At 45.9% G+C, this 95553-nt stretch carries 67 protein-coding genes and 1 pseudogene; 28 read left to right on the forward strand and 40 right to left on the reverse strand.

Going from position 1 to position 95553, the window contains the following annotated elements; all coding sequences use genetic code 11:
• The 12 genes and pseudogenes from Q5866_RS08525 to Q5866_RS08580 all read left to right on the forward strand — a co-directional run.
• Positions 1–227 (forward strand): annotated as a pseudogene (locus Q5866_RS08525) (ornithine carbamoyltransferase subunit F); the annotation flags it as partial.
• Between the two features lie 437 nt (positions 228–664).
• A complete protein-coding gene (locus Q5866_RS08530; protein WP_186978355.1) occupies positions 665–1210 on the forward strand; it encodes an RNA polymerase sigma factor in 546 nt (181 codons plus the stop codon).
• 58 nt (positions 1211–1268) lie between these two features.
• On the forward strand, positions 1269–2456 hold the full coding sequence (locus tag Q5866_RS08535; RefSeq protein ID WP_303179840.1) for a FecR family protein: 1188 nt from the start codon (positions 1269–1271) through the stop codon (positions 2454–2456).
• Positions 2457–2543: 87 nt separating this feature from the next.
• Positions 2544–5969, forward strand: a complete 3426-nt coding sequence (locus Q5866_RS08540) for a SusC/RagA family TonB-linked outer membrane protein (protein WP_186978354.1) — start codon at positions 2544–2546, stop codon at positions 5967–5969.
• Between the two features lie 39 nt (positions 5970–6008).
• A complete protein-coding gene (locus tag Q5866_RS08545) occupies positions 6009–7484 on the forward strand; it encodes a RagB/SusD family nutrient uptake outer membrane protein (RefSeq protein ID WP_186978353.1) in 1476 nt (491 codons plus the stop codon).
• Positions 7485–7502: 18 nt separating this feature from the next.
• Entirely contained in the window at positions 7503–8177 is a 675-nt protein-coding gene (locus Q5866_RS08550; RefSeq protein ID WP_186978352.1) for a DUF4843 domain-containing protein, read from the forward strand.
• A 19-nt stretch (positions 8178–8196) separates the two neighbouring features.
• A complete protein-coding gene (locus tag Q5866_RS08555) occupies positions 8197–9780 on the forward strand; it encodes a PKD-like family lipoprotein (RefSeq protein ID WP_176555162.1) in 1584 nt (527 codons plus the stop codon).
• 169 nt (positions 9781–9949) lie between these two features.
• The gene (locus Q5866_RS08560; RefSeq protein ID WP_255469626.1) at positions 9950–12637 is read left to right on the forward strand and encodes a zinc-dependent metalloprotease; all 2688 of its coding nucleotides are present in this window, start codon (positions 9950–9952) and stop codon (positions 12635–12637) included.
• 20 nt (positions 12638–12657) lie between these two features.
• Complete coding sequence (locus tag Q5866_RS08565) at positions 12658–15231, forward strand: zinc-dependent metalloprotease (protein ID WP_303179841.1); 2574 nt, start codon at positions 12658–12660, stop codon at positions 15229–15231.
• 39 nt (positions 15232–15270) lie between these two features.
• Positions 15271–17886 carry a zinc-dependent metalloprotease gene (locus tag Q5866_RS08570; protein ID WP_303179842.1) on the forward strand — a complete coding sequence of 872 codons (2616 nt, stop codon included), beginning with the start codon at positions 15271–15273 and terminating at the stop codon, positions 17884–17886.
• Between the two features lie 490 nt (positions 17887–18376).
• On the forward strand, positions 18377–18700 hold the full coding sequence (locus Q5866_RS08575) for a helix-turn-helix domain-containing protein (RefSeq protein WP_099294344.1): 324 nt from the start codon (positions 18377–18379) through the stop codon (positions 18698–18700).
• A complete protein-coding gene (locus tag Q5866_RS08580) occupies positions 18687–19814 on the forward strand; it encodes a type II toxin-antitoxin system HipA family toxin (protein WP_303179843.1) in 1128 nt (375 codons plus the stop codon). The genes Q5866_RS08575 and Q5866_RS08580 overlap by 14 nt, the downstream gene beginning before the upstream one ends.
• Positions 19815–19876: 62 nt before the next feature.
• Here the strand turns inward: Q5866_RS08580 and Q5866_RS08585 are convergent, their stop codons facing one another.
• Positions 19877–20224, reverse strand: coding sequence for an STAS domain-containing protein (locus Q5866_RS08585; RefSeq protein WP_303179844.1), 348 nt, complete (start codon positions 20222–20224; stop codon positions 19877–19879).
• A 320-nt stretch (positions 20225–20544) separates the two neighbouring features.
• Between Q5866_RS08585 and gcvT the strand changes: the two genes are divergently transcribed.
• From gcvT to Q5866_RS08605, 4 genes are all read left to right on the forward strand, one after another.
• Entirely contained in the window at positions 20545–21642 is a 1098-nt protein-coding gene (gene gcvT, locus Q5866_RS08590; protein ID WP_303179864.1) for a glycine cleavage system aminomethyltransferase GcvT, read from the forward strand.
• 225 nt (positions 21643–21867) lie between these two features.
• Positions 21868–22947 carry a 3-phosphoserine/phosphohydroxythreonine transaminase gene (serC, locus tag Q5866_RS08595; RefSeq protein ID WP_303179845.1) on the forward strand — a complete coding sequence of 360 codons (1080 nt, stop codon included), beginning with the start codon at positions 21868–21870 and terminating at the stop codon, positions 22945–22947.
• Positions 22948–23044: 97 nt separating this feature from the next.
• Positions 23045–23962: an NAD(P)-dependent oxidoreductase gene (locus tag Q5866_RS08600; RefSeq protein WP_099294337.1), complete on the forward strand. Its 918-nt coding sequence runs from the start codon at positions 23045–23047 to the stop codon at positions 23960–23962.
• Between the two features lie 91 nt (positions 23963–24053).
• Positions 24054–25304 carry a DUF1015 domain-containing protein gene (locus tag Q5866_RS08605; RefSeq protein WP_099294335.1) on the forward strand — a complete coding sequence of 417 codons (1251 nt, stop codon included), beginning with the start codon at positions 24054–24056 and terminating at the stop codon, positions 25302–25304.
• 33 nt (positions 25305–25337) lie between these two features.
• Here Q5866_RS08605 and Q5866_RS08610 read toward each other — a convergent pair whose 3' ends face one another.
• The 4 genes from Q5866_RS08610 to Q5866_RS08625 form a co-directional block, all read right to left on the reverse strand.
• On the reverse strand, positions 25338–26678 hold the full coding sequence (locus tag Q5866_RS08610; protein WP_099294334.1) for an ABC transporter permease: 1341 nt from the start codon (positions 26676–26678) through the stop codon (positions 25338–25340).
• Between the two features lie 81 nt (positions 26679–26759).
• Positions 26760–27677: an ABC transporter ATP-binding protein gene (locus Q5866_RS08615; protein ID WP_099294332.1), complete on the reverse strand. Its 918-nt coding sequence runs from the start codon at positions 27675–27677 to the stop codon at positions 26760–26762.
• Between the two features lie 45 nt (positions 27678–27722).
• On the reverse strand, positions 27723–28037 hold the full coding sequence (locus tag Q5866_RS08620; RefSeq protein WP_099294330.1) for a biotin/lipoyl-containing protein: 315 nt from the start codon (positions 28035–28037) through the stop codon (positions 27723–27725).
• 18 nt (positions 28038–28055) lie between these two features.
• The gene (locus Q5866_RS08625) at positions 28056–29600 is read right to left on the reverse strand and encodes an acyl-CoA carboxylase subunit beta (RefSeq protein WP_303179846.1); all 1545 of its coding nucleotides are present in this window, start codon (positions 29598–29600) and stop codon (positions 28056–28058) included.
• A 344-nt stretch (positions 29601–29944) separates the two neighbouring features.
• Between Q5866_RS08625 and Q5866_RS08630 the strand changes: the two genes are divergently transcribed.
• Positions 29945–34690, forward strand: a complete 4746-nt coding sequence (locus Q5866_RS08630; RefSeq protein WP_303179847.1) for a translocation/assembly module TamB domain-containing protein — start codon at positions 29945–29947, stop codon at positions 34688–34690.
• Positions 34671–36998, forward strand: coding sequence for a BamA/TamA family outer membrane protein (locus Q5866_RS08635; RefSeq protein WP_303179848.1), 2328 nt, complete (start codon positions 34671–34673; stop codon positions 36996–36998). The genes Q5866_RS08630 and Q5866_RS08635 overlap by 20 nt, the downstream gene beginning before the upstream one ends.
• A gap of 69 nt (positions 36999–37067) precedes the next feature.
• On the opposite strand, the gene Q5866_RS08640 is transcribed toward Q5866_RS08635, so the two are convergent.
• From Q5866_RS08640 to glpA, 16 genes are all read right to left on the reverse strand, one after another.
• A complete protein-coding gene (locus Q5866_RS08640) occupies positions 37068–37439 on the reverse strand; it encodes an HU family DNA-binding protein (RefSeq protein ID WP_292269881.1) in 372 nt (123 codons plus the stop codon).
• Positions 37363–40398 carry a DUF4906 domain-containing protein gene (locus tag Q5866_RS08645; protein ID WP_303179849.1) on the reverse strand — a complete coding sequence of 1012 codons (3036 nt, stop codon included), beginning with the start codon at positions 40396–40398 and terminating at the stop codon, positions 37363–37365. Before Q5866_RS08645 ends, Q5866_RS08640 begins: the two co-directional genes overlap by 77 nt.
• 13 nt (positions 40399–40411) lie before the next feature.
• On the reverse strand, positions 40412–41905 hold the full coding sequence (locus tag Q5866_RS08650; RefSeq protein ID WP_292269886.1) for a hypothetical protein: 1494 nt from the start codon (positions 41903–41905) through the stop codon (positions 40412–40414).
• Positions 41906–41915: 10 nt separating this feature from the next.
• Positions 41916–42899 (reverse strand): fimbrillin family protein, encoded by a 984-nt coding sequence (locus Q5866_RS08655; protein WP_292269888.1) that lies wholly within the window; start codon positions 42897–42899, stop codon positions 41916–41918.
• Positions 42896–43810 carry a fimbrillin family protein gene (locus Q5866_RS08660; RefSeq protein WP_292269891.1) on the reverse strand — a complete coding sequence of 305 codons (915 nt, stop codon included), beginning with the start codon at positions 43808–43810 and terminating at the stop codon, positions 42896–42898. The genes Q5866_RS08655 and Q5866_RS08660 overlap by 4 nt, the downstream gene beginning before the upstream one ends.
• A 22-nt stretch (positions 43811–43832) precedes the next feature.
• On the reverse strand, positions 43833–44831 hold the full coding sequence (locus tag Q5866_RS08665; protein WP_292269893.1) for a fimbrillin family protein: 999 nt from the start codon (positions 44829–44831) through the stop codon (positions 43833–43835).
• A gap of 139 nt (positions 44832–44970) precedes the next feature.
• Positions 44971–46116: a fimbrillin family protein gene (locus tag Q5866_RS08670; protein ID WP_303179850.1), complete on the reverse strand. Its 1146-nt coding sequence runs from the start codon at positions 46114–46116 to the stop codon at positions 44971–44973.
• Between the two features lie 30 nt (positions 46117–46146).
• On the reverse strand, positions 46147–47157 hold the full coding sequence (locus Q5866_RS08675; protein ID WP_292269897.1) for a DUF5119 domain-containing protein: 1011 nt from the start codon (positions 47155–47157) through the stop codon (positions 46147–46149).
• Positions 47154–48410 (reverse strand): DUF3575 domain-containing protein, encoded by a 1257-nt coding sequence (locus Q5866_RS08680; RefSeq protein WP_292269900.1) that lies wholly within the window; start codon positions 48408–48410, stop codon positions 47154–47156. Before Q5866_RS08680 ends, Q5866_RS08675 begins: the two co-directional genes overlap by 4 nt.
• 1170 nt (positions 48411–49580) lie before the next feature.
• Positions 49581–50549: a hypothetical protein gene (locus tag Q5866_RS08685; RefSeq protein WP_099294324.1), complete on the reverse strand. Its 969-nt coding sequence runs from the start codon at positions 50547–50549 to the stop codon at positions 49581–49583.
• Positions 50550–50590: 41 nt separating this feature from the next.
• The gene (locus tag Q5866_RS08690; RefSeq protein WP_292269902.1) at positions 50591–51742 is read right to left on the reverse strand and encodes a porin; all 1152 of its coding nucleotides are present in this window, start codon (positions 51740–51742) and stop codon (positions 50591–50593) included.
• 44 nt (positions 51743–51786) lie between these two features.
• Positions 51787–52728, reverse strand: a complete 942-nt coding sequence (locus Q5866_RS08695; protein ID WP_099294320.1) for an HAD family phosphatase — start codon at positions 52726–52728, stop codon at positions 51787–51789.
• Between the two features lie 8 nt (positions 52729–52736).
• The gene (gene pgtP, locus Q5866_RS08700; RefSeq protein WP_099294319.1) at positions 52737–54137 is read right to left on the reverse strand and encodes a phosphoglycerate transporter protein PgtP; all 1401 of its coding nucleotides are present in this window, start codon (positions 54135–54137) and stop codon (positions 52737–52739) included.
• Between the two features lie 333 nt (positions 54138–54470).
• A complete protein-coding gene (gene glpC, locus Q5866_RS08705; RefSeq protein ID WP_303179851.1) occupies positions 54471–55688 on the reverse strand; it encodes an anaerobic glycerol-3-phosphate dehydrogenase subunit GlpC in 1218 nt (405 codons plus the stop codon).
• Positions 55685–56953 carry a glycerol-3-phosphate dehydrogenase subunit GlpB gene (gene glpB, locus Q5866_RS08710; RefSeq protein ID WP_303179852.1) on the reverse strand — a complete coding sequence of 423 codons (1269 nt, stop codon included), beginning with the start codon at positions 56951–56953 and terminating at the stop codon, positions 55685–55687. Before glpB ends, glpC begins: the two co-directional genes overlap by 4 nt.
• A 2-nt stretch (positions 56954–56955) precedes the next feature.
• Complete coding sequence (glpA, locus tag Q5866_RS08715) at positions 56956–58581, reverse strand: anaerobic glycerol-3-phosphate dehydrogenase subunit A (protein WP_303179853.1); 1626 nt, start codon at positions 58579–58581, stop codon at positions 56956–56958.
• 736 nt (positions 58582–59317) lie between these two features.
• Here glpA and Q5866_RS08720 point away from each other — a divergent pair.
• The gene (locus Q5866_RS08720; protein WP_303179854.1) at positions 59318–59737 is read left to right on the forward strand and encodes a helix-turn-helix domain-containing protein; all 420 of its coding nucleotides are present in this window, start codon (positions 59318–59320) and stop codon (positions 59735–59737) included.
• 156 nt (positions 59738–59893) lie between these two features.
• Here the strand turns inward: Q5866_RS08720 and Q5866_RS08725 are convergent, their stop codons facing one another.
• Both Q5866_RS08725 and Q5866_RS08730 read right to left on the reverse strand, forming a co-directional pair.
• On the reverse strand, positions 59894–60862 hold the full coding sequence (locus tag Q5866_RS08725; protein ID WP_303179855.1) for a glycosyltransferase: 969 nt from the start codon (positions 60860–60862) through the stop codon (positions 59894–59896).
• A gap of 402 nt (positions 60863–61264) precedes the next feature.
• Complete coding sequence (locus Q5866_RS08730) at positions 61265–63007, reverse strand: hypothetical protein (protein ID WP_303179856.1); 1743 nt, start codon at positions 63005–63007, stop codon at positions 61265–61267.
• Positions 63008–63357: 350 nt separating this feature from the next.
• Between Q5866_RS08730 and Q5866_RS08735 the strand changes: the two genes are divergently transcribed.
• From Q5866_RS08735 to Q5866_RS08765, 7 genes are all read left to right on the forward strand, one after another.
• Complete coding sequence (locus Q5866_RS08735; protein ID WP_303179865.1) at positions 63358–64746, forward strand: Gfo/Idh/MocA family protein; 1389 nt, start codon at positions 63358–63360, stop codon at positions 64744–64746.
• Positions 64747–64956: 210 nt separating this feature from the next.
• Positions 64957–65460 carry an RNA polymerase sigma factor gene (locus Q5866_RS08740; RefSeq protein WP_176555160.1) on the forward strand — a complete coding sequence of 168 codons (504 nt, stop codon included), beginning with the start codon at positions 64957–64959 and terminating at the stop codon, positions 65458–65460.
• Between the two features lie 71 nt (positions 65461–65531).
• Positions 65532–66719 carry a FecR domain-containing protein gene (locus Q5866_RS08745; protein ID WP_099294305.1) on the forward strand — a complete coding sequence of 396 codons (1188 nt, stop codon included), beginning with the start codon at positions 65532–65534 and terminating at the stop codon, positions 66717–66719.
• Between the two features lie 48 nt (positions 66720–66767).
• A complete protein-coding gene (locus Q5866_RS08750; protein WP_292269449.1) occupies positions 66768–70346 on the forward strand; it encodes a SusC/RagA family TonB-linked outer membrane protein in 3579 nt (1192 codons plus the stop codon).
• A gap of 13 nt (positions 70347–70359) precedes the next feature.
• The gene (locus tag Q5866_RS08755; RefSeq protein ID WP_292269452.1) at positions 70360–71892 is read left to right on the forward strand and encodes a RagB/SusD family nutrient uptake outer membrane protein; all 1533 of its coding nucleotides are present in this window, start codon (positions 70360–70362) and stop codon (positions 71890–71892) included.
• Positions 71893–71921: 29 nt separating this feature from the next.
• Entirely contained in the window at positions 71922–72845 is a 924-nt protein-coding gene (locus tag Q5866_RS08760) for a hypothetical protein (RefSeq protein ID WP_292269455.1), read from the forward strand.
• A gap of 39 nt (positions 72846–72884) precedes the next feature.
• Positions 72885–74810, forward strand: coding sequence for a M64 family metallopeptidase (locus Q5866_RS08765; RefSeq protein WP_292269458.1), 1926 nt, complete (start codon positions 72885–72887; stop codon positions 74808–74810).
• Positions 74811–74889: 79 nt separating this feature from the next.
• Here the strand turns inward: Q5866_RS08765 and Q5866_RS08770 are convergent, their stop codons facing one another.
• From Q5866_RS08770 to Q5866_RS08815, 10 genes are all read right to left on the reverse strand, one after another.
• Positions 74890–76311: a monomeric [FeFe] hydrogenase gene (locus tag Q5866_RS08770; protein ID WP_292269461.1), complete on the reverse strand. Its 1422-nt coding sequence runs from the start codon at positions 76309–76311 to the stop codon at positions 74890–74892.
• Positions 76301–76555, reverse strand: coding sequence for a hypothetical protein (locus tag Q5866_RS08775; protein ID WP_099294295.1), 255 nt, complete (start codon positions 76553–76555; stop codon positions 76301–76303). Before Q5866_RS08775 ends, Q5866_RS08770 begins: the two co-directional genes overlap by 11 nt.
• Positions 76556–76583: 28 nt before the next feature.
• Positions 76584–77768 (reverse strand): SpoIIE family protein phosphatase, encoded by a 1185-nt coding sequence (locus tag Q5866_RS08780; RefSeq protein WP_099294293.1) that lies wholly within the window; start codon positions 77766–77768, stop codon positions 76584–76586.
• Positions 77769–77779: 11 nt separating this feature from the next.
• Complete coding sequence (locus Q5866_RS08785; protein ID WP_186978304.1) at positions 77780–79495, reverse strand: [Fe-Fe] hydrogenase large subunit C-terminal domain-containing protein; 1716 nt, start codon at positions 79493–79495, stop codon at positions 77780–77782.
• A complete protein-coding gene (locus tag Q5866_RS08790; RefSeq protein WP_018338306.1) occupies positions 79486–79734 on the reverse strand; it encodes a (2Fe-2S) ferredoxin domain-containing protein in 249 nt (82 codons plus the stop codon). Before Q5866_RS08790 ends, Q5866_RS08785 begins: the two co-directional genes overlap by 10 nt.
• Positions 79735–79928: 194 nt before the next feature.
• Complete coding sequence (secDF, locus tag Q5866_RS08795) at positions 79929–82928, reverse strand: protein translocase subunit SecDF (RefSeq protein WP_303179857.1); 3000 nt, start codon at positions 82926–82928, stop codon at positions 79929–79931.
• Positions 82929–83026: 98 nt separating this feature from the next.
• Positions 83027–83452: a retropepsin-like aspartic protease gene (locus Q5866_RS08800; RefSeq protein ID WP_099294289.1), complete on the reverse strand. Its 426-nt coding sequence runs from the start codon at positions 83450–83452 to the stop codon at positions 83027–83029.
• 568 nt (positions 83453–84020) lie between these two features.
• The gene (gene creD, locus Q5866_RS08805) at positions 84021–85391 is read right to left on the reverse strand and encodes a cell envelope integrity protein CreD (RefSeq protein ID WP_303179858.1); all 1371 of its coding nucleotides are present in this window, start codon (positions 85389–85391) and stop codon (positions 84021–84023) included.
• Positions 85392–85457: 66 nt separating this feature from the next.
• Positions 85458–85760 (reverse strand): transcriptional regulator, encoded by a 303-nt coding sequence (locus tag Q5866_RS08810; RefSeq protein ID WP_099294283.1) that lies wholly within the window; start codon positions 85758–85760, stop codon positions 85458–85460.
• Positions 85757–86395 carry a hypothetical protein gene (locus Q5866_RS08815; RefSeq protein ID WP_099294281.1) on the reverse strand — a complete coding sequence of 213 codons (639 nt, stop codon included), beginning with the start codon at positions 86393–86395 and terminating at the stop codon, positions 85757–85759. Before Q5866_RS08815 ends, Q5866_RS08810 begins: the two co-directional genes overlap by 4 nt.
• 109 nt (positions 86396–86504) lie before the next feature.
• On the opposite strand from Q5866_RS08815, the gene Q5866_RS08820 reads away from it, so the two are divergent.
• Complete coding sequence (locus Q5866_RS08820; RefSeq protein WP_292269496.1) at positions 86505–87095, forward strand: dual specificity protein phosphatase family protein; 591 nt, start codon at positions 86505–86507, stop codon at positions 87093–87095.
• A gap of 16 nt (positions 87096–87111) precedes the next feature.
• Here the strand turns inward: Q5866_RS08820 and mdh are convergent, their stop codons facing one another.
• Both mdh and Q5866_RS08830 read right to left on the reverse strand, forming a co-directional pair.
• Entirely contained in the window at positions 87112–88050 is a 939-nt protein-coding gene (mdh, locus tag Q5866_RS08825) for a malate dehydrogenase (RefSeq protein ID WP_099294277.1), read from the reverse strand.
• A gap of 249 nt (positions 88051–88299) precedes the next feature.
• A complete protein-coding gene (locus Q5866_RS08830; RefSeq protein ID WP_099294275.1) occupies positions 88300–89715 on the reverse strand; it encodes an MATE family efflux transporter in 1416 nt (471 codons plus the stop codon).
• Between the two features lie 92 nt (positions 89716–89807).
• Between Q5866_RS08830 and Q5866_RS08835 the strand changes: the two genes are divergently transcribed.
• Positions 89808–90782, forward strand: a complete 975-nt coding sequence (locus tag Q5866_RS08835; RefSeq protein ID WP_186978293.1) for a D-alanine--D-alanine ligase — start codon at positions 89808–89810, stop codon at positions 90780–90782.
• A gap of 9 nt (positions 90783–90791) precedes the next feature.
• Here Q5866_RS08835 and mnmA read toward each other — a convergent pair whose 3' ends face one another.
• The 5 genes from mnmA to Q5866_RS08860 all read right to left on the reverse strand — a co-directional run.
• The gene (gene mnmA, locus Q5866_RS08840) at positions 90792–91865 is read right to left on the reverse strand and encodes a tRNA 2-thiouridine(34) synthase MnmA (protein WP_303179859.1); all 1074 of its coding nucleotides are present in this window, start codon (positions 91863–91865) and stop codon (positions 90792–90794) included.
• 61 nt (positions 91866–91926) lie between these two features.
• On the reverse strand, positions 91927–92667 hold the full coding sequence (gene trmB / locus Q5866_RS08845) for a tRNA (guanosine(46)-N7)-methyltransferase TrmB (RefSeq protein ID WP_303179860.1): 741 nt from the start codon (positions 92665–92667) through the stop codon (positions 91927–91929).
• A gap of 11 nt (positions 92668–92678) precedes the next feature.
• Positions 92679–93146, reverse strand: coding sequence for a gliding motility lipoprotein GldH (locus Q5866_RS08850; RefSeq protein ID WP_303179861.1), 468 nt, complete (start codon positions 93144–93146; stop codon positions 92679–92681).
• Positions 93146–93778: a CoA pyrophosphatase gene (locus Q5866_RS08855; protein ID WP_303179862.1), complete on the reverse strand. Its 633-nt coding sequence runs from the start codon at positions 93776–93778 to the stop codon at positions 93146–93148. Before Q5866_RS08855 ends, Q5866_RS08850 begins: the two co-directional genes overlap by 1 nt.
• Positions 93779–93805: 27 nt before the next feature.
• The coding region (locus Q5866_RS08860; protein ID WP_303179863.1) for a gamma-glutamyl-gamma-aminobutyrate hydrolase family protein at positions 93806–95553 on the reverse strand (1748 nt) is incomplete at its 5' end.

The following is a 95553-nucleotide window of genomic DNA, read 5'->3' on the forward strand; positions in this document are numbered from 1 at the left end:
AAGTTATGGAATTGACCGGAAACAAGAACTGCAAATTCATGCACTGCTTGCCGGCATATCATAACCTTGATACTCAAGTAGGTCGTGATGTTTACAAACAATTCGGCATGAACGGATTGGAAGTAACCGAAGACGTGTTCGAGTCTGCAAATTCTATCGTGTTCGATGAGGCAGAGAACCGTATGCACACGATCAAGGCTGTGATGGTTGCTACTTTGGGTGACTAAAGATTTGGTTCATGATCGGTAGAAATACCCGATTATATTGTATAAAGAAACCCGCTTGATTTTGTTATCAAGCGGGTTTCTTCCGTTATAGCCATGGAGATTAATGGTAATTATTGGGAAATAATACCCCTCCCTCGAAGCTGTCCGGAAGATACCCCGTGGCTCGAATAGCTCCGTGTAGCGATGCTCTGGCGAAGCTTCGTGAGGGCTTCGAGCAAGGGGTATTATTTCAGTGAGATAACTTTTTGATAAAGAATACTAATCCAGTTGAGAATGATCGGATCGGCAATGATATTTTATAATGCTATTGTCCTTCGTTTCTAAATAGAAAAAAGTCGGTTTATAATTTAAAAATAAGATGTTCAATAAATGGACCGAAATTATTTTATATTTTTACGTGCGCAATTAGATGGTATTGTGCTTAAAAAACGAAGGTGATGTCTTCAGAATTAGTACATAAAGAAAAATTGTTTGTTGAACTGTTTAACAAAAACTACAAGGCTTTGTGCTTGTATGCGGTAAGGTTTTGCGGTGATTTTTCTGAGGCGGAGGATATCGTGCAGGACGTGTTCGTGAGATTTTGGGATATTTTTCAGGAGGGGACAGGGACTATGTCTGCTCGTTCTTATTTATACCGGATGGTGCGTAATGCATGTATTGATCTGTCGCGGGCTAAAAAGTACGATACGGTTGATATAAATTCATTAGCAGATCAATTGGAATATTTTTTCCATACGGAATCGGAGGAAGATTCTACAATGGATAAATTGTTGGAGGCGATAGAAGCTTTGCCGGAAAAATGTCGCTATGTGTTTGTCGCTATCTGTGTGGATAACAAAAAATACAAGGAAGTTGCAGACGAAATGCATGTTTCCTTGAACACGATCAAAACGCAGCTATCCAGAAGCTTAAAGCTTCTTCGGGAGAGCTTGAACAAAGAAGATTTCAAATTATTTCTTACTTTTTTCACGATTTTCGAGTAATTTCTTTCACCCGTTTCTGTTTTTTTTCGTCTTCTATGTAAAGAATTGATATTGGATTATGATGAAAGAAGAAATAGAAGATATAATATGGCGGGATTCTCGAGATGAATGTTCCGGGGAAGAAAAAGCCTGTTTGCGAGAATGGCTTGAGGCTTCCGACGAGAATAAACGTGCTTACAAGGATATCCGATCAATTATTCAATGCGGTGCTTTGCTAAAAGGATATGACCGTTTGGATAAACCACTGGCCTTGGGTAAAGTCATGAAACAAGTGAAGCCGTCGCCCGTTATGCGGAGATATTCGTGGTTAAAGTACGCGGCAGCGATAGTATTCCCCTTGTTAGCAGGACTCGTGGCTTATTATGTTTTTGATCGTACGACGGAAAATACAAATATCCCCGTGATTGCAAAGTACGATATTCAACCGGGGGAAGCGAAGGCTATTCTTTATTTGTCTGATGGGCGGGAGATTAATCTTAAGGATGTAAGTGATTCTACGATACGGGACGGTTATTTTGATCAGGAAATTCTATTCCGGGATAAGAGTAATACATTGAATTATTATGATTCTTTGCGCGAAACGGATAAAGTCGGTAAATTGGTATATAATAAGATTGTCGTACCTTGCGGGGGAGAGTATATGCTGATCTTGTCGGATGGAACGAAAGTATGGTTGAATTCTGAAACGAAGATGGAATACCCGTTGTGCTTCGGGCAAGATACCCGGGAAGTTAAGTTGACGGGAGAGGCGTATTTTGAAGTGAAAAAAGATGCAAAGCGACCTTTTAACGTGTTGATGGGGGATGCGAGAATTGAAGTGACGGGAACCTCGTTTAATGCTTCCTGTTATCCGGAAAAAGGGGATTGTAGTGCGACATTGACTTCTGGGAAAATAAATCTATGGGGTGATCATTCGATGAAGAGGGTGAATGTCGGGGAGCATGCCGTTTACGATAAAACGTCCAAGGAAATCACGGTAAAAGAGGTTGACTTGAAGTATTATACTTCTTGGCGTCACGGGACTTTTTATTTTTACGACACTCCTTTATCTGAGATTACCGAGGCATTGGGACGTTGGTATGATGTGAAGTTTTATTTTTCGGACGAGTCTTTACGGGATGTCTGTTTTTCCGGTGCAGCTTTGCGTAACAGACCGATAGATTTTATTCTTAAATTGTTGGAAAATACTCAATCATTAAAATTTTCAATACAAAAAGATGGAACGATATGGATAAGTAAAAAATAAAAAGAGGAAGATTGGCCTCTTCCCCTTTTTTTCTTTAATAACCCTCTCCTGCAAGAGAGAATTTTAAATAAATAGTTATACAAATCTATGAAAAAAATTTTAACGGATGAACTTTTCCGGGAGGGAAAAGTATGGTCTAAACTATGGAAAATTATGCGATTGCAATTATTGATCGTTTTTGTAACTCTGTTCCAGTTACATGCTGAAACAGGAGTTGCACAGGAAAGAGTTAGTATTTCCTTTAAGGATGCTCTGATTGAAGACATCATAAAGGAAGTGGAAGCGCAGTCCGGTTACGTGGTGGTGTATAATAACACCTTGTTGAAGAATATGTCACGCGTAACCGTTCGGCTGACGAATGTAAATGCCAAAGATGCTTTGAATGAGGCACTGAAAGGCAGCGGATTGGAGTGTAAAATGGTAGACGATTTTCTGGTTATTTCGAAGAAGGAAGGAGGTGATGACGAGAAAAAAGAAACTTTCAGGAAAATCAAAGGGAAGGTTATGGACGAGAAGGGGATAACTCTTCCGGGGGTTACCGTGCTTATCAAAGGTACTACTTTAGGTGTCGTGACTGATATCGATGGGAAATTCTCGATTGAGGTACCGAAGATGGATAGCACGATACTGGTATTCTCTTTCGTGGGAATGGTTACTAAAGAATATCGTTTGCCGAATGATCCGAAAGATGATGCAAAGGAGATATCCATTCGCCTTCAAGAGGACGTGAAAGAGATGCAGGAAGTTGTCGTGACCGGGTACGCCAATATCAGAAAAGAGAGTTTCACGGGAAATTCCGTTACCGTGAAGAGAGAAGATTTGTTGAAGGTTTCCAAAACGAATGTAATTCAAGCGTTGCAGACTTTTGATCCTTCTTTTCGTATCCAGCAAAATAACCAGTGGGGTTCGGACCCGAACAACGTGCCCGAATTGTATATCCGCGGACGTTCCGGTATCGGGGTGAAAGATCTGGATAGAAAGAAGAATCTTTCCAAGTCAGAACTGGAAAACAACCCGAATTTGCCGACTTTTATCATGGACGGATTCCAAATTAGCGTGGAGAAATTGTATGATATGGACCCGAATCGCATTGAAAGTATAACGATACTGAAAGATGCGGCTGCTTCGGCTATGTACGGGTCCCGTGCGGCTAATGGTGTCGTGGTTATCACTACCGTTGCCCCTGTTCCGGGTAAAGTATCGGTATCTTATAGTATGACGGGAACCGTGACGGCACCGGATCTGACCGACTATAACCTGATGAACGCAAAGGAAAAGTTGGAAGCAGAGGTGGCGGCAGGCATTTATAAGGCTACTAATTATTCTGATCAGAATAAATATGATGTAGAATATAATGGTAAGCTCAACAATGTTGCTCACGGTGTTGATACCTATTGGTTAGCCAAGCCGTTACAAACGGCATTTAATCATAAACACAGTTTGTATATAGAAGGGGGAACCAATGATATTCGTTTCGGGTTGGATATGCTCTATAATAATGAAGACGGTGTGATGAAAAAATCTTACCGGGATCGTATGGGGGTTGGTTTTTATATTGATTACCGGATTGGTTCTTTCCAAGTAAAGAATTATATATCTTATAATATTACACGATCGGAAGAATCTCCTTACGGTACTTTCTCGGACTATACTTCAAAGCAACCGTATGACGAGTATAAGGATGCGGACGGGAATTACTTGAAACAGACCTTTAATTGGCATGGGGGATCTTCGTCGGAGTTAAAGAATCCTTTGTACGAGGCCGGATTAAAGAGTTTTAATAAGTCACAAGTGGATGAGTTGATAAATAATTTGAGTGCCAACTGGTACGTGAATAATTATTTGCAAATAAAAGGACAATTCAGTTTAACCAAGAAAAACACGAAAAGTGACGATTTTATTGATCCGAAGTCAATGCGTAACGGTAAGGTGTTGAGTGCGGCCAATAGTAGTTCGGGAGAGCTTCGTACAAGTGCTGGTGACGGGTTCGATTGGGATTTGAATGCTTTTTTGGCTTACAACCGCACTATAAGCGGACACAATATCAATCTGAATATTGGTATTAACGCAACGTCTACGCATACTTCTACGACATCGGCATTTTACAGGGGATTTCCTTCCGGTTCGTTACATTCTCCCAATTACGCGCAGGAAATTGTGGAGAAACCGACGGTAAGTCAGAACAGTACCCGTTTGTTCGGTGTGTTGGGAAGTTTGAACTATACTTACAATAATATCTATTTGTTGGATCTTTCGGTGAGAACAGACGGTTCTTCCGAATTTGGTTCCGATAAACGGTTTGCTCCTTTCTGGTCGGGAGGTTTAGGTATTAATCTTCATAATTACGAGTTTATGAAGAAATACGGTTATATTGATGTGCTGAAAATCCGAGGATCTTACGGGGTGACCGGTAAAGTAAATTTCCCGCCTTACGCGGCACAGACTATATACCAGATACTGAGTGAAGAATGGTATAAAACAGGCTTTGGCGCTTCATTGATGGCGTTGGGAAATAAGGATCTGGCTTGGGAGAAAACGAAGGAGTTGGATTTGGGTATAGATGTACAACTGTTTAATGGCGGGTTGCAGATGGAATTCTCCTATTACCGGAAAAAAACGATTGATCTGATCAATGATGTGACGATCGAGAGTGCAGCGGGTTTCACGACTTACATGGATAATTTGGGAGAAGTGATGAACAAAGGATACGAGATTCAATTGAAAAGCGATGTATTCCGCAATAACGATTGGTATGTTTCCGTATTCGGCAATTTGGCTCATAATAAGAATGAGATATTGAAAGTTTCCGAGAGTCTGAAGGCTTATAATGATGCGGTAGATAAAAACTTTGCAGAGTCAAATGCTTATGACGGTTCCACTTCCAAGCCTATCACGAAATACCAAGAGGGAGGTTCATTGACTTCGATTTATGCGATGAAATCTTTAGGAATAGATCCCGCTACTGGGCAGGAGATGCTGGTTAATCGTGATGGTTCCGTTACTTATACATGGAATAGTTCGGAACAGGTTGTCGTGGGAAATACGGAACCGAAAGCACAGGGAACGTTCGGTTTTAACGTGAACTATAAGAATTTTACGTTGTACACGACGTTTATGTACGAGTTCGGTGGGCAGCAATACAACCAGACTTTAGTTGACAAGGTTGAAAATGCCAATCTGTATACTTCAAACGTGGATAAGCGAGTATTTACCAACCGTTGGAAGAAACCGGGTGATAAAGCTAAATTTAAAGCTCTTGAAACCGGAAGAAACGGTATTGAAACGACAAATCCGACAGAACGTTTTGTACAGGATTATAACGTGGTAACATTGAATTCGATCACTTTGGGATATGATTTTAATTCGGAATTGATAAAGAAAGCCCATTTGGGTATGTTGCGTTTGGAAGTGGGGGCGAACGATCTTTTCAGAATTTCATCTGTTAAGGCGGAACGCGGGCTTAGTTATCCTTTTGCCAGAGCGGTGAATTTTTCAATAAAAGCGACTTTCTAAATCGGAGTTAGTTATTTAGGAATTAGAAATCAAGAGAATATGAAGATAAATAAGATAATATTAGCTGTGCTGTTGCCGTTCATGTTGGGTTCATGCGAGCAATGGTTGGATGTTGCACCTGATGATCAGGTAAACGAGGAAACTCTTTTCGCGACCGGGGATGGCTACCGGAATGCGTTGAATGGAGTTTATCGGGATATGGCGACTTCGCGAATGTATGGCAGGGAATTAACATGGGGTTTTGTTGATGTGATGGGGTGGGTGTATGATCCGTTGACGATTTACTATGATTGCAGTACCCATGATTATTATGACGTGTTGTTAGGAAAATACAACGCCACGGGGGTGAAGGCTATTACTGAGGCATTCTGGTCACAAGCTTACAATTCTATCGCAAATTGTAATAACATTATTGCCCGTATCGATGGAGAGAACCCGTCGAAATTTGTCGGGGGAGAGTCCGAGCGGGATATGATTCACGGGGAAGCTTTGGCATTGCGGGCTTATCTGCATTTTGACATGTTGCGTTTGTTTGCTCCGGCTCCCAAGGTGGCGGATGATAAAGGCTACATTCCGTATTACGAAAGATACGGGTCGACTTCGGAACCCAGAGGGAGCGTGAGTGTGATTCTGGAAAAAATAGAGCGTGATTTGTTGAAAGCCAAGAATCTTGTAGCTCCTTTTGATACGGTGGGCGATCATAGATCTTGGATGAAAACCAGCGCGAGAATAGAAGGCGGACGAGGAGATAAAAATTTGCCGGATGATTTATTCTATTTATACCGGGGATACCGGATGAATTACTATGCTATATGTGCAATTTTAGCCCGGGTATATTCTTATGGTGACAAACAGACGCAGGCAAGAGAGAATGCGCAGGAAGTTCTGGATGCGACTTATCAGAATGGGATGTATCTCAATAAATGTTTTACATTTACCGGGGGAGGGAGTTATAACAGTAACTATAAATTGTACGACGGAGTGATTTTCGCTCTTTCCAACCAGAAATTAATAGATGATTATAGCCATTATCTCGGTTCGGAAAATATTCAGTTACCTGTATATTATGACGCGATTATCTATAACGAGGATTACGACGAGATTGACACGGAAGACGCTCGTTTGGGTTTATTCTCGGTTGTGGATGATTATTATTATTACTCGAAAAAATATACCCCACAGGTCGGGAATTCTTATGGGGAGGATTTGATACCGATGGTACGTTTGAGCGAGATGTATTATATTATCAGTGAGGCTCTTTACACGGAAGGACAGACGCAGTTGGGAATTAATAAATTGGATGAGGTTAGAATGGCAAGAGGTATCCGGGGCGGTAAACTTCAGATCGGGAGTCTGGAGGAGATGCAAGAAGCTATATTGAGGGATGCCAGAAGGGATTTTATAGGGGAAGGACAGTTGTTTTATTATTATAAAAAGTATGATATGACCCCGAATGATTGGGGATACACGATCGGCAGAGTATTGCCTCTTCCTGACAATCAACTGATTCATTAATAAAATAGTAAGATGTATATGAAGAACTATATAACTATAATAGCGATAGTATTTGCTCTCTTTTCTTGTAGTGAAAAGGAAACAATGACCTATCAATCCGAAAGATATCTTTATTTCACGACAAGTCTGGATAGTGCCGATCTTTCCGTGTCTTTTTCGCATTATCCGACAAGTGATGAGTATAAAGCGGGATTTGAGGTCAATTTAATGGGTAATCTCCTCACGGAAAAAGCTAATTACCGTGTTTCCGTGGTTGATACCGGAACCACGGCACTTCTGGAAGAGTATGTTTTGGATTTGGAGCCTGAATTCGGTGCGAATCAGTTGAAAGATACTCTTTATGTGGTGTTGAAAAAGACCGAAAGATTGAGTGATGGTCCCGTGACGTTGATGATTAAACTGGAAGAGGGAAATGGCTTTATTCCGGGATTAAGTCGCAATCGTACGGTAAAAGTGCATTTTAACAACGTGGAAAGCAAACCGCTCTGGTGGGAAGGGGATATCATTTCCGTGTATCTGGGAGAATATTCTCCGGAGAAATACAAACATTTCTTGATTGCAACCCAAATAGATGCAACGGAAATTCCAGTGTTGTTAAAGGAAAATCCGACTAAATTACGGCTGTTGGCATTAGAGTTTAAAGATTACTTGACTTTGCATCCGGAGTTGAATTTAACGGTGCCTATTTATTAATGATTAAAAAATAATGGCAATGAAAATAAGATATATACTTTTTTTACTCGTCATGATTTTAGGGATGAGTTCTTGCTATGATGATAAGGGAAATTATTCATACGACCCCAAGAATGATATTACGGTTACTTTTGATGCAAGTTATTTTGAAGCGGTTTTGGGGGAAACGGTTAAATTGTCACCTAAGTTGACCTTTGCTATTGACAGTAATGATGTTGATTTGAGTTATGAATGGATTTTCCTCGGAAGGAAAATTTCTGATCAGCGGAATTTGGAATGGGTGGTCGATACCGTGGTCAATTACCAGAGTATTTATATGAATGTAATTGATAATCGTACCGGTGTCGCTTATTCCGGGGGAATATCAGCTCTTTTGACTTCTCCTTATGCCAAAGAAGCGTGGGTTGTTCTAGCGAAACAAAACGGGAAGTCCGTTCTTTCCTATATTCGGGAAAAAAATGAGGATGACGGGAGTGACTATGGAAAATTCACGTACGAAGACGTACCGGATATTTACCGGTTGGTAAATGACGAGGAATTAGGCTCGGAACCGGTTCGGGTGTTGGAACATTTTGCCGGTGGCGGAGATCTTGGAAATTTCTGGGTGTTGCAAAACGGCGGTCAAGGATGTGTTGATTTATCGGGACAGGATTTCACGAAAGACGTATTGTTAAATAATATCTTCTTGGACGGGAATCTGCCGACGGATTTTAAACCGATAGATATGATTGATATGAAGTGGTTGACCTGCGTGGTGAATCATGACGGGAAAGTGTATACTCGCAAGAAATTGACCGATCAGTTGTATAATTCCGGTTATTTTATCGATCGTCCGTTGATATTTGAGGGAGAAGAGGTAGATGGTTCACGTTTTGTGCTGGCTCCCTTTGCCGGATTGGGTTTTACCGTGATGTATGATAAAGTGAACAACCGATTCTTAGCAATTTCCGACCTGAGCAAAGAAGTGGCTGGAAAGGTGTTTAAATTTGCAGTGGATGAATCCGCGTATGCCCCGGACTTTGCGCGATTGAATGATTTGGGTACAATGGAGGTCTTGCATACCGGGTATTACGAGGTTAACGAAGGACGTGGTGATCAAGGATATTACTCTATTTTGCGGGATCGGACAACCGGGAATTATTACACGCATGATTTTCGGGTGAACGAGATGAAAGAATCTGCTAATCCTTCGGCATTTCCGGTGTTGCAACGGCAGATAGATTTGAGTCAAGTGATAAACGGAACTTCAAAGAACGTGTTTAACGTGTTGCGTTCGTGGGTGTTCGGGAAAGATTTCGGAACTCCCTATGTATTGATTTCTAAAGATAACGAGCTGTGGTTATATGATCGTGATGCTAAGTTACCAGTAGAAAAGTATTATGAATTTCCACAAGGACAGATTATTACGGCTATCGACTCGGAATGTGTTGGTAGTCGCAGGGTGGCAATCGGTATGCAATCCGGAGAGTTCTACGTGTTGGATTTGACGAGAAAAGCCGTGAATGGCCAGAAAGAAAAATTGCTTTATGCTTCCACTCATGATTTTGGTGAGATCGTGCACATCCGCTACAAGGTAGGTTACGGTAATAGTTGGAGTTTTTAATTTGTAACAGAAAACAAGGGAGTCCCGAAGGTCTTTTCATTTGAAATTCTTTTCGGGCTTCCTCTAATCGGCTGGAACAGAGATTTATTTAAGTCTTGTTTGTTCCAGAACGGGAGAGCGTTGTATAAATATTGGGATGAAATAAATTGTATGTAAATTAGAAGTATTTATGAAAATCAGAGTTTTAGTTATTTTGATGACTCTTGTCTGTATTCCGTTGATTGCAGATGCTAAAAAGAGGGAGAAAAAGAAAAAAGCGGGAAAAACGGAGGAGGTGCAAACTCCTAAGGAATCTGCTTATGACCAGCTTTTTAAAGGTAAAGAGTGTACCACGGTGAAAGGGATGATCACGCTTCATAAGGTGGATGGTAAATTGTATTTTGAGTTTCCGTTGAGCTTGTTGGGAAGGGATATGCTTCTCGGTTCGACTGTTTCCAGTATTAGTGATAACTCGAATGCATTGGTGGGACAAAAGAATCAGACACCGTTACATGTAGCTTTCACGATGACCGATAGTATGGTTTACCTGTGCGAAGTGACGAATCCTTCTCGGGCACAGATTTTCAGCCAGAGCAAGGATAAAAACATCGGAGAGGCCATGAAGAAGGGAACCCGTTTGCCTATTATGGAAGGATTTGCGGTGAAGGCTTACAATGCCGATAGTACGGCAGTTGTTTTTGAAACGACCAAATTCTTCGTGAGCGATGATTCCCGGATGGATCCTTTTGATCCTTACGGGAAAAAAGTTTATTACGGACAGGGTACACGGAGAAAGCGTTTCCAGTCGGAATTGTCTTATGTCGGGGACATAAAGGCGTTCTCGGATAATGTTTCCGTCACCTCTTCACTTTCTTATTTGCAGGATATTGCCCTTTACGGGATGTTCGTGTTGGTTATGGATGAACCGGTAACCGTGGGGGTGAATCGTTCATTAGTTTTATTGCCGGAGGAACCGACTATGCGTCCCCGGCTGGCCGATCCCCGAATCGGTTATTTTGTTTCCGGCAAAGAAGTTATTACGGACGAACAGGATGGAGTGAAAGATGTGTATTATATCAATCGTTGGGATCTTCAGCCTAAGGATGTGGAAGCTTATAAGCGGGGCGAACTGGTAGAACCGATGAAGCCGATCGTGTATTATGTCGATGATGCATTCCCGAACGAGTGGAAAGCCGCGATTCATGCCGGAGTGAGAATTTGGAACAAGGCTTTTGAAAAGATCGGTTTTAAAAATGCCGTGCAGTCTTATGACTTCCCGAAAGATGATCCGAAATTCGATCCGGACAATATAAAATATTCCTGCGTGCGTTATTGTCCGGTCGGGATGGCTAATGCGCAGGGACCGTCTTGGGTTGATCCTCGTAATAGTGAAGTGGTGAATGCTTCCGTGTTGATCTACCATGACGTGATTAAATTAGTGAATAACATGCGTTTCGTGCAGACCGCTCAAGTGGATGAGCGGGTACGTACGACTAAATTGCCGGAGGATGTTTTGTTCGAGAGTATGCGATATATCGTGGCTCACGAGGTCGGGCATACCTTGGGATTGATGCATAACATGGCTTCGTCGGCTTCGATTCCGGTAGAATCTTACCGGGATGCGGAATTCATGAAAAAATACGGGACTACCCCTTCTATTATGGATTATGCCCGCTTTAATTATATCGCGCAGCCGGAAGATAAAGGGGTTGCGTTGACTCCACCCGAATTGGGCGTGTATGACTATTATGCTATCGAATGGGGATACAAGCCTCTGTTGGACGCTCGTACGCCGGAAGAAGAATTGCCGGTTCTGCGGAAAATGATTTCGGATAAAATCGGAGATCCGATGTATCGTTACGGGAAACAGCAAATCGGGTACGGGACTTTTGACCCGTCGTCGTTGACGGAGGATTTGGGTGATGATGCCGTGAAAGCGGGTGAATATGGTATCCGGAATTTGAAATATATTCTCAAAAATCTCAATAACTGGATGGATAGTCAGGATAAAGATTACACTTACAGGGATAATATTTACCGTGAAATCTGTAACCAGTATTCTCAATATATCTATACCGCTCTGGTGAATGTTGGAGGATTCTATATTAATGAACATTATGTCGGTGATCCTTATAAAACTTATCAAGTTGTTCCTAAAGAGGTGCAAAGACGGGCTTTACGTTTCGTTATTAACGAGTTGAAAGACATGGAGTGGCTGGATAGTCCCGACGTGGTGAAGAATTTGGAGTTTGACGGTTCGAACGCCCGTTTATTACTGAAAGCTTTTGCCGGTTCGTTGGTAACAACCAAACGTCTGGCGCTGGGTGTGTATCGGGACCCGAAAGCGTATTCCCCGAAAGAATACTTGGATGATCTTTACAATATGATATGGGCATCGACAATCAGGGGAAAGGACCCGACCGAATCGGAACGTATCCTACAAACTGAAATCGTGAATTCCTTGATTCGTGACGTGAATCCGGCATCGGGAAGGAAGACTATGGCAGATATGGTATTGGCTAAATCCCGTCCGGCATACAGTTGTTCTTGTGGCGGTCACGCCGGGTTGCCGGACTACCGGATTCGGGAAATGATCGAGGGGGTGTCAGAGAGGAAAGCAATGAGTATGAAAACTGCGAATTTTGATCGCTTCTCGAACGAGATGGAATTTCAACAAAACTTGAATGGCAGGTTCGGGTATGACTTTATCCAGTACGTGGCGAATGTATCGAATGATAATAATCAGCATCTTTTACATCAGATGTTATTGAAAATACAAAATCTGATGAAAGAGAACAAAAACAACGGGACTTGTGAGACTCGGGGACATTATGCTTATTTGTTGTCACAGATCGAGGGATTTTTAAAGAATAAGTGATGCATTCTAAAACAAGATATATGAATAAGAATTTCCTTTTAGTTCTATTCTGTTTGTTTTCTTTTCTGTTGACGGATGTTGTGGAGGTACAAGCCGAAAGACGGAAAAAGAAAGGGAAGGATGAGTGTGTGGAGCAGAAGAAGGAGAGCAAATATGACCAGCTTTTTGAAGGGAAAAAGTACGTGACTCGCGAGGGAATGATCACGCTTCACAAATTTGAAGATAAGGTCTATTTTGAATTTCCTTTGACTCTGCTGAAAAGAGAATTTCTGTTGGGTTCGACCGTGGTGGAGATTAGTGACAACGGAAATGCCATTATCGGTCAGAAACCCACGGATCCTTTGCATATAGCGTTTCAAAAGAGGGATAAGAAGATTGAATTGGTACAGATAAGTCTGCCGTCCGTACTTCAAGTATATAGTGATACAGATCAGGAATCGTACAATCGGGCGATTCGGAACAGTAATATTCCACCTGTGCTTAAAGCGATGGAAATCATGGCTTACAATGCGGACAGTACGGCAGTCGTGTTTGATATGACTTGGTTATTTCTAGCTGATGATGCTCGTTTGACTCCTTTTGATCCGTATAGTCGCTCTACCGGTTACGGGAAGTTGAAGCGAAGGGCTACTTTTAACCGGGAAGTTTCTTATATTGATGACATCAAGGCTTTTGAGGATAATATTGCCGTGATATCTTCACTTTCTTATGATCAAAGCCTAATGTCACCGGTAACGGGGAAGAGTGTAAAAACTGCCGTAACGGTAAAAATGAACCGTTCGATGATCCTGCTCCCGGAGAAAGATCTTATGCGCGGGCGATTGGCCGATCCAAGGGTAGGGCTTTTCTATTCCGTGAAAGAAAATATGACAACGGAAACAGACGGTTCCAGATATACTTTTTTGATGAACCGTTGGCGAGTGGAGCCTGAAGATATGGAAGCCTACAAGCGGGGTGAATTGGTGGAGCCTGTAAAACCGATCGTGTTTTACGTGGACAACGGGTTTCCGGAAGATTGGAAAGCTGCCGTGCATGCCGGGATTCGGGAATGGAACAAGGCATTTGAAGAAATCGGTTTGAAAAACGTGATGGTTAGTCGTGATTTCCCGACAGACGACCCCGAATTTGACCCGGATAACTTGAAATACAGTTGTATCCGCTATGCCCCGATCAGTATCGCTAACGGGATGGGACCCTCGTGGACAGATCCGAGAACAGGTGAGATAATTAACGCTTCTGTTTATATTTATCATGATGTCATCCGGTTGATAAACGATATGCGTTTCGTGCAGACTGCACAGGTGGACGAACGGGTAAGAACCGTGAAACAGCCTGATGACGTGCTGTATGAAAGTATGCGTTACATCGTGGCTCATGAAGTGGGACATTGTTTGGGATTGATGCACAATATGGCATCTTCTTTTTCCATTCCGGTAGATTCGCTTCGTTCTGCTACTTTTACGGCAAAATACGGGACTACACCTTCTATCATGGATTATGCCCGGTATAATTATGTGGCGCAACCGGGGGATAAAGGAGTGCGTTTAACACCGCCGGAACTGGGCGTGTATGATTATTACGCGATTAAGGTTAATTACCAGCCGGTGCCCGACGCTACGACGATGGAAGAAGAAAATAAAGTTGTACAAGACTGGATTGCTGAAAAAGCGGGTGATCCGATGTATCGTTACGGGAAACAACAAATTCGCGGTGTCTATGATCCCAGTGCTTTGACGGAAGATCTGGGTGACGATGCCGTGAAAGCGGGTGATTATGGAATGGCTAATCTAAAATATATTCTGAATCATTTGAATGAGTGGATGCAGCCGCGGGATAAGGATTATTCTTACCGGATGCATATCTATGACGAGATAGTCTACCAATGTCGGGGATATTTGTACAACGCTTACATGAATGTCGGGGGTGTTTACCTGACGGAACGTTTCGTGGGTGATCCTATGCCGAGTTTTCAAGTTGTGCCGAAAGATATTCAGAAACGTAACTTTCTTTTTCTGTTGAAACATTTGAAGAACTTGGAGTGGTTGGATGATTTCTCGTATACTGGCAATCTGCACGTGGGAGCACCAAAATCACAGGATGTTATTAATTTTTTCGCGGGGGCATTATTAAATACCAAACGGGTATCTCTTTGTGCTTATCGGGAACCGGATGCCTATACCCCGAAAGAATATTTGGATGACCTTTATGCCGGGGTGTGGGAATCGACGTTAAAGGGAAGAAAACCAAAACAATCCGAACGTTATCTGCAACAAGTTGTACTAAACGGGTTGTTTGCCCGATTGGCTCCTGCTTACAAGGCAGAGTCGGAGCGGCAGTCCCGAGAACCGATGTTTGCAGGCGAAAGGATATGTATGTCGGGCGAAAGATGCCGACATATGGAGGACGTTGCCGGATTCGGTCTGCATTATGGTGTGTATAACGTGGCTCATGATAATTCGCAACATCTCTATTACCTGTTGTTACAACATGTTGAGAACCTGTTAAGGCAAAAAGTCGGGACAGCTGACAGGGAAACGAATCTTCATTATTCTTATCTGCTCGAGATGATTGAAGATTTTAGAAATGCCCGGTAATGAAGTTTTAATGAACGATATAATTTATAAATAGAAGATATGAATAAAGGTTTTATACTATCAATAATCCTATTGGCATTCTTTATTCAGGTGAATCCGGCGGATATAGTCGCGAAGAACCGGAAGAAGAAAGCGACGAAAGAGAACGTGCAACAAGAGCCGGAAACGAAGTACGAGAAATTGTTTAAAGGAAAGAAAATAAAAACGGTAAAAGGATTGATCACGCTTCATCAAGTCGGGGGGAAACTATATTTCGAGTATCCTTTATCCCTGTTGGGACGGGAATACTTGTTGGGAACGACTTTCGTCGAAACCAGTGACAATGGTAACGGGGCTGTCGGGCAGATGATCAACGATCCCTTGCATATCGCTTTCACGCTGCGAGATTCTACCCTGCAAATGCATGAGATTACGCGTAAGTGGGGAACGAATCCGATGCTTACCGATTCGCCCGAGGAAGGTATGCGGGAAGCTGTTCGTAAAAGTACTCAACCACCGATCCGGTATGCTTTTAAAGTAGAGGCTTATAGTCCGGACAGTACTGCCGTAGTGGTGGATATGACGGATTTTTTCTTGAAACAGAATAATGATTTGACTCCTTTTGCTGACGAGGGGAAACGTGTGGATGAACTGGGGGACGGTCAGAGAGATGTGAAGTTGAAAGAAGAGTTGACTCGTTTGGATGATATCAAGGCTTTCGAGGATAATATTTCGATTATTTCAACTGAAACCTATACTCAGAATTTGTTGGTAAACGGTCAATATCTGGTCGTGCAGGATGAACCGGTGACGGTGAAGTTAAACCGGACATTACTTATTTTACCGGGAGAGGAACAGTTGATGAGACCCCGTTTAGGGGATCCTCGCGTAAACGTGACGACGACCGAACGGGAGAATATGACGACTAAAGTCGATGGTTCCCGGGTTACGCACTATATGACACGTTGGGATATACAACCGAAAGATGTGGCGAAATATAAAAGTGGAGAATTAGTGGAACCGGAGAAGCCGATTGTGTTCTACGTGGATAATAATTTCCCCGAAGGTTGGAGCGAATATATCAAAGCCGGAATTGAAGAATGGAATAAGGCTTTCGCGGCGATCGGTTTTAAAAATGTGCTTCAAGTGAAGGCTTTCCCGGTTAATGATACGACTTTTGATCCGGATAACATGAAATTCTTGTGTATTCGTTATGCCCCGATCGGGGTGGAAAGTTTCAAGACGGCTCCTCGTTGGGTAGATCCGCGGTCGGGGCAAGTGATGAACGCGTCTATCGAGATATTTCATGATATGTTGAGGCGGGTGAACTTAAAACGTTTTGTTCAGACAGCTTCATGTGATGAGGCCGTCCGCACGATGAAATTGCCGTTGGAGAAATATGGAGAAGGTTTGAAGGGGATGATTGTACATGAAGTAGGACATATTCTGGGTTTCGCTCATAACTTGCCGGCATCTCATGCTTACCCGACCGATTCCCTGCGTTCTGCTTCTTTTACCCGGAAATACGGTATAACCCCTTCTATCATGGATAACATGGGCTATAATTATGTGGCTCAACCGGGAGACAAAGATGTTGTCTTGATTCCGGAAAGACTGGGGGTGGCAGACTATCATGCCGTGAAAGTGGCATATCAACCCGTGTTTGACGTAAAGACACTTGAAGACGAACAAAAGGTGGTAGAAAAGTGGATCGCGGAAAAGGTGGGAGATCCGATGTATCGTTTTGACCCGGAACCTTACACGTTGACGATGTTCGATCCGACTTCCTTGCCTGAAGATTTGGGTGATGACGCCATTAAAGCAAGTACTTACGGGATTCGGAATCTGAAATACCTGATGGAGAATATGAACCAATGGTTGGACAAAGAAGATATCGATTACACGTATCGTAATATGGTATATCGTTACGTGGGTTATTATTATAAGCGCTATATCTTTAACGTGTTCATGAATTTGGGAGGGTTTTATCTGAATCAGCATTATGTCGGTGATCCGGTTTCAACTTTTGTTGCTGTTCCGAAAGAGGTACAGAAGAATTCGTTGAAATTCGTGATCGGGCAATTGAAAGATATAGATTGGATAGATCGTCCGGAAGTGGTGGAGAATTTGGAATTCGACGGTTCCCGGGCTCGTCAGATACTGAAAGATTTCTTGAGTAAGGCGGATGAAGAAACAGATTTGTTCAGTACTCGCCGTATTTCACTGGTGGCTTACCGGGACAAGGGTAATTATACCCCGGAAGAGTATTTGGAAGATTTGTACAAGATGATTTGGGAGCCGACCATAAAGGGACGCAATTTGACAGAAACCGAAAGAATTTTGCAAGTGGCTTTCTTGACCAATGTGCGGAATACTGTTGATATCAATGGTAATCGTGAAAATGCTTCCCGTTATTATGCGAAGTCTCAGAACGTGTTGCATGAATCTGTCGAATCGTTGAATGGTAAACAAAGTAACCGGATGCCGGAAGTTGCCGGATTCGGAAGTCGCTGGCTGGTGGAGAATATGGCTGTCGATAATCCGAATCATTTGTGGTATAATCTTTATTTGAAAGTAATAGAACAGGTAAAAAAACGCCAAGGGTCCGGTAATGCGGATACGAAGGCTCATTACGATTATTTGATGTTTTTAATCAATCGTTCGTTGAAAGGTTGATAGTGTTAATTAGTTTGTGGTAGATTAATTCGTTTCGGGAAATTCCGGAATGGTTCTGAAGGCCGCCTAAAAAGTAAAATTTTTGGGCGGCAATCTTTTTATTTAATGATTGGATTTCTGAGCGTGTTTTGGGAAAATATTCGAGAACCCGTGGTAATCCTAACGTAATACTACCTCTACTTGCTTATAAGGCGGTTATTCTATCCTTGTGTCATCGTTAGACACCGGGGATATAAGAGTGGTGTAAGTTTTCTGTAAGTAGGTAGAGGTAGTATTACCTTGGGATTACAGTAGGTTTTAGGCGATTTGTGAGGAAACGACATGCTCTTGAAAAGTCTTTTCGGGTTTTTAATTGAAAATAGAGAATTGAAAGTTAAAAATGAAGGAATTTCAGGTAGTGAATGATTGAAGAATGAGTAATGTTTCCTATATTTGTAATAGATATAATAGTATATATTAAATATCAAATTGAGATATAAAAGTTATAATAATGAAAGTTATATATGATTTTGATTTGGTTTCGATAGAAGAACTTTTGCAAATTTTAGCGCGGAATATGAAGAAGAGGCGGTTAGAGAAGAATTATTCCCGCAAACTGCTTTCGGAGATGAGTGGGGTGCCATTAGCTACAATTGTGAAATTTGAGAATGTGCATAAAATTTCATTGGAATCTTATGTAGCACTTTGTAAAGCGCTTGGATACACGGAAGAGATTAAGGCTCTGCTTGGGGAACCGAAATACAGCACGATGCAGGAACTTGATACGATAAATCAGAATAGAAACAGAAAAAGGGGACGAGATGAAATTAGTTGACAAGCTCACGGTTATGTATCGCGACAGGAAAGTAGGCGAATTGACTTTGACTCCTGACAGGAGACGTTGTGCTTTTCAATATGATAAAAATTGGTTGGTATCCGGTTTCTCCATATCTCCTTTGGACTTGCCTTTAAAGCCGGATTTATTTATCGCGTCACCTGAGCCTTTTTATGGGAATTTCGGGATATTTGAAGATAGTTTGCCTGATGGTTATGGTCGATATTTGTTAAATCGTATTCTGAGAAAAGAAAAGATTGATGATTCAACTTTAACGCCATTACAAAGATTAAGTATTGTCGGACGTACGGGCATGGGAGCCTTGTCTTATGTTCCTGAATCTTATATTGGTGAGGATAAAACATTGCCGGAATTAGATGAGTTACAAGAATTGGCGTTGGCTGTTTTAGGTGAAAAGACAGACGAGGGGGAAGAGGTTCTCTATTTTAATAGTGGTAATTCCGGGGGATGTAGACCTAAATGCTTGTATCGGGATGCGGATGGGGTTTGGCTTGTCAAATTCAGGCATATCTACGATCCCGCGGACATGGGGAAAACGGAATATAAATATAATTTGGCAGCAAGGCGATGTGGTATTGAAATACCTGATTTTAAACTTTTAGAGGGAAAGTATTTTGCATCCATGCGTTTTGATATTGAGAATGGGGAACGCCTGCACGTTGCTACGGCAGGTGCTTTATTGAATGAATCTATTTTGTTACCGAAATTGGATTACAAAATATTATTACATCTTACGGGGTATTTAACGCAAGACTCAAAAGCGGTTGATGAGATGTTTCGTCGTATGGTTTTTAATGTATTGACCTCAAATAAGGATGATCATGCGAAGAATTTTAGTTTTATATGTAGGGATGGGATTTGGACATTGGCTCCGGCATATGATTTAACTCTTTGCCGTGCAGGGTATAACGGGGAACATGCAACTTCCGTGAATAATAGCGGGAATCCGTCGTTGGAAGATATGATTGCCGTGGGAAAAAGTATCCGGATAAACGAGGAGAAGGGAATTCATATTATTCGTTCGGTCTACGAACATTGTCAAGATATTTTATCTCCTTGTTGGCAAGGTGTCATTCATGATGGAAATTGTTAACTTTTGGGAGTTTCTAAAAACTTAAAGACCGTCCTCGATAATTTAGACGGTCTTTAAGTTTCTTATTGAGCGTAGGAAGCTACGCAACTTTCTCGTGTTCCCGTGATGTCGAAAATGACTTGCAGGTGTAGAAGTTCGAATATCTTCAAAACATCCGGGGATAGGTTGCAAAGTTTCAAGTTGGAACCGACACTTTTAGCTGTTTTGAAAAGAGCGATGACCGTACCGATGGCGCTACTGTCCACGAATTCTATATGGCTGAAATCGAATATCATTCGACAACTGGGATTATTCAAATAAGGTCTTAGTTCAGACTTAACATCTTCTGACAACGCAAGAGTGAAGCGAGTCACTTCTTCTGTAAATTCGGCGAAGGTGATGCCATTTTGTTCTGTTACTTTAATTATCATGGTCTTTGTTGTTTCTAATTACTGGTTATTTAGCAAAAGTAATCATTTTTGCTGACAATGCAAATAAATCATCAAATGATTCGTTAAGGTATCTGTGGAGAAAAATAATATTAAATCGTTTGCAAAATTTGTTTACTTCGCTTGGATACGGGATATAAGTTTTTGGAAGAAAGGATAATATGTGTGGTTATGCATAACTTTTTTCATAAGAAGTAATATTTTTAAAGAAAGGGTGGGCGGGATGAATAAAAGTTATAACTTTGCGGAGCGTTATAGTTAATAGTATAATAATATAATGAATATTTAAGCGATAAATAATGATGAAGACTACTCCATTTACACATTTTCATGAGGCGTTGGGAGCAAGAATGGCTCCGTTTGCCGGTTACAATATGCCGATAGAATACACGGGTATCAAGGACGAGCATAATACCGTACGCGAGAAATTGGGCGTGTTCGATGTTTCTCACATGGGAGAATTTTGGGTAAAAGGTCCGAAGGCTTTCGAGTTGGTGCAGAAACTTACGTCCAATGATGTGGCCGCTCTTTCTGACGGTAAAGTGCAATACAGTTGCTTCCCGAACGAAACGGGTGGTATCGTGGACGATTTGCTGGTGTATCGTTTCAGTGCTGAAAAGTATTTGTTGGTGGTGAATGCCGCGAATATCGATAAGGATTGGGCATGGTGTACCAAATGGGCGAAAGAGTTAGGTATGAACTTGGATACGGATTTGGAGAACGCTTCCGAGAATATCTGTCAACTTGCCGTTCAAGGACCGTTAGCATTGAAAGCAATGCAAAAATTGACTTCCGCTGACGTGGTGGATATGGAATATTATACTTTCCAAGAAATTCCGTTTGCCGGGGTAGACAAAGTAATTTTTTCCACGACCGGATATACCGGAGCAGGCGGTTGCGAGATTTACGCTTACGTGAAAGACGCCGAGAAAATCTGGAATGCCGTATTCGAGGCAGGCGCAGAGTTCGGTATTAAGCCTTGTGGTTTAGGTGCTCGCGACACTTTGCGTTTGGAAGCCGGTTTCTGCTTGTACGGGCATGAAATTGATGACGAACACTCTCCGATTGAAGCCGGATTAGGTTGGATCACGAAGTTTGTACCGGGAAATGATTTCATCAACCGCGCGTACCATGAAAAAATGAAAAATGACAAGCCTGCCCGCTACATGAAACCGTTCGAGGTGCTGGATAAGGGTATCGCTCGTCAGGGATACGTGATCGAGGACGCGGAAGGAAACGAGATCGGGGTGGTTTGCTCGGGTACTGTTTCCCCGTTGACAGGCAAGTCAATCGGTACGGGATACGTGAAGAGCGGTTTCCACAAGCTGGATACCGAGATTTTCATCCGTGTAAGAAATAAAGCTTTAAAAGCGAAAATCGTCAAAACCCCGTTCTTTTAGTCGGGTGCTTTTGAGCTGAACGATAACAAAGCACCCGCAAACGGGTGCTTTTGTCTTTGAAGGTATAAAAACGTTTTCGGAAAGGCGGAAGTTGTTGATATCAAGCGAATAACGAATGCGAATAAAAATTACGGAAAAAAGTCTTTTATACCGACTTATTTTGCATCTTTGCAACGTGATTATAAACAAGATTTTAGTATTAATTATCTATTAAATATTTTAGAGATGAGAAAACACATTTTTAATGCCGGACCTTGTAAATTGCCGGATTCTACATTGGAAAATGTATCAAAAGCTGTGCTTGAGTTTGGTAACACGGGACAATCTATTTTGGAAGTGTCTCACCGTTCTTCTGATTTTCAAGCTGTGTATGACGAAGCTGTAGCTTTATTCAAAGAAGTATTGAGCATCCCGGAAGGATATTCCGTAATTTTCTTGGGTGGTGGCGCCAGCATGCAATTCTGCATGATCCCGTTCAACTTCTTCAAGAAGAAAGCTGCTTATGTGAACACCGGTACTTGGTCAACCGCTGCTATTAAGGAGGCTAAAATGTGGGGAGATGTAGAAATTGTTGCTTCTTCTGAGGCAGATGGATTTACTTATTATCCCGAATTCACGATCCCTTCAGACGTGGATTACATGCACATCACTTCCAACAACACGATCCGCGGTACGGAAATTTTCTATGATCCGACTTCTCCGGTGCCTTTAATCTGTGATATGTCATCAGACATCTGCAGCCGTCCGGTTGACGTGTCTAAATATGCTATGATCTATGGCGGTTGCCAGAAGAACCTCGGACCTGCCGGAGTTACTTTCGTGATCATCAACAATGATTTCTTGGCTAACAACGTTGTTGCAGACAGAATGATCCCGACCATGTTGAGATACAAAACTCACGTGGATAAAGAATCTATGTACAACACTCCTCCTTGCGTGAACATTTTCGGGGTAAAAGAAACCTTGAAATGGGTTAAAGAAATGGGTGGCGTGAAAGCTATGGAGAAATTGGCTATCGAGAGAGCTGATATGATCTATAACGAATTGGAAAGAAGCAAGATGTTCCGTCCGGTTGTGAAAGAAGGTTCTCGTTCAAGAATGAACATTCCTTTCTTGTTGAGAGAAGGATACGAGTCATTGGAGAAAGAATTCTTGGATTTCACTAAATCAAAGAATATCGTGGGAATCAAGGGACACCGTTCAGTAGGCGGATTCCGTGCTTCTACTTACAACGCTTGTACTATCGAGGACGTGAAAGCTTTGGTTGCTGCAATGCAAGAATTTGAAGCTGCTCACATTAAATAATTTATTGATTTACGATTTCGGATTTACGAGCATTGCTTTCGCTGTGCTCGAAATCTAAAATCGTAAATCTTTTTTTTACATCAAAAATTGAAATATCATGACTAAAGTATTAATTGCAACAGATAAACCGTTTGCTCCGGTTGCTGTAAACGGGATTCGTGAGATCGTAGAGGCTCAGGGGTACGAATTGGTATTATTAGAAAAATATACTTCTCAAGACGAGTTGATCGCTGCCGTGGCTGACGTTGACGCCATGATCATCCGTTCGGACAAAGCTACAAAAGAAGTTATCGAGGCTGCCAAGAAATTGAAAGTGATCGTTCGTGCAGGTGCCGGATTTGACAATATCGACTTGGCTGCTTGTACCGCTCATAACGTGGTAGCTATGAATACCCCGGGACAAAACTCAAACGCAGTGGCTGAGTTGGCTTTCGGTATGATGGTTTACATGGCTCGTAACTTCTTCAACGGTAAGTCAGGTTCTGAGTTGAAGGGGAAGAAAATCGGTATCCACGCTTATGGAAACGTGGGACAGAATGTGGGTCGTATCGCTCGCGGTTTCGGTATGGAAGTGTACGCTTTCGACCCGTTCATGACGGACGAACAAATCAAGGCTGCCGGTGCTACCCCGTTACATTCTGCTGAAGAAATGTATGGTATGTGTCAATATATCTCTTTGCATATCCCGGCAACGGAACAAACCAAGAAATCTATCAACTATGATTTGTTAAAGAATATGCCGAAGGGTGCCGTGTTGGTAAACACCGCTCGTAAAGAGGTTATCGATGAGGAAGGTTTGGGTAAATTGATGGAAGAAAGAGCTGATTTCCACTATATCACCGATATCGCTCCGGATTGCGATTGCTTCAACAAGTTTGAAGGTCGTTTCTTCGCTACCCCGAAAAAGATGGGTGCTCAGACCGAAGAGGCTAATGTGAATGCCGGATTGGCTGCCGCTCGCCAAATCGTGAACTTCATCGAGAAAGGCGACGAGAAATTCAGAGTAAACAAATAAATTAATTTTAGATTTATGATTTGCGATTTTAGATTGAAATGTTTTTGTGTCTTGAATCGTAAATCATAAATCATAAATCTAAAATCAATATATGGCAATAGTAAAACCATTTAAAGGATTGCGTACTCCCTCTCAAGAAATTTGCGAGGAGTTGGCTTGTCTGCCTTATGACGTGATGAACTCGGAAGAAGCTGCACAAATGGCAGCCGGTAAACCTCGTTCATTATTACATGTGACCAGAGCCGAAATCGACTGTCCCGCTGGAACGGATATTCATTCCGAAACAGTTTATAACAAGAGTGTTGAGAACTTCAATATGTTCCAAGACAAGGGATGGTTAGTACAAGATGAGGACGCAAAATTCTATATCTACGCCCAAACCATGGACGGAAGAACACAATACGGTATCGTGGGATGTGCTGCTTGCGAGGATTACGTGAACGGTATTATCAAGAAACACGAGTTGACTCGTCCCGACAAGGAAGAGGATCGTATGATTCTGACCCGTTACGTGAAAGCTAATTTGGAGCCTGTGTTCTTCGCTTACAAGGCTGTACCGGAAATCGATGCTATCGTTGAGGATATCGTGAAGAGCCGGAAAGCTGACTACGATTTCGTGGCAGAAGACGGTTTCGGTCATCATTTCTGGGCTATCAACTGCCCGGATACGAACAAGCGTCTGGAAGAATTGTTCGCCACCAAAGTGCCTTACACTTATGTTGCGGACGGACACCACAGAACGGCTGCTGCCGCTCGTATCGGTGCCGAATTCAGCGCTAAGAACCCGAACCACAACGGAACAGAAGAGTATAACTTCTTCATGGCTGTTCATTTCCCGGATCATCAATTGAAAATTATCGATTACAACCGCGTGGTGAAAGATCTGAACGGTTTGACCGAGGAGCAATTGATGGCTAAATTGGGTGAACATTTCACGGTTGAAGATATGGGTACGGAGATTTACCACCCGGCTAAATTGCATGAATTCAGCATGTATTTGGATGGAAGATGGTATAAATTGACCGCTAAACCCGGAAGCTACGATGATAACGATCCGATCGGAGTATTGGACGTAACGATTCTTTCTAATCACGTGTTGGCTGACATCCTTGACATTCAGGATTTGCGTACTTCCAAACGGATTGATTTCGTTGGTGGTATCCGTGGGTTGGGTGAATTGAAGCGTCGTGTTGACAATGGAGAGATGAAAGTGGCTTTCGCTTTATATCCTGTGTCTATGGAGCAATTGATTAATATTGCCGATACCGGGAATATTATGCCCCCGAAGACAACTTGGTTTGAGCCGAAGTTGCGTTCAGGAATGGTAATCCATAAGATTTGATAAAATAAAAAAAGCGGCGGGAGCCGCTTTTTTTTATGCCTTGTATTTAAGCCATTTGTAAAGTTCTTTCCACGTGACCTTTTTCCCGTACATCAGGATACCTACCCGGTATATCTTGCCCGATAGCCATGTGAAGAACAGGAAGGAAGCAACCAGTAATCCCATGGAAGTAGCGATCTCCCATGCCGGGACCCCGAACGGGATGCGCACGAGCATCACTACCGGGGAAGTGAACGGGATAAGAGAACTCCAGAATACCATGGGCGATTCGGGGCTTTTCATGGCAGCGACACCGATATAAAGGGCTACTACCAATATGATAGAGAGCGGTGTCATGAATTGTTGGGAATCGGTTTCGTTATCCACTGCTGCACCGATCGCGGCGAAGAGTGACGCGTAGAGTAAGTATCCCCCGATAAAATAGAAAAGGAATGCTGCAAGGAATTTCATGATAAACGCGGGATCGATCGTCTTTGCCAGATTCTGAATCACGGCTAACTGTTCCGTGTTTATCTCGGAACTCTGTGCGAACATCGTGAGGTCACTTGCGTTTTTCAATGCTTCCAAGTCCAAGTTGGGCATAAACAACGCTTGAAACGCGATCATAATTATTCCGCCGAGAACAATCCAGATCAGAAATTGCACAAGTCCCACGGCGGCAACACCGATGATTTTTCCCAACAAGAATTGGAATGGTTTCACGGAAGAAACGAGAACTTCAATGATACGGTTCGTCTTTTCTTCAATGACGCCTTTCATGACTTGGGAAGCGTACATGAAGACAAAGAAATAGATAATCATTCCTGCCACTAACCCGATAATGGAAGTGATTTCCGAAGAACCCTCTTTCGTATCTCCTTTATCCGTGACTAACAAGGTTCTGACTAATACAGGTGTCTTTGCCGCGTCCAATTCTTGTTCAAGGTTAGGTACCTGACTTTTGGCTATGACTTCGGCTCGCTTGATACTCTCGATATTCTGTCGTAGCTGTGCGGCCAGTTCATTTTTTAATTCCATGGGTACCTGTGATGTCGAGAATACCGGAATTTCGGCATGAGTCATAACGTTTGCCGGCACTCTGGTAATGGCGTAATAGTCATTCTTTTTCAGAAACTCGGCATAATCGCTTTCCGGTATGTCATGGTCAATGTATTGGAAAGTCGTGTTATTAATCTTCTGGAATGGGGTTTCGAGACTCGATTCGTTGATCACGGCTATCGTTCTCTTTTGCGTGTCGTCACGCAATAGCATCCACATCAGGAATGCGTAAAACAACGCGAACAGGATCGGGACGAAAATGGTAACGACCAGAAATGTTTTTTTACGTACCCTTGTGGAGAACTCCCGGCTTATGATGATGAATATCTTGTTCATTTTAATTGAAAATTGAAAATTGAAAATTGAAAATGAAGAATCATTCACAAGCTTCAATTTGAATTATTATAGCTTAATATTCTATTGTTCTTTAACCAGTTTGATGAAAATATCGTTCATGCTGGGAATAATCTTCTGGTAAGAGATTATGTCCGCTTTCGGCAGCACTCTGGACAGGAGAGTATTTGCCGAACAATACGTGTTCTGTTGTAAGATAATATCTTGGCGTTCATCTTCGACACGCTGGGATACTACCTCGAATTCCGAGCCGACAACGAGTTCCGGGTTAAATTCCGGGTTGTAGCGACAACTTAATTGATAGGTATTGCTGGCATATTTTTCCCGAATCTGGTTAATCGGGCCTTCGATGATTTTCCGGGATTTGTTAATGAGAGCGATATGGCTGCAAATCTCTTCGACTGATCCCATGTTGTGAGTGGAAAAGATGATTGTCGTTCCTTTTTTGCGAAGTTCCAATATCTCCTTTTTCAATAATTCCACGTTGATCGGGTCAAACCCGCTGAAAGGCTCGTCGAATATCAGCAACTCCGGTTCATGTAACACGGTTGTGATAAACTGCACCTTCTGCGCCATTCCTTTGGAGAGTTCTTCTACCTTTTTGTCCCACCAAGCCTCTATGCCGAATTTCTCGAACCACATTTTCAATCGGGTAATGGAATCACTTTTGCTGATTCCTTTTAAACGAGCCAGATAGACGGCTTGTTCTCCGACTTTCATCTTCTTGTAGAGTCCTCGCTCTTCCGGAAGATAACCGATGCGATTGACGTCAGATGGTTTCAGATGTTCACCCCGGAAATAGATTTCGCCCGAATCAGGAGCGGTGATTTGATTGATGATACGGATTAATGAGGTTTTCCCGGCTCCGTTCGGACCTAGTAATCCGTAAATCGAGCCTTCCGGGATATTGATGGAAACATCATCCAGCGCCTTGTGATTGGCATATGTCTTGACGATGTTTATAGCTTTAAAGAAACTCATATTCGTTTAGTAAGCAAAGGCTGCCGAAAGGGCAGCCTTTGAAGGTTATTTTATTTCAAACATTAAAGCGTCTTTGGGAATTTTGTCGCCTTTATTTACATGGATTTTAACGACAGTTCCGCTTATAGGGGCCAGAATTTTGTTATGCATTTTCATGGCTTGCAGGAGGCATAATAAGTCTCCGGCTTTCACTTCCTGACCTTCTTTCACGTACATGTCGATAATAGAACCGGGTATGTACGTGAGGACGGCTCCCGGGTCGGGTTTTTCCCATTTCTTGCGGTTGATAAATTTCTCCGTGAATTGGGTTTTGTATTGTAAGCCGTCAATTTCTAATAAGTCATATTTTGGTGTACTCATTCGTGGTATAATTTAAGATTAAAATGGAGGAATACCATGTTTCTTTGCCGGGGTTAATACCGACTTATTGCTGGATACCTCGATAGAGTGTTTCAAAATTTTCCGGGTTTCCTCGGGTTCGATGACAGAATCAATGTACCCTTTGGATGCAGCCACATAGGGGTTAGCGAATTTCTCGCGATATTCGGCAACTTTGATCTTGCGCATTTCCTCCGGATTCTCTGCTGACATGATCTCTTTCTTGAAGATAATGTTAGCGGCTCCTTCCGGTCCCATTACGGCAATCTCTGCTGTCGGCCATGCGAACATGAAGTCTGCTTTCAAGTGGCGCGAGTTCATGGCGATGTAACCTCCGCCGTACGCTTTCCGCAGGATCACGGTAATCTTGGGTACGGTCGCCTCGCTATACGCGTAAAGCACTTTTGCCCCATGACGGATAACACCCATGTGTTCTTGTTCCACGCCCGGCAAGTAACCCGGCATATCTTCGAAGGTCACGATCGGGATATTGAATGCGTCACAGAAGCGGATGAAACGTCCCGCTTTATCCGATGAATCGCAATCCAGTACTCCCGCTAACACGGAAGGTTGATTTGCCACGAAACCGATAGTTTCTCCGTCGATACGTCCGAATCCGACCACGATATTTTTGGCAAATTCCTGTTGTATTTCAAGGAAGTCCGAGTCATCGGCAACCGCCCGGATAATATCTCTCACGTCGTAAGGTTGAGTGGGATCGGCGGGAACAATCTTTTCGATTTTGTACTCCGGTTTCGGCGGTTTGGAGGGGAACGGTTTGGCTTTCGCCTCGTTACTCCACGGGATAAAGGTCAATAGTTTTTTGATCTGTTCGAAACATTCGTACTCCGAGTGTGCGAAGAAATGGGCGTTACCGCTGACTTCACTGTGCACTCTGGCACCCCCGAGTTCTTCCATCGTTACCACTTCACCGAGTACGGTTTTCACCACTTCCGGTCCCGTGATAAACATTTTCGAGATGTTGTCCACCACGAACACGAAGTCAGTCAAAGCGGGTGAATACACGGCACCTCCCGCGCAAGGACCGAGAATGACGGATAATTGAGGAATAACTCCGGATGCCTGCGTGTTACGGAAGAAGATTTCCCCGTATCCTGCCAGAGAGTCAACTCCTTCTTGAATACGAGCACCTCCCGAGTCGTTGATCCCGATCAAGGGCACTCTCATTTTCAGAGCGTGGTCCATGATTTTGGTGATCTTGCGGGCATGCATCAAGCCTAATGAACCACCGGCAACAGTGAAGTCTTGGGCATAGATACACACGGGTTCTCCATAAATAGTACCGGTTCCGATGATAACACCATCACCATGCAGAACCTTTTTATCCATATCAAAATCTTTTGACTGATGCTCAACGAACATGTCGTACTCGTGGAAAGAATCTTTGTCGAGTATTGCTTCAATACGCTCCCGGGCTGTCAACTTTCCCATTGCAGCTTGCTTCTTAATAGCCTCTTCGCCACCACCTTGAAGAACAATCTCTTTTCTCTTCCTTAAATCAAGAACATTTCTTTTAAGTGACATAAGTAATAATTTATGTTTGTAAATGATAGGTTTCAACTCAATACAAAATCCTACCTACCCAGTCTGCAAAATTACGAAAAAAAACGGAGAAAAAAACACCTGTTCGGGGGTGTTTGGGATAATATATTGATACATTGAGTGTTGAATGGTGAAATGTTTTTTTGCCCCCCATCGTGTTTTTGTTCTGTTTTCGTAACACGAAACAAGTTTCATGCGTAAAATTTACATTCTGTTTTGCGGGAGTGGTGGGGGGCATGTGGAAGGAGTTTTCCGTGTTACCCGTGGGATTTGAAGAAATAATTGTAGTTTTGCAATTGGTTTACAACCTTCGAAATGAAGATAGAATGAAGATTTTACGTAGGATATTAAAATATATATTCAGGGTTATACTGGGGCTTTTCACCTTGGTAGTGCTTGTTATGATTCTTTTGTACATTCCCGGTATACAGAATTTCGTGACGGGAAAGGCGGAGCAATACGTGGAGCGTAACATGGGTATGAAACTTTCCGTGGGGCGTGTACTGTTGAAATTCCCGTTAGACTTGGCCGTGGAAAGAATTTATTTTGGAAAGACGGAGCGGGACACGATGCTGAGTGCTGACCTGATTCAAGTAAATGTCGCTTTATCGAAATTGTTGAAGAAGGAGATTGAAGTGCGACGGTTGGTGATAGAGAATGCGGCAGTGAACTTCGGGGATACGCTTTCGGGAATGAAAATGAAAGTGGCACTCCATGAACTGAATCTTCGTATGGACAGGTTGAATCTGGCGAAGCAAGAGGCTGACATTCCTACGGTTTCCTTGCATGGCGGAACGGTTTTCATGAACTTGGGTGAAAGTGAGCCGGACACCACACAGCCGGGAGAGCCGGCACGTTGGAAGTTCCGGGTGGGCGAGTTGCTGTTGGATAGTGTCGACTGCGTGATGGACGGGTTGCCCATGGGACAAATCCGCGCAGGAGTGGGCGAAGGACGCTTGAGGGAAGCGGAGATACATCTTGGGGAACAGACGATAAATCTGGATTCCATACTATTGGTACGGGGATATTGTGAGGTGCTGACGCTCGCGGATGCCACTTCGGGCGGGGAGGACGCGGTACAGGATTCCACGGGGAGTATGCCGTGGGTAGTACATGCCGGGAAGGTCGAGTTGGCGGATAGTCGTTTTTTAATGAAGCCTCGCGGAATAAGTGTGGCAGAGGAAAGATTTCCGGAGGCGATACGGGTATCGGCTCTTTCATTGCAAGTGGACAGCGTGTTTAACCGGGGAACGGAGATAGCGGCTATCGTGCAGCGATTGCAGTTGAAAGAAGGGAACGGGCTTGATTTGCGGAATTTATCCTGTCGGGTAAATGTCGGGAGCGATAAGTCTAACGTTTCCAATCTGTCATTGAAAACGGCTTATAGCCGGTTAGGGATGAACGTGCAAGCGGCTAGCGGGCTTACCGGATTCGGGATGAATACTCCTTTGCGCTTGTCGATAAACGGTACGATAGGGGGGAAGGATATACTTTTGTTTATGCCGGACACGAATAAATTAATGGAATCTTTTTTACAGGATAAAACGTTTTCGCTTGCCGGATTATTGAATGGGGAGATCGAGCGATTGAATGTCGAACACCTGAACGTGGGTGCCGGAAATGATTTTTTGTTGGAAAGTAGCGGAAAAGTTTCTTCTATTACCGATATGGAACAGATGGTCGCGGATTACCGGGTATCGTTGACTGTTCGGAACGGGCGTTTTTTCGCGCCGTTCTTGGGCGACGGGGAGGAGGCAGGCGTGGTTGTGCCGGATAATTTGAAGTTGAATGCCGATTTACATATGGCGGATCAGACTGCGAGAGTCAAAGTGGGAGTTAGCCCCCGACAAGGAAGTCTGAATATGGTCGCCGGTTACGGGATGAAAGATAATTCCTATTATGCGGGAGTTCGTTTGCGGGAGTTCGCGTTGAATGAATTTATGCCGAAGGATTCATTGGGAATGGTTTCCGCCACGCTTTCCGCCTCGGGGAAAGGATTGGATTTGAAAACGGCGGCGGGCAAAGTGAATTTAGCTTTGGCATTATTGCAATACAATGGTTACGATTATAAAGATATCACGTTGAATGCCGTGTTGAAAGAGGGTGTGCTGAACGGGGCTTTGGCAAGTGGTAATAAAGAGTTGGATATGGATATGAAATTCCAGCTTACCGCCGGCGACAAGGGATACGAGGCAAAGATTGAAAGTGATATCCGGAACGCGGACTTGAAAGGATTGCATTTTATGCCAGAAGAACTGGCGTTCTCTCTGGGATTGACGTTGCAGGGAGAATTGAACACGGACAGTACTTCCGCTCTAAAAGCCGATTTCACGGATATCGTTTTGAAAGATGTCGGAACCCGGCAGTTGGGGGATTTAAATATATCGTTCGCCGGGGAGGACAATCGTACCCGATTGAACGTGGACGCTGGAGATTTGAGCGTGAAGTTTAACGGGAAAGGGAACGGTTATTTATTGGCTCGGCAATTTGCCAAAGCGGGAGAACTGCTTGCCGGACAACTGGAAATACACGATTTTAATATGGAACAATTGGGGGAGGTGTTGCCGGATTTCAGTTTGACAATCGATGCTGCCCAAAAGAACATATTAAACAGTTACCTGAAGAATAACGGGATGCGCTTCAAGCGTGTAGGTATAGAACTGGGGACGGATACCGAGTCCCACTTCAAGATGGATGCCGGGGTTTTCGGGTTGGACATCGAGGGTTTCGTGATTGATAGCGTGTTCATGAACGCTCACGGTCAAGGCGTGGCTTTACGCTACGGGGTGAACGTGTTCGGGGCAAAAAATCAATTGAAAGCATTGTCGCAATTGACCGCGGAAGGCTCGGTGGAACACGATCAGGTAAACGTGAGATTGCGGGAACGGGAGAATAAAGACGGAGAGATCTTTAACATCGGGGCGAATATCGCTTTTCAGGACAGTGCTGTCAGCGTGAGTATATCCCCGGACCCGTTGGTGTTGGGATACGTGTCTTGGCAAGTGAACCGGGGAAACTTTGTTCGTCTGAAACAAGGCGAAATTCCGGCGGCAAACTTGCAGTTGTTGAACGGGGACAAGCGTATCCGGTTGGTGTCGGAGGAAGGAGCGAACCGGGAACCGGAATCATTGGTCGTGGATATAAAAGGTATTGATCTGGGGCATATCTCCGATGTGTTGAGTTTTATCCCGGATATGTCCGGTATGCTGGGCGTTGATTTACAGATGCACAGTAAAAACAAGGTGATCGACGTGGGTGGAAATATCACGATAAATGAATTTAATTATCAACAGGAGCGGATCGGGAACTTGGATATGGGTATAAAATACCGCTTGTCGCGACAGACCGAGCATGATGTCGATTTTACCCTTGCCGTGGACGGGCAACAGGCTCTATTGGCGCGGGGCAAGATGATGACCGGACCGGATGATCAGAACATGGATTTGAATATAGGGATACCGAAATTACCGCTACGGGTGGCAGGAGCCTTCACGCCGCCGGGGATGATTCGTCTGGGCGGGGATATGGTCGGAGCGTTCCGTATCAAGGGGAATATGAGCCAACCTTTGATTGACGGCAATTTGAGTTTCAGAGAGGGAGAAGTGGAAGCGCTTCCGGTGGGAACGACCTTCAAGATAGATACCTCTACCATCACGATTCGGAATAATTTATTGAAATTTAATCATTTCGGGCTGATTGCCCCGAATAAGCAACGACTGGAATTGCAGGGGGACGTGAACTTTGCTTCATTCTCCAGTATCGAGATGGATGCATCCGTCACGGCTCGTAATTTCCAAGCGATGAAGGTGCAGGAAAACGACGAAACAATGGTTTACGGGAAATTGTTTGTCGACGTGTCGGCAACCTTGAAAGGAATGTTAGACGCGTTGAAGATTCGGGGAAATATTAATCTGTTGGATAACAGCGAAGTGTACTACACGTTGAAGTCCGCTCCTTTGTCCGTGACCGACCGGAGTGTTGATCTCGTGCGTTTCGTGTCTTTCCGGGATAGTACGGAAGTGGCGGAGGATGACCAACTGAAGCAAATCCGCGCGGTCAGTCTGGACTTGTTGATGTCCGTGAATATCGCCCCGCTGGTAAGTTTGAACGTGTTGTTGTCCGCTAACGGGCAGAACCGGGTTTCCATCAACGGGGGAGGGAGTTTGACCTACACGCTGAGTCCGGTGGGAGAGAGTCGCCTCGTGGGGCGCTACGTGCTGTCTAGCGGAATCGTGTCTTACGGCTTGCCGGTGATCGGGCAGAAAGATTTCAAGATACAGGATGGCAATTACGTGGAATGGACAGGAGATATTGCCAACCCGACACTGAATATTATGGCGGCAGAAACGATCTCCGCGAGTGTCACGGATGATAGCCAGAAATCCCGTCTGGTGAATTTCAAGGCGATAATACGGATTACCAACACGTTGGAGAAGCCGGATATCACTTTCGACCTTGCCGCCGAGGGGGATATCACGATACAGAACCAGTTGGCGGCGATGACTCCCGAAGAAAGATCCAGAGAGGCGATGAATATGATGATATACGGGTCTTACTCGGGACCCGGTACGGTAGCCAAATCAAACGCTTCCGATAACGCGATCAATAATTTCGTGGAACGGGAGTTGAATCAATGGTCGAGAAAACATTTGAAGAACATGGATTTGACTTTCGGCATCAATACATACAATCAGGTATCGGAGGCGGGCGAGTCGAAGAAGACGGATTACTCCTACCAATTCTCGAAACGGCTGTTCAATAACCGGGTTCGGGTGAAAGTCGGGGGACGTATATCCACGGATAATGATCCGGCAGCTGGGGGCGTGGAGGAGAATCTGGTCGATGATATTGCTGTGGAATACCTGTTTGGGAAGAATCCCAATTTCTTCCTTAAAATATTCCGGCACACGGGTTACGAGAGCGTGTTGGAGGGCGAAGTCACTCAAACCGGTATCGGTGTGGTGTTACGGAAGAATTACCAGAAATTCCGGGATATATTCCGGCGAAAGAAGAAAACGAAAGTGGAAAAGAAAGAAACACGGCGAATAGAAAATGAAAAGTCTGATAAATAGAATATATATACCCGTGACGGTAGCTTTGCTACTGTTGGGCGCGTCTTGTTCGCAGACCAAAAAACTGACGGAAGGTGAAGTGTTGTACACCGGGGTGAAAAAAATGAAAATAGAAACGGCGGAAGGAGTCAAGTTGCAAGGGGCGCAGAGTTCCGCGATTTCCAACCCGATGTCCTATCCCCCCAACAACCCGTTGTTCGCCCCGTACGTGCGTTCGCCTTTCCCCATCGGTCTGTGGGTGTACAATTGGAACATCAAAAAAGAGAAAGGTCTGAAACACTGGTTGTACAAGAAGTTGGCGAAGAAACCGGTATTGATTAGCGACGTGCAACCGGAATTGCGCTTGAAAGCGGTGGAGAACGCTGCCCGGGATTACGGGTATTTCGGGGTGGAAACGAGTTACGAGATCATCCCCAACAAGCGCAATCCCAAGAAAGCGAAAATCAGCTATCACGTGCGTGTACCCGAACCGTATATGTTTGGCAATATCGAGTTCTGGGGATGGAAAGGACGCATGGATAGTTTGTTGCAGAGGAGGAAACAGCGTTGCCTTTTGACAAAAGGGGCTGAATACAGTGTTTACTCGATGGAAGACGAGCGGGAGCGTATCACCCAATTGTTGAGGAACAACGGTTACTATTATTTCCAATCGGACTATATCGAGTTTCTTGCCGACACGACACGGGAAAAGCGGGTGGCTGATGTTCGTATCGCCTTGAAACATGGTGTTCCGGTTGTCGCGTTGCAACCTTACAAGATCGGGAGTGTAGAACTGGTGCTGGAGGAACCCGATGAGTCGGAAACGACCGATTCGCTAGCTTACAAAGAGATAAATGTAAAATACACGAAACCGTTGGGTGTAAAACCCAAAGTGCTGGCTCGTTCGATGTATTTATTGCCGGGAGATATTTACTCTTTCCGACGGCAGAATCGCACGCAGACAAGCCTTGCCCGTTTGGGGATTTTTAAATACACGAATCTGAACGTCACCCGTGCGGACACGGCAAGGACGGACGGATTCGGCAAATTGAATTTTGGAATTAACGCGGTGTACGATTTACCGATCGAAACCGAGGTAGAGGTGGACGTATCCTCGAAATCCAACAACTTGCTGGGACCGGGACTGACTCTCGGTATCACCAACAAAAACCTGTTCCGGGGAGGAGAGAATCTGTCTTTCAAGTTGAACGGGGCATACGAGTGGGAGGTCGGTAACAAGCAAGGCAACTCGAAATCCGGATTAATCAATTCCTACGAGTTGGGCGTGAATATCGGTTTGTCGGTACCTCGCTTGTTGGTTCCCAATTTCTTGAAAAGCACGAAAGATTTTCCCGAACGCACGCATTTCCAAATCGGAGTGGATTTCCTGAACCGTCATACATTTTTCCGGATGATTTCATTCACGGGATCATTCAGTTATGATTTCCAGTCTTCCTACCGGAAGTATCACACGATCACCCCGTTGAAGCTCAGTTATACCCATTTGTTGCGGACTTCAAAGGAATTTGACGAAACGATGGATAATAATCCGGCAATAGCGATGAGTTTCAAGAATCAGTTTATACCCTCGATGGCATACACCTACACGTATGACCGACAGGGGACTTCCCGTAACCCGAACCGGTTGTACTGGCAAAATATGATCATGTCGGCGGGAAACTTGTTGTCCGTGATACAGTACTTGTCGGGGAATCACAAGGGAGAGGGGAAAACGATATTCGGTAACACCTATTCCCAGTTTCTGAAAGGTACTTCCGAGATTATTGTTTACCGGAAACTGACCGAAAATTCGTTGATCGCCACTCGTTTCATGGGAGGGCTCGGGTACGCTTACGGCAATTCAAGCGTGATGCCGTATAGCGAGCAATTTTATATCGGGGGAGCCAACAGCATCCGGGCTTTCACGATTCGTTCCATCGGGCCGGGTAGCTATCACCAGAAAAGTGATAACAAGACGGCATATCTCGACCAGACCGGGGATATAAAACTGGAAGGAAATATCGAGTTGCGCTTTAAAATAGCGGGAAGCCTGAACGGGGCAATTTTCTTGGATGCCGGTAACGTGTGGTTGTTGCGGAATGACCCCAAGCGTCCGGGGGGAGAATTCAAGCTGGCGGGCTTGCTGAACGAGATTGCACTGGGAACAGGTTGCGGGTTGCGCTATGACATCGGTTTTATCGTTATCCGCGGGGATTTGGGTGTTGCTTTGCATACCCCTTACAAGAATCCCGATAAACCGGGATATTACAATATTTCCAAATTTAAGGACGGGTTGGCGTTCCATCTGGCTATCGGCTACCCGTTCTAGGGTGCTGTGATTGGTATTTGTAAGCCCGCTATCTCCTTGTGCTCTCCCGGGAGAGCACAAGGAGATACCTCACCGCTTCTGGAAAGTGGGTCTGAATTTGACTACTTTCCGGGCGTCAAGGTGTTGCATCTCCTTCGTGTACAGGTTGTAAGTTGTTCTGGGAGGGCGTTCGTACGGGAAGAACGAACCGAATCCCATTAACGTTATCCGTCCTCCCGCTTGCAGTGTTTCGGTCATGCATTCGATCATGGCTTGCACGGCTTTTGCGGCGTCGCCTTTGGCGATACCCGCTCGTTCCGCTACTAGTGCTGCTAATTCTCTTTTATTCATAAATCGTGTATTATAGGTTGTTTTTAATAGATTTTCAATCCGCGGAATAGATATCCTTGACGCAGCGGACGGTGGTCGTCGTGCTGCCTTGATCGAGGAATATGTTTCCACCGCTATACCCGTACCCGGTTCTGTTGGTTTTGCCTTTGTATTTCCCGTCGGTTAAACTTCCCATCGAGTAATACGTGCGGGTAAACGGGGTGCCTGACCAGAAATTCGCGGGAATATAGTACCTCATCAGGGTCAATTCCCGTTGGTTGGGCAACCGGTATCCCGGGGGGCAATAGGGGTTGGTCGATTGTTTGGAAACCGCGTCATTCATGTTTTGGAAGTTTGTTGCCCCGAACGTTTTCGCGCTGGCTGACGGTGCCGCCTCGAATTTTTTGTACACCCGGTTCTGTTCCGACAACTCGTCGTCATAATCCAGTTCGCGCGAGGTGTAATAGCGCATCGCGGTCTGGTTGAGGTTGATGTTGTCAAACGTGTAACTCCCGTCCGTGTTTTCGGTGACGTCGATGTAATCGTTGGGGGTTTCTGTCAAATCGTAGCCCTCGGTTTTCGTTTCGTTCGCGGTACCGAGATTGCGTACGCAACGGACACTCCATCGGGTAACTTTTTTGTTTGACCACACGTACGAACCTCCTAGGTCGCCGGTGGCGGATCCCTCTTCGCCCCAGACAACGGTGGGGTTGTTGCTGTTGTCCGCGTACGCGGTACTTGAAATGATATGTTGCCGCCACACGCCTTCGTCGTTACTGTCCATTTCGGTTGCCGTGCGGTTGTACAATCGTCCGTCATGGTCGATCACGTCGGCACCGATCCACACGCCGACGAGTTGCCGGATGGAAGCCAGGTACCATCGTACTTCATCCTGGTCGATTTTCCCGTTGCCGTTGTTGTCCCGGTTGCGTGTCATGCAGGAGTAGCGCAAGTAGCGGTACTCGTCCGACAACTCGGGGATGTCGTTTTCCACCTCTACTGCCATGTAACGATCCCATGGAACCTCGGTATCGAAGGTTGTGCCGTTGGCGTTAACCAGTCCCCACTCTCTCATCGTGTTCAGGCGACCGTTGTAAAGCTCGTTGTTTCCCCTGTTTTCGGAAGGTGAAACAACCCCGGAACTATTTATCTGTACCCCTTTCCCGTACGTCCATATATCCGGGTATTCATCCTTATGCTCCATGCCCCATGCCGTGGAGAACGAGGTGTTGCTCACCCGGGTATCGAATATCGACTGTATGGATTTCTGCTGGATGGTGACCACGCTGCCCGTGGAGCGGCTTTCTTGGTCCTTGCTGATGTTCGAGTTACAGAGGATGTGCATCATGCGGTCGGGTTGGTTGACGAATTCTTTCCACAGCGTGGTGCGCTTTTCGCCCGTGATGGGGTGGGCGTCGTAATAGTACTCGTCGACGTGTACCGTGAGGCAGATTTTCGGTCCCCCGTCCGCCTCGGGGGTGTTGTCGAACGCACTCTCGTCTCGCCGTAGCGGGTCGTCGTAGAGTTTCTTTTGGGCTTTGATGTACTTTACCAGCGTTATGATATCCATTTCCCCGCCGGGGTTAGTGACGGCGTCGTAGGCGTCCGGGGTGTATTTCCGGCGCCTGTTCTCGTAATAGTTCCCGGCGGTGTTTTTCTCGTTCAGGCGGAAGTGGCACCACTTGTAGTCCAGTCCCGTGGGGACGTCCTCTCCCTCGATGAGCTGCGGTTTCCCGTCGCAGAAAGGGGTCTTGACGTACCACGTCAGGTCGTCGGTGATATGCTTGGCGTGGAAGGTGAGCGTTTTGGCGACGTAGTGGGCGTCGCAAAGCGCTATTTCTTCTTTGGCTATGGTGATGGTTCCGGTCGCTCCCGGTTGGTTTTCAGTTGTTTCGGTGTCTACCTCCACCCGGATGTTGTTGACGCTGTTGACGGTCACGGTGTAGGTGTACGAGGTGTTGCGGTGCGTGCTGAAGTCGTTGGGGCTGCCGTTCGTCCCGAAGTCCCCGAGGTGGATGATGTATTGTACCTCTCCGCCCAGTGTTTGCCCGGCGTCATCGTTCACCAGGTCCATCTCCACCCGCCCGGTGACCACGACGTACGTGGACAGGTCGTTCGCGTACTCCCATTCCCCGTTCAATCCCTCTGCCGTCTTCACTTGGCGGTCGCGGTCGGCGAACTTCGCGGCGGTCTTTTTCGGCGTCATCCGGTTCTCGAGCATGTAGAACGAGAACTCGCTTCGCGTTTCCGTGGGGAATTTCTCGAATTGTACCGCGTTGCTCGCGAAGAAGTCGTCGGCAGTAGTGCCGGCATCATACCCTGCGGTTGCCGTTATGCCCCGTTCCGCGTAGGGTAGGACGTACGTTTTGCGCGGGATGTTTACCACCTTCCACTGCCCGGGCGTGAAGCTTTTGATCACCTGTCCGTTGGCATCGGGCGTTGTGCCCGTTTGGAACACGAAACGCACTTTCGCGTCCATCCGGCGCAGTTGCAAGTTGGCTGTATTGCCGTCCGCTTTAATGTAGCCGGAATTGTCCACGGTTACGCCGTCGACCACCCCGCTCATGGGGAAATACCCGTTCCGCGAGATGACGTTCTGGTTCAGCGTGACGACGAAGTCCTTGAGGTCTGCCTCCGCGGTGATCTCGGCACCCAGCCGGTCGCTGCTGACGTTCACCATGTCGGCGTCCAGGTTGGAGATGCCGTAGAGAGTGTATCCCGTGCCCGGGTTGACGGGAATCTTGATGCACCCCGTCGTCCGGCTATTCGAGGCATCGGTGGTGTTCGAAACGTACCAGCAGGCATCCGTTGCGCTCTCCACGTCGGCGGCTTTCGCTTTCAGGTTGTCGGCGTCGAAAAAGTGGGTGTACACCTTTTGCCCCTCGCTGTTGAACACGGCGATGTAGATGTTGTGAACCCGGTTCTCCGGGTAGTCGCCCAGCGTGCTGCGCGACAGGACGGTGACGTTGCTCTCGCTCCCGAAGCTGATCACCAGGGGGGCGGCTTTCTCTCCCGGCACGTCTATCGTTTCGCGGGAACAACCCGCCAGCGCGGCAATCAGCAGGATGCAGTATACGGATAATCTTTTCATGGTATCGTGTTTTTTAATCGAATGTAATTTCGGCTGTTTTCTTTTCCCACGGGATCACCTCGAGGTTGAATATGCCGTAGTTCTCGTTGTAGAAAACGTTCACCGTCGTGTGAACATGCTCGTTCCGGTAAATGTATTCCAGTGGCACCGTCGCCCCGGAGGGGGTGAGGTAATTGATCGGGATGGTGGTGGAAAAGTCTTTTAGCGGGTTTGCGAGGGTGCCGTTGCCGTCTTGCCATGCTTCGGTTTCGGTGTATAGGCACAGGTACCAGCGACAGTTGTTATTATTGTTTGGGGGATTATTATTACTTCTACTTGTTGTATTAATGTTCGTTCCGTCCCGGTTGATAAAATAACGTGTTCTCCCTGCGCTTGCTCTAAAATAAATACCGTAAGAAATCCCGAAATTGAAAGTCGAACCGCTCGTTCCGGTACTTAATGTGCCATCCGATATCGTGATATAGCGTCCCGTCCCGACATTTTTTATCGTGCCCGAACTCGTTCCTGAAAATTGCCAATGGTAATTCTTGTCGTTGATTAATTCATTGTCGTTGGCGGGTACTTTTGCCGATAATGTCGTCCCGTTCATGTAGAGGTAATAAGAGTCATCCGAATAGCTGCGGATGACGTACGTGTTATTCGTGTTGCTAATGGATGTTTCGTTGCTGCCGATAGTTTTGTTGACACTATATGTCACCGGGGTAGCCATCGTCCCCTCGAAAATCGCTCCCTCGATTGCCATTTCGTAGGCAGGGGCTTTGTTCTCGTAAAGGTACTCGTCAAAAGCGTTTGCGCTACCGTGTTCCGGGATGGCGATTACCCCCGCCGCCGCCGGGAATGCCCGGTAAGTATTGCCGGGCGGTATCGTGTTGTCGCGGTTAAAGAGGTAGCCGCTACTCGCGTTAAAGTCGGACAGCCTCACCTCCCGGATGCAAAGCGTTTTATTGTCCGCGTGGTTATGGATGGAAACGCTGAATCGTCCCACCACCCGTTCCAGTTCGGCGGACACGTTGTTCGTGCCGGGAACTACCATGATTTCCTTCACCAGTGTCAGGGGCATCCCCCCGGTGTCGTCGTACGAGGGAGACGCGGTACCCGATAGCGCGGCAAGCAGCCGATCGGCAAACTCGGCGGGCAGTGTTGCCCCGGGAGCGTACGCCGTCGTCGAGAGGTCTAACCCCTCCGGGGCGTTGGCAACGATGTAAAGCGTGTAAGGACCTCGCGAGAGGTTCTCGAACGTCACCGTTCGGGAGGCGGCTTCCGGGTTCGATATGTCGCGTGCCGCGATCGAGGTGCCGTTCGCGAGCAACACGGTCAAGTTTTTCATCGCGTCCCCGTCTTTTGCCGCGCGGGACGCGCTTCTGCCTATCGCGATTGCCAGGGAGGCGTTGCGGGCACCCTCGTTCCCGGGGGAGGGCAATGCCGTGCCGTTGTCCCCGCAGCCTGCCCCGGCGAGTAGAAGCATCGCGGTGCCCCATGATAGTATCTTGTTTTTCAATCTCTTCATCGTGCTGGAATTATATGTATATATCCGCGTTCGAACGGATGGTTTTCCACTCTTTTATGCTGACCGCCACGTGTAGCGCGGAGCCGCTAAGCGTGATCGTGTAGGTGTACACCTTTCCCGGTTCCCATGTCACCGCCGGGATATATGCCACGTGGGGGGTATTGCCTTCCGCCTCGGTGAGGAAGTGGAAGGCGGTGGTCTTTTCCCCTACCGCTTGCGGGATGGCGAACACGATGCCCTCCCCGTCGTAGACGGTTGCTTTGCGGGTATTACCCGCGCCGAACTCTTTCACCCCTTCCCACGTGTAGCGCGGCTCGGTGTCGGAGTACGATTTGTACCAGACGATGCGGTCGGAGGGAGTACCGCCGAACGTCATGAGCCCGACCACGCAGATGTCCCGCAAGTATGCCTTGGTCACCCGGTCGGTGGTGTTTACGTCGTCGTCGTACTTGATCTCGAAGCGGAGTGCCGCGAGGGCATGCTTGAATGGCATCGTGACGGCGCCGTATCCTTCGGCGGCGGGATACCGTTCGGCGTAAGCCACCAGCAGGTCGAAATTGTCGCGGGCGATATTGTATTCCACCGTCAGCAGGTTGGCGCTCGAGGTGGTGCCTTCCACCGCGGCGGTGGAGGGGTAGTATGCCCGGAACTTGTAGTTCGCCGAGTTGACCCACGCCTTTTTCGGGGCGTATGTCCACCCGCCGCCCGCGTAGGTTACCGCTTGCGGTTGGTTGTCGAACGTTTGCACTGGTTGGCTGCCGAGCGAGTATTCCGAGTAAACGGCAAAGGTGTTGCCCTCGGTCTTCAGTCCGGCGCCGGTGACGGGAGTCCCGTCCGTCCCTCTCGCCGCCGGGGTATTCGTCGGTGCGGCTCCGGTGCTGTCGGTGAGCCCGGTGGTGAAACTCAGTTCCCTTCTCGTCGGTTCATCCGCGTCCCTCGAGCAGGCGGCTAGCAGGATTCCTCCCGCGAGTATGTATAAAAGTTCGCGTTTCATGGCTTTAATATGTCAGTTGTGAATACCAGAGTGTCCGGGGTCACTTTCAGGGTGTAGCCGCGGCGTTTCCCGCATCCCCACGTCAGCACGGCGTCGGTTTTCAATTCCCGCCCGGTGGTCGCGTTGCCGCCGTGCTCGATGTCGCAGGTCGCTTTCACGGTCACCCGCGCCCGCTGCGGTAGCATGAACAGCGGCTTTCCCGCCGCTTGTTCCGTCTCGTCCAGCGTCAGGTCGCCCTCGAAGAACACCGCCTCTCCCGTGTCGCCCGTCACGCTCCACGCCGGTTCGGGCAGCGAGCGGAAGTCCCCCTTGAACGCCACCCCCTCGAGGGCGAGCCGCCGCAGGCGGATGACGGTACCTTCCGGCACCGGCGTTTGCACCCGGAAGTCCACGGCGCACAGCGCCCTCGCGAAGGGCACCTGTACCGTTCCTCCCGACGTTCCTCCCGACCGGTCGGCTATCGGTCCGGCGAACATCAGGTCGGCGGTGTCCGTTGCCAAGTCGAAGCCCTTGAACTCGATGCCCCGCTCCGTCGAGAACACGGCGGGAAAGCTGCAGGGGGAATAAGCGAAGAACGTGGCACGCCGCTTGTCGGGAGGCCAGTGGCACGGGGTGTCCGTCGTCCACGCCTCCCCGCTCCACGTCGCGCGACAGTCGTCGAGGAACATTTCCGCCCGGTCGGCGTGGTCGTCCCACTTCCTGTCCCCCGGCAACGATAGCGCCCATACCCCGAAGGGGATGTCTGCCGGGTAGGCACAGGGGTTCGCCGCCCCGCCCCGGGAGTTCTGCTCCAGCACGGCACGGAAACGAAGTGCTACCGCTTCCTCGCGGGCGTCGCGGTTGTCGGTGCAACCGGCTGCTGCTGCCGCCAGCCATGCTATCAACCCGTGTATGATCACTTTGTTTATCATGTTCTCTCTCTTTCAATGAAAATCACTCGATCGTCAAACCCGTGCCGCCGTGTTCCACCCAATCCGTTACCGTCGTGTCGAACTCGATGTAGTTGGTGCCGAGGCTGATGATCAGCGTGTAGGTGATGTCCGTGTTCATGTACCACGCCGGGGTGACGCTTTTTATCAAAATATCTTTCGTGAACGATTCGGTTACCCCGGTGGCGTCCGTCGTCACCTCATACGCGATATTGAAACCGGCATTCGCCGCCAGCGCCTGGGGCATCACGATCCGTTTCTGGGTGCCCGCGTCTATTGCCGCTGTCGCGGTGAGGGGCTGCCCCGTCTGGTTGCTGTACTGCCCGATGTATCTCGCGTCGCGCTGTCCCGTCCAGTTGTTGTTGGCGTAATCTCCCTCGGTATAGATGTAGGTTAGTGTTACCGATTTCAGCCGTACGGTTTTACCGTCGTAAGTATTGTCCAACCTCGCCTTCACACTGACGCGTGCCAGCTTGTGGCGGAACAGCGTGGGCACCCCGTTGTACGCGTAGTTATCCTCGTTTCCCCGCTTGTCCGCGGCGATGTCCGCCACCATGAAGTCAACGCCGGAGTTGGCGTTGACGTTCCACCCGGTCAGGGTGATGCCTTCTTTGCCGCGCGAGAATCCCCCGTGCGAGGCAATCGTCGCGGGCGAGTAGGCGAAGAACGTCAACGAGCCTTGCTTGGGCCAGTAGTAAGTGGTGGCGGCGTGCCAGCTGTTGTTACCTGCATCATGCTCGATTTTCGCGTTGTTGATATACATCTCGGCGTCGCCCTTGTGGGTGTTCCACGCTTTTCCCGCGGGCAAGAAGTAAGCATACGATGCGAAGGGCACCTCCTTCGGGTACTCCGTCTTTCCCGTCATGTCTGCCCGTGCGGTGTTGCCCTGCACCACCCGGTAGGAAATCTCTCCCGGGGCAAGGCTGCCGCCCGCCTCCTCCTTCACGCACCCGGCAAGCGCCGCACTCACCCCCGCCATCAGTATGATTATCCTTTTTCTCATCTTTACCTCTCTTGTTTCACCCCGCCGGGGTGGTAAATCCTTTATCTTTTTCGTGTGACCGTGGGGAGAGTCAATTCCCCACGACCTATGGTAGTAGCGTTGTTATACCCCAACGCAACGGGTGGTCTTTGATGGGTGGTTAAATAGTAATACCGTTGTCAGTCGGCGTCCAATCTTCAACAGCCGGATCCCAAAGGATAACGCCGCTACCATCTGTACCTGCTAGATTAATTGTAATCCCGTAAGTGATGTTTTTATTTATCTCCCAATTCCCTAATTCTTTAAGTTTCTTGGTTTCAGTGACGGTCTCGGTTGTAGAGTCGTTTTCACTTGTATAGGTAGTAATCGTGTAGGTAATTTTCACGAGTTGGTCGTCAGTACTGAATGTTTGTGGTAGCATGATTGTTTGAGCGTTAGCATTTTTTGCAGTTACTGCAGTTGAAGTAACTGCTTGGTTTCCGCTAAAATGCGTGTAATCTACGCTTTCTGTTTGGGCACTCCAACTTTCAGTAGGGGTTTGCGTGTATGTTCCTATATTCTTTACTTTTTCGATGGTAATACCTGTTAGTTTGATAACTTTATCCCCTGCTTGATATTTTTTATTGGCAGTTCCATCATGATCATTTGTATAATCACGATCAGTTTTTACGGTAAAACCGATTTGAGTCAATTTATGCTTGAACAAGGTTGGAACACCTGTACGATAATAGGACTTATCACCTCCAAGTGTAGTTCCACCTGTCGTTGAATTAGCAGTTCTATCTTTTGCAATTTCGGCAACCATAAAATCGGTATTGGAGATTGTATTGACATTGAAATCTGTAACTTTGATGCCATCATCCTTTGTACATGTCAAGGAAGCTCCGGTAGGAAGGGTTTTCGGGGAATAAGCAAAAAATGTCAACGAACCTTGTTTCGGCCAATAATGAACAGTCGTGGTATCATGCCAAGTATCCGCTGCAAATGTTATGCCTTGGAGTGTACTTCCACTTTCATCATAAGAAATAGCTGCATTATTAATGTACATTTCTGCCGTAGCTTTATCAGTATCCCAATTCTTACCATTTGCAAGGAAAAAAGCATACGAACCAAAAGGTACATTTTTGTAATTCGTTTGAGCACGGCTAACAGCCTTACCTATTACGGCTTGATAAGAAAGTACGTTACTTTCGCTTTCCCCTTCCGGGGTAATCTCGTTTTTCACGCAGCTCGCGAGTGCTACACAAGCGGCAGCTGCAAATAGAATCATTTTTTTCATTGTCAATTCATTAACGTTAATCATCATTTTGTGTTCTATTTTAATTATATATATAATTTATAATTCTATATCGTGGTGTTCGTCTTCCCAGTCGTCCACGGTGGGGTCGAAGCCGCCACCCGCGGAGGCGGGAGGGTCGATCTTGATTGTTTCCTCCAGCAACAGCCAGTGTCGCTTGACGCAATCCTCGCTGGAGAAGAGGGGAGTGATGTCGAAATCGCGCTTCACGACGCGTCCGTCCGTGGTGCGGATGTCGAAAGTCACCGACAGGTTATTCGTGCGCTTGTCGATACGCCCGAAGGTGTTGAACACCGTGGCGAGGACATCGACGCCCTTGTCGTCGCTCTTTCGCAGCGTGAAATAGAGCGTGGCGGGCGGCGAGGTGGCGCACTCGTTAAGCCCAAATCGGTTGGAGGGTACCATGCCCGTCAGCACCGCCCGGGCGCTCGACACGTACTGCAAGCCGTCCACTTTGATTTGCAGGTAGTAGGTTTCCACGATCGACTCGGCATCCGTCTTCACCACGTGCAGCCCCTCGTGGAAGGGGATGGTTTCCCGCTCGCTGCGCGCCACCACCAGGTGGTCGGGTTCGTAGACCATGTAGCTCTCCTCGTCCGCCCGTCCCCCGAAATTGCTCTGTATGGACGCTGCCACCCTGTCGGTGTATGCCTCGATGGTCGCGAACCGCCCGTCGTTGCGTATCATGGTCGATTCGGTGTCGAAATTATAAATCAGCATCTCGTATGTCCCCGGGCGCACGCTGATGTCCCCTTCAAGGCAACGGGTGCCGTCCTCGGCATACGTGATGTCGGAAATGTACGTTTCCGCCGCTATCGCCTTGCTCACCGGGTCGTAGAACAGCACCCGCATCATTTCCGGCTCGATGGCGGGCACCGGTATTTTCTCGTTGTATATGTCGCACGTCACGTTCATGATCGCCTTGATGTTCACCGCCACCCGCAATGCCGTCGAGTTGCTGGCATCCTCCAGCGGACGCCTGTGGCACCCTCCCGCCAGCAGCAGCACCGCCGCCAGGAAAACCGTCACCCGTGTATTTATCCTCTTCATAGCGCCGTCCCTCCTTTCTTCCCCTTCACGGGGATATTGATCGGGCAAACCAACGCCACTTTCAGTTTCGTCAGCCCGAAATAACCTACCCGCCCCGTCTTGTAACGGTCGCGGTACAGGTGCTCGTAATCGCCGCTCGGCTCGTAATGGCGGTAGTCGCCGGACACGTATCCCGCCGAGGCGGAGAACTCCAGGTTGAAACGGCGGCTGATCTTCTTGGCGTAGCCGTAGGTGACACCCGCCGACCAGTACTCGCCTTGGTAACACCATTTCGTGTTCCACTGTATGTCGTACTTCGCCGACATCCCGTACACCCCGACGAATTGCCCGCTCAACACCTCCCGTTCGTCCGTCCGCCGGAACCACCATCGCGGCTCCACGCCCATTTCCCACATCTGGAAGCAGTATTTCCGGTCGTTCGGTCCCCAGCTCCACCACGGGAACACGTCCTCCACCGCCACGGAGAAGCGCTTGCCGATGGGAATCTCTATCTCGACGTTCAAGGCGGTGAGTAGGTCGTAGAGCAAATTGGTTTTCAGCGCGACGATCGTTTTCTTCCCCCTCGCGTCCTTTCCCGTTGCTGCCGGCAGAGAGAACGTCACCGGGGTCAATACCGGGACGGGCAACGCCGCCGCCACCGCGGGGGTAAGCCCGCTTCTCGGTACGGGCGGCTCGCCGGCGAAATAGATCACGCGGATAAACGAGCGCCGCAGGTCGGCGAAGTGGTTTTTTATAAAGTAGTGGTACAGGCGTCCCCCGTCCAGCGCTTTGAGTCGTAGTTTCTTCGTGTCGGGATGAAGGTCTGAATCAATGATTGCCAGAACGGCACGGCGGGTGTTTTCGTCCAGTGTTTTGTCAAACAGCACCTTGGCACGGAAGAGGTGCCACGCTTCCCCGTCCGCCTTCACCATGATCCGCTCCGCGAGGGCGCTGTATTCCCGGGCGAGGTACTTGTTCATCGCCATTGCCCGTCGGTCAGACAGTTTCAGGTTGTAAGCGTACCGCCCTTCCGGCGAGGAGTAGGACACCACCACGATCGTGTCTATATTCGCGATACCGACGCGGCGGATTAATCCCGCCAGATCGGCAAACGTTTTTCCCGTCCCCATGTAATTGAAATCAAGAACAGCCCGATCCCAACGGAAATTCACGGAAACCTCCGTTTCTCCGTTCCGGCATTTTTCTTGCGCCTTTACCCCTATTGTTGCAATTAATAATAGAGTAACAATAATTGTAATTCTCTCTACATACATTTTTTGTTCTTATATTTAGCACGCTACACATCGTTAAGTTGCGTTTTCCGTGTATCAACAATTCAACGATTTACGATATGCAAAAAAAATGAGAGATGGTTATTTCGACGAGAACGATAATTATTTCATTATGAGTAATAAAAAAACAGGTTAGTTTCTTTTTTTATATACAAAAAAGGCATATTTTTGCATATCGTAAATCGTTCGATTTTTGATATATTAAAAAACCGTTTCCAATGCGGCTTGCAGAAGGTCTAAACGAGTATATATCAAGCCGGAAATTATCGGTTTCATTCCGGTAAGGACTAACTTATCACGACCGGACTCATCAACAAGTACTCCCGCGATAAGTGGCAAAACCCTCGAAGAATCAGGATGAATAGGGCATCAATTCCACATCACTTCCGTGTGAAATATTTTTATTCAGCTATTACTTCCCTGTAAGAACGCTATTGTATATAGCGTTCCTATAGGGTTCTTATAGGGTTCCTATAGCGTTCTACACGGAATTGATGCGGAATTGATGCCGGAGTGGTGTCTGAATCAGGTGGGCTTTATAACTGAAGATGTATGATTTACGATTGACTCCGTTCCGGACTCCGGCTATCCTCCCCGGTACTCCATTGTATAAGCGGTACTAAAACAGCATAGGGCAAACGCGTCAAAACGCTTTTTGCCATTATAGTTAAAAGTTTATAAAGTTCGTAAGGTTTATAAGGTTTATTGACCCTAGCGGGCGCTTTGTCCACGGCAGCATGGCTGCCGGTAAACCTTGTCCGAAGGACGCCCGTTACTTTATGAACTTTATAAACTTTAGGAGCTGAAAGCTCAACTTTATGAACCGGGCAAAAAGCGTTTTGACGCGTTTGCCCTGTATATAGCACACTTTCTTTTTTGTTGTTACAAAAAAGCGTATATTTGTAAGCAGAAAAGAATAATTATAAGCTTTATTCATTCTTCGTGATAATAAAAAAATGAAAAGCAATCCAGATGGATTTATCGGATGTGAAAATATACAGGATGACTCATATTGAAAATATATTGAAGTGTCTATCAGGCATCTTCAAAATTCGAAATAAAATAATTCTTGATTTACAACAATCTAAAAAAAAGAAACTGCCCGAGCGTGTCGGACAGTCTCCCGTTGTTTGAAATTATTGAACCCGAAAACTATTTTACTTTTTCGTAGATGTAAAGTTCGTGAATTTCTCCGGTGTAACCTTCATCTTTGAACGGACCTTGTGACATACCGAGAACGATCAGGGTACCACGGTTGTTCAATACCACGAGGTCGTCATTTACCGGGTCGATAGAAAGACCTTCGATCTCTCCGGCGCGGCGGAAATCACTCATCTCGCGGAATAATTCAACTCTTCCGGCTTTCGCTCCGCCGGCAATTTTGCCTGTACGCATTACGGGTTTCCCTTTTTTGTCAAGTTTCACGCTGAAAGGGGTGTCCTTAACAACTTCAGTTCCGTCCTGCAATCCGGTGAAGTGTACTTCAGAGATGTCGGCAATGTAAATGTTGTCAGGAATATTGTATAATGATTCACCGTCATCTGAGGTGAAAAGCATTTTACCGTCAGCGATGAAAATACCTTGACACCAGTACGGGGTCGGGCGGCATTGCATCTTGGTATAGTATTGTCCTGTTTCAAGGCTGTAGCAATACACGTAACGGCTATCCACCCAGTCAGACATCCAAACCATGTTTTTCTCGCGGTCAACGGCAAGACCTGATACCTCTACTTGTCCCGATTCCGGTGACCAAGGCAGGTCGCGTTTCCATTTCAACGTTTCCGCGTCATAGATAGATACGGCGATGTTGTAACCGCGTCCGTATTCGAATTTCTCGATACCGCAATAGATTTCCCCGTTATAAATGTCGATATCACCGAAGTGGTTGGCGATTTCGGGATTCTGGAACGGTTGATCGTTCTTCATGATAAGATTACCGTGCTTATCGTATTTGTAAAGAACTTTAGTATCGGATACATAGTAATAGTTGCTGTCGATAGCAATTCCTTGACGTCCTGCCACGGGAATAACTTTCTTCAAGCGATACTCGGAGCCAAGATGTTGAGCGTTTACGGCCATACTTGCTAAAAGCAATGCCACAACAAATAATAACTTATTCATAATCAAAAATATTTAGGTTATTAATAAAGGTTTACTTTATATTAGAATTTAAGCAAACACATGATTTGCAAACTGTTGCCCGTGCCTTTGTCAACTTTATCCGTGTAGTCGGACAAGATGTAATTCACTTGGAACTTAACATCCTTGATAGGCTCGTAAGTACAACCGATCAGGTAATTGTCCTTGTTGTTGGCAGAAGTCTTGTTCGTTTTGTCGCGATACATGTCAAAACGGGCTACCGGCAAGAATTTACCGATCTTGTAGGCGGCGAGGAAGTAGAAACCGTCTTCGTCAACATTAGCGTCATCGCTCTTGATATGACCGTACTCTGCACGAAGGTCAAGACCGTTCGGATCATAATACCAAGCACCGGTGATAACGCGGTTCATGGCTTGATAATTTCCTACTACTTGTCCTGCATTGAGTTGTTTGTATTCACCCCAGTTGTAGCAACCGATGATACGCAATTTCTCGATGGGACGAACGGTGATACGACCTACAAGGTCTTTGGATTTGTTGTCGTCGTTCAACGTGGGAAGATAGCCGTTGCTCAAAGATACTTGATAGCTCAAGTGGTTGAATTTCTTGTCTTTGCTCGGAAGGAAATCCCCGTAAGCCATGATCCCGAGGTCACGACCGTAGTCGATAAGGTTGGGAGTTGAAACGGCATTGCGGCATACCATGCGGTAGCAAATATTAGAGAAATCCACTGTCTCCAATGTCGCGGGAGAGATGTCATAGTTCTCGAAACCAAGCGGCAAATAGTATTGACCCGCGCGGAAGTGTAGTCCTTTCGTGATATGCGCGTTAATGAACGCGTCCATCACCGTGATTACTTTCTTCGAGTAAGCGGTTCCGTCGGTAGAACCGGAGAAACATTCCAATTGTGCGCGGAAGTCAAATGTTTTTGACACTTGCTTGTCGATGATCAAACGCATACGTTTCAATTGGAAAGATGATCTGTTGTCGCCGTTTTTGTCACCCCAGTTGTAACCGGTTTGGATGTAACCGGAAAATTTCGGTAGTAGTGAAAGGAGTTTATTTACTTTTTGAGTAAGATCCCCGTCATTTGTTTGGGCAGTCCCTTCAGTTGTGGCAGGGGTTTGGTCGTTCTCGGCCTTAGCCCATGTAGATGTGCATACGAAAAGGGCACAACACAGCATTAACACGTTCAATAAATAACTTTTTTTCATAACAATGTTAAATTAAGTTCATACAAATTATATTCTTCTCGGAATTACTTTTTCGGATTAGCCACGTTCTCTCTTATTCCCCATTCTCCCGTGTGGAAGCGTACTTTCGGATCTCTGGTGTCGTTGCAGTTCACGATAAGCGCCCCCTCTTTTTCCCAGTATCCTTTCACCGTGTAACCGTGCATCGGACCGTCTTCCTCGCCGCGGACGGTTTTGTCGTCCGGGTTGATCACTATTTTTAAACCGCAGGATTGATTCAGCATGTCCATGTCCCCGCGGCTATTGCCACCCACTACCAGCGGGCGGGTTTTGATAAATGTCGGGATGACATTGGCTTTCCCGTCGTCTTGCGGGATCGGCAGCACGATTTCGTTTGTCAGCACCCCGTCGACAACGACAGACTTCATCCCGAGAATATTCACGTCAGGGATTCCCAATTCCTCTGATAAGAATTTTTGGTATAAAAACTCGGGAGAAGCTGTCAATATCCATACTTCAAATCCGTATTCTTTCAAATTCGCGATAAGCTGTTTCATTTCCGGGTAGAATTTTCCTTGGTATGATTCCACGTAACAATCGTAACCCAAGGTTGCCACGGCTTCGGGAGTCATTCCCGCGAGAAAATGGGCACGGTCTTCAACGTACACTTTACCCACGTTGTCGCCGTTTTTCACCATGCGGTTCAAAATAGCCATTTTTTCCTTTGACACTTTGTCATTCTTGCCCTTGTAATATTTGTCGGCGTAACGATACAGTGCTTCGTCTGCCAGATAATGAGGAACTTGCCCGAACACGGTGCCGTCCCCGTCGAACACGGCAACTTTGCGGGTATTCATGGTTAAGGTCGTGTTCAAGAATGTTTCAATGCGATCGTTAATCTCTTTTGACCATCCCTTGATCTCGCGATAGGTTTGCGCGGAGATATAAGGGGTGAAGAATAACATTACCAGAATGATAACGCTACTCGTTACGAGCTTCTTTTTCATGTTTGTTATTACTTTTTGTTGTTAACCAAATATTGTTCTTCCTTGTAAGTAAAGCTGACAAATACTATTGATAAAGCGCACGCTATCAGCAATAATATAAATGTTCCATCCCAACCGAACGAACTTTCAGAGACATAACCCATCACGACGTTTGCCAGAATCGCGGTTCCGAAGAAATACCCGAAGAAACCCGTTAGCCCGGCAGATGTTCCCGCCGCGTTCTTGGGAGCAAGGTCAAGAGCCTGCACCCCGATAAGCATCACCGGTCCGTAGATGAAGAACCCGATGGCAATCAGAGATAGCGTCACGATTGTATAGTTGTCGGAGAAATGCCAATAGAAGAAAATGAATACCGCTACAAGCGCCATGAAGATGATCGTTGTGATCGCCCGACGCCCCTTGAACACGTAGTCACTCAACCAACCACAAACAAGCGTGCCCGGTATAGCGGCAAACTCGTAAGCGAAATATGCCCATCCGGCTTCTTTGATATCGTAGCCTTGTGCCTCTTTCAAATAGGTGGGAGCCCAGTCAAGACAACCGTAGCGAACCATGTAAACGAAAGCGTTAGCGATGGCGATGAACCATAACATTTTGTTATTAAGCACGTATTTGAAGAAGATTTCTTTCGTGGTGAGGACTTCTTCCTGTTTCTCGCTATAATTTTTCGGGTAATCGTTACGCCATTTCTCGATGGTGGGCAACCCGCAGGATTGTGGCGTGTCGCGAATCATAACGTAAGCGATTAGAGCGATTAGCAAAGCTACTGCCGCGGGGAATATGTAAGTACCTATAATGAAGTATTTTGTGCTGTCAGCCCCGTAGAACCAAGAACCGAACCACATGGCTCCGTACACGGCCATCGGGCCGACAAGAGCGCCACCCACGTTATGGGCGCAATTCCAGATAGACATCTTCGTGCCCCGTTCCTTCACGGAAAACCAGTGTGTCATCACGCGTCCGCAAGGAGGCCATCCCATTCCGTTGAACCACCCCACGAGGAAGTTTAGTACCGCCATAATCACGATGGAGATGGTACCCGCCCCGAATAGTTCAATCGGGACTGCCATGAACATCATGGATAACGCGGCTAGAACCAATCCTAAAGGTAGGAATACGCGCGCGTTGCTTCGGTCGGAAACACTACCCATCAAGAACTTGGATAAGGCGTAAGCAACAGCGTTTAGAGCTAACACGATACTTAACGAGCCTTTCTCGAAGCCGTAAGGACCGTCAGGATCTGTCAAAAATGGCATCGCCATTGAAAAGTTCTTTCGCACAATGTAATAGCCGGCATATCCAACGAAAATACCGATGAATACCTGCCAACGCATGCGCTTGTACGTAGAATCAATCTCACCCTCGGGTAACTGGGTTTTGAATGGCGCTGGTTTCAAAAAGTTCCACATGTTATTAGATTTTATTTTATAATTATTAATTTAGACACACCTTTATACGTAATAAATCTTAAAAAGTTTCATCGCAACCCTAAATAGGGCATTTTAGTATGTTTTTTCTTTGATTCATTGCAATTGTATTTAATTCTCAATGTTTTTTTTATCGAATGTATTCGAAAACGTTTCCTTTCTATTTCGCAACTAATCTCTTTCAATTCACAACAAAATTAGGGATATTGATTTTTAAATCAAAATAATTTTCAATAAAATTACGTTTCTCTTTTGATTTTATTTTTATTTCTTTTTGAAAAAGATTAGTTTACCCCGCTGGTGATAATATTTATATCATTCTAAAGCATTGGCTAATATTGATATAGGATGTTCGCACCGCTTGGTCGTGGACATTTCGATTTGCCATTTACAAGTTTCGCAATCGGTAGCAACGATATCGATACCGCAACTTTCGATTTGATTGAACAAGGAAGCACCGATATCTTGTGAGGTCTTGTAATTCTCTTTCTTGAAGCCGTAAGTTCCTGCTATCCCGCAACATTGTGAATCGAGAATGGTTAATTCGATGTTGGGGATAAGTTTTAACAGTTCTATCGAATAATAAGACCAACCCAGTTTCTCCATGTGGCAAGGAGTGTGGTAAGCTACTTTAAGTTTTGTTCCTTGCTTGAAATTCAATTTCAAATCTTTTTGGCCAAGTAACCGATAGATGTAGCGTGTGGCTAATTCTATCCGGTCTCTGACATCGTCGTTTTTGACGTCCAATAGATGGGGATACTCGTCCCTGATGGTAAACGTGCAGGTTGACGAGGTGGCTATCACCGGAATGTTTTTATCGATGACGGACTTTCGAATCGAAGCTATGTTTGTTTTGGCTTGTTTTTTTGCCTGATTGATAAAGCCGTTAGAAATTAACGCGACCCCGCAGCATTTTTCTTTCTCGAGCAATTGTACCCCGATGCCGAGAGCGTTCATTACTTTCACGAGGTCTTTTCCCAGTTGCGGGTTGTTGTAGTTTGCGTAACAACCGTGGAAGTAGCTGACCTGCTTCGGGTAGGCGGCTTGCTTTTCAGCCTGTTTTTTGTACCACCCCTCGAATGTGCCGAACGAGTATTTCGGGAACGTGCGGCGGTGGTCGATCTTCATCACGCTGTCAAGGATGGCTTTCACGGGTTTTAATCCCAGCGTGGTGTTTACAATCGGGGCGAACGGGGTTGATAGCGTCCCCACCAGATCCGTGTTCGCTAGGATGAAGTCGCGTAGCGTGGGTTTCTTCTCGCTGTACTTGATGCGCGCGGACTGTATGATGTCGCCTATTCTCACGTTCGAGGGGCATGCCACCTCGCATCGCTTGCAATTAATGCAATATTTCAGAGATTCGTCATAGAAATTGAATTTCTTCAAGCGCAGGCGTTCCCCGTCCGGTCCCGCTTGCTTGGGACCCGGGTAATCCGAGTTGACGGCTGCCACCGGGCAGTAAACGGTACACACGGTACATTTGATACATTGCTCGAAATTATTGTCGCTTATATTGTGTTGTTGTAGATTCATAACATCTCCTGTTTACTTGAAATTCTGTCTGCTACATACAATGCGCTTAAAATGGAGACTCCCGCCCCGCATCCTTCTTTTATCGCGTTGAAGCCTTCCAGTATGGCTCCGGACACGTAAAGGTTCTCTATCGGTTTGCCATTTTGCAACCCCCGGAAATCTTTGTCGGTTTTTACCCCGAAAGTTTGATAGGGTTGAGCCTCGAATGCATCCCGGCTGTACCATTGTTCACGATTTCGGGAGTAAGTGATGTCCAGATTGAAGATTGGTTCGTAAACCCGTTCCGGATCGGCAATCAATCCTTGGCTGAAATAACTTCCTGTCGCCAGAATCACGTTTTTGCCCGTGAACGGGATATCCCCGTGATTGTTCGTGTAAACCCGGGAGATCCGGTCACCCTCTTTCTCTGCCCGCAGGACAATGTCGCCCAGCATGAAAACGCCGCCGGCTTCTTGGAAGCGGGCGCGCAGCTGTTGTTGTACTTGGATGCCCGGCACGGAAGGAGGGAGGGTTGGCAGTAAATAAACCGGCTTCCCGATCTCTTTTTGAAGATAGGCTAAAGCGTCTTTCCGGCTTAATCCCACGATCGCGGGTAACGCGATGATTTCGCAATCTCTGCGTTCCGCCTTGATCTGGCGAACTAATTCGTTCAGGTTGTCTTGGTTGTCAAACACTCTGGCGATATTCACGGAACGCATTTCTGTCGGGTTTTTCCGTAAACGCTCCAAGGCGGGAAAATTAATCAAGTGGGTGGTACATGTCGTGCCTATTTTTGCCAGTTCGTCAACAATGAACTGGGTATAGAAATCAAGAAATCCCGTCACGTTGAAAATCCCGACTTTCTTCCATTGAATCCGGTTCGCGTTTTCGCCTTGCAAATGATCTTCCAAGGTTAGCCATGTCGGTTTTAACGTACCCATCGGGGTTACTCGGTAGTGATTCTGTTCTGCTTTTCCTTTTGTCGGGATGCCCGTGTCTTGCAGGAAGGTTTCCGCTTCTGCGGTCAATTGCGCGAACTTGCTTGTTCCCAGCTTCGCGTAAGGATGCGCGGGTGCTTGCTCGATCAATTCTCCGATTGCTTCCAGCGGTTTGTTCACGCTTTTCCCGTCCGGTAGCGCGTTTAGTAAATCAAAAGAACCGGAAGAGAAATGCAAGGCGCTTTGCCCGGAAGAAATAATGACACAGCGTTGTCCTTGCTTGGACAATTGTATCCCGGAAATTAAGCCGGACAGACCGCCACCGATGATAATGGTATCGAATTTCATAATTATTCTTTTGAAGATGATGTTAGCCCGCATACGGCTTCGTATATCCACGCGGTGTATTCACTTTCACGTAATGTATCGCCCCACGCGATGGGTGCCATGCCTTTCCATCTCTCGTTCAAGAAAGAGGTAAGGTCTGATTTCGCTCTTTTCGTGCAGGCTTTTTTCATGTTGCTCATTAATCCGGCGGCTCGGCAGGCACAGAGTTCTCCTTGGCAAGTGCCCATTCCCACGCGGGTTCTTCTTCGCAAGTCAACCAGATTGTTTACATCCAACTCGTTCAAGGCGTACTTCGCTTCTCCCACGGATACTTCTTCACATTCGCAGATCAAGCTGTTGTCCAAGGCGGTATTCCCTGAAAACTGGTCTGCCATATCCCCGTGGCGGTTGATTGTGGCGTTGCGTTGCGCGAGCGGAACGGATATGATTTTTTTACTTGTTTCTTCGGCATTTCCTCTGGAGCCGGGTAATTTTTCCGTGGCGGTGGTGCAAGGGGTTGAAACGTTTAGTTTCTTGCAAACCAAGTCGGTCGTCCATTCGGACATCAACCGGTAGGTCATGAGCTTTCCGCCCGTGATGGTGATAAGGCCTTCCAGCCCGTCTCTCTTCGCGTGGTCCAGTAGCACGATACCCCGGCTTACGTTTCTTCCGCTGGGATCATCGTCTGATGCAACTAGCGGTCGGACTCCCGCGTACGCTCTTAGGATGCGGGTTTGTGCCAGTAGCGGGGATAATTTTTCTCCTTCCCGCAATAGTAAGTCCACTTCTTCCGGGGTGACGTACATGTTGTCCACTTCCTCGTAAGGTACTTTGCTGGAAGTTGTTCCGATAAGGCAGATGGTATCGCCCGGCACGAGAATATCGGCGTCGGCGGGCTTGCGGCATCTGTTCAGCACGATGTTGTTTACCCGGTGCCCGAAAATCAACAAGGCTCCCTTGGCGGGTAGCATGTTGATATTGATTCCGGCCAGTTTGGCTATATTGTGTCCCCATATACCCCCGGCGTTGACAACGACGGAGCCGTAATAGGATTTTGTTTCTTTCGTTTTGTGGTCAAGGACTTTGATGCCCGTGATGCGGTCTTGCTCGCGGATGAGTTCCGTGACCTCGTGATAAGTCAGCACGGTGGCACCGTGTAGTTTCGCGTCCATGATATTGGATGCTGTCAGGCGGAACGGGTCGACCGCTCCGTCCGGAACTCTTACCGCTCCAATGATATCGGGATTGGCGGAAGGTTCCATCTTTATAGCTTCTTTTGGATCGATCACGTCAGCCCGAATACCTGCTTGCCTGCAGGCGTCAACAAATTTGGACTGATAATTTATGTCATCTTCGGGAAGGGTGAGGAAGAGTCCGTCGGTTTCTTCCACGCAGTGGCTGGCGATTTTACGAAGAATCATATTTTCTTTGATACATTCTTCCGCGGATTCTTTGTCGGTTACCGCGTAGCGAGCGCCGCTATGCAACAGCCCGTGATTGCGTCCCGTGGCTCCGGTGGAAATATCGAATCTTTCAACCAAAAGCACCCGCAGTCCCCTGCGGGAACAATCTCTGGCAGTGCCGGCTCCTGTCGCGCCGCCGCCGATGATGATTACATCAAATGGTTTTGTTGTCTCGTGCTGTGTCATGTCCAAAAGATTTTATTATCGCAAAGGAAAGAATAAAACGAAAGAAAACAAAATAATATCGCAATAAAATCACCTAAAAACGAAAGTAAATGAAAGAACGAGTTCCGTTTCGTGTTTTGAATAGCTTTCAAATACTCTTGAATGAGGAAAAATGAAATCTCTTTTACTATATATATATAAGGTATGGGAAAAATAAATTATTGTTGGTAAATACTAGATGTGAATTAAAGGTGGTAGAAAACTGTGGTTAGATCAAGTAAAATTTATCTTGTATGATTTGTGTGGCAAGTGTTGAATAAGTGATGTGCTAGTAGTGACAAGAGTGTCGGTATTTAATCTACAATAGAGGTGTGTTCGAGAGGGGGTATTGATTTACTTATGTTGTTGAATTGATGTTGTGCCGTTTCGGAACGGTTGTAGAAAAAGAGAACAACGATTCAACAACGGTAGAACAAGCCGACTTGAAACTGACTTTATCTGATTGTTTGTGGGAGTCTGTGAGGAGCGGGCTTGATAAATAAAAGGAGAAGACAAAGAACATTAACGGGATAAATATCTTTGTCTTCTCACATCACCAACCGATTAACATACCCCAATTGCTTGGGGATTTCACCAATAATCGCTATATTTGTAACAAACGATACACAAAGGTAATACAAATTTGGAAGAATGCAAAATCAAATTGGATTATTTTTTGGTAATAGATAAAATTTAAATTAATTCTAAATAAAAGGGTATGTCATTTTCCGAGAGATTGCAAGAGGTGATGAACGAGAAAGGTTACACGAAATACCGTGTGGCGAAGGCATTAAACATGTCGGCTACTACCATTTCAAACTACCTGAATAACAAGACGAAGCCTGATACCACAAAATTGGAGGTGCTGAGTCACTTGCTGGGAGTAAACCGGAATTGGCTTGTAAGTGGCGAGGGCGAGAAATACCGTAAAGTTGTTGCGGTTGATGATGATTCTTTAGGGGTTGATTCAGTCGGCGAGGATGATAGTATAATGACACGTCATCTGGTGGCGATTGTTGATAAACAAGCTTCTTCTTTAAAGGCTAAGGATGAGCAGATGACTATGTTGCTTGCGACAAATGAACTGTTGTTAAGGAAATTTGCTTCTCTTCTGGAGAAGTTGCTCGAGAAATTTTGAGATAGTATAATATTGGAATAATACTTCACGAGTGCCACAAGGATTTGAAATCGTTTTTTGGGCATTCGTGAAGTATTTTTTTTGTCTTTTCTCGGGAAAATTCTCTTTGATATATATTTTTTTTGAAAAATATTTCAAATAGTAATCTCCCGTTTTTTAATTCGTTTTTTCAAAGTATTTTTCCATGACAAATAGAGAAATTAGTTTTTCTCTTTTTTTATTCCGGAATTGAGCCACGTACTCGTGAGCGTGTTTTATAATTTCGAGAGCCTCATTCTCGTGCTCGATGTAATAATTAACTTTCTCGATCAGGTCGGAATAATCTTCCTTGATTTCAATATAGTGATAATCGGGGATTAATTTACCTTCCATGAACCAAGTTTCACAAGTAGGTTTGGGCATTACAGCGATGGAGTTGGAATACATTACCCATTTCAAGTTGCTTGCCACGTCATTCCCCTCGAGTGCCATGATGAATTTGTACTTGAGATGCTCGCGTAGTGTTATTTTGGGTTTTCTCCATTCCGCGGGTATGTTGGGACTACTGCCAACTTCTCCGACATCGCACATGGGATGATCGATAAACTTTGAAATGAACTGTTGTCTGCGAGGTTTCGAGCCTGCCTTGCCTCTAAAAATGATTTTATTCATTTTTCCGGAGAAAGGTATCGTGTCTTTGAGAAAAATGAAATGGCGTATCTTGTCGAGATTCAATAGAACCGAATTTTTATTATTGGGATGAAGAGGACGGCTTTTCACGATGGCCGGATAGGCGGGAACGTGAACGATGTCACCGGGCAAATGTTGCCATTTTAGAGATTTCGAGAACCAGCGGGTGAATTCGTAGGTATCAAAGAAGTAAACGGATTGTTTTTCCCTTTTGGTGAACTTGTGATTTGCCAGACGGGGAGAAGTGTCCGGTAATTTCACGGGTTCTGACAGTTTGTTATAATACTCGACACGTTCTTGTATGTAAGGGAAATCCGGTCGTTTCATGGCTTTTTTCAATATTTTTTCACGACGGTTGCGGAGTATGATTTGCGGGATTGCATAACGAGTCATGTTTTGAATATAGTAAATCCATTTCGGATTCTTTCCACTACGAAGACGATAGATTAACTGCATGTCTGATATCATGTTTCTACCTCTATCTCCAAAAGGTAATTATAACCGTTAAAAGCGTGGAGATACTTGTTTTATCTATCTTTTATATCTCGCGGAATGTTCTGTTGCAAACAATTCATTCGCCTTTTAATGTATATTATACACGACATACAATATCATGTCCACCAAACAGAACATTGTAGTAATTAAGATTCTAAAGATAAGAATCCAAACAAACGCCTTTAAAATATCTTCTATCTGAAACGCTCAGATGACAATGTAAAAATAGATATTTTTTGGTATTTGACAAATAGTAGGCTAAATAAATCGGACTTCGGCGGAAAACCGGAGTTTACATCATGGTGTTTCTTAAATCTTTGCATATTGCAAAGATTTAAGAAGTGAATGACAGACTATCCGGTATTATTCTATATTGATTTCGATGTCAGTGTATATAGTGACGGATTTTTGTAGATGTTTTATTAAGGCAACCAGAGCATCGTGCGCTTCGAATGGCAAATGCGAGAACTTGTCCAGCCAAGAGAGAATGTAGTGTTGTTGGCGAGTAATTTCATAGATCGTGGCTTTCAGAAAATTTCGTTCCCAAAGAATTTTTTGTCGGGATACAAAATTTTTAAGATTTGTGGTTATGCAATATCCCGTGTCATCTTGTCGTATCGAGATAGCGGGATTGATTTTTATGATTTGAACGGAACGTCTTTGTTCATCTTTTTCATTGTAGACGTGAGGATGTCCTGCGAGAAGAATTATCTTGTCTTCTTTGGAAAGATTCGGGTAGGCTAATTCACAGTCCCAATCGGTCATGTCGGGGACGGAGCCTTCGAAGAGTCTTGGTGCGGCTATAGGCATGCCGGATGTCCATGTGATTCCATCCTTTGTTTTCTGTAGCTTGGGGACAATCATCCACTGTTGTTTGCCCCATGTGCGTATAAAGTATGCGATCCGGAATGTGTTTGTTCGTGTGGCCAAGAGTTCTTTCGTCCTATCTTTTTGAATGATTGGTGTGAATGTCTGTTCCACGAGAGGGGCAAATGTTTTTTCCCATTTTCCCGTTAGTATGGTATTTTGTTTAAAAGATACTGAGTTTTTTCTCGATAAACATTTGTTTACTAAAGACGGAATGTCCCAACCTAGTTTAGCGGCTTGATGTTCGAGGAATGTCAATGAACCGTCGACGGCTAGTCCGAGGTATTGTTTCATGCTGTTCAGTAGATATTGGGACAAGGGGGGAAGAGAGCCTTCTGCCGGTAGTAAGCGAGTGATTTCTTCCGGGCTTTTGTTCATTTTGTTTGCCCACGCGAGCCGTTCGAAAATGTCGTCGGGAGGGAGAATGTTTAGCGGGGAATTGATATCGATAGATGTTTTAGAATCTAGCAGGTAAGCCATGGCTTTACCGAATAGGAATATGGGGTATTGGGTGGGGCGATAGTCGTCGAATATCGTTTTATTTGATTCCCCTTCCGAAAAATATCGAAGGGCACGCGAGTAATCACCTTGATAAAGGTAGTACATTCCCAATAAGGATGCTCCTTCTCTGGTGGCGGGATTTACGTTGTCGGGAATTTGATCTGATTTGCCGGGAAGCAAGAGTGTTAGGATTGCCCGTGTATCTTGCAAGGTGGCATGAAAGAGGGGAGAGTTTTTGTGTATAACGGTAAATCGGTCATACCAACAAGCGATGGACGGGTTAGGATGAATCTGTTCGATTTGTAACCGGACAATGTCCCGGAAGTGGCGTATAAGGTATTTTTCGGGAAATGTTGTTTCGAGATGAAAGGATGATTTCATCTTTGAGGCTGTGTTGAGAAGTTGCTGTTTATAAAAATGCGGGATCGGGAAATGGTCGTGATCCGGTAATTTTACATCAAAGAATATAGCTAGTATCCTCTCTCTCGTGGGGCGTCCTGTTCGATTTACTTTTTCCCAGAATTGTGGAGTGCTGACTTCTTGCTCGATATCGCGCCCCTCTTTTACCTGTTGCAGGAATAGTAGAATGGTTAATTCCAGAGCTAACATAGACGTGTAGTAATCATCAGTACTTCCGCCTTCCATGCAATACCAAACAATTTTAGCCTGTTGGAGCCTTTTGAAGGTCGCGTGTAATTCGGAACGGGGGGAAGTGACGTCAGGGAATAAACTTTCCATATCCTTCCTGTTGATAGGGCAACAAGAGTGTGCTAACATGTCTACGATAAGTTTTGCCTGACCGGATAATGATCGATAGACTTCCAATTGAGATTCGAATGAGATATCCATAAGTAATAAATATAGGTTTTTACAAATTTAAGAAAATAATTCCGGAAATATATCTATGTAGGTGTAATGTGTGTTGTTTTTGGTTGTTTGATTACCTGCATTATTTTGTGATAGATTATATTATTTATAAAGGATTATTATTACTTTTAGAGCGTGTTTGAAGAAGAAGGAATATAATCAGTGTTTAAATATTAAAGTGTTGTTGTATGAAAAGAGTAATGAAGACCTTATTATTTGCTATGGCAATTTTTTCGGGCGGACTATTTTGCTCGTGTTCTTGTAAAGTGGACAAGAAGGCGGCTCAAAAAGTGATGCCTATCGAGGTGCCTGTGCCGGAACGTCCGGTGGGACAGAAAGATGTGCTGGGGTTGGTGACTCCCAAGTTGGATACCGTGCGTGTCGGGTTTATCGGGTTGGGGATGCGGGGACCGGGAGCGGTAGAAAGATTCACGCATATACCGGGTACAAAAGTCGTGGCTCTCTGTGATATCGTTCCCGAACGGGTGGATAAGACGCAAGGGATATTGAGACGTGCCGGATTGCCGGAGGCGGCGGGTTATTCGGGAAGTGAAGACGCATGGAAGCAACTTTGCGAACGGGATGACATTGACTTGGTGTATATCGCCACGGATTGGCTGCATCACGCGCCGATGGCTCTTTACGCGATGGAACACGGTAAACACGTGGCAATAGAGGTTCCTGCCGCCATGAATATGGAGGAGATTTGGGCGTTGATTAACATGGCGGAGAAAAAGCAATTGCATTGCATGATGTTGGAAAATTGCGTGTATGATTTCTTCGAGTTGACCACGTTGAACATGGCGCAACATGATGTCTTCGGGGAAATACTTTACGTCGAGGGTGCTTACATTCATAATCTTGACGAGTTCTGGGCTTATTACTGGAATAACTGGCGTATGGACTACAACCGGAAACACCGGGGGGATATTTACGCCACTCACGGCATGGGGCCTGCTTGTCAATTGCTGGATATCCACCGCGGCGATAAGATGAATTATCTTGTTTGCATGGACACGAAAGCTGTTTCTGCACCGGAGTATATCAAAAACAAAACGGGTGAAGAGGTGAAGGATTTCAAGAACGGGCAACACACGGTGACGTTAATTCACACGGAGAACGGTAAGACGATACAGATGCAGCATAACGTGACATCGCCCCGTCCGTACAGTCGGATGTACCAGTTGACAGGTACGAAAGGTTTTGCCAATAAATACCCGATACAAGGCTACGCCCTGCAACCCTCGCAGGTATCCTCGGACGTGATGCCGGATCACGAGAATCTGAACGCTCACGGTTTCGTGCCGCAAGAAGTGAAGAAAGCCTTGATGGAAAAATACAAACATCCCATTCAAAAGGAATTGGAAGAACAAGCCAAGAAGGTCGGCGGACACGGCGGCATGGATTTTATCATGGATTATCGCCTCGTGTATTGCTTGCAGAACGGTTTGCCGTTGGATATGGACGTGTATGACTTGGCGGAATGGTGTTGTCTCGGTGAATTGACTGCACTTTCACTGGAAAACAACAGTGCTCCCGTGGCAATTCCGGATTTCACCCGCGGCGGTTGGAATAAGATCAAGGGGTATCGTCACGCTTTCATGAAATGAAAGATGATGGAATAGCTTGGGATTAAGAGCTTATATATAAGAGGAGGTGTCAAAATAAGACATTTCCTCTTTTTTTATTATAAAATTAAATTGGAAATAGACGAGTAATTGTTTTTTTCTCTACTTTTGGAGAAACAAAGAGCGTGGAGTTGGTGTATGATATCTAAAAATAAGGGGTATACTATTGATAGATTGGTAAAAAAGGATCCAATGGCTTTTCGTGCTTTTCATCAGGAGCACGTGAAGTTGTTTTACCAGTTTTGTACACGGTTTGTCGACGATTCGGAAATCGTGAGGGATATTGTGCAGGAGGCGTTTATCGCCATGTGGGAGCGAATTACTACTTTTCGGGAAGAGGCTCACGTGAAGGCTTTCCTTTATGCCGCCGTACGAAACCGGGCGATAAATTATTTGCGGGATCGGCAAGTAGAGATTCGGGGGCGGGAGAAATTGTTTCAGTTACAGAACGAGACGGAGTTTCGGGATATTGTCGTTGAGGAAGAAATGTATGATTTCCTTTGTAAAAAGATAGAAATGCTGTCGGAAATGCAACGTGAGGTACTATGGATGCATGTCGACGGTTTGTCGAACGAGGAGATCGCGAGAAAATTGAATATTTCGGTGAATACGGTACTTACCCATAAACAACGGGCAAAGAGTATATTAAGGGAATATTTGAAGGACTTCTCTGTTTTTTTACTCATTTTTATGTGATTTTTTTTATTTGCTTGTAGTCGTTTTCACGAGGTTTCGTGTGTTAGTATAAAATACTTGAAAGAAATCGTATGAACGACGGGTTGGCATTTGAAAAAATAGATGAATATACTTCTTTATTAAAGAAATATTTCGACGGGCAGTTGAACAAGGAGGAACGGGTTCGATTGGCAAGGTGGTTGAGACAGGATAGGAAGAATCGTGAATTGTTCATGAATGTACGGTCGATAAGTCTGTTGAAAGAGCATTACGAGAGGAGGAGCGAAATAGATACACGGCAGGAGTTCGATTTATTGGTATGGCGGTATCCCCGTGTGCGAGGGGGACGGAGAGTATACGCATGGTGTTATGTCGCTGCTGCGGTAGTACTTTTGTTGATTATCGGCGGGGGGATATTTTTCAGTACCCGGACAGTCCCGGAGAATACCCCGGGGAAAACTGTATCCGCTGGAAAATTATATGCTTTATTAACAACGGCCGACGGTAAGGTCGTGCCGATTTGTCAAGGGAGCGAATCGGGCGATAATGCAGGCTTCCGTATCAAGGATTCGATAAAGCAATTAGTATGCGGGGGTGGGGAAATGCGCGGGGATACGGTTTGTTATCATCGATTGGATATTCCTCGGGGAGGAGAGTACAGTGTGGTATTGGAAGATGGAACTTTAGTCCGTTTGAATTCCGAATCGAGTATTCGTTTTCCCGAATTTTTCAGTGATTCGACTCGTGGAATAGAAGTGAGGGGCGAGGTCTATTTGGAAGTGGCTAAAGATGTATCAAGACCTTTTATCGTGGAATCGGGTAGGTTGAGGACAGAAGTGTTGGGTACGCGTTTCGGAATGTCGGTTTATCCTGCCGAGGATTTGTGGATGACGACATTGGCAGAAGGATGCGTGCGTGTGACGTTGGACGGGGAGGACAAGCTTGTATTGAATTCGGGACAACAAGCGTATGTCGTTGGCAGTCGGTTGGAAAAGAGAGAGGTGAATGTTGATAAGGAATTAGCGTGGGTACAGGGATTTTTCGTGTTTGAGCATGACGAGTTGGTACATGTCGTAAATCGTTTATCGCGTTGGTATGATGTCACTTTTGTGTTTGATGACGAAAATCTGAAAGCTTATCAGTTCACGGGGACGGTAAGTAGGGATTATGGTCTGGATAGAATACTGGATTTGATAGAGAGGATGAATATCGTAACTTTTGAGAAATCAGAAAGGAGTATTGTAATAAAAACAAACGGCAAAGCCGGAAAGTATAATTAAGGCCTATAATTACCGTCTTTGCCATTCTAAATTTAATAAAACAAAACTATGAAAAAAAATCGAGAATTTCGATCTTTAAGAGATCGTATTTTGCTCAAAAAGCGAGCGTGTTTGAGCTTGTTCCTTGGGGTGATTTTCTTCTTTCCCGTTTACGCTCAGGATAAACAGCCTTTGGTTTCAGTCTCGGTGGAACAGCAGACCGTGATCGAGATTTTTAAACTACTGGAACGACAGGTGGTTTATAAATTTATGTATCACGATGCGGATATATTGAAATTGGGGCGCAAGAGTTTGAATTTGAAAAAAGTGCCATTACGTGTCGCGTTGGATTCTTGTGTCAGGGGAAACCAGATTGCTTATGAGTTCGTGGGGGATCAGATCGTGTTTAAACGGGAAGCCGAAAAAACGAGGTTGGTAAAGGGAACCATTAAAAGTGTCCAAGGTGATTTGTTACCGGGTGTGACTGTCTTGTTGAAAGGTACTTCCACGGGGGTAACGACTGATTCCAAGGGACAGTTTATCTTATCGGTTCCTCCTTCAAATTCTATTGTTTTGCAGTTCTCTTTCGTGGGAATGAAGGGAAAGGAAGTGAAGGTAACGAACAACCAACCGTTGTCGGTGGTCTTGGAAGAGGATAATGAGAAGTTGGATGAGGTTGTTGTAACCGGGTATCAGAATGTGCGTTCCCGTGATATGGTGGGGTCTTATTCGAAAGTTAACGCGGCGGATATCATGATGCCGGCTTACACGTCTATCGACCAGATGTTGCAGGGGAAAATAGCCGGATTGATGGTGATGAACACGAGTTCCCGCATGGGGACGAGTCCGGAGATACGCATTCGCGGGACTTCCACGATTTTGGGAAACAAGGCTCCGCTGTGGGTTGTTGACGGTGTGATTCAGCCTGACCCGATTCCTTTTGATCGGAATGATGCCATGACGGAAGATCTTAAGAATATTGTCGGCAGTCAGATTTCATGGTTGAACCCGGCGGATATAGAGACGATCACGGTATTGAAAGACGCTTCCGCCACGGCAATTTACGGCTCAAAAGCTTCCAACGGTGTGATCGTGATTACCACTAAACGAGGATTTAACGAGAGTAGGAGTATCAAGTACTCGATGAATCTTTCTTTCCGGAGACGTCCCACTTACGGACTGTTTAATTTGATGGATTCCAAAGAGAGAATCCAATTTACACGAGAGGTATTTGATGCCGGGGGAAGTTATGATGCGTCATATCCTCCTATCAAGCAACTGGATACCTACGAGGGGCTGTATCGTATGTATATGGATCAGGATATTTTCAAGGATGATTTCGTGACGGAACTGGCAAAATTGGAAACGACAAATACGGATTGGTTGGATCTTTTGACTAGAAATGCCGTGAGTCACAATCATAATTTGAGTATATCGGGTGGCTCGGAAAAGATCACGTATAGCGCCTCGGTTTCTTATGCCAACAATAAGGGCGTGGAGTTGAAGAATAGTCAGGAACAAATGAGCGGACGCTTGAATTTGGGGGTGAAATTGCACCCGAAATTACGGGTAGATTTGACCTTGATAGGATCGCTGGATAAGGTGAACGGGTACGGTCCCGGAGTAAATCCGATGAGTTACGCTACTTCTACGAGTCGGGCGATACGGGCTTATGACGATGAAGGAGACCGTTTGTTTTACCAATTACCCGCTAGTTACCAGTATCGTACGGGTATAACCCCACTGAAATATAATATTCTAAACGAGATTGACAACACGTATTCCCGTTCGAAGACAACACGGGTTAATGCTACGATAGACTTGAACTGGGATATTCTTTCTTGGTTGAAATATCAATTGGTTGCCGGAGTTTCCAAGGATGAGAAGAATGGAGAGTCATACGCGGGAGAGCGTTCATATTATGTCGCGGGTAAATATCGCGGTTATGACTACGGGGCAGCGATAAAGGGAGATCCAGATTATGCTGCTGCCGTGTTGCCCTTTGGTGGTGAATTTTTTACCTCGAACGCATCAACACATAATTATAACGTGCAAAATAAATTATTGGTCGATAAGACGTTTAAGGAAGAGCATCGCTTGAACGTCATGTTAGGATTTGAAGTCCGGTCGACCGCGAACAAAAGTCTGCAGAACAAGGTTTGGGGATACGTGCCCGACCGGGGGAAAAAAGTGATTAGTCCTACTTTGCCGAGCGAATTTGTTTCACAGAGTCCCTCTCGACTGGAAGAGTTCAGTGTCTACAAAGATTTGTATAGCGGGGCTTGGAGGCATACCACGGGTACGGATAATTTCTTGTCTTATTTTGCCACGTTGGTATATTCTTATAGAGATCGTTACGTGTTGAATGCCAGTATCCGGAATGACGAGTCGAATCGTTTCGGACAAGACGTGAACAAGCGTTTTGACCCGTCTTATTCTGTGGGATTGTCGTGGGATGTGTCAGAAGAAGAACTTGTCAGGAGGTGTCTTCCGTGGTTGGATCAGTTAAGATTTAGAGTGTCTTACGGTATACAGGGAAACGTGGTGGAAACTATTAGTCCGGATATTATCGTGGCACAACAGGGTGTTGTCGAGCCTTTTGCGACGTACGGAGTTTCTATCGCCAGTTTGCCGAATCCCGATCTGAGTTGGGAAAGTACGAAAACGTGGAACGTGGGAATGGATTTGCAATTCCTGAAATGGGTAACCATGTGTCTGGAATATTACAGGCGAGCTTCAGATGCGATTATATACCAGCCGATACCAAAGGAATACGGGGTGCCGGATATGGCGTTGAACGGGGGAAGAGTTTATAATCATGGGGTTGAGTTCACGATGAATATTACTCCCGTGCGCACGAAAGATTTTGGCTGGACGATCGGTTTGAATACATCCAAGAATTGGAATAAAGCGAAGCGAATTGATTCCGGGATGACATCAGTGGATGCTTTTCTGAACGGTGTCAGTGATCGGGTATTGAAGAAAGGATATCCGTTGTCTGCTTTCTGGTCTTTCTCTTTTAAGGGATTGGACCCGGAAAACGGCATGCCTCAGTTTAACTTGATGGATGTGGAGGCTGGAAATGATATTGATCCGACCTCGTTTTTGGTTTATTCCGGGGAAAGTGAACCGTATTTCACGGGAGGTTTGAACACCCGGTTGCGCTTTAAAGATTTTACGATAGGCGGAGATTTCTCTCTCTTGCTGGGAGCGAAGAGACGTTTGCCGAATTTGTACCCGAATCAGGAGCGTCTTCCAAGTCCTTACGCTAATATGGACAAGGATTTGCTTAAACGATGGAAACAACCGGGTGACGAGGAACGCACGGATATCCCGGCTTATTATTCCGGTGGAGTTAGTTCGTGGATGAATTTGCCTAACGGAAGGCAGTTTTCGCTATACGAGATGTGGAGGCAATCTGATATTCGAGTTGTGAACGCTTCCTTCTTGCGTTGTAATCAGCTTTCGTTGACGTGGAATATGAACGAGGATTGGTGTAAGAAACTTGGGATATTGAATTTGTCGGTTAATCTGGTAATGAATAACGCATTCGTGATCGCGAGCAAGCGTTTGAACGGTTTCGATCCTGAGTTAGATAATAGTATTATGCCCAAGACGTATTCTTTAGGTTTTAGCGTGGGATTTTAAATGAATTGAGATTATGAAAAGTAAATTGTTATATTTATCTCTGTTGATCTGGCTTTTATTTTCGTGTAGCGATTTTTTGGAGCCCAAATCAGAGAACGAGTTCGTGCCGACAAAAGTATCTTCACTGGAAGAATTACTGACGTTTGAAACTTACAGTGCCAGTTTTGGGTTGTATGGATTACTCCCGATGTTTGAAGACGATATTGCACAAAACCCTAAATTTAATTCAGACGAGGATTACTTGGGAATGTCTTCCGGGGCTATATTTGCCGCTTACACGTGGCAATCGAATATGTATGATGAATTTGATAAAGAGTACGTGGGTGATTACGATATATGGACGGTAGCGTATGAGGCGATTCTAGGAACGAATGCCGTGCTGGATTATATTGACGGGGTGGAAGGAACGGAGAAAGAGAAAAATAGTGTGATCGCCCAAGCATGTGCTTTGAGAGCTTACTATTATTTTTATCTCGTGAATTGTTTCGGGTTGCCTTATAATTATGACAAAAATGCACCCGGGGTTCCTTTGAAGTTGACAGCCGGTGTAAAGAATTCGAGTATGCCAAGGAATACGGTGGGAGAGGTATATGAACAGGTGTTGAAAGATTTGCTAAGAGCCGAGAAACTTTATTTGGCGATGTCAACGGAGGAACAATGGAAACCGGATTACAAAGTAAGTCTGCCTTTCGTACAATTGCTATTATCCCGGGTTTATTTGTACATGGAAGAATGGCAAAAGGCTTCGGACTATGCGGGAAAGGTGATTGGGAATCCCGTTTTTCGATTGGTCACGTTGGATGAATTTCCTCCCAATGCGGAAGAATATGAGATTCAAGAGTATTACGTGATGCATAATTATAAGTGTCCGGAAGCTATTTGGGTGTATTCAAGGTTAGGTGATATATGTAAGTTTATAAATACAATTCAATTTACCGAGTATTATGAACTGGTTGGGGTGATGCGTACTTCTCAAGATCTTTTTGATTCATACTCGATGATGGATAAGCGAGGTGCTCAATACTTGGTTCAAGAGTATTCCGGACCTTGGAAGAAACCTTATGGAAAATTCGCAATAGATGATGGTTATAATCCTACTTCCGGGTATGGAAATAGTGATTATAACGCCAGAAGTTTCCGGTTATCGGAAGCCTATCTGAATCAGGCGGAGGCAGAAGCCATGTTATATAAATTGGAAAATTCGGGCGAACATAAGACGAAAGCAATGGAACTGTTGAATACATTGCGACAGAATCGTTTGCCTGTCGGTGCCGAATTGGGAGAGCCGGCCACGTCTGATCGGTTGGTTCAGATGGCCCGGAATGAACGGCGTCGGGAATTGTGTTTCGAGGGACACCGTTGGTTCGATTTGCGTCGTTACGGGATGCCGGAGATTAAACACGTGTGGTACACGGATGCCACGAATAGCGTGACTTACACGCTCCGGGAAAAGGATCCCGCTTACGTGCTGCCGATACCCACGGACGTATTGTTACTTAATAAAGAATTGGTACAAAATCCGTTGGCCCCGGAGAGGAATGATTGATGTATGTTGTACTTTTTAAGAGAAAGATTATGAAACAAAGAAATTGTATATTGCAGATGTGGAAGTTAGCCATAGTGGGATGTCTCTTTTTCATGGTAGGTTGTGACGATGAGAAAGCCTTGGAAGCCACGCCTTACACGGAGGAAATGCCTTTCGAATTTCCACAAGGGAAAAACCAGTGGGATCGGGAGATTCAGAAAATTCAAGAGGATATGGGGGTTTATATCGTGTACAAGGATTTTCAGACAAAGGATTTGAACCGGGGATGGGTTATTCCCCGTCCTCAAGATATATTTGTCGGGGAAGGATTGACAGATGCTCAGGTACCTTTCTATTTTAATTTCGTGAGGGATAACTTGTTCCGTTTTCTCAATAAGGATTTTGTCCGTCCTATTTTACCTAAGTATTTTTACCTTGTGAATGATTTACACGTGGAGAGTAACAAGGAGAGAAAATATGACGTGTCGGATAAATTTGACGGCTTGGATTTCTGGGCAATTAGCTTCACGGACGAGAAGATTGAAAAACTAAAAGATGAGGATATTAAGCAGAGAAGAAATCGTATGGTATATGCCGTTATCCTGAAAGGATTGGAAGATGGTTTTGTTGCTGAACCGGCGGGTTTTACGGATGGAGTGGATTATCGTAAAGCGTTGAGTTATTACCCCACGAATGCCGATTATTTTTTGAACCGAGGGTTCGTGCATTACGTGAAAGAGGATTTTACCGTGGAGAGTCCGATTAATGATATCGGAGTACTCACGAATAAGAATGCTGATTTTTTGTGCTATGTGCGGCAGATTCTGTTCGAGACGCCGGAGAAATTCAAAGCAAAATATCCTCAAGCAGATTACGCATTAATCAATCGTCGCTATCAGATGGTGTTGAATCATTTTAAAAAGAATTACCATTTGGATTTGAGTGCTATCGCGTTGGGAGAACCCGTTGAATGATATGTTGTTTTTATGGTAGAGGAATATAAAAAAATGGTTATGAAAACGAGTATGTTTTTATGGGGAGTAGGGGTGCTGATTTTGTTCGTGTTCGGGTGCAGCAAAGACAATTCAGGCGATCCTGTCACTTCCCGGGAAGTCTTAAACGTTTCCGACACGGTGATTTATTTGAGTGCGGATGCGGGAGAAAAGGTGATATCCCTGACCTCTGACCAAGCATGGCAGATTACCGGGATAGGTGATTGGTGTAGTGTCAAGCCGGAACGAGGAGAGGTGGGGACAATGGAAGTACTCGTGAAATCGAAATTTTACGAGGAGTATGACGATCGTGAAATGGAGTTAATCGTGAAAGCGGGATTGGTCGAACAGAAAATAAAAGTAGTACAGAAAAGTAAGAAAGCGATTATTCTTAGTCCTAACCGGCAAAATATATCTGCCGGGGGGGGCAGGTTCTCCGTGGAATTAAAGAGTAGCGTGAAACACGAGGTATATATAGCCCCGGAATACTCGTGGATTACAGAAATACAATCTAGGGCTCTGGTTACCGCAACTTTGACATTCAATGTGGCAAAGAATACCGGTGGAGACCGGAAAGGAAACATTGTCATAAAAGATACGGAAAGTAGTTTGGCGGATACGATTGTTGTTTTTCAGGTCGGGATACCGGCTTTTCAAGATCGGAATATTTTGATCGCATTATATGAAGCGACCGGGGGAATGGAATGGACAAATCATACGAATTGGACAACGGATGCTCCCACGAGCGAGTGGTACGGGATAACGACCGATCGGGAAGGGCGGGTTATTGGGATCGAGTTGCCCGATAATGATTTGAAAGGTGTGTTACCTGCTGATTTGAATGGTTTATCTGAATTGCAGCGATTCGTGTTAAATGGTAATCAACTGTCCGGTAAATTTCCGGAAGAGTTGAGGTTACATGCTAATTGGCAGAATTGGGACGCTTTCATGAATATATACCCGCAACAGGAAGGATACGGTTTCACGGTAGAAGACGGAGAAGTGGAAACTTATCAGTTAGCGACACGAGGTCTGGGAATTAATTTGGTATTTATGGGGGATGGTTACGTGCAGTCTGATGTAGTCGTCGGTGGTAAATATGAACAGGATATAACGGAAGCGATTCGGTTGTTTTTTGCGATAGAACCTTATAAATCTTATCGTGATTATTTTAACGTGCATGTGGTGACGGCAGTATCAAACGAACGTGGAATAACAGTAGGGAGTAAGGTGAAAGATACGAAATTTGGTACGATGTTCGTGGGACTTGTGGGAGCCGATATGAGAACTAATAGTGACGATTGTTTTGCTTATGCCAAGAAAGCGCCTATTCCTAATTTAAGTTCGACAACGATTGTGTTGGTTGCCAATAGCGGACGCTACGGTGGAACTACGTTGAATTGGGATGACGGGTCATGTATTGCAATTTGTCCGGTATCGACCTTGCCTGCGCCTCAGGATTTTCGGGCGATCGTGCAACACGAGGCGGGAGGTCATGCTTTTGCCAAGTTGGATGAAGAATATGTCAATAATCCTGCTGCTATCTCTGGTTTGGCACTGGACAATTTTCAAAAGCAAGTAAGAAACGGTTTTTATGCTAACGTGGACCTCACGAATGATTTATCTAAAGTGAAGTGGGCTCATTTTATCGGGTTGGAAAAATATGCAGATGTGTCTGCTTTTGAGGGGGGAAGCTGTTTCCTGTATGGTGTTTGGCGTCCGGAAAATAATAGTTGTATGCGGGATGCTTCTGCTTACTATAACGCTCCTAGCCGGGAAGCCATTGTTAAAAGGATTATGACTTTGGCAGGGGAAACGTATAGTTTTGATGAGTTCGTGGAAAAAGATATTATCGAAAAACCGTATGCCCGTTCCCGGGTTTACGTGGAGCAAATTCAACCTTTTGAGCCATTGGGAAGAATGGTTTTATTGGAAGGAGCTCCGTAGTGATGATTCTCTTCTTTCTTGTGTTTGTGTAAAAAAAGAGTGCCCCGAAAGGGGCACTTGCTTTTGAATGAATATTTTCTTATTTATCCAACGCCTTCTTTATCTGCCGTTTTGCCAGCGTCAGCGGGGCTAGAGAACAAGGACCGTTCACGCAACCGCCGTCACAAGCCATGACTTCCACGAATTGGGCTTCGGGTTTCTTCGGCATCATTTTCAGCAAGGTTTGGTTCTTTTTATCTAATCCTTCGATCGAGAGGGTGGTATAACCGTTACCTACCGCTTGAACGATAGCGTCACGAACACCTCCGGCTTGGGCGTATCCGCGGGCGTATTTCGTTACTTCCGGGTTTAACGGTAATTCTTCGCATTTCTCTACATCAATGTCGTAAGCGACCATAAACGCACCGAGTTCCTCGAAACTCATCACGTAATCCACTTCCGGAACGTACATTTCTGCCTCGTAGCGCTTTGCCAGACAGGGACCAATAAATACAACGTCAGCGTCAGGATATTGTTCTTTTACGCGTCGGGCAGCGTATACCATGGGACTACGGGTGTCCGAAACGAACGGTTTCACCATGGGAGCGTGTTTGTCTACCCAGCCCACGTATGCCGGGCAGCATGAGGTGGTCATGAAAGGTTTGCCCTCGTGCATGCGTTCCATGAATTCGGCAGCCTCGTTGCGGGAAGTGTCTTCCGCACCAAGAGCTACTTCAACTACTTCGTCGAATCCGATAGCTTTAATGGCTGCAAGAATCTGTCCCGGGGTAGCGTTAAACTGCCCATAGATAGCCGGGGCAGGTATGGCAATAATCTTTTTATCCGGGTTCGTGATGCCTTTGTACACGTCGATGATTTTGGAGCGTTCCATGATGGCACCGTACGGGCAGGTTTGCATACACTTTCCGCAATAGATACATTTATCTTTGTCAATATGTTCCGTGCCGTCTTCTCCTTTGGAGATTGCTTTTACCGGACATACTTCCTCGCAAGGTACGGGAGTGTACACGATTGCGTGGTAGGGGCACACTTTGGAGCAAAGTCCGCAGCTCACGCAGTCTTCCTGTGTGATAGATGCTTTGCCGCCTTTGAAGGAGATGGCTGCTTTCGGGCAGTTCATCAAACAAGGACGTCCCTCGCACCCCCGGCACATGTTGGTCACGAAATACTGTGATTGCATACACGCGCTACAAGCTTCGTGTACCACGGAAAGAATATTCTCTTTCGTGTTCTTGTTGTCCAAGGCTTTCTGCGCGAATTCAGCTAACGGGATTAAGTCGATTTCCTCGTCCGTGATCTCGAAACCCAAAATTGAAATAATCTTGTGTTTCAAGATATAACGATCCTTATGCACGCAGCATTTTATCGGTCGCTTATTTTTTGGACGCATTTCCACCGGGATGTACTTCACGCCGTCTACTAAATTCTTTTCTTTTAAAAGTTTTACAATTCTAATCAGTAGCTCACGTTTCGTGAGCATTGCAAAATTGTCATACAACATCTCTAAGTTCCTCTTTTATAATTCGTATTAAACTATTTTTACTAACGCCGGCGACTCGTTTGCCGTTTATCTCTATAAACGGGGGTGCTTCTTCGCCTTTACTGCACCCGAGGCATGGAGAATAGCTAACGTTCAGATGTTCGGTGATATTCTGGGGAAGAGATTCAATAACATCTCTCAATTCAGCGCCGCCCATAACATAACACATGGTGCCTACGCATATTTTTAAATTTACTTTTTCCATAATGTGAGCCAGTTTTTGAATTTTGCCCCTAAATATACATAATCTCTACATCTTTCAGATACTTTGTCTCCAATAAAAATTTTATTTTTTTGACCACGTTTCTCCGGATCTCTAATTCTACAGGTAGATTGGGATCTTGGTGCGCCGTGTTGATACGGGTTCCCACGAGTAGCGTGATCTTATCGCTATTCAACAACATTTTTACCACCATTTCGGCCGGTCCGGCTTCACGGCGTTTGTCTATATCCCCGGCGGTCAGGATGCGTTCCACTTTCCCGAGCGTGAGGATACCTTCCGTGACCAAATCAATTCCTTCCATTTTGGAAATGGGAGGGAGTTCCTTGTCCACGATATTCATATCTACTTCCATGCTTGCCCCTAGTTCCCGTGAAAGGATGGTAGCTGTCGTTCCCCCGCAGAGAATTTTCTTACCTTGAAATTCCCGTACCCGGTTGGCAAGGTATTTGTCATTTTTCTCGTCGTAGGGAGGACCTGTACATACAAGTAGGTTCCGGGGTTTCCGCATGTAGATGACACAACAACTCGTGTCGTCTTTCAGTGAATACCCGTCGTTTTTTTCTGCCTGACTCACGATTTTATGCGCGAGTTCCTTGGCTGATATATCATTATAGTGTTCTATTAAACCGGCAACATAATCTTTAACGCCGTCTTCCCACCCGAAAGGCATTTTGTGGGAACCCATTCCGGATTGCGAGACTCCGTCACTGAAGAAGATGATTCGATCCTCTTTTTCCAGTGTAAATTCGGAAATCCACAGGCATGTGTTTTCTAAATCTTCGCGTTCCACGGGGATCTTTTCCTTGTGTATGTTCACGAATGAGCCGTTACGGTAAAGGTAGTACGAGGGAGTCTCGTACTCGATGATCTTCACGCTTCCGAAACAGTCGATATCACAGATACAGAACGTGGAGTAACTGATCTTGCGCACCATATCCTTGGGCAAGGTGTTCATGATAGAAGTCGAAGTACGCAGGATGCTTTCGTTCATGGCGGTGAAATTCATGGCCATGGTAGCGGTCATCGTGGATAGCACGCAGGCTTTGATCCCGCTGCCCAACCCGTCGGACAACACGCTGATTACGCGTCCTTCGCCTTTTAACTTCTGCGACATGAAACAATCCCCGCAAACAACATTGCCTGCTTTGTTCTTCTGGAAGAAGTCAACCTCGATGAAATTACCGTTATTTCTCAAAACAAATGAAATTAAAGTGGTTTCTTGTCATCCTTTTTGTAAGCATCCATAACGGTACGTAGCATGGCATCGGTAAATGCCGCGTTTTCTCCCAGTAAGCAAGCCACTTGTTGAACGGTCTCCATGTGTTTCTTGATTACTTCCTGAGTTTTTTCAAGCATCCATTCCTTGCGCACGTAAGGTTCCCGCAGGTCTTGCAGTAACCCGAATACCAAATGATGAGGTTGTATATTGTAAATTGAAATAATCCACGTGTGATCTTCTTCACGCACTTGCCGCTCGATAATTTCTTTGCCGGTTGTCAACACGGCACGGAACAAGTCTTCGAAGGAACAGATGTTTTTCAACGGAACTCCGTTCAATCCGGGGGTAACCTCGTATATGGCGGCTATGTCTTCGCCCATGATCGTGGCACAGGATTGATTCATATCCATGATCTTCAACTCCGAGTTGACCAATACCACACCGGCGGGTATCTTTTGCAGGAGAACCGTCGCTTTATCGTGCGCGATTTTCCGCATATAGGATACGCACATGTTTTCCTCGGCTCTTCCTTCCAGCATGGCGATGGCGAAATCCCGGCAAGAGTCGTACCCGCAACCGCTGCAATTCAATTCGTCTTCCGGTCCGGTTTTCCCGACTACTGCCATGGCTTGTTTAATTTCCTCTTCCGTGTAGATATGGTCTTGGATATGCGGGTCCTTGCAGAATAGTATCTGAAGGTCTATATCTTTAAAATCATCCTTGGGATTGCCCAGTTCCGATTGATGTATAATCTCGTATCTTTTTAACGCCGGGGAAATATGGCTTAATTTTGCGGGACCGTTGATACAACCGCCTTTGCATGCCAATAGTTCTAGAAATATGGAATCGTTTTCCCGGTGTGTGTCCAGAGATTTCAGCACGTCTTTTACCGTCGATAATTCGGAAAAGGCCATGTTGTGTATTTGTTTTCCCCCTTCATGCAAGCCTTTCAACATTCCGCCCTCGATAGGATAGTACGCGCCCAATCCCGAACGATAAGGGATAAAATGCGCGTTCGGTTGTCCCGGTGCGATTTGATGAAGGTTTATTTCGGTCTGCTCGAACCATTTCTTTAAATCCTTGAACGTGATCACCACGTCGATCAAGTGATTGAACGTGTCTGCCTCCAGTTTCTTGCAGATGCAGGGACCGGCGAACACGATCTTGACATCATCCCCGTATAATTGTTTCAATATTTTGGCATGAGCCAGCATCGGGGAAATGATCGGCGTAATGTTATGCACGTGTTCCGGCGAGTATTTCCGGATATATTCCACCACGACCGGGCAGGCTGAAGAGATATAAACTCCGTTTTCCGCTTCTTGCAGGAATTTGTCCGTCCGGTCTGAAACGATTTCCGCCCCGAGTGCGGTTTCCGACACGTCGGCAAATCCTAATCTTTTGATAGCGGCAATCAACACGCTGGAATGGATTCCCTCGAATTCGCTCACGTACGAGGGGGCGAGGGAGAGCAATACTTTCGGGTTTTGCGCCAATGTCAGTTTCGCCCGGGTCAGTCCGTCGCGAATCTTTTTAGCTCCGGTTGGGCATATCTGCGTGCAATGTCCGCAATAGATACAACGGTCTTCTATAATGGAGGCTTGGTTGTTTTCCATTCGGATTGCTTTCACGGGACATTCCCGTATGCACTTGTAACAATCCTGACAATTGTCCGATTCCGTGTAGATAGGTCTTAGTTGCATGGGAACTCTTCTTGTAAGATTTTATATAAACGAGAGAGATTCACTTCTTCGTACACTTTATCATCAATCCGAATAATCGGACCTTTGCTGCACAATTCTTCACACAAATGTCCACAAAAATCGATCTCTGCTTCCAAGTTGTTTTCACTCAGGTATTTCTTGATTGCCCCGAGGTTCGTGTTATTTCCCCGGGAGAAGCAGGAACTTCCTAAACAGATTCTGATTTGGCGCTTTGACATACTTGTACTTCTTCGATTTTCAGGTTGATACTTTCTGCGTTGCAAAAATAAGACATTTATCGCAATAAACCCAAGTAAATTGCAACTTTAATATTATTTGCCGTTTTTTGCTTTCAATTTGTAAGTGAAATAAAGATTTTGGTATAAAAAAACCGCCTCGACCGAGGCGGTTTTTTCTATATAGTAAAATAGTACTATTTTTTCTCTTCTGATTTCTTCCCGAATCTTCTGCTTAAGTCGAAAGAGATCGGAGTCGCGATAAACAGTGACGAGTATGTACCGACCACGATACCGACTAACAAGGCGAAAATGAATCCCTTGATAGATGCCCCACCGAAGATAAATATCGCTAACAACACGACGATTGTTGATAATGATGTACTGAACGTACGACGTAGCGTGGAGTTCAACGCGTCATTCACCACCTGCCCGTCATCCCGTTTCGGGTACAGTTTGCGATATTCACGGATACGGTCAAATACAACCACGGTATCGTTGATTGAGTAACCCACAACAGTCAACACGGCAGCGATAAACGCTTGGTCTACTTCCAACGAGAACGGTAACAAGCCTGCAAACAGAGAGAAGGCTCCGATTACGATAATCGTGTTATGTGCCAAACCGACAACGGCTCCGGCTCCGTATTGCCATTTGGAGAATCTCACCATGATGTAGATGAAGATACCGAGTAACGCGAACAATACCGACCAGATAGCGGCTCTCGTCATGTCTTCAGCCACGGCGGGTCCGATCTTTTGAGTCTGTTGCAAGTTCACGGAACGGAATGTTTCATAATCAGTTCCGGCAGGGAGAATATTCTGTAATCCCACGTATAATAAGGAGTCTACATTAGCGTCAACATCAGCGCCGCTTTCTTCGATCCTGTATTTAGTCGTGATTTTAACATTATTCGCTGTTCCCACTGTTTTTACCTCGGGTGCGCTTCCGTAAACTTCAGCCAATTGTTCAGCGACATCTCCAACTTGTACGTCTTGGGCGAAAGTCACGGTATAAGTTCTACCTCCGACGAAGTCGATACCTTTATCCAGACCTCTCGTGAACAGAGATACGAAACAGATGATGATAGCGATACCTGAAATCGTGTAACTGATCTTGCGTTTTTGCAAGAACGGGAATTTGGTATTTCTCAGCCAGTTCGCGGTCAACGGGGTGGTGAATGTCACCTTATCACTCTTTTGGGCGGCTCTCTCGAGAATCAAGCGGGTGATAAAGATTGCCGTGAACAGAGAAGACAAGATACCGATGATCAACGTGGTCGCGAATCCTTTGATAGGACCTTCTCCGAAATAGTACAGGATAAATCCGGTGATCAACGTGGTCAACTGACCGTCGATGATAGCGGAGTACGCGTTACTGTAACCCTCTTTGATAGCGAGTTTCAAGCCTTTGCCGGCTCTTAACTCTTCTTGGATACGTTCGTAAATCAACACGTTGGCATCAACCGCCATACCCATGGTCAACACGATACCGGCGATACCGGGCAGTGTCAACACGGCTCCGATGGATGCCAGAATACCGAACAAGAAGAACAAGTTGGCAAGCAACGCGATATCGGCAGCCAATCCGGCGCTCTTGCTATAGAAGAATAGCATGTAAGCCAATACCAGCACGAAGGCGATGATGAATGACCACATACCGGATTGAATAGCTTCTTGTCCCAAAGATGCTCCTACAACCTCGTCGGCGATGATGCGTGCGGGTGCGGGCAATTTACCGGATTTCAATATGTTGGCAAGGTCACCTGCTTCTTTCACGTCGAAACGACCGGAGATTTGAGAGCTACCGCCCTTGATTTCGTTCATCACGTTGGGTGAAGAGGCTACCACTCCGTCAATAACGATAGCGATGCTACGGTTTACATTATCTTTGGTCAAGCGAGCCCAAGTTTTGGCTCCCTCGCTGTTCATACTCATGGAAACAACCGGTTTTCCCTGTTGGTCGTAATCTTGACGGGCATCTACAACCGCGTCTCCTTCAAGAGGAGCCTTTCCGTTACGGGTTGTGATTTTAATCGCGTGCAACCCGATTAATCCCTCGGGAGTAGCTTTCATTTCCCACAACAAACGGGAGTTGCGCGGGAATAACGCTCTTACTTGCGGCATACGCAAATAAGCGTTGATTGTCCCGGTATCTTTCGCGAAAGCGTAACCGACACATGAACCGGTTCCCAAACCTTCGCGTGTCATGTTAGGTTGCAATAAAGCGAATAACGGGTGTTCTTTCGCGATATCGTTTCGGCTTAAATTTTTCAATGAATCGGCTTCACCCTTGATAGCGTCCAAGATGGCGGATTCTTTATTCTCTTCTTGTTTTACTCCCGCTTGACTCGCTGTGTCAGTCACAACCTCGGTTTTGGCTTGTGCTTGCAACACTTCAGCTAACTTCTGGTCTGCTTGGGCAAGGTAGTTGTAAAATGCTTGGTCGCCGGCATCGAATGCTCTGCCGTTATCGTATGTTTCGTAAAATTCCAATGCAGCCGTTCCTTGCAACAACTCTCTTACACGTTGCGGTTCTTTGATACCCGGCAACTCGATGATAATTCTTCCGGAAATATCTGCTTTACGGATGTTGGGTTGTGCCACACCGAAACGGTCGATACGAGTACGGAGAATATTAAACGTGTTGTCGATAGCTCCTTCCGCTTCTTTTCTAACCACGTCGAGAACTTCCTTGTTGGTCGCGCCCACTTTGATTTTTTCTCTCATCTCGTGAGTACCGAAGATTGCCGGAGAAGCTAATTGTGCTCCCGGGGCTATTTTTTCAAAAGCCTCACCGAAAAGGGTAACAAAGTCTTTCGGGCTGGAAACTCTCATTTTAACGGCTTCCTCTATCGCTTGGTTGAAAGCGGGGTCAGTACTATGGTTGGCAAGGCTTTTTACCACGTCAACCACGTCAACTTCCATGGTTACGTTCATACCGCCTTTCAAGTCCAAACCGAGGTTCAACTCTAATTCCTTACATTCCTTGTAAGTGAATTTGGCCAATCCGAGGAAATTGTAAACCGTTTGATTTGCGATTGAATCCAAATATTGCTTTTCTTTAGCCGGATCGCCGTTCGCAAATGCGCTTGCTGCTCTCTCTACCTGGTTCGTTTTATAAGTAAAAAACAACTGATAAAGACTCACCAATGCTAGTGCAACAGCGAGTAGTGTAATCGCTCCTTTATTCTGCATCTGTTAAATAATTTATAATATACTATGTTTCAATTCTTCGCTTTAACACATATTTTAGTGCGCAAAAGTATAACATTTTTTTCAAAATAGCTATACAATTAGGCAGATACTTTTAATGTTAACTCCTTATTTCTATAATCAATGACGGCTTCGTGCTTCACGAGAAAATCACTTCCCAACAATCCGGCAACCCGACGACGCAGGTGTTTGTCGTATAAAGAGTTCACGTATTGCAAGTCTATGACTGCTGCGTGTACATTCTCTATCGTGTGTCCGCCGATATGTAAGGTTGTGATATTCACCAGCTCAACCTCATTGATTTCTCCGCACACCCCCCCGGAGTTAATCTCGGAAACATCTTCCAGCGGTTCATAGGAAAACGGTGTCAGTTTGTCTATGACCGTCACGGATGCGCCCGTGTCTATAATAAAATCCCCCTCTATACTACCGATTTGCAGGGTGGCGATGATGTGGAAACTATTGTCTTCCAACTCAACGACCTCTATCGGAATCTTTATCTCCATACAATTTCGTTTGCACAAAACTAAACATTTTCGGTGAAATCCAAAAAACGGGGATGTTAATTTCAAAAAGATTTTTTCCCGGTAAGGGATGAAACCGGCATAGTTATGGCGGTGAACTGCCTTTTTCTAACCCCGCGGGATGGTTGTAGAGAGGCTTTTAGGCGGTTGTCTAAAGGCATCGCCTACTGTTCGCCTGATGTTCGCCCACACCTAGCCCACGTTTTAGTGAAAAATATGTTCTTTTAACACGAGCTATAAATCCGTGCTGCCTGTTATCACTCGGGCAAGTGGTTTGCAAGGCATCGGTTTCGCGTGAGGTTATCCCTAGTTTTAGGGGTAGTTGTCGTTAAAAGAGGGTATGTCAAAAGTCATTAAACTCCTCCGTCCGCTTCGCATCCAAGTGAGCCCGGAAGCCGGTCTCGAACCGGCTCTCGCTCGGCAAACCGAGAGCAAGCTCTCTATTTGCCGAGCGTGAGTTGGTTCGAGTCCGCTTCGGACTCAATACCCCGAAGGGGGGGGATGGAGTTTGAAAAATGACTTTTACCACATTCGTATAGTAAGTGCGAGATTAGTTATTATGCCAGTTTATTTTTTGCGAGAAATACATGACGATTGCCAAAATGACGAATAATCCGATGCTTCCGGCGAGTAGGGCATAGGTTTCCAGTTGGATCAGGAAGAATATGTAAGTGTACAGGCACACGAGCAATCCCCCGATCGTTAGGGCTGTTTTCTTGATTTTTAGGATTCCGACCATATAGAGCGTGATCAATGTCGTGGTCGCGAGTGCGGAAAGCAGGTATGCCCACGTGAAGCTAATGTGTTCCGAGGTGGAAACGAGTAACGTGTAAAAAAGACAAAGCGCCAAGCCGACCAGCAGGTATTGAAGCGGATAGATGTTTTTTTTCTGCACGATTTCCACGAAGAAGCAAACGACGAATGTCAAAACAATGATAAGGAACGCGTATTTGGCGGAACGCGTGGATTTTTGGTAATGGTCGACGGGGAATAGTAAATCTACGCCAAAGATGGAAGAGGAAACAATGGAGATCTCCCCGGGACGGACGGGATTGGAGGGCGTGTAATTCGAGAGGTCGGGTTGGTAAGACCTTAGTACTTGAGAGAAATTCCGGTTTATTTCCAGTACTTTCCACTTGCTCGTGAAACCGTTCGGGGTTACTTCTCTCTCCGAGGGTAGGAAAGCTCCCGAGAAACTTGGTGTCGGGCAATTGGAGTTCAGTGCCACGTTTGTCGTTTTGCCTACTGGGGCGAAAAGTATGGATGCCGATCCTTTTGTTGTCAGTTTCACGGAGAACTCAATCGTTTTGTTCGGGGTGAGCAGGTCGCTGACGTTAAGATGAATGGATGTCCCTGTGTAAACGATACTGTTGGGGTTGACGCCCGGTTCCATGTTGTATTTTTGTCCGTTCCACGTGAGGGCAACTTGTTCGCAGATGCCTCGCAGGTCGCTTACTCCAAGATTGAGTGTTGCGTTTTCGTTCCACTTGATGTCTCGCGAGAGGTTTGTTTCCAAAAGATCTTTCGAGATGAATTTGCCTTTGAGTTCAAGCGAGGAATTGTAAACGATAATCTCATACAATCCTCGTTTGAGTTCTTGTGTTTCGATATCACCCGTGATGTCCAATTGATCCGGGAGATAGTTGATGTAGCCGGTTTTGTTTTTTCCCTTTTCGTCTTGATAAGTATAGCTTAGGGTAAGAACGGGACCGATGATTGTCTGCGGGCCACTCCATTTTTGTTGCACCTCGATTGTTGCTTCTTTCGCGGTGTTCTCTCGTTCGCTGATAAGGTTCTGGATCATGAACATAGGGATAATCAGGATAACGATGAGTACCCCGATAAGTAGGATTTTCAAGGTAATGGCGTCTCGGTTCTGTGTGTGTCTCTCTTTGTGCGGAAGGTTTGTTTGTTCGTTCATGGTGTTTTATTTTTAGTTGTTACTTAAAAAGAACTTTGAATTTCAAAGTAGATGAGGTAAAAAAAATTATATGTTTTGACTCTTTAGAAAATCTTCCAAGGCATTCAAGTGTTTGGTGAATGCTTCCCGTCCCTTTTCCGTCACCGCGAAGGTCGTGTTGGGACGCCGCCCGATAAATTGTTTTCTGCATTCGATGTACCCGAGTTCTTCAAGACTGCGGGTATGGCTGGCAAGGTTCCCGTCCGTGAGGTCGAGCAGGTTTTTCAGCGTGACAAAATCTACCGATTCGTTCACGATCAACACGGACATGATTCCCAGTCGTGCCTTGCTTTCGAAGGCCTTGTTTATATTTTCGAGTACTTCTTTCATTCGTTGAAGTTTGCTCTTTGTGGTTGCGATGTCTGGTGGCGTTCTACTTTATAATAAAAGTATATGCCTGCCAAAATATGGAGTAACCCGAACCCGATAACCCAAAACACGAGGGCATTGTTCACGACAAAGCTGTCAACGAGTCCCAACAGGATTTCCGCGTAACCCAAGTAGCGGATATCCGAGTAAGTGTACTTGGAGCAGTTGACAAGAGCCAGACCGTAGAATATGAGCATGATGGAAGAGGTCAGCCCGTAATAGTGTTGCCATATCAGGGAGATGCAGAAAACGCCCCCGGCGAATAACGGGAGAAAGAAATTCCAAAGCAGGCGATGAACCGATTTGTCCGTGAGGATGTTTCGGTTGGCTTTTTTTGCCTTGCAATAGCTCATGCAAAACACGGTGACAAGGGAGGTCAGTAATACGGCGATTGCGATAAGGCAGAGCAGCGTGAGGCGTTGGGACGCGTTGATTTGCTCGTGTGTGGTCAGAACTGAGTATGCCAGTCCCGTTGCAGTGCAAGCGTATATACCCACGAGTATGGATGATAAACCACTTATGGAGAGGAATTTCGTGGATTTTTCCATGAGATCCTTGATGTCGTGCAAGGTATCGAGTGCTTCGTTGTTCTTCATGTTTTAAAAGTTCTTTGTGATGCAAAGTTAAAGATAAATTTTGAATATCGTGTATGAAATGCGTGTATTTTTTATAGATTTGTATTAACCGGATAATTTATATGAAGTTATGAGAAAGTATATCGCGTTGATTTTTTTAGTTTGTTGCTTTTTGGAAGGAGTGGGGCAGAAGGCCGAGAAAATAACTCTTCCGGGGAGTGGGTTGGATAATTTTTATCGAGTTGACACGAGTGTCTACCGGGCAGACCAGCCTTCGGCGGCTGATTTTGTTTTACTCGAACGATACGGCATAAAGGAGATATTGAATTTGAGAAACTGGCACAGTGACGATGACGAGGCAAAAGGAACCGCTTTAAAGTTGCACCGCTTGAAGACACGTGCCTCGAAGATCGATGAGGAGGATATCGTGAAAGCGTTGCGAATTATAAAGAACCGGAAAGGGCCGATATTGATTCATTGCTGGCATGGTTCGGATCGGACGGGGGCCGTGATAGCGATGTACAGGATTGTTTTTCAAGGTTGGTCGAAAGAGAATGCCATAAAGGAAATGACGGAGGAGGAATTCGGTTTTCACAGGCAATTCAGCCAAATTATAGATATGATAAATCGTGCTGATATCGCGGCAATAAAACGGGAACTAGAGGCGAAACCCAAAATAAAAACCGTTCCGGCGCCCCGGAACGGTTCTCTAACAGAATGATCGTGAAGTACTATTGTTAGTTAAATAATTTCATGTCGTCGAGTACGTTCATTACCGTTTTTACTGCTTTTGCAGATTGTGCCAGTAATTCTTGCTCGTCTTTGTCGAGTTTAACCTCGATAATTTTCTCGATACCGTTTTTGCCCAAGATTACGGGAACTCCAAGGTAAATGTTGTTCATCCCGTATTCTCCGTTCAATAAAGCGCATACCGGGAATACTCTTCTGTGGTTGCATACGATAGCCTCAACCATTTGAGCGGCAGCGGCTCCCGGCGCGTACCAAGCGGAAGTACCCATTAATTTCACCAATTCGCCGCCACCTACTTTCGTTCTCTCGATGATAGCGTGCAGCGTGTCATGATCCATTAATTCCGTTACAGGGATACCGCCAACGGTGGTATATCTCGGAAGCGGAACCATGGTATCCCCGTGACCGCCTAATAACAATGCTTGGATGTCTTTCGGGGAAACATTCAATGCCTCGGCCAAGAATGCTCTGTAACGTGCGGTATCGAGGATACCTGCCATACCGAATACGCGGCTGGAATCGATCTTTGCCGTCAAGTAAGCGCAATAGCACATTACGTCGAGCGGGTTGGACACGATGATAATTTTAGCGTTCGGTGAATGCTTGATAATATTTTCGGTTACTGATTTTACGATGCCGGCGTTAGTTGCAATTAAGTCGTCGCGGCTCATTCCCGGTTTGCGGGGTAGTCCGGAAGTAATTACTACTACTTCAGAATTGTTGGTCGCTTCGTAATCGTTGGTCACACCTTTGATACGGGTATCATAAAGATTGATCGGGGCTGTTTGCCACATATCCAATGATTTTCCTTCTGCAACGCCTTCTTTGATGTCCAAAAGAACAACCTCATTCACGATGTCCTTTTCAGCGATGCAGTTTGCGCATGTTGCACCAACGTTTCCTGCTCCTACAACTGTTACTTTCATTTCTGTAATTTTTTATTGTTATACGTTTCGTTTTTTGGCTATTTGTTTGCTTTTTGCGCTGTCAAATGTAAGCCTTATTTTTTATTTCAACAATCTTTATGCCGAAAAATTACAGAATTTTTTCTGCAATGAAAAGAAGGTTTATAAAGTTCATAAAGTTTGTAAGGTTTATAAGGTTTGTAAAGTAATAAAAAGGAGGGGTACTTCGTGAACCTTATGAACTTTATAAACTTTACAAACTTTATAAACTCAATGAAGTTGTTGCCATAGGCGGCTTGCAACAGCGTGCATTTGTCCTAAAATTCCGGTCGGTTTGTAACTTCCATTCTGTAATTTTTTCTGGAATGACAGGTACCAGAGGGTGAGTACGATTCCCTTGAGTACGCTGGAGATGGAGATGCTCCACCAGATACCGTTCAACCCCAGAATCGGGAAGGTCACGAGATAAAAGGCAAGCGGGATTCTTGCCCCGGTGAGCAGAATACCCACGATTGCCGGGGGTGTGGTACGCCCGCAACCATTGAAAGCTCCGGCCGTGACCTGTTCGATTGCAGAGAAAACTTGCGAAACGGCAAGGATTTTTAAATAGGCGCTTCCGGCAATTAGGGTTTGCGGTTCGTTGATGAAAATGCTGAAAATTTCTTTGCTTAGAAAGAGAAAAGCTGCCGTGGCAACGAGAGCGATTCCCCCGGCAAGTTTTAGCGTGTAGTGATACCCTTGACGTATCCTGACAAAGTCGCGTGCCCCGAAGTTCTGTCCGGTGAAGGCTGCCAGTGCCGTCGAGAATCCCGCGGCAGTCATCCACGTGATGGCCTCTATTTGTGCCCCGACACTTTGCACGGCAACCCCGATATGTCCCCATTGTGCCGCCACGGTGGCAAGCGTCAGCGAGAACATGGCAAACAAGGCGCTTTGCATACTGACGGGGAAACCCAGAGAAAATATCCGCTTCACGAAACGGGCACGTAAGCGGGTGAGATAATGGAGTTTGCCGATAGAGGATTCGCGGAAATAAAGATTGCGTATAAAGATCGCGAACACGACCAGTTGCGAGAAGGTAGTGGCAACTGCCGCACCCGCCGAACCCATGGCGGGAATAAAGCCGAACCCGTATATGAGCAAGGGATCGAGTACAATATTAAACACCAAGCCCGTCGCGACGATTTTCAAGGGTGTTTTGCTATTGCCTTGCCCGTTGTACAGCCCGCTGTACGTGTTGTTGTTGAACGTGAAGAATAGTCCCGGGGTGATCAATCGCATGTAATTGACCGCGAGCGAGGAAATATTTTCTTCCAGATGAAATAATCCCACTAGGGCAGGAGCCGCGATGAATATGAAACAAGCGTAGAATAAAGCGATAATTGACGAGAGCATGGCTGCCTGATTGGCGTATACGCGGGCTCTTTTGCCTGTACGTGCGCCAAGAGATTGAGAGATGGTAACCTCGACGCCGACTTTGCTGATAAACGAAAGTGCATTGCACAACCACGTGAAGAATCCGGCAACACCCACGGCTGCCACGCTTTCGCTTCCCAATCGCCCCAACCAGATCATGTCTGTCATGCTGTAGGCCATTTGGACGAAAGAGGCTGTGATCAAGGGAATTGCCATACTCCATATCCCTTTGCTGATGCTTCCGTGTGTCAGGTCGTTTACTTTTGTCATGCTCTTGTTTTTTGGCTTGCAAAAATATAAACCTTTTGGCAATTTCCTCTCACTTTTTTATACTTTTGCGGAAAGATGTAAAAATGATTAATATGAAAAATATCGCGGTTATTGCAGGAGGAAATTCTTCGGAGTACGGGGTGTCGCTCCAGTCGGGAAACAATATTTATAACGAGGTGGATGAAACCCGTTATAATAAATACCTTGTTATATTAAAGGGGCGGGATTGGCACGTGAAGATTGGTGATGTGACTTACCCGGTGGACAAGAATGATTTTTCCTTCACGAAAGACGGGGAGAGGATTGCGTTTGATTTTGCCTATATCACGATTCATGGCAACCCCGGTGAAAACGGGTTGTTGCAGGGATACCTCGATATGATGGGCGTACCCTACGGGGGATGCAACGTGCTGGCTTCCGCGTTGACTTTTGATAAACACACGTGCAATGCTTATTTAAAGAGTTACGGGGTGAACGTGGCCAATTCCGTGATGCTGAAACGGGGGATGGCGTATGACGTGAACGAGATCATAGAGGAAGTCGGTCTGCCTTGTTTCGTGAAGCCGAATGCCGAGGGGTCCAGTTTCGGGGTATCGAAGGTGAAAGAGGCGGGACAGTTGGAGAAGGCGTTGCGGGAAGCATTCGCTCTTTGCCGGGAAGTGCTGATTGAAACGTTTATTGACGGGAAAGAGTTGACATGTGGTGTCGTGAAAGCTGGGGAGCTGGATTTTGCAATGCCCATAGCGGAAGTGATCCCGAAGAAAGAGTTTTTTGATTTCGAGGCAAAATACGATCCCAAGATGTCCGACGAGATTATTCCGGCACGTATTTCTCCCGAGTTGACCCATCGCATCAAGACGTTGTCGTCGATGATTTACGATATACTAAGGTGTGACGGTATCATCCGGGTGGATTATATCGTGCGTGATGACGAGATATTCATGCTTGAAGTGAACACCACGCCGGGAATGACTTCCAATAGTTTTGTGCCTAAAATGGTGCGGGCTATGGGCGGAACGTTGCGGGATGTGTTGACGAAGATTATTGAAGCCAAATTGAGTAATTGAATTTCCGCCTTAAACGATAATGCCGCCGCCCACGACATCCGTGCCCTCGTAGAGTACAGCACTCTGACCGGGAGTGATGGAATCCATGCCTTCGTGGAACTCTACCCGTAGCCCGCTCTCCTCGTGGTAGACGGATGCTTGGGCGCCCCGGTTGCGGTAACGGATTTTGGCATTCACCTCGAAGCCGTCCGGTAGAGAATCGTATTTCATGAGGTTGATATCTTTTGCCCGGAAACCTTTACCTGTCAGTTCTTCGCGGGTGCCTAGCACGACTTCGTTTTTCTGCGGGTTAATGGCCACGACGAACATGGGATGCCCGAGGGCAATGCCCAGCCCTTTACGTTGCCCGATGGTGTAGTTGGGGAAACCCCGGTGCTCACCCAAGCGCTTGCCGGATGTATCGACAAATAGCCCGGGACCGTATTTCTCCGTGAAGTTATCCACGTTCTCGGCAAGGAAAGCGCGGTAATCGTTATCCGGGATAAAGCATATCTCTTGGCTTTCGGTTTTCTTGGAAAGTTTTTCATGTCCTTTGGCAAGAGCGATTTGCCGGACTTCCGGTTTTGTCAGTTCACCTAAAGGAAACAGCGTCCGGGCAAGATTCTCTTGTGTCAGTGTCCACAGGAAATAGGTCTGGTCTTTAGTTTCGTCCACTCCTTTGCGCAAGAAGTAACGTCCGTTCAGTTGCCCGATGCGGGCGTAATGTCCGGTAGCGATGTAGTCACACCCGAGTTCGTCGGCCATTTCGATCAATTTGCCCCATTTGATCGTGGAATTGCAAAGTACGCAAGGGTTGGGCGTGTGTCCTTGTAAATATTCGTCGATGAAATTCCGTATCACCAGATCTTTGAAATCTTGACGTATATCCAATATATGATGTTCAAAGCCCATTTGCTGTGCCATGTGTTTTGCCTCGAAGATCGCGTTCACGCTGCAACACCCTTTTTCCTTCTCCATGCAGGCTTGCGAGATTTGATCGTACACCCGGTAGGTAACCCCGACCAACTCGTATCCCTGATCTTGTAATAACATGGCGGCAACCGTGCTGTCAATCCCGCCGCTCATGGCCATTAAAACCCTCATAATTTTAGATTTAATGATTTTAGCTTTATGATTCTTAAATCGTAATTCATAAATCGTAAATTTATTTACTCATAAATCTTGCCTCGCTGTGGTAATCATCTTTCTCGATGTCGATATCGGGTTCGATGAGTTCGCCGGAGCCGGACAAGGTGAATTTCAAGTATTTGATCTGTTTCCCTCGGGATAACCATTGTTGCTCGTAGAATGTTTTGATACCTAGTATTTTATCATCCAGTCCGCTTGCGTAAAGGTCGTCCGTGTTGACAAAAGCGGTCAATCCGTTCAGGCGGATAAGTTCAGCCGTGTATTGATACAGGAAAGGACTATCCGTTTTGAGGTGGATGATTCCGTCTTCTTTCAGCATCTTTTTATAGAGCGAGAGGAAGCGGGTTCCCGTCAGGCGCTTGCGGGCCTTTGCCATTTGCGGGTCGGGGAACGTGATCCATATCTCGGAGATTTCCCCGGGGGCGAATACCGACTCAAGCATCTCGGCATGCGTGCGCAGGAATACCACGTTTTTCATGCCCTTTTCTTGGGCTATTTTAGCCCCGGTCCACATCCGGGCTCCTTTGATGTCCAACCCGATGAAATTTTTCTCCGGGTAGAGTTTTCCCAGTCCCACGGCGTACTCGCCTTTGCCGCATCCCACTTCCAGTACAATCGGGTGGGCGTTGCCGAACACTTGTTCTCCCCATTTCCCTTTTAGCTTGTAATCCGTGCGGAAAACCTCGTCATGTTTCGGTTGGAACACGTTATCCAGTGTTTCCATTTCCGCGAATTTTGCCAGCTTATTTTTCGCCATATCCCAATCGCTTAATTTTCTAATTTAGTTATCTTAATCCCTATATTTTTTATTCCTTTCAATTCCTTTTCTTTCATGCGGTGACCGATCTCTACCGTGTAGATACCCGCGGAATCCAAGTGAAGTATTTCTTCCGAGGTTTGGGTTACGGTTTTCAATCCCCCCAATCCTTGTCCCACCCATTCGTCGTCCTTATCCGCCAAAGTGATGTCCGAACTTAGGTTGATTGTTGTCAGGTGCGGGTGGGAGATGGTGAGCCAACAACTCAGACCATGTAGTTTATAATCCGTCGTGTGCCGTACGCATGTGCTTAACACGTAATCGCCCGGTCGCGTGATGTTGAATTCAAATTTGTAATTACTATCCCGATTCCATGTCTCGCGGGCGATGGATTTGTAACTTCCCGCGTCGGGGGTGATATTACAAGCCATGCAACACGATAAAATGAATAAAGTGTAAATACCAAGTTTCTTGCTCATCACGTTCGGTCGTTATTGCTCGTTTTTAATAGTGTTTCCAGTTCCGCAATCATCATTGCCGTGGCTCCCCAGATAAAATGATTATCAATCTTGTAGCCCGGTGCGACAATCTGTCGGTCGTTCCGGTAAAGCGAACGCGAAGTTTTATTCTTGTCGTCAAATAAATCATTTAACGGGATGACTATCACTTCCTCCACTTCATCTTCCGAGAGTACAAAATTAGGTATTTTCGGGATTGTTCCAACAATGGGTGTTATATTAAAGTTGCTTAACGGGATATACACGTCGCTCAAACTCCCAATAATCGTGACGTCTTCAGGCTTTACCCCGATCTCCTCGTGACATTCTCGCAAAGCGGTATCACGTGCATTCGTGTCTTCCGGCTCCATCTTCCCACCCGGCAGGGCGATTTGTCCCCCGTGATATTTCCCCACCGAAGTACGTTGGATAAAAGGGATTGCCCAATCCTCCCGGTAAGGCATCAGCAGCATGAGCACGGCGCTATTCACGGGGGAATGCTGATGTATTTCTTCTATTCCCTTAACGTGATTAGGTTCGGGTGTCATGAGGGCGTGTGCCGCCGCTCCCGGTAATTCTCGTGCTAGAACTTTTTGAACTGTTTCAATTGTCACCGTTAATCTAAAATTTAAAATCTAAAATCAGTATGGTTTTTGTACCGCACTCAACACCCTTAAGATGTTATCTCCCCACAACTTGTGCAATTCTTCCGGCGTGTAGCCTTCGCGGAGGAGTTCCACGGTGAGGTTGATAACCTCGTTGGCGGCACGGCAGCCGATAAGTTTTTCCGTGTCGTCGCCGTCGAAGTCCGTGCCGATGCCCACGTGGTCGATGCCCACGAGGTGGACGATGTGGTTGATATGAGCCACGGCGTCTAGAATGGTCGGGTTGGGTTGTGCGCTCAGGAACGAGTTGTACAGGCACACCTGTACCACGCCTCCCTTGTCGGCGATGGCTCGAATCTGGTCATCTGTCAAATTGCGGGGGTGATCGCGTAACGCTCTCGCGGACGAGTGGGAAGCGATAATCGGGGCTTCGCTGGTTTCCAGTACATCCTGCACGGTTTTGGCGTTGGCATGCGAGATGTCCACGATAATTCCCAAGCGGTTCATCTCTTTCACGACTTGTCGTCCGAAATCACTCAACCCGTTGTGTTCCGGTTCGCCTTTTGCCGAGTCGCAAATGTCATTGCTGCCGTTATGGCACAGGGTGATATAAGTGACTCCCATTTTCTTGAACATCTCGAGGTTCGCGATATCCTTCCCGATAGCGTACCCGTTTTCGATGGCAAGGAATATCGCTTTCTTCCCGGCATTCTTCAGGTAAAGCAGGTCGTCCTCGTTATAGGCGATACCCACTCGCGACTGGTTCAGTTTCACTTGTTCCGATATCTGGTACAGGATGTCGACAGCCTTTCGCGTGGCGGCACGCGAGGCTTCCTCGTCCCGGCTGTCTTGATGCAGGTAAGCAACCATGAAAACGGCGTCCTCTCTTCCTTCCTGCATTTTGGGAAGGTCTACTTTTACGTCCTCGTGGCGTTGCCCGAAGTTGAAACCCGGGGTGAATTTCATCGGGGTATCGCAGTGTGAATCGACAATCAAGCTGTTCCGGTGGATTTCTTTTGCCTTCTTGAACAGGGTGGCCTCGCTGACGAAATAATAGAAAAGTTTCATCATCTGTTCGTCGGGGCGTACCGCCATTTTCTCCGGGTGCCATTGCACGCTGAAGACACGGTGTCCCGGCATACCTTCCATCGCCTCGATAATCCCGTCGGCAGAGGTCGCCGTCACGCGGAATCCGGGGGCGATGTCCTTGATGGCCTGATGATGGTAAGAATTAACCGTGATGGAGTCTTCTCCCATGATTGAGTGGAGTATTGAGTTATTGATGATATTCACCCGGTGCGAGCCGTATTCCCGGCTGATTGTCTGGCTGTGTTTTAAAGCCGGTTGCTCGTGCTGCGAGTAGATATCCTGATAGTTGGTACCCCCGAAGGCCATGTTGATAATCTGGTGTCCGCGGCATATCCCGAAGATGGGGATTTGTCGGTCGGATGCCAGTTTTACCAGCGTCAGGTCGAACTGGTCCCTCGCGGCATCCACGTCCCGCAGGGGAGGGATGGGGTCTTCGTTCCCGTACAGCGGGTTGATATCGCCCCCGCCCGTGAGCATAAGCCCGTCGAGCGTGTCTATCGTTGCCCGCAAGCTCTCGATGTCATTATGCACGGGTATTAGCACGGGAATACCGCCCGCTTGCAGGATGGAAATCACGTATGAATGTTCTATACAGGAGTTCCCGTTCTCGAAATTTGCCGTGATACCGATAACCGGTGCGTGGGCTTGTGTCTGGCGATCGTCTATCGCCTTGTATAAGGTATCCAGATTTGCCG

The organism is uncultured Butyricimonas sp., assembly GCF_959596855.1.
GTDB classification, from domain to species: domain Bacteria; phylum Bacteroidota; class Bacteroidia; order Bacteroidales; family Marinifilaceae; genus Butyricimonas; species Butyricimonas muris.

Coding starts and splice junctions, on each gene's coding strand:
- glpB (WP_303179852.1), bottom strand. CDS start 56,953: ATGAAATTCGATACCATTATCATCGGTGGCGGTCTGTCCGGCTTAATT.
- gcvT (WP_303179864.1), top strand. CDS start 20,545: ATGAAGACTACTCCATTTACACATTTTCATGAGGCGTTGGGAGCAAGA.
- pgtP (WP_099294319.1), bottom strand. CDS start 54,137: ATGTGGAACTTTTTGAAACCAGCGCCATTCAAAACCCAGTTACCCGAG.
- Q5866_RS08650 (WP_292269886.1), bottom strand. CDS start 41,905: ATGAAGAGATTGAAAAACAAGATACTATCATGGGGCACCGCGATGCTT.
- Q5866_RS08570 (WP_303179842.1), top strand. CDS start 15,271: ATGAATAAAGGTTTTATACTATCAATAATCCTATTGGCATTCTTTATT.
- Q5866_RS08615 (WP_099294332.1), bottom strand. CDS start 27,677: ATGAGTTTCTTTAAAGCTATAAACATCGTCAAGACATATGCCAATCAC.
- Q5866_RS08660 (WP_292269891.1), bottom strand. CDS start 43,810: ATGATAAACAAAGTGATCATACACGGGTTGATAGCATGGCTGGCGGCA.
- Q5866_RS08675 (WP_292269897.1), bottom strand. CDS start 47,157: ATGAAGAGGATAAATACACGGGTGACGGTTTTCCTGGCGGCGGTGCTG.
- Q5866_RS08605 (WP_099294335.1), top strand. CDS start 24,054: ATGGCAATAGTAAAACCATTTAAAGGATTGCGTACTCCCTCTCAAGAA.
- Q5866_RS08540 (WP_186978354.1), top strand. CDS start 2,544: ATGAAAAAAATTTTAACGGATGAACTTTTCCGGGAGGGAAAAGTATGG.
- Q5866_RS08550 (WP_186978352.1), top strand. CDS start 7,503: ATGAAGAACTATATAACTATAATAGCGATAGTATTTGCTCTCTTTTCT.
- Q5866_RS08745 (WP_099294305.1), top strand. CDS start 65,532: ATGAACGACGGGTTGGCATTTGAAAAAATAGATGAATATACTTCTTTA.
- Q5866_RS08765 (WP_292269458.1), top strand. CDS start 72,885: ATGAAAACGAGTATGTTTTTATGGGGAGTAGGGGTGCTGATTTTGTTC.
- Q5866_RS08575 (WP_099294344.1), top strand. CDS start 18,377: ATGAAAGTTATATATGATTTTGATTTGGTTTCGATAGAAGAACTTTTG.
- Q5866_RS08685 (WP_099294324.1), bottom strand. CDS start 50,549: ATGAATAAGTTATTATTTGTTGTGGCATTGCTTTTAGCAAGTATGGCC.
- Q5866_RS08740 (WP_176555160.1), top strand. CDS start 64,957: ATGGCTTTTCGTGCTTTTCATCAGGAGCACGTGAAGTTGTTTTACCAG.
- Q5866_RS08775 (WP_099294295.1), bottom strand. CDS start 76,555: ATGGAAAAAGTAAATTTAAAAATATGCGTAGGCACCATGTGTTATGTT.
- Q5866_RS08655 (WP_292269888.1), bottom strand. CDS start 42,899: ATGAAACGCGAACTTTTATACATACTCGCGGGAGGAATCCTGCTAGCC.
- Q5866_RS08625 (WP_303179846.1), bottom strand. CDS start 29,600: ATGTCACTTAAAAGAAATGTTCTTGATTTAAGGAAGAGAAAAGAGATT.
- Q5866_RS08800 (WP_099294289.1), bottom strand. CDS start 83,452: ATGGAGATAAAGATTCCGATAGAGGTCGTTGAGTTGGAAGACAATAGT.
- Q5866_RS08730 (WP_303179856.1), bottom strand. CDS start 63,007: ATGGAAAGTTTATTCCCTGACGTCACTTCCCCCCGTTCCGAATTACAC.
- Q5866_RS08790 (WP_018338306.1), bottom strand. CDS start 79,734: ATGTCAAAGCGCCAAATCAGAATCTGTTTAGGAAGTTCCTGCTTCTCC.
- Q5866_RS08830 (WP_099294275.1), bottom strand. CDS start 89,715: ATGACAAAAGTAAACGACCTGACACACGGAAGCATCAGCAAAGGGATA.
- Q5866_RS08600 (WP_099294337.1), top strand. CDS start 23,045: ATGACTAAAGTATTAATTGCAACAGATAAACCGTTTGCTCCGGTTGCT.
- Q5866_RS08835 (WP_186978293.1), top strand. CDS start 89,808: ATGAAAAATATCGCGGTTATTGCAGGAGGAAATTCTTCGGAGTACGGG.
- Q5866_RS08755 (WP_292269452.1), top strand. CDS start 70,360: ATGAAAAGTAAATTGTTATATTTATCTCTGTTGATCTGGCTTTTATTT.
- Q5866_RS08620 (WP_099294330.1), bottom strand. CDS start 28,037: ATGAGTACACCAAAATATGACTTATTAGAAATTGACGGCTTACAATAC.
- Q5866_RS08690 (WP_292269902.1), bottom strand. CDS start 51,742: ATGAAAAAAAGTTATTTATTGAACGTGTTAATGCTGTGTTGTGCCCTT.
- Q5866_RS08725 (WP_303179855.1), bottom strand. CDS start 60,862: ATGCAGTTAATCTATCGTCTTCGTAGTGGAAAGAATCCGAAATGGATT.
- Q5866_RS08545 (WP_186978353.1), top strand. CDS start 6,009: ATGAAGATAAATAAGATAATATTAGCTGTGCTGTTGCCGTTCATGTTG.
- Q5866_RS08785 (WP_186978304.1), bottom strand. CDS start 79,495: ATGCAACTAAGACCTATCTACACGGAATCGGACAATTGTCAGGATTGT.
- Q5866_RS08535 (WP_303179840.1), top strand. CDS start 1,269: ATGATGAAAGAAGAAATAGAAGATATAATATGGCGGGATTCTCGAGAT.
- Q5866_RS08665 (WP_292269893.1), bottom strand. CDS start 44,831: ATGAGAAAAAGGATAATCATACTGATGGCGGGGGTGAGTGCGGCGCTT.
- Q5866_RS08630 (WP_303179847.1), top strand. CDS start 29,945: ATGAAGATTTTACGTAGGATATTAAAATATATATTCAGGGTTATACTG.
- Q5866_RS08565 (WP_303179841.1), top strand. CDS start 12,658: ATGAATAAGAATTTCCTTTTAGTTCTATTCTGTTTGTTTTCTTTTCTG.
- serC (WP_303179845.1), top strand. CDS start 21,868: ATGAGAAAACACATTTTTAATGCCGGACCTTGTAAATTGCCGGATTCT.
- Q5866_RS08810 (WP_099294283.1), bottom strand. CDS start 85,760: ATGAAAGAAGTACTCGAAAATATAAACAAGGCCTTCGAAAGCAAGGCA.
- Q5866_RS08720 (WP_303179854.1), top strand. CDS start 59,318: ATGTCATTTTCCGAGAGATTGCAAGAGGTGATGAACGAGAAAGGTTAC.
- Q5866_RS08760 (WP_292269455.1), top strand. CDS start 71,922: ATGAAACAAAGAAATTGTATATTGCAGATGTGGAAGTTAGCCATAGTG.
- trmB (WP_303179860.1), bottom strand. CDS start 92,667: ATGGCGAAAAATAAGCTGGCAAAATTCGCGGAAATGGAAACACTGGAT.
- mdh (WP_099294277.1), bottom strand. CDS start 88,050: ATGAAAGTAACAGTTGTAGGAGCAGGAAACGTTGGTGCAACATGCGCA.
- Q5866_RS08610 (WP_099294334.1), bottom strand. CDS start 26,678: ATGAACAAGATATTCATCATCATAAGCCGGGAGTTCTCCACAAGGGTA.
- Q5866_RS08735 (WP_303179865.1), top strand. CDS start 63,358: ATGGCAATTTTTTCGGGCGGACTATTTTGCTCGTGTTCTTGTAAAGTG.
- Q5866_RS08815 (WP_099294281.1), bottom strand. CDS start 86,395: ATGAAGAACAACGAAGCACTCGATACCTTGCACGACATCAAGGATCTC.
- Q5866_RS08530 (WP_186978355.1), top strand. CDS start 665: ATGTCTTCAGAATTAGTACATAAAGAAAAATTGTTTGTTGAACTGTTT.
- Q5866_RS08560 (WP_255469626.1), top strand. CDS start 9,950: ATGAAAATCAGAGTTTTAGTTATTTTGATGACTCTTGTCTGTATTCCG.
- creD (WP_303179858.1), bottom strand. CDS start 85,391: ATGAACGAACAAACAAACCTTCCGCACAAAGAGAGACACACACAGAAC.
- Q5866_RS08670 (WP_303179850.1), bottom strand. CDS start 46,116: ATGATGATTAACGTTAATGAATTGACAATGAAAAAAATGATTCTATTT.
- Q5866_RS08635 (WP_303179848.1), top strand. CDS start 34,671: ATGAAAAGTCTGATAAATAGAATATATATACCCGTGACGGTAGCTTTG.
- glpC (WP_303179851.1), bottom strand. CDS start 55,688: ATGAATCTACAACAACACAATATAAGCGACAATAATTTCGAGCAATGT.
- Q5866_RS08850 (WP_303179861.1), bottom strand. CDS start 93,146: ATGAGCAAGAAACTTGGTATTTACACTTTATTCATTTTATCGTGTTGC.
- Q5866_RS08585 (WP_303179844.1), bottom strand. CDS start 20,224: ATGATAATTAAAGTAACAGAACAAAATGGCATCACCTTCGCCGAATTT.
- glpA (WP_303179853.1), bottom strand. CDS start 58,581: ATGACACAGCACGAGACAACAAAACCATTTGATGTAATCATCATCGGC.
- Q5866_RS08555 (WP_176555162.1), top strand. CDS start 8,197: ATGAAAATAAGATATATACTTTTTTTACTCGTCATGATTTTAGGGATG.
- Q5866_RS08580 (WP_303179843.1), top strand. CDS start 18,687: ATGAAATTAGTTGACAAGCTCACGGTTATGTATCGCGACAGGAAAGTA.
- Q5866_RS08820 (WP_292269496.1), top strand. CDS start 86,505: ATGAGAAAGTATATCGCGTTGATTTTTTTAGTTTGTTGCTTTTTGGAA.
- Q5866_RS08770 (WP_292269461.1), bottom strand. CDS start 76,311: ATGTTGTATGACAATTTTGCAATGCTCACGAAACGTGAGCTACTGATT.
- Q5866_RS08645 (WP_303179849.1), bottom strand. CDS start 40,398: ATGAAAAGATTATCCGTATACTGCATCCTGCTGATTGCCGCGCTGGCG.
- Q5866_RS08695 (WP_099294320.1), bottom strand. CDS start 52,728: ATGAAAAAGAAGCTCGTAACGAGTAGCGTTATCATTCTGGTAATGTTA.
- mnmA (WP_303179859.1), bottom strand. CDS start 91,865: ATGAGGGTTTTAATGGCCATGAGCGGCGGGATTGACAGCACGGTTGCC.
- Q5866_RS08750 (WP_292269449.1), top strand. CDS start 66,768: ATGAAAAAAAATCGAGAATTTCGATCTTTAAGAGATCGTATTTTGCTC.
- Q5866_RS08680 (WP_292269900.1), bottom strand. CDS start 48,410: ATGTATGTAGAGAGAATTACAATTATTGTTACTCTATTATTAATTGCA.
- secDF (WP_303179857.1), bottom strand. CDS start 82,928: ATGCAGAATAAAGGAGCGATTACACTACTCGCTGTTGCACTAGCATTG.